A 110,693-nucleotide genomic window follows, 5' to 3' on the forward strand; every position below is an offset into this window, starting at 1 on the left:
ACAACTCCAGGATCTCCGCGGGCGTCAGATCGAGCGGATAAGGCGACAGCCACACCTCCAGCCCCAACTCGGCGGCTTGCCGCGCGGCCAGGTCGAGGCGCTCCGGGTCGCCGCCGACGAGATGCACGGCGGTGCAGTGGAGATCGTCGCGGATGATGGCCAGCTCCCGCCGGACCACGTCGGGATCGAAGTGCTCACGTGAGGTTCCGCCGTTGCGGACGAAGCCGGTGTCGTACGCGATGCCCTTGGCGCGCATGGGTTTTCCTTCCTGCTGGGACGTGACTCCGGCAAGACTAGAGTCAAACTTGCGTGCACGCAAGTTTGCGCACGCGCATGTTCAACGCGAGAGTTCACCCGAGGAGGAGCGAGGGGCCGGCCGAGTCGTACTCCCGGGCGATCCCGGCGCGGTGGAGCCGCGCCAATTCGCTGTCCGGGGCCGGGAACACGCCGAAGATGCGGGCCTTCTCGCCCGGGACGTCGACGTCCCAGTGGTAGCGGTCGTAGAGGTGCACCCGGTAGTCGACCTCGACCCGCGGCGGTTCGCCGGGCCGCCCCGGTGGCCGCACGGTGGCGACGCCGTCACCGAGTGGTTGACGTTCCCGAGGCGAGGTGCCAGTCCTGGTTCTCGCCGGGGTGACGTTGCACTCGGTCGATCCGCTGGTGAACCGGCGTGCCGTACTGCCCGGTGGCGGCGGTCAGGACCTGACTGGACACTTCGAGCACACGCTTCGCCATCGCCGCACCCTGCGCCGCGGCGGTCCATCAGGGGTACATCGGCCTTACGTCAGCAGGTCGGCGGCAGCGTGTTCCACCGACGGCGGCGCGGTCGCGATCACCCGGTCCAGCGTGCTGCGCGCCGTCGCCAGCTCGGCGATTTCGGCGGTCAGCCTGGCCCGCTCGCGATGCAGGTCGACCAGCAGCTCGGGGCAGTCGGCGATCAGCTTCCCGCCCTCGGAACCCATGCACGGCAACAGATCCGCGATCGTCGTGGTGGACAGGCCGGCGGCCAGCAGGTTCCGGATGTGCCCGACCGTGGTCACATCGCCCTCCGCGTACACGCGGTAACCGCTCGGCAACCGTTGCGGCCGCAGCAAACCCTGCTCCTCGTAGTACCGCAGCAACCGCTGGCTGACCCCCGTCCGGCGCGCCAGCTCACTGATCCGCACGGCCCCTCCCCCGAAATCCACGCTTGACTCTCACATCCATGTGAGACTTTAGCGTCGCGGCATGTCCGATCGACAACTCCGGATCTCCGCCGGCCCCCGCGAATGGCTCGGCCTCGCCGTGCTCGTCCTGCCGACCGCCCTGCTGTCCATGGACGCCACGGTGCTCTACCTCGCCCTGCCCAGCCTCGCCGCCGAACTGGCCCCGAGCCCCAGCCAGCTCCTCTGGATCTCCGACGCCTACGGCTTCCTCGTCGCCGGCTTCCTCGTCACCATGGGCACGCTGGGCGACCGCATCGGCCGCCGGCGCCTGTTGCTGATCGGGGCGGCCGCCTTCCTGCTCACCTCCGTGCTCGCCGCCTACGCCCCGACGGCCGAACTGCTCATCCTCGCCCGCGCCCTGCTCGGCATCGCCGGGGCCACGCTGATGCCGTCCACCCTCGCGCTGATCGGGAGCATGTTCCGCGATCCGCGCCAGCGCGGCGCCGCGATCGGGCTGTGGTCCGCGGGCCTGTCCGGCGGGGTGGCGCTCGGCCCGGTGGCGGGTGGGCTGCTGCTCGAATGGTTCTGGTGGGGCTCGGTCTTCCTGCTCGCCGTCCCGGTGATGGTCCTGCTCCTGCTCACCGGCCCCTTCCTGCTGCCGGAACACCGCGACCCCGAGCCCGGCAAGCTGGACCTGGCCAGCGTGGCCCTGTCACTGGCGACCGTGCTGCCGATCGTCTACGGCATCAAGCACCTCGCCGAGGGCGGATCGGTGCTGCCCGGCGGGATCGCGCTGGTGCTCGGCGGCGGCGCCGGTGTCGTGTTCATGCGGCGGCAGCGGCGGTTGAGCGTGCCGCTGATCGACCTCCGGCTGTTCTCGGCGCGTTCCTTCCGCACCGCGCTGGTGGTCCTGCTCGGCGCGCTCGCCTCCGTCGCCGGGGTGTACCTGTTCGCCGCGCTCTACCTCCAGCAGGAGGCCGCGCTGTCCCCGATCGAAGCCGGGCTGTGGCTGGTGCCGTCCGCCGTGGCGATGGTCCTCACCTCGGTCGCGGCACCCGCGCTGACCCGGCGGCTGCCGGTGCACCGCCTGCTCGCGTGGTCGCTGGTGGTCGCGGCGCTCGGTTTCCTCGTACTGGTCTGGACCTCGGGCACCGCGGCGCTGGTGGCCGGGCTGGTGCTGATCTACCTCGGCATGGGGCCGGTGATGGCGCTGAGCACGGACACCGTGGTCAGCGCGGCGCCGCCGGACCGCGCCGGGGCGGCGTCCGCGCTGTCGGAGACCAGCGTGGAGTTCGGCCTGGCACTCGGCGTCGCGGTGCTCGGCAGCATCGGCACCTTTGTCCACAGTAGACACGACTTCACCACCGGACTCGCCGTGGTCGCGGCGATCGGCGTGGCCGTGCTACTCGGGCTGGCGGTGCTGACCGGGCGAAGCGGACGCGCGTGACCCGGTGGGTTCGGGCTGGAAATCGCGCGTCGCACCGGCTGTGCCAGGCGGTGCGGCGCGCGGCAGCCGATCACGCAGCCCTCGGCCGGAGCTTCAGCAGGGCGGCGTGGGACCTTGGGCCTTGACGAAATCGGCGGCAACGTTTCCTTTGTTCCCAGCCCAGTAGCCGGACCTGACCTCACCATAAAACCTTCGATGAAGGACCTCGTCGTACCAGCACTGCATACTGAAAAAGGTTCCGTGGTACACCTTGGCTCGCACCCCGTTGTCCAAGTCCACGATCACGTACTTTCCTTCTCCGCCGGCGTCGATCCACGATGCGGTGCCGTATGCGGAAAAAGCAGGGCTGATCAGCATCAACGACGCCGCCAGCGAGGTCGCCACGACCGCTGCCACTCGCGCGGCAAAGCGCTTCCGATTGTTTCCCGACACGATTTACCTGCTTCCTTGCCTGTTTCTCACCACCAGGTTCACCCGCTCGATCGTCAGCCTGGGGCAACGATGATGACAAGGGGCCGGCCGGCGTTCATGCCCGTTCGGGTGGAGTCCCGTACGAACTCGCACGCCCGGAATCAGGCATCCTTTGCAGACACTCGCCCGCCCGGACCACCTGACGCGGCACCGTTTTCCGCGGCGCGGCGGGTGAGCACCAGCGGCGCGTCCTCGGTGATGGCGACGGTGTGCTCCGAGTGGGCCGTGCGCGAGCCGTCGGCTGAGCGGATGGTCCAGCCGTCGGGGTCGTAGACCACCCGGTCGGTCGTCCGCGCGAACCACGGTTCGAGCGCGAGCGTCAGCCCCGGCTTGAGCTTCAGGCCGCGCCCCGGGTTGCCCTTGTTCGGCACGTGCAGGTCCTCGTGCATGGTGCGCCCGATGCCGTGCCCGCCGAACTCGGTGTTCACCGGGTAGCCGTACTCGCGCGCCACCGCCCAGATGGCCGCCGAGATGTCGCCGAGCCGGTTGCCGGGGCGCGCCACCTCGATCGCCGCCTCCAGTGCCTCCTCGGTGGCGCGGATGATCCGCAGGTCCTCCTCGGCGGCCGTGCCGACGATGACCGTGCGCGCCGAGTCCGCCACCCAGCCGTCCACGCTGACCGCGAGGTCGGCGCTGAGCACGTCCCCGTCCCGCAGCACGTAGTCGTGGGGCAGGCCGTGCAGCACGGCGTCGTTGACGGACAGGCAGATGACGTTGCGGAACGGGCCGCGCCCGAAGGACGGCGAGTAGTCCCAGTAGCACGACTCCGCCCCGCGCCGCTCGATCATGCCGCGCACGTGGTGCTCCAGGTCCAGCAGGTTGACCCCCACGTCGGCGAGCTCACCGACCTCGGTGAGCACCTCGGCGACGAACCGCCCGGCCACGTGCATGCGCTCGATCTCCGCGGGCGTCTTCAACTCGATCACCAGAAAGCTCCTGGGTGGTTGGTATAGTTATACCGGCACCCTAGCACCGAACGGTATAGTAATACCAGTCACCGGCTCACCGCCGTCTCCCGGTCCACTCGCGACAGCTTCTCGGGATTGCGCACGTGGTAGGCACCGGCGACGCGGCCGTGTTCCAGGTGCATCGCCAGCACGCCGTCGACCTCGCCGTTGATCCGGACGAGCAACCCCGGCCCGCCGTTGATCTGCACCGGCTCGACCGAGCGCGCGGCGTCGCGCCGCCACCAGCCGGTGGCCAGCAACGCGGCCACGTTGTCCGCGCCCACCACGGGCCGGAGCAGGGCGTGCTTCACTCCCCCGCCGTCGCTCAGCGCGACCACGTCCGGCGCGAGGAGGTCGAGCAGTTCCCGCAGGTCGCCGGTTTCCACAGCCCGTTGGAACGCCTGGAGCGCGGCCCGGGTCTCGGCCGGGGACGCGGTGCCGCGGGGTCGGCGCGCGGCCACGTGCGCCCGCGCCCGGTGCGCGATCTGGCGCACCGCGGCCTGGCTCTTGCCGACGGCTTCGGCGATCTCCTCGTACTCCACGTCGAACACCTCGCGCAGCACGAAAACCGCGCGCTCGGTCGGCGCCAGCGTTTCCAGCACCAGCAACATCGCCATCGAGACGCTGTCGGCCAGTTCGACGTCCTCGGCCACATCGGGCGCGGTCAGCAGCGGTTCGGGCAACCACGGCCCGACGTAGGACTCCTTGCGCCTGCCCAGTGCGCGCAGCCGGTCCAGTGACAGGCGGGTGACGATCCGCACCAGGTAGGCGCGTTCGTCCCGCACGGTGCCCGCGTCGACACCCACCCAGCGCAGCCAGGTCTCCTGCAGCACGTCCTCGGCGTCGGCGGCCAGCCCGAGCATCTCGTAGGCGACGGTGAACAGCAGGTTGCGGTGGGTGACGAACGCCTCGGTGGCGGCGTCCGCGATGGGTTCGCTCATACGCACTTGACGCCGGCCCCCGCCGGTTTGTGACAGCCGATCTCGTCACAGCTCCGCGTTGTCACAGGGGTCCGGGGGCGAGCGTCTGGTGTTCGCAAGCGTCAACCCACGGAAGGAAAACCCATGCAGGAACTCCGTTCGCGCATGCCCAACCCGCTCCAGTTCATCCCCGAACTGGCCGAGGTCAGCATGGGCCTGCACAAGATCATCGGCGACAGCCCGATCCCGTCGTCGACCATCACCCTGATGCAACTCCGCGCCGGTCAACTGCTCGGCAGCACGTACTTCGCCGTCCGCGACGCGGCAACCCTCCGCCAGGCCGGGGAGAGCGAGGACCGCATCACCGCGGTGGCGACCTGGCGGACCGCGTCCTGCTTCACCGACGCCGAACGGATCGCGCTCGAACTCCTGGAGGCCGTGCTCACCCCGAACCCGTTCGGCGAGCGCGTCCCGGATGCGTTGTACGCCAAGGCATCCCTGCACTACGACGACCGGGAGCTGTGGTCGCTCGTCGCGGTGATCGCCTACATCGGCTTCTTCACCCCGGCCGCGCTCATCGCCAAACCGATCCCGGGCCGGGTGCCCGGCGAGAACTACACCGACTAGGAGGCGTGGGAAGTGAACAAGTTCGCAGTGGCCGGCGCGACCGGGCGGCTGGGCCGCCACGTCGTCGACGTCCTCACCGAACGGGGGCACGAAGTGGTGCCGATGTCCCGCGCCACCGGCGTGGACGTGATCACCGGTGAGGGCCTGGCCGAAGCCCTCACCGGCGTCGAGGTCATCATCGACGTCGCGTCGTGGCACGCCTCCGAAGAAGGGGCGGCGGCGGAGTTCTTCCGCACCGCCGCCCGCAACCTCCACGAGGCCGGGCGACAGGCGGGAGCCAGGCGGATCGTCGCCGCCTCCATCATCGGCACGGACAAGGCCACCACCGGTTTTGTCGCCGCGCAGCAGGTGCACGAGAAAGCCGTCTTCTCCGGTCCTTTGCCCGCCCGGGTGGTGCGGGCCGCGCAGTTCCACGAGTTCGTCGGGCAACTGCTGGACTGGCAACAGGGCGACGTGGCCTACGTGCCGAGCCTGCCCACCCAGCTCGTGGCCGCGCGCACCGTGGCCGAAGAACTGGTCGACCAGGCCACCGACGACGAGCCGTGGTCCGGGCCGATCCCCGAGATCGCCGGGCCGCGCACGGAGATCATGGCCGAAGCGGCCCGGCTGCTCGGGGCGCGGCGCAACATCGAGGTGGTCGGCATCGACAACGTGCCCGACGGGGAACTCGCCGCCAGTGGGGCCTTCCTGCCCGGCCCGCACGCCAAGCTGGCCGGCCCCACCTTCCGGGAGTGGCTCGACGCCCAACCCTGATCGGGCGGTTCAGGCGCGCTGCACCTCGGCGATCGGCTCGGGCAGGGTGAGCGCGGTGTGGGCCGGTCGCCCGGATTCCGGCGGCATGGTGGTGAGGCCGCGAAGCCTGCTGTTGCGCTTCGCGAGCGCTTCGGCGGTGACCGGGAAGAGCGCGGCCTCCCCCACGCCGACCTGCGCCTGGTTCAGTTCGACGAAGCCGCGGGTTTCGCTTTCGTAGGCAGCGAAAGCGGCGGTGTGGTCGCGTTCGGTGGCCAGTGACCGGGCGAGCATGTAGGCGCCGACGAGGGCGATGCTGGAGCCCTGCCCGGTCAGGAACGACGGGGCGTAGGCCGCGTCACCGACGAGGGCGACCCGGCCGCTGGACCACCGCGGCAGGTGGATCTGGCTGACCGTGTCGAAGAACAGGTCGCCGGCCTCGTGCATGGCGGCGACCATCGCCGGGATTTCCCAGGCGTCGTCGGCAAAGGCGGCGGCGACGAGAGCACGTTGCGCCTGGGGGTCGCGGAAGGCGTCGTAGGGCGGTTCGGGGCGGGCGACGACGAGGAACCCGTGCACGTCGTCGCTCCCCTTGACCGCGTAGAGCGCCGCGCCCCGGCCCGGCGAACTCCAGAGCACACCTTCCTGCGCGAGGCCGAATTCGTTGGGCATGGTGAACCCGGCGAAGCAGTATCCGAGATAGCGGTGGTATTGCCGCTCGGGTCCGAAAACGAGTTCCCTGGTGCGTGAGTGCAGGCCGTCGGCACCCAGCACCAGATCGAATTCACGCCGCACGCCGCTGCGGAAAGTGACTTCGACGCCGCTTTTGTGTTCGGCGAGCGCGTCGATGGAATCGTTGAAAACGTACTCCACGTCGTCGCGGGTGATCCCGTAGAGGATTTCCGCCAGATCCCCGCGTCGCACCTCGACGTCGCTTCCGTCGACCCCGCCGACGACGGTCTGCGGGTGCACGGACGCCACCTCGCCGCCCTCGGCGTCGAGAAAGGTCAGCCGCTGCGAATCGATGTGCGCTTCCCTGAGCTGCGGCAGAATGCCCATCCGGCGAACGACTTCCAACGCCGTGCCGCGCACGTCGATCGGATACCCGCCACCCCGCAACGCGGCGGCTTTCTCCACCACCGTCACCTCGAAGCCGTACCGCCGCAGCCAGAACGCGACCGCCGGACCGGCGATGCTCGCCCCGGAGACCAGAACCGTACCCTTGTTCATTTTCCTCAACTCCTCGAAGAGACTTGACTGGCGCGGGTCTTCCGCACCAGCGGGAAAACCAGGACCGCGGCGAGCACGAACGCCACGGAAGCGATGGTGATGTAGGTGAACACGCCCATTCCGGAATTCACCGGTTCACCACCGGCGAGCACGGTGGTCGACTTGAGCACCGCGGCGCCGACGAAGTTCAGCACCACCGACCCGATCGCGACCACCACCATGACCAGGCTGGACACGATGCCCTGCCGTTCGGCGGGCGCCAGGCTGCCCGCCAGGTTGAAGCCGGAGGTTCCGAGCACGCCCACGGTGAAACCCAGCAGGAAGGCGAAGAACACCGCGGCGGGAAACTGGGAGACCCCGAGGAACATGCCGAGGGTGCCGACCGTGCCGAGCACGATCCCGCCGGCCAGCGTCGCGGCCGGACCGATGCGGGTGGCGACCACGCCGGACACCGGGCCGCCGAGCATCACGCCGATCCCCGGTGCGGCCAGCAACACCGCCAGCGCGCCCTGCCCGGCCAGTCCGTACCCGAGCCCCTGGCCCGCCGGGACGTCGCTGACCAGCGGGATGAGCTGGAGCATGCTCTGGTACGAACCGGTGCTGAGCACCAGGACGAGCAGCGTGAGCACCAGTGGCGTGCCGAGGTTCCGGACGTCGATCAGCGAATCGGGCTTCCGGCTCGACACCAGGAACCACCGCGCGAACGCCGTGACACCACCGGCTAGGAGGAGCAGCGGGACGACGGTGAACCAGCCGAACTCCGCGCCGAGGCTGACGTAGCTGAGCACCCCGGCGAGCCCGCCGCCGAGGAGGAGCGCGCCGCCGACGTCGATCCGGCCCGGGGTGGTGATCCGGGATTCGGGCACGATCCGGTGCACGCAGACCGCCATCGCGACGGCGACCACGGCCGAGATCAGGAACAGGATCTGGAAACCGAAATCGGCGGCCAGCTTCTCGGTGAGGAAACGGGAACCGATGTTGAGCACGGCGGACCCGGAGGTCACGATGCCCACCACGACCATGGCGATCCGGGGTGCGCAGACCTCGCGGACGATGGCCACGGAGAGGAACAGGGCGGCGACGGCCGCGCCCTGCACCAGGCGCCCCGGCACGAAGACCCAGAGGTTCGGGGCCACCGCGCAGAGCAGCGCGCCGGCGCAGCTGATCAGCAGGGTCAGCACGAGCACCTTGCGCTTGCCGTGGACGTCGGCGCTCTTGCCGAGCAGCGGCGCCCACATCACCCCGGCGAGCATCGCGCTGGCGTTGAGCCAGGCCGCCTGATCGGTGCCGAAGTGGTCGAGCATTTCCGGGAGGACGAGCAGCGGCGCGGTGATCGCCGTGTCGACCATGAAGTTGACCAGGACCAGAACGGCCACCAGCCCGATGAGCCGTCCGTTCCAGCTGGTGTGCGCGCCGGTCGTGGGCGGTCGCATGTAGGACTCCTTACGACGGGATTCCAGGAAGGCGGCCGGCCGGCTTCGCCAAAAACTACACTACACCGTGCAGTTTTTTACGGCTGAGAATACGATGAGAAGATGGCGACCCCCAGAGCGACCGCGCGGACCCCGGGCCGTCGGCTGCAGGCCGAGGCCAAGCGGACGGCCATCCTGGACGCGGCCGAGGCACTGTTCGTCTCGGACGGCTACGAACTCACCAGCGTGGACGCGATTTCGGCGCGGGCGGGGGTGTCCAAGCGGACGGTCTACGACCACTTCGGCGACAAGCAGACCCTCTTCCGCAGCGTGCTCGAGCGCACCAACGACGCCGTGGTGACGACCGCGCGGACGGCGATCGACGAAGAACTCGTCGACGGCCGGGACATCCGCGATGCCCTGCTCGGCTTCGCGCGCCGGGTCACCACGGAGATGTTCCCGGCCTCGGACTACGTGACCTTCCGGCGGCTGAGTTCGCAGGCCCCGGTGGCGCCACGGCTGCCGGAGGCGGTGCGCGACCAGCCCGAGCGGCTGATGGAGGAGCGGTTCGCGAAGTACGCCGCGGACGGCCAGCTCCAGCTGACCGATGCGCGCCGCGCCATGCAGCACTTCGTCGCCCTGACCATGCGCCTGGCGCTGGACGTCATCGATGAGGACCTGGACGGCACGGTGGGCCGGGCGCAGATCCTCGACATCCTCGCCGACGGCGTGGACGTGTTCCTCCGCGCCTACCGCGGGCCGCGGTACTGAGCACCGGGTGGGGTATCGACCGCCGGGCGCGCGGTCACTAGGCTCGAAACCCTTGGGGGATCGGACTTTTCTGGGGGTTCATCGATGTTCTTGTCACTGCGCCCTGCCCGCGTGCGGGTGCTCGTGCCCGCCGCCGCGGTGGCTTTCGCGGTCGTCGCCGCACCGCCCGCGCTGGCCGCCGAGGTCAGCGTGCCCTGCGATTCCGGCGCGCTGGTCCAGGCCGTCGCCGCGGCGAGCGGTTCCGCCGATCCGGACACCCTGTCCCTCGCGCCGGGGTGCGTGTACACCCTCACCGAGGCGGCCGAGCCGGGCTGGGTCACCGGAATGCCGGTGTTCAAGGGCGAAATCACCGTGCACGGCAACCACGCGACGATCGCCCGCGCCCCGGACGCGCCCCGGTTCCGGCTCGTGTTCAACTGGGGGAAGCTGACCCTTCACGACGTCACCATCACCGGCGGGCACACCCCCGACGGCGTCGGCGCCGACGCGTCCGGGCGGGGAAATCCCGGGGAGAGCGCGGGCGGGATCTACAACTGGGGAACGCTGACCATCGCGGGCAGCACCGTCACCGGCAACCGCGCGGGGGCGGGTGCGCCGGGGGCCGATGCCAGCGCCACCGCCGCGGCGGGCAAGGGCGGCTCGGGTGGTGCCGCCGGTGGCATCCTCTCGTCCGGGCCGGTGACCATCACCGGTAGCGCGATCACGGACAACAGCACGGGTGCGGGTGGCCGCGGTGGTGCCGGCTTTGGCACCAAGGCAGGCGGCCCCGGCGGCTCCGCCGGATTCGGCGGCGGTATCTACGGCCTCAGCGGGGGGACGCTGAACATCACCGGGAGCACCGTCACCGGCAACACCACCGCCGACGGCGGCCCCGGCGGCGACGGCGGCAACAGCACCGACGGCGTGGGGCTTGGTGGCGACGGGGGCATGGGTGGCTCAGGCGCCGGCGTGATGATGTCCGATCAGAACCGGCCGCGGCTTTCGGTGATCGCCTCGAGCACGGTCAGGGGTAACCGGGCGGGTCGCGGGGGCGACGCCGGGTTCGACGGCGCCGGGCAGTACCGCGGCTGGGCCGGTTACGGCGGCAGCGGCGGCGGCCTCGCCGTCTTCTACGACACGCTCACCCTCGACCACACCACCGTCACCGACAACACCGCGGGCGAACCCGGCGCCGGCACCTCCTTCCTCCCCGCTTCCGGCGGCGGCGTCTACCTGCTGGACGGCCGCGTCCTGTTCACCAACGGCGCCACCGTGACCGGCAACCACCCCGACGACTGCGACCCCAGCTGCACCGATCCCACCGCCACCCGGCAGGCCGGTCAGGACCAGCGAGCCGCCGAGGTGGCTCGGTTGGAAACCTAGAGTCGCTTCACCGGAGAAGGGCGCTGTCGCGGAGCTGCGACAGCGCCCTTTTTCGCGTCCGGGTCAGAATGATGCCGCCGATGGCTTGGCATGGCACCGATGGTGCGCCATAGTGGTGCCGCACAGCCGCCAAAGCGGCATTCGACAGAACGGACGAGCCGGATGACAACCAGACAGGCCAGGGGGCCTGCGATCCACGTGCAGGGCCTGGAAAAGTCGTACAAAACGCTGCACGTGCTGCGCGGGGTCGACTTCGACGTGGCACCGGGCAGCATCTTCGCGTTGCTCGGGTCGAACGGGGCCGGGAAGACGACCGTGGTGAAGATCCTGTCCACGCTGCTCAAGGCCGACGCGGGCAAGGCCACGGTCAACGGGTTCGACGTCGCCGCCAAGGCCGCGGACGTGCGCGAGTCGATCAGCCTGACCGGCCAGTTCGCCGCGGTCGACGAGATCCTCAGCGGCCGGGAGAACCTGGTCCTGGTCGCGAAACTGCGGCACCTCAAGGCACCGGGCAAGATCGCCGACGACCTGCTCGAACGGTTCGCGCTGACCGAGGCAGCGGGCCGCCGGGTGTCGACCTACTCGGGCGGGATGCGCCGCCGCCTGGACATCGCGATGAGCCTGATCGGCAATCCCCCGGTCGTTTTCCTCGACGAACCCACCACCGGACTCGACCCCGAGGCACGCATCGAGGTCTGGCGCGCGGTCAAGGACCTGGCCGCCCGCGGCACCACGGTGCTGCTGACCACGCAGTACCTCGACGAGGCCGAGCAACTCGCCGACCGGATCGCGATCCTGCACCACGGCCGCATCATCGTGAACGGAACACTCGACGAACTCAAGAAACTCCTCCCGCCCGCGAAAGTCGAATACGTCGAGAAACAACCCACCCTCGAAGAGGTCTTCCTCGCCCTCGTGGGGAGCGAACCGCGATGAACAAGTACTTCTTCGCCGACACCACCGTCCTGTTGGGACGGTCGCTGCGCCACGTCACGCGCAGCCTGGACACCATCATCACCACCGCGCTCATGCCGGTCGCGATGATGCTGATGTTCGTCTACGTCTTCGGCGGCGCGATCAAGACCGGCTCGGACTCGTACGTGAACTACCAGTTGCCGGGCATCCTGCTGATCACCGTCGCCTCCGGTGTCTCCTACACCGCGTTCCGGCTGTTCCTGGACCTGCAGGGCGGCATCTTCGAGCGGTTCCAGTCGATGCCCATCGCGCGTTCGTCCGTGCTCTGGGCCCACGTGCTCACGTCACTGGTGGCGAACCTGATCTCGCTGGTGGTCGTGGTCGGCGTCGCCCTGCTGATGGGATTCCGCTCCAGCGCGGGCATCCTGTCCTGGCTCGCGGTCGCTGGGATCGTGCTGCTGTTCACCCTGGCGCTGACCTGGCTCGCGGTCCTCCCCGGCCTGACCGCGAAGTCGGTGGACGGCGCGAGCGCCTTCTCCTACCCGCTGATCTTCCTGCCGTTCCTCAGTTCCGCCTTCGTCCCCACCGAAACCATGCCGGGCCCGGTGCGCGCCTTCGCCGAACACCAGCCGGCGACCTCCATCGTCAACGCCCTCCGCGCGCTCTACAGCGAGCAGCCCGTCGGCGGTGACATCTGGCTCGCGCTCGGCTGGTGCGCCGGCATCCTCGTGGTCGCCTACGCCTTCTCCATGGCCGCCTACCGCAAGAAGATCACCTGAGGATCTGCTCGCGCAGGATGTCCGCGTGCCCGCAGTGCTGGGCGAACTCGCGCAGCACGTGGAGGTAGACCCAGCGCAGCGGCAACGGGCCGCGCCGGTTGCCGCGGACCACGTCGTCCAGGTCCAGCGAAGCCGTTGCCTGACGGGACTTCTCGCAGGCGTCGCGGTGGGCCAGCTGGATCGAGGCGATGGTGTCCCCGTCGTCGAGGATGAACGATTCGTCCGGAGTGGCGGGAATGCCGATCTCGGCGCGGGACCGGCAGCTGATGGCTTCGTCGAACCAGACCTTCTCCACGAAGGTCGCGTGCTTCACCAGGCTCAGCAGGGTGGTGCGGGAGGACACCAGGGACCGGCGGGCCTGTTCCTCGGTCAGCCCGTCCAGGCAACTGTTGAGCGCACCGCGGTGCTCGTCGAGGAACGCCTCGAACTGGGCGCGGAACGGCAGGGCGATGGCGTCCTCGGTGGACACCGCGGTGCGGGAAGACATGGGCGAAGCATGGCACACCGGCCCGCGCGGGCCCGCTGCTTCTCCAAGACCCAGCAGGACGCCCTGCTCGGCGCGGTCGAGGACCGCACGGTGCGTACCATCCGCCGTCATGGTGGTGGCACTGCTCGTGCTCGGCGCGGCCGGGATGCCGGTGACCGGACTGCTCATCCGGCCGGACGTGCGGTGGGCGAGGCACGGGACAGAGATGTTCGCCGATCTCGGGTGGTTCGCCTGGCTGGGCTATCTCACCGTTTCCGTGGTCGTGCTGGCGGCCGGGCTGGCTTGGCTTCACCGCGGGACACCGAGCGGGCTGCGGCGGGCGGCAGGCGCGGCGACCGCGCTGCTCACGCTCACCGTGCTCTTCGGGGCGATCCACGTTTTTGTCGTCGCCGTCGGCTTCGGCGAGTCGGCGAGCGACAACAAGCCTTTGCCCGCAGCGGTTTCCGCGGCGGTCGGGGTCTCCGCGGTGGCCGCGCTGGGCTTCGCCCGCACACGCGTCAGCCGTCGAGGCGAGCCGCCAGCCAGCCGGAGACGAGGGTGAGCAGGTCCGCGTCGACCGGCTCGCGCAGGAGGCGGCGGTAGGAGCGGATGGTGTGGCGCCCGGGATCACCACGCAGCAGGTGCGTGAGGCCGGGCACGCGGTGGACCTCGGCACCGCCCGGCACCAGCCGCGCGATCTCGTCGAGGTCGGCGGGGTCGACCTGGATGTCCTTCTCCCCCGTCACCGCCAGCACCGGGGCGTGGATGGCGGCGAGCTGCGTCCGGGTGTCGTGGACCAGCATTTCCCGCATCCAGCGGGCGTTGAGCGGATTCCCGGCGATCCGGGTCACGTCGGTTTCGGTGGTCTTGACCTTGGCGAGCACGCGGTTGCCCAGCGCGCCGAGCGGGCGCCGCAGCAGGCGGACGGGGGCGGGCAGGCCACTGAAGATCGAGGCGGCCTGCCACCGCATCGCGTCCTCGCCGAGCCGGGCGAACCCCGCCAGCAGGACGACCGCGCGCAGGTCGTGGCGGGCGGCGAGGGTCATCGCGTGCAGCGCGCCCTCGCTGTGGCCGACCACCCCGACGGCCTCGGCGCGGACGGCGGGATGCGCGGACACCACCCGCAGCGCGGCGGCGGCGTCCTCGTAGTTGCCGGTGAAGCCCGAGGCCCGCCAGTCGCCGGGGGTCGCGCCCACACCACGCCGGTCGTAGCAAAGCGTGGCGATGCCCTTGGCGGCGAGCGCGGTGGCCAGCGGCGCCCCCAGGGCCAGCGCGATCTTCCCGGCGTTGCCGTGGCGGTCCACCGGGCCGGAGCCGTGGAGCAGGACCACCGCCGGGTGCGGGCCGGGCCCGTCGGGCAGGGACAGCGTCCCGGCCAGTGGAGTGCCGTCGTCCGCGGTCACCGTGAGGTCGGTGTCGAGCAAGGCCTTCTCCGTCCGCTCATTGTTATCAACTGTGAGAACGTTATCAGATGTGAGAGCATACGGGCATGGCCACCGCGGATTTCCTCCTCCACCCCGTCCGGCTGCGCATCGTGCAGACGCTGCTGGGCGCGGGCGAGCTGACCACCGCCCAGTTGCGCGAGCGGCTGCCCGACGTCTCCGCGGCCACCATGTACCGCCAGGTGGGGGCGCTCGCGCAGGCCGGGATCCTGGAAGTGGTGCGGGAACGGCCGGTGCGCGGCACGGTCGAGCGCAGTTACCGGGTGCGCCAGGAGAACGCGCTCGTCGACGCCGAAGCCCGCACCACCATGACCAAGGACGACCACCGCCGGGCCTTCACCGTGTTCACCGGGGCGCTGATGGCGGACTTCGACCGCTACCTCTCCCGTGAGGACGCCGAGCCCGCCCGCGAAGGCGTGCTCTACCGGCAGGGCGCGGTGTCGCTGACCGAGGAGGAATTCGCCGAGCTCGTCGAGGAAATCGAGGCGATGGTGGCGCGGCGCACCGCCGACGGCCCCGAGGACGGGCGCACCCGGCACCTCATCAGCGTGGTGATCGTGCCCGACCAGGCGGATTGACGGGCCCTTGTGTGAGCGGTAACACTGATTGGCAGCCAACAGTTTCCGGGGGTGCGCCATGGACCGTGCCGCGTTCTCCCGCCGGACGGCGTTCGGTGTGGTCGGCACCGTAAGTGCGGCGGCCCTGCTCGGCACCACCGGAGCGGCTTCGGCCGCCCCACTGCCCATCGCCCCCAGTGGCGCCTGGTGCTGGTTCGGCGGCCCGAGGGCGGTGCACCACCGGAAACACACCTACCTCGGCTACCTCACCGACTCCGGCCAGATCGTCGTCGCGCAGTACGACCACGAAACGGCGCGCCTTTCCCACGCCGTGCTGGCCGAGAACTTCGAGATCGACGACCACAACAACCCGGCGATCCACGTGCTGCCGGACGGGCGCCTCGAGGTGTACTGGACCGCACACGCGCGCAACATCCCGTTGTACTACCGCCGTTCCCGCCTTCCGGGAGACATCACCGGTGGCTGGGAACCGGCCAGGACCATCACCACGAACACCGTGGGCCAGTACGGCTGGACCTACACCACCGTCGCCCAGCTGTCCGCCGAGAAGGGCCGGAAGTACCTGTTCTGGCGGGGCGCGGACTTCAACCCCGCGTTCAGCACCACCGACGGTGGCGACCAGTGGACCGAGGCGCGGTCGCTGATCCAGGTCCCCGGCCAGCGGCCGTACGTGAAGTTGTGCACGAACGGCCGGGACACCATCCACTTCGCCTTCACCGACGGGCATCCGCGCAACGTGCACACCAGCATCTACTACGTGTACTACCGCGCGGGCCACCTCCACCGCGCCAACGGCGAGCGCATCGGTCCGCTCGGCACGCCGATCAGCCCGTCGCAGGCCGACAAGGTCTACGACGCGACCGGCCAGCCGAAGTCGTGGATCTGGGAGATCGCCACCGACCACTGCGAACACCCGGTCCTGGTCTACGCCAACTTCCCGGCCGACACCGACCACCACTACCGCTACGCGCGCTGGGACGGGAAAGCCTGGCAAGACCACCACATCACCGCGGCCGGCGATTCGATCAGCGCGGACGGCAAGGAACCGAACTACTCGGGCGGGATCTCGCTCGACCACGGCGATCCGGCCACGGTGCTGCTTTCGCGGCAGGCCCCCGGCGGCCGCCACGAGGTCGAACGCTGGCGCACCCCCGACGGCGGCCGCACCTGGACCGGTGAACCGATCACCCGGAACTCCGCCGAGCTGAACGTGCGCCCGTTCAAACCGGTCGGCCTCTCCGGGAATGACGCGATGAGCGTGCTCTGGATGGCCGGCGAGTACCCGAGCTACGTGGGTTATCGGACCCGCATCATGGCACTCGGCCCGGACGGGCGCGCTTTCTCGCTCTGACCCCGATCAGGGCTCGTACACGGCGTTGCGGTCCACGGCGAGGTAGATGTCGTTGGCCACCGGGCGGCGCAGTTCCTCGGCGAGGTGCCCGAGCAGTCCCGCGGCCCGCGCGAGCAAAGCGAACCCCCGCAACAGTTCGACGGGCAGGCCCAGGTCGGCCAGTGCCGCGCCGCAGACACCCGCGCCGTTGAGCGGCAGGGCACGGCCGAGCACCTCCGGTGCCACGCGGCCGATCGCCTCGAACAACGCCAGATGCGCGCCGTGGACGCCTTCCTCCTTGGCCACGCGGAGGATCACCGGCGTCCGGGGGTCCGCCTCCTTGTGCACCGGGTGGCCGAGTCCGGGCACCAGCCGTTTCGCCGCTCGCTGCCGTTCGAGCGCGGTGCGGGCGAGCGCGTCCCATTCGCCGTCGGTACCGGGAAGCGCGGCATCCGCGAGGACGTCGGCGAGGAAGCGGCCGGTGTCCTCGGTGACGCCCAAGAACCGCGAACCCCCGCCGAGCAAACCGGCCGCGAGGGCGCCTTGCACGGATTCCGGTGCGGACAGGAAGGTCAGCCGGGCCGCGATGGCCGTCGGGGTGAAGCCGTGATCGGCCAGTGCGACGAGCACCGTCTCGAACAGCCGTACCTCGCCCGCGCCGGGCCGTCGTCCGGCGGCGAGCCAGAACGCCAGCTCACCGAAGCCGACCTTGCCCATCAGGTCCTCGGCGAGGTCGTGGCCGAGCAGGCTGATGGTGGTGGCCTCCGAGGTGCCGATCGAGGTCGGGTACCGGGGCTCGGTCATGTGTTCTCCCCACGCAGCCACGCACGGAGCTCGACCCCGTGCTCGTCCAGTCCGGGCGGTGGCAGTTCGTGCCGGGTCGTGCTGGCGCTGAACCGGATCGGGTTGCGGATCATCGGCACGTCCCCGACCTCCACCACCGGTTCCAGGCCCAGTTCCCGCGCCAGCGCCACACCGCCGTCGACGTGGTTGATCGGCCCGCACGGCACACCGGCCGCCGACAGCCGCGCGAACCACTCATCGGCGGGGCGTTCCTTGAGCTTCGCGACGAGCAGCGGGCGCAGCTGCTCGCGGTTGGCCGTGCGCTCCTCGTTCCCGGCGAACCGCTCGTCCTCGACCAGCTCCGGCAACCCCAGTTCGACGCACAGCCTGCGGAACTGCCCGTTGTTCCCGGCGATCACGATGAGGTCCTTGTCCGCCGTGGGCAGCGGTTCGTAGGGGAACAGGCTCGGGTGCGCGTTGCCCATCCGGTGCGGCACCACTCCCCCGGCCACATACCCCGAGGTGTGGTTGACCAGCCCGGACAACGCCGACGACAGCAGGTTCACCTCGACGTGCTGACCGCGGCCGGAGGTGTGCCGGTGCTCCAGCGCGGCGAGCACGCCGATCGCGGCGTGCATCCCGGTCATGATGTCGAACACCGAGATCCCGGCCCGGTACGGCGGCCCATCGGGATCACCGGTGAGGCTCATCAGCCCGGAAGCCGCTTGCACCAGCAGGTCGTAACCGGGCAGCGCGGCCCCGGCGCCGGTGCCGAAGCCGGTGATCGAGGCGTAGACCAGCCGGGGGTTCGCGGCGCTGACCGTCTCGTAGTCCAGGCCGAACCGGCGCAGCCCGCCCGGCTTGAAGTTCTCGACCATGATGTCCGCGCGGGACACCAGTTCCCGTGCCGCTTCGAGGTCGCCGGCGTCGGACAGGTCCAGCGCGATCGCCCGCTTGTTGCGGTTGATGCCCAGGTAGTAGGTCGACACGTGGTCACGGGCGGGCGGCATCCAGGTGCGGGTGTCGTCCCCGCCCGGCGCCTCGACCTTGATCACCTCGGCCCCGAGGTCCGCCAGCAGCATCGTGGCGTACGGCCCGGCGAGGATGCGCGAGAAGTCGGCGATCAGCAGCCCGTCGAGCGCTCCACCGGTCATCCGCGCCTCCTCCATGCAGGCTGTCCGCGATACGGACAGCTGACCGTCATACTCCGATGGACGGCACTGACCTGTCAATCCGGCATCCACACCCTTGCGACGCCCACTCGTCGGCGCCACAATGGTCGCTTAACGGACAGTTGTCCGCTAGATCCGGAACGAGGTCACCGATGGCTTTTGTCAACGAGGACAACCTCACCGAACTCGCCGGGCAGCGCTGGGCGAGCGCGCACGACCCGCGGCTGGCCGAGCTGATCACCGCCCTCGTCCGCCATCTGCACGAGTTCGCCAGGGAAGTGCGCCTGACCGAGGACGAATGGGCCGCGGCGATGGACTGGCTCGCCGCGACCGGGCGGATGAGCGACGAGAAGCGGCAGGAGTTCATCCTCGCCTCCGACGTGCTCGGCCTGAGCACGCTGGTGGTCCAGCTCAACAACCGGTTCACCGCCAAGGCGACGCCCGCCACCGTGCTCGGCCCGTTCCACATCGACGGTTCGCCGCCCGCGGAATTCGGCTTCGACATGGCGGCCGGGCTCGACGGCACTCCCCTGTTCATCACCGGCACGGTCACCGACACCGGCGGCACTCCCCTGCCCGGCGCCGTGCTCGACGTGTGGCAGGCCGACACCGACGGCTACTACGAATCGCAACTACCCGAGGTCGACGAAGCCCGCCTGCGCGCGAAGTACCGCGCTCGCGAGGACGGCACCTACTGCGTGCGCACGATCGCGCCGAAGGGGTACTCGATCCCGATGGACGGCCCGGTCGGCGACCTGCTCAGCCGCACCGGGATCAGCCACTTCCGGCCCGCCCACGTGCACTTCATGCTCGACGAACCCGGCCACCGCAAGCTGATCACGCACCTGTTCCAGGAGGGCGCCGACTACCTCGACACCGACGTCGTCTTCGGCACCAAGGACGCGCTCGTCGTGCCGTTCACCGAGCGCCCGGCCGGGCCGAGCCCGGACGGCGGGCACCTCGACCGGCCGTTCCTGCACGCCACCTTCGACTTCGTGCTGGAGCCGACGCCGTCATGAGCGCGGACCTCGGGCTGCTGCTGTTCCGCTTGCTGCTGGCCGGTTTGCTGTTCGGGCACGCCACGCAGAAGCTGTTCGGCTGGTTCCACGGCGCGGGCGTCGACGGCACCGCCGCGGTGTTCGAGCAGTGGGGCTTCGTGCCGGGCCGGCGGATGGTCGTGCTCGCGGCGCTGGCCGAACTCACCGGCGCGGCGTCGATCGCCACCGGACTGCTCACCCCCGGCGGTTGCGCGGTGGTGGTCGGCACGATGACCGTCGCCGCGGTGGCGACCGCGCCCAGCGGGTTCTGGGCCCAGCGGGGCGGCTGCGAGGTCCCGTTCTGCTACGGCGCGCTGGCCGCCGTGCTCGCCTTCACCGGTCCGGGCGCGTGGTCGCTCGACCACGCCTTCGGCCTGCTCGACGCCGGACTCGGCTGGGGCCTCGCGGCACTGGCCACCGGTCTCGCCGCGGCCGCCGTCCCCCTGCTCCTGCGTGCTTCCCCACAACGAGGTGACCCGACATGACCACCACCCCACCGGCCGCCGGGCGGCCCATCCTCTTCCGCGGTGCCACCGTGCTGTCCATGGATCCCGCGATCGGCGTGCTGGAGGGCGGTGATCTCCTCGTCCGCGGTGAACGCATCGAAGCGGTCGGGCGCGACCTGCCCGCACCCGCCGACGCCGAGGTGATCGACGCGAGCGGCGGCATCCTCATGCCCGGCATGGTCGACACCCACCGGCACATGTGGCAGACCGCGCTGCGCGGCTTCGGCGCGGACTGGACGCTGTCCCAGTACTTCGTCTTCTACTACCTCAACTGGGGCAAGATCTTCCGGCCCGAGGACATCTACGCGGGCAACCTCGCCTCCGCCGTGGAAGCGCTCGACGCGGGCGTGACGACCACAGTGGACTGGTCGCACGGCCTGTGGACGCCCGAACACGGTGACGCGGCCGTCGAAGCACTGCGTGCGGTACCCGGCCGGTGGGTCCTCGCCTACGGGAACCTGCTCGGCGCTCCTTGGGAATGGGCCGACTCGGCGGAGTTCCGCGCCTTCGTCGACCGGCACTTCACCACCCGCGACGACCGGTTCGGCCTGCAGCTCGCCTTCGACGTCACCGGTGACGCGAACTTCCCCGAGCGCGGCGCGTTCGAGGCCGCACGCGAACTGGACCTGGCGGTCACCACGCACGCCGGGGTGTGGGGCGCCACCGGTGACGACGGCATCCGGCTGATGTGGGAGCACGGCTTCATGCGGCCGGACGTCACCTACGTCCACGCGTGCAGCCTCAGCGAGGACTCGTACCAGCGCATCGCGGCATCCGGCGGCTCGGTGTCGCTGGCCACCGAGAGCGAGCAGAGCGCGGGCCAGGGATACCCGCCGAGCTGGCGCCTGCGCCGCCACGGGATTCCCGTCTCGCTGTCGATGGACACGAGCGTGTGGTGGAGCGCGGACCTGTTCTCGGCCATGCGCGCTACGCTGTCCGCCGACCGGTCCCGGGAGCACCTCGAAGCACACGCGGACAACGAAACCGTGGCGCACAACCGGTTGCGCGCCGAGCACGTGGTCGAATGGGCGACCATGGGCGGGGCGAAGGCGCTCGGCCTCGACGAGGTCATCGGCTCGCTGACCCCGGGCAAGAAGGCGGACGTCGTCCTGCTCCACAACGACCGGTCGCCGGCGATGTTCCCGATCCTGCACCCGTACGGCCACGTGGTGTTCCAGGCGGGCCGCGGTGACGTGCACACCGTGCTGGTCAACGGCGAGGTGGTGAAGTACCGGCACGAACTCGTCGGCGTCGACCTGGCCGCGGCCCGGTCCGCCGTGGCGTCCACGGTCGACTACGCCCGCGGTGAGATCGGCGAGCCGGACTGGGCCGCCTGCCTGTCGCCGGAGATCCCGTCGGCCGAACCGATCGCCAACCCGTACACCTACGCCGAATACCGCGGTGAGGGCGTGGCGGTGCGGGGCGCGGGCGACGGGGGTTGATTACAGTTACCGGCGACCAGCCCGCCCACCGTGGAAGGACGACGCAGATGCGCCGGGACGCCCGCCCGGACTTCATCGAGGCCCTCGCGCGAGGCCTCGACGTGCTCCGCGGTTTCGAGCCGGGACGTCCGCACCTGTCGCTGAGCGAGGTGGCCGCGCGGGCCGACCTCGCCAGGCCCACCGCGCGCCGCATCCTGATCACGCTGGAGGAACTGGGTTACGTCCGCAGTGACAGCGCGGGCTTCTCGCTCACGCCCCGGGTGCTGGAACTCGGCATGGCCTACGTCGGTTCGCAGAACCTGTGGGAACTGGCCGAACCGCACCTGCGCGACCTCGTCGCCCAGACCGGCGAGTCGTGCTCGGTGGCCCAACTGGACGGCTCGGACATCACCTACGTCGCACGGGTGGCGGTGCCCAAGCTCGTCACGCTCGCGGTGACCATCGGCACGCGGTTCCCGGCCGTGCAGACCTCGCTCGGCAAGGTCCTGCTCGCCGCGCTCGACGCCGACGAACTGGGCCGCCTGCTCGACACCCCGAGCCGGTCCGGCATCGAACCGCGGTGGCGGCCCGAGCGCGAGGAACTGGACGCCGTGCTGCGCGACGTCCGCGCGAAGGGCTGGGCGGTGACCGACCAGGACCTCGCGCTCGGCATCCGCTCGGTCGCCGCGCCCATCCGCAACGGGCAGGGCCGCACGGTGGCCGCGGTCAACGTCAACGCCCACGCCGCCGAGACCCCGGTCGGCCACCTCGTCGACCACCACCTGCCGCTGCTGCTGCGCACCGCGGGCGCCATCAGCGCCGACTGGGCGGCCTGGGAGGCCCGGCCCATCACCACGGCGAGCTGATCAGGCCGGGCGCCACTGGGCCTCCATCCACACGGTCCCGTCGCCGCCGAAGGTCTCGACCCGCACGTCGGGGGTGGCCGGTGGCGGGGCGGCCGACTCCTCGCTGTCGGCGACCACGCTGACCGCCACCAGGTCACCGCTGCCGACCACGGTGACCCGCGCCCACGACTGCGCGGTGGCGAGCGCGGTGAGCGCGGCGTCGGTGAGGTCGCGCCGGACGGCCACCGGCGGCACCGGCCACTGCCCGCGCGCGTCCAGTTCCACCTCGACGCCCTTGCGGTCGGCGATGTCCGCGCAGTGGCGCAGTTCGTGCAGCAGCGGGTTCTCCACCGTGTCCGTTTCGGCGAACAGGCGGCGCATCCTGGCCGCCTCGATCGCGGAATCGCGCTGCACCAAGGGATCCGACGGTTTCAGCGAGCCGTCGGCGAGTCCTTCCAGCAACGGCACCGTGGTGCCGGCCAGTTCGGTGAACCGTTGCGTCCGGCGGCGGCGCGCGGCGTTCGCCACGGCTTCGGCGGTGCGGGCCCGTTCCAGTTCCCTGGCCGCCCTGGCCGCCTCCGCGCCCATCCGGCCGAGCACGACCACCACCACGGCCACCACCAGCGGCAGGCCGAACACCGTCACCGTGGTGGTGGCGAACCGGGTCAGCGTGGCCAGGTTCGCCTCGCCGGCCAGGAAGATGTTCCCCAGCGCGAGCAGTTCGTTCAGCACCAGCGCCGCCACCACCGTCCTCAGCGGACGGTCGAACAGGACGACCACCAGCACCCAGCCCGCCGAGGCGAACATCCAGTCCACCGTGGTCGAGATGCTGCCCTCGGGCAGGGTCCGGTAGGACAGCACGGCCGCGCCGAACACCACGGCGGCGCCGGGCAGGCACAGCGCTCCCCACGGGCGGCGCCGGGCCACCAGCACCGCCTCGGTGGCCAGCACCACGGTCAACGCGGCCATCGCCCCGAACTGGGCCGCCGGGATCTCGTAGGCCTCCCGGTGCCGCACCAGGTTGAGCATGCCGAGCACGTTGTTCGTCAGCACGGCGAGGAACAGGGTGGCGATCCGCAGCCCGCGCTGCAGCTTGATCCGGGTCTGCTCGTCCTCGCCCGCCCCGCTCACGACGACCACTCCAGCCGCACCACGGTGCCCGCACCTTCGGCCGAGGTGACCGCGGCCGAGCCGCCGATCCGGTTCATCCGGCCGTGCACGGACTCCCGCAGCCCGCGCCCGGTGGCGGTGGCGCCGGTGAACCCCCTTCCCGCGTCGGCGATCTCGACCCACAGCCCGCGTGGATCGCCGTCCAGCCGGACCGTGGCCCGGTCCGTCCCGGCGTGGCGGCGCACGTTGTTGAGCGCCTCCCGCGCCGCGCCCGCGATCGCGCTGGCCACGTCGAAGCGCAACGGCAGCCGCGGTGGTGCGGTGAGGTCGACGGTAAGGTGTTCGGTGTCGAGGTCCGCGCGCAGCAGGTCGACGAGATCGACCTCCTCGGTCGCCGTCCCGTCGTAGGTGCGCAGGCGGTCGAGGTCGCGCCGCGCCTGCGGGGCCAGCCAGTCCGCGCCCGAGGGCACCTGCCCGATGCCGACCATCAGCAGGGTGGTGGCCGCGGTGTCGTGCAGCGAATTCGCCAGCTCACGCTCTTCCGCGCGTTCGGCCTCCGCCACCGCGGCCTCCCGGCGCGCCTGCTCGGCCTCGGCGGCGGTGCGGTCGGCGCGCTCGCCCGCGCGGGTGACCAGCACCCACGCCGCCCTGGAGCCCAGTGCCATCGCGATCGTCCACCCCGGCACCCCGTTCATGGTCAGCCCGGCCAGGCCGAAGATGACGATCATGCCGGCGCTGGACACCACGGCCGCGGCGAAGCCGACCCACGGTCCGGTGTGCCACTGCCAGGTCACGCACGCGACGGTGACCAGCACGCGGATCCAGTCGGAGTTCGAGGTCGCCGCCGCATCGGTCCAGAACACGCTGAGGCACAGCACCAGCAGGACCACCACGTCGACCACGGCGGACAGCTGGCCGCCCCGGCTCAGCCACCACCCGTAGACAAAGGTCCAGCCGACCGCGAGGGCGACCATCAACGCGGTCGCGGCGAATCCCTCGGCGGAGGCGCTCACCAGTGCGACCACGGCGATCGGCGGCAGGACCGCGAGCCGCACCGCGAAAACGAACCGGCGGCCGAAGCCCCTCAACAGCCGTACGGCTTCACCCGCCACCTGTCACCTCAACTCGGTCGACCGACGCGAGCGTGAGGTTACCGGTTTCCCGGGCGCCGGGCGGGGGCCTGCCCGCCCGGCGCCGTCGCCTAGCAGACGAGCAGGGACAGCGCGCGGCGTTGCCCATGGTCGCGGAAACGTGGTTTTCCAGCCCTGGCGCGGGATCCCAGTCCGCGGCGGGGGCAGCACCCGCCAGACATCGCGGTCGGTGCGGTCCAGCCCGGCCCCTGTCCGATCAGTGGATCCCAGGGTGCCCGGCACCCTGCCCACCGAGCGATTCTTCGGCCGGCCGGCCGAATTGTCGACTGCCTGAAGGCATGAATACCGAGCACACCCGGGTCATCACCGGATCACCTTGGGTGACCGCGCTAGTTCGCCACCGGCGGCTTCGTGGTGGCGGGCGGCACCTCGCAGACCGTGCCGCCGGCGGGCAGGACCCCGTCGATCAGCGTGGCGTCCACCGCGTTGTCGATGCACGGCCCACTGCGCCGATAGGAGGTGTGGCCGACGCCCTCACGGGTGAGCAGCACGCTGTTCTCCAGCGTCTTCGTCATCTCCTCGGCCCAGTGGTACGGGGAAACGTTGTCCAGCCTGCCGCCGACCACCAGGATCGGCGGGGCACCGGCGCCGGTGAGCGGCTCGCCGAAGTGGTCCTTGTTCGGCGCGGGCCACCGGGCGCAGTTGAGCGCGCTGTACCCGGCCCGGCCGCCGAGCCGCTTGTCGCGGGCGGCGACCTTCTTCGCCATGGCCGTGTGCGCGGCGAGGTCACCCGGCGTCTTCCAGTCGGCGCAGCGCACCGCGGTGTGCGGCTCCTGGAGCGTGGCGAACGGACCGCCGAACGGCGCGACGGTGACCTTCGAGACCAGGAAGTGCAGCAGCGTGCCGTTGCCCTGCTGCGCGGCCATCAGGCCCGCGGTGAGCGTGGGCCACAGCACCGAAGTCCCCGCGCCCGCCCGCACCGCTTCGAGGGCCATGGCGCCGTCGAGCGGTCCGCCCGGCGTGAGGCCCTCCACCGGCGGGACCTGAAGCGGCTGCTTCTCCAACTGCTTGATCAGCTTGTCGAAAGCGGCTTCCGGCTTCCCGTCACCGAACGGGCACACCTGAGGCCCTTCCTCGCGGCAGGTCTTGAACCACGCGTCCAGCGTTTCCTCATTGGACCGCGAGACGTCGTCGAGCAGGGCCAGCGGGGCGTTCTGCCAGAGTCCGGTGTGGACCGGGGCGTCGATCACCATCTGGCGCACGCGGTCCGGGAACAGCGTGGCGTACATCGGGCCGACCACCGTGCCGTAGGACATGCCGTAGTAGCTGATCTTCTCCTCGCCGAGCGCGGCGCGGAGGTGGTCGATGTCGCGGGCGACGTTGTCGGTGGACAGGCTCGCCAGGAAGTCCGGGCTCAGGTGGGCCACGCAACCCTCGGTGAACGTCTTGGCGTCGGCGATCAGTTCCGGCAGCGGCTTCCCACCGGGCACGGCCGGATCGAGGTCGGCCTTCGTGGCCTCGGCGCGCTGCTCGTCGGTGAGGCAGCGAACGGCACCGGAGTCACCGACCCCGCGCGGGTCCATGCCGACGATGTCGAAGCGGGCCAGCAGCGCGTCCGAGAACGGGCTGGTCGCGCTGCCGGGGGCGATGGACTCGATCAGGTCGGTGGCGGGCACCCCCGGCCCGCCCGCGTTGATGAACAGGCTGCCGACGCGCTGGGCCGGATCGGTGGCGCGGTGGCGCTTGACCTTGAGCGGGATCCGCGCGCCTTCGGGAGCGCTGTACTCCAGCGGAACCTCGACCGTCGCGCAGTCCAGATTGGGCCCGCACTCGCTCCAGGCGATGGGCGCGGGCTGCGGTGAGCCGGGTTCCGGCGACGCCGCCGGGGTACCGGCGCAGCCGGTGAGCACCAGCGCGGCGGCGGCGAGCGCGCCGGCGAGCCGGGGCCGGGTACGGGTGAGTGCGGTTGTTCCGGGCATGGCACGGAAGCTAGGGCGACCACCCGGTCCGGCGGATCGTCCGGCGGGTCCGACCCGCCGGACGAAAGTCGGAGCGTCTCAGTCCGGGAGGTCGGCGTCGTGCACGAGCAGGGCGATCTGCACGCGGTTGTTGAGGTCGAGCTTGGTGAGGATCGCCGAAACGTGGGTCTTGACCGTGGTCAGCCCGAGGTGGTGGCGGGCGGCGATCTCGGCGTTGGAGCGGCCGGTGGCGATCTCGACGGCGACCGCGCGTTCCCGGTCGGCGAGCTGGTCGAGCCGGCGGCGGGCCACGTCCCGGCGGCTGTCCTGCTCCGGCTCCGCGACCTTGGCGATGAGCCGCCGGGTCACCTCCGGCGACAGCACGGGACGCCCCTGGGCGGCTTGGCGGATCGCGACGACCAGTTCGTCCGGCGGGGTGTCCTTGAGCAGGAACCCGGCGGCCCCGGCCCGCAGCGCCCGCAGGATGTGCGCGTCGGCGTCGAACGTGGTGAGCACGATGACCTGGGGCGCGGACGGACGGCTCCGCAGCAGCTCGGTCGCGGTGAGCCCGTCCGTGCCCGGCATCCGGATGTCCATCAGCACCACGGCCGGGTGGTGCCGCCCGGCCAGCTCCACCGCCTCCGCGCCGTCGCTCGCCTCGGCGACCACCCGCAGGTCGGGGGCACCGCGCAGCATGATGTTCAGTCCGAAGCGGACGACCGGGTCGTCGTCGGCGACCAGCACGTCGATGGTCGGTACGGGGTTGGTCACGTCGGCCACGGTAACCACATGCGCACCCGCCAGCCGCCCGAGGCCGTCGGACCGTAGTCGAGCCTTCCGGCTACGAGCCGCGCCCGCTCGGCCAGCCCGCGCAACCCCTCCCCCGAGCTTCCGGGGGACTGCGCCTGCGTCGACCGGGTGTTGACGATCTCGGCGATCAGGTGTTCGCCGGGCTGCCCGGTGATGTGCACGACGACCGCCGCGTCCGGCGCGTGCTTGCGCACGTTGGTCAGGCTCTCCTGCACGACGCGGTAGAGCGTGCGGCCCTGCGTCGCCGGGAGGGTTCCGCCACCGGTCGTCACCCCGGTCTCGTCCCGCAGGTCGACCGCGGTGCCCGCCTGGGTGGCCTCGTCGATCAGCTCCAGGACGTCCTCGACCACCGGCAACGGCAGTTCCCCGACCGGCGCCCGCAGCACGCCGATCACCTCGCGGAGGTCCTGGAGGGCGCGGTGGGCGTTCTCCCGGAGCACCTCGGCCACCCGCGCGACCTCGTCCGCCGACGCTTCGCGGTAGTAGCTCAGCGCGCCCGCGTGCACGCTAACCAGCGACAGCCGGTGGCCGAGGACGTCGTGCATCTCGCGCGCGAGTGCTTCACGGGCCTCGTGCTGGGAACGTTCGGCCCGCAACCGCGCCTCGACCTCGGCCGCCGCGGCCCGTTCACGCAGGGACGCCACCAGCTCGCGGCGGCTGCGCACGGACATCCCCCACGCCACCACCGCGATGTGCCCGAGCACGATGGCGGTGAACACCATCAGCGGCGGGGCCATCGGCTCGGGCCGCAGCAGCTGGTAGGCGCTCAGCGCGACCACGCTGGCCGCGCAGAGCACCGCGGTGGCGCGGGTCGAGCCGTGCACCGCCACGGTGAACAACGCGAAGACGGCAGGCCCGGACGCCGCCTCGGAGAACACGCTCGCCGCGATCAGGACGGTGGCCAGCACCACCGGGAAGCGGCGGCGCCACCAGAGCGCGACGCAGCCGAGCGCCCCCATCGCCCAGTCCGCGTAGAGCACCCAGACCGGGGCGTCCGGCAGGTTCACCCGCCGGAACGCCGCGATCACCCCCACCGAGGCGGCCAGCAGGAACAGGACGGTGTCGACCACCCAGTCCCGCGTCGTCCGGCCGCCCGTCGCATCACTCATCGGGCCCAGCCTAGGAGACCCCCGGCCGGGCGGGCCCCTCAGCGGTCGTAGTCGGCGAAGCACCGCGAACATCCGCGGTGGGTGCCGGGCGGACTGGTGGGACGAGATCGTCAACCGGCGCACCGGGGTGCGGGCTTCATCGCGCAGTGGCCGGTGCGGCGGCGGCCGGTCCACCCGGACCGACGTTCCGGGCGGCGAGACCCGGTTCTGCTCACCCACGCCACGCGCTGAGCTCAGTCCTTGTCGAGCTCCGCGTTCACCATCGCCTCGAACGCGTCCCGCCCCTGGACGCCCAGCGCTCCGCCGAGCGCGGTCGCCAGCCGGTCGAACGGGTCCTCGAGTGGTTGCGCCGCCAGGCTTTCCGCGAGTTCGGCGACCGTCCACAGTGCACCGTCCTTGGTGACCTGCGCACCCCGCGCCCAGCCGTGGTTGACCGCGATCGAGCCCCCGCGCACCGACAGCACCTGCCCGGTCAGCGGGCAGCCCTCGCTGACCAGGTAGGCGACGAGCGGGGCGACCACGGCCGGGTCCTTCGGGTCCAGCTGCCCGTCCGGCGGGGCCTGGTCCATGCCGGGCACCGGGTTCGTCAGCCGGGTGCGCACCATCGACGGGCTGACGCAGTTCACCCGGACGCCCAGCCGCCGCAGTTCCAGCGCGTGCACGGTGGTCATGGCCGCGACCCCGGCGTTCGCCGCCGCGTAGTTCGTCTGCGTGGGCAACGGGTTGAGCAGGCCGGAGCCGGACGCGGTGTTGACGATGGCGCGGTCCGCGCGCTCCTGCCCGCGCCAGTACACCGCGGCCCAGTGGCTCACCGCGAAGGTGCCCTTCAGCTTGACCGCGACCACGTCGTCGAACTCCGCTTCGGTCAGCCGTTCGAGGCCCTTGTTCACCTCGATGGTGGCGTTGTTGACCACCGCGTGCAGATCGCCGAACTCCGCGACGGCCCGGTCGACCATGCCCCGGGCGGCCGCCCAGTCGGCGACGCTGCCGGTGTCGGCCACCGCCCGCCCGCCCCGCGCGCGGATCTCGTCCACCACGGCGGCGGCGATTCCGCCGTCGCCACCACGCCCGTCGATCTCCACGCCGGGGTCGTTCACCACCACGTTCGCGCCGGCGTCCGCCAGGTACAGCGCCTCCGCCCGGCCGATCCCGCGCCCCGCCCCGGTCACCAGCACCGTCCGGCCCGCCAACTCGCCCATCGTCACTCCTTCTCGCGCAATCAGTGCACTCAGTATACTCATGCACTGGGTGTATTGAGTTACGCGGTGCACTAGGCTCGCCTCGTGCCAGACGAAGTGGGGCGTCGAGAACGCAAGAAGCAGCTGACCCGGCAGGCGCTGGTGGACGCGGCCGTCCGCCTGTTCACCGAACAGGGCTACGACCGGACCGGGGTGGCCGACATCGCGGAGGCCGCCGACGTCAGCAAGCGCACGTTCTTCCTGCACTTCGCCGCCAAGGAGGACGTGCTGCTGGCCGACAGCGAAGCCAGGGCCGACCTGGCCGTGCGCGCCATCGAAGAGCGACGGCCGGACGCGCCGATGCGCGAGGTACTGGCCGAAGCGGCGGCACGCATGATCGACAACACCACCGCCGGGGACCTGCCCGCCGGACTGGCGGCGCTCCGCGCGCGGCTGGTGGTCACCACGCCCGCGGTGCAGGCACGCGTGCTGCACACCACCTTCACCGCCCAGGCGCGCATCGCCGCGGCGCTGCGTGAGGCCTACGACCTCGACGACATCACCTCGGCGAGCATCGTCGGCGCGCTGATGGGCGCCATCAGTGCCGCCGCCGTCACCAGCCTCCAGCTCGGCGAGCCGCCCGAGCGAACCCGCGCCGCGATGCAGCAGGCAACCGAAATCGCCTTGTACTACCCGGAAATCTCCACCACGACCTGATAGAGCGCCGGGTTGGGCGTGGCGACCCGCGCGGCCTCGGCCACCGACGACTGGAACTGCCCGTGGCTCTGCGTCGCCGCCCGCCACTCCTCCTCGCTGTCCCAGTGCGCCACGTTGACGAGCTGGAACCGCGAGTCCGGCAGCAACGCGCGGTGCAGGCGGACATCGCGGAAGCCGGGCGCGCCCCGGAGCAGTTCGGCCCGCTCCCGCCAGTGGCCGACGAACTCGTCCACGCGGTCCGCGTCGATCTCGAAAACGTTGATGAAGGTGACGCCGTCACTCATGCTGGTCAGTCCCCAGTGCTCGCAGTGCTTGGGTGGTGAATTCGTCCAACGGGTAGAACAACTCGATCGCCAGCTCGGACAACGTCACGTCGGCGGGCGCCCCGAACGTGGCCATGGTGCTGAACATCGACAGCTCGCCGTGCGGGGTGCGGATCCGCAGCGGAACCTGGATCGGGCTCGGCGGGTGCCCGGTTTCGCCGTCGTCCTCGGGCACGGGGTACCGGCTGACTTCGTCGTACAGTTCACGCAGCCGCGTGTCCCCGGTGGCGTTGACCTGGCGGAGCAGCCGGTCCAGGAACAGGGCCCTGACCTCGCCGAAGTTGACCAGCCGCGAGGCCAGCCCGTCGGGGTGCAACGCCAGCCGGTACACATTGGACCGTGGCGTCAGCAGGTGCGGCGGGATGCCGTCCATGAGCACGCCCATGGCCCGGTTGCCGGTCACCAGGTTCCACTGGCGGTCGACCACCACCGCCGGGTACGGCTCGTGCGCGGTCAGCATGGCGTCGAGCGCCGAGCGGATCGACGCCATGCCCTCCTCGTCGAGGCTGCTTTCCAGGTAGGCCGGCGCGTAGTCGGCGGCCAGCAGCAGGGTGTTGCGCTCGCGCAGCGGAACGTCCAGCGCCCGGCACAGGCGCAGCACCATCGTCCGGCTCGGCCGGGCGCGGCCGGTCTCCACACAGGACAGATGCCGGGCGGAGGTGTCCGCCAGCAGCGCGAGGTCGAGCTGGCTGAGCCGGCGCCGATGCCGCCAATCCCGCAGGAGCACCCCCACCCGGACCTGCTGCTCGACCACCATGCCCCGAAGCCTAGCCAGGCCGGGTCATCGGCTCCATGACCTCCGAGGTCATTGAGTTCACCCCCGCCCGCCGCCACCCTCGGCGGACATGAGCATCGTGAAACCCGACCTGCTGCGCGGCAGCCTGCGGTTCGACGGCTGGGGCACCGCCGCCTTCGGCGTGGTCATGCTGGCGGGCGGCCGGTGGCTCACCGGTCCGCTCGGCCTGCCGTCCACCTGGTTCGTTCCCCTCGGCATCGCCATGGTGGGCGGCGCCGCCGCGCTCGGCCTGATCGCCGGTTATCCGCGGATCCCGCCCCGGCTGGCCGCCTGCGCCATCGCGGGCAACGCCCTGTCCGCGGTGGCGATCCTCGCTCTGCTGATCCTGAACCTGTTGCCGCTCACCGGTTTGGGCGTCGCGTTCCTGCTCGCCGGCGCGGCGTGGGTCACCACCTTCGCCGCGCTCGCGTTCCTCGGCCTCAAGCGGTCGCCGGGTACCACCGCGTGACGGATTCCGCGGCACAGGCCGGTTTCGCCGAACCGTCGAGCTCGAAGGTGAAGGCGCGCACCATCTGCACGCCCCCTCGCGGGACGCGCGCCACCTCCAGTACCGACGCGTGCAACCGCACCCGGCCGCCGACCGGGACCGGCGCCGGGAACCGGACCTTGTTCAGCCCGTAGTTCAGCGCCATACCGACCCCGGTCACGCGCAGCAGTTCGGCGAACATCGGGATGCCCCAGCTCAGCGTCAGGAAACCGTGGGCGATCGTGCCGCCGAACGGGCCGGTCGCCGCGCGTTCCGGGTCGGTGTGGATCCACTGGCCGTCGCCGGAGACCTCGGCGAAGGTGTCGACGACGTCCTGCGTCACCGTCCGCCAGGCCGACGTGCCGAGATCGCGGCCGTCGAGCGCCAGGATCTCCTCGATGCCGTTCGCGGTGATCACCGGGCCACCTCCGCCACGACCGGCTCGGGTGCTTCGGCGCGCTCGTCGTAGTTGGGCCGCTTCAGCAGCGCCAGCATGCAACCCAGGGTCAGCACCACCTGGAACACCGCGAACACGATCACCGCGGTGATGGATCCGGTGAGGTTGAGCAGGAACTGGCCGACGATCGGCGTGGTCCCGCCGAGCAGCGTGCCGCACAGCTGGTAGCACAGCGAGATCCCGGTGTAGCGCACCTGCGCGGGGAACCGGCTCGCCAGCATGCCCGCGAGCGCGGCGTAGTACAGGCAGTGCGGCACCGTCGCGACCACGACGCCGACCATCGCGGCGGTGTAGTCGCCGGAACCGATCAGCACGAACATCAGCGGCATCAGCACCAGTTCGGGCAGCAGCATCACGCACACCGCCCGGCGCCAGCTGCTCATCTTCGTCGCGAGCACCGCACCCCACGGCTGCACCAGGATCTGGGTGATGTTGGCGACCAGGATGATGGTCAGGAACGAACTGCGGCTGAAGCCGATGTCCGCGGTGGCCCACGACAGCGCGAAGGTGGACTTGAAGTAGGTCGCGGACAGCCCGATGGTGCAGGCGCCGATGCCCAGCACGATCAGCATCGGGTGGTTGCGCAGCACCTCGGTGAGCGGGAGCTTGGCCACCTTCTTGGTCTCGATCAGCCCGGCCATGGCCGGCGACTCGGTGACCTTCATGCGGATGAACAACCCGACCACCACCAGCAGCGCCGAGGCCAGGAACGGGATCCGCCAGCCCCAGCTGACGAACGCCTCGTCCGGCAGCTGGCTGATGGCGAGGAAGCTGACCGTGCTCAGCGTGTTGCCCACCGGCGAACCCTGCTGCGCGAACGCACCGTACAAAATGGACTTGCCCTTGGGCGCGTGCTCGGAGGCGATGAGCACGGACCCGCCCCACTCACCGCCGAGCCCGATGCCCTGCACCATCCGGATCAGCACGAGCAGAATGGGCGCGGCCACACCGATCGTGGCGTAGCCGGGCAGCACGCCGATCAGCGTGGTCGAGATGCCCATCAGCAGCAGCGTGATGACCAGCGTCTTCTTGCGGCCGACCCGGTCGCCGATGTGGCCGAAGATGATGCCGCCGAGCGGCCGGGCCAGGAAGCCGACCCAGAAGGTGGCGAAGGCGACCAGGGTGCCGATCGCGCCGTCGAGTTCGGGGAAGAACACCTTGTCGAACACCAGCGCGGAGGCGGTGCCGTAGATGTAGAAGTCGAACCACTCGATGGTCGAGCCGATGAACGCCCCGATGCCCGCGCGTTTCGCGGTGGCGTTCGCGCCGCGGTCGGTCGCCGCACCCATGCCGTCTCCTTGGATCGCCGTTGTCCCAGGGAACGGCGACTCCCGGCGCCCACGTCCCCGTGCTGGCCGGAACGATGCCAGCCGCCACCGAGACAAGTCCAATACCGAATGGGCCAGTCAGTGATTCCGTCGGCGTCTCAATGCGGGCTGGGCGTGGGCAGTGCCTCCTCGGCGACCGCGAGCACGGTCCGCAGCGCGGCGGACGGGTTGTCGGCCCGCCAGGCCAGCGCGGCCTGCAACCGCATGCCCTGGCCGGCGAGCCGCCGGTAGACCAGGCCGGTCTGCTGGATGTGCTGGCAGGAGGTGAGGGTCAGCGTCACGCCGACGCCCGCGGCGACCAGCGCCAAGATCGTGTACGAGTCCGGGGCCTCCTGGACCACCTTCGGCGTGAAGCCGCCCTCGGCGCAGGCGCGGACGGTGGCCTCGCGGACCGTCGACCCCGCGTTGGCGGGAAAGCTGACGAAGACCTCGGACGCCAGCTCCTCGATCGGGATGCGCTCGCGCTGGGCCAGCCGGTGGTCCGACGGCAGCGCGCAGATCAGCTCCTCCTCGTCGATGACCCTCGCCCGCACGCCCGGCTGCGTCACCGGCAGGCGCACGAAACCGAGGTCGAGCGAGCCGTCGGCGACGCGGTCGAGCGCCACGTTGGCGTAGGTCTGCCCGCGCATCACCAGTTCGAGGCCGGGGTGCGCGGCCCGTACCGCCCTGGTCAGCAGCGGCAGCGACTCGTGGCTCGACGCACCGGCGAAGCCCACGGTGACCCGCCCGAACTCCCCGCGTCCCGCCGCCTTCGCCGCGCGGGTGGCGAGGTCGAGGTCGTCGAGCACGGTGCGGACCGGCCCGAGGAACGACTCGCCCGCACTGGTCAGGCGCACCGACCGGGTGTTGCGCTCGAACAGCGCGACGCCGAGTTCCCGTTCGAGCTGGCGGATCTGCTGGCTCAGCGGTGGCTGCGCCATCTGCAGGCGCTTCGCCGCGCGGCCGAAGTGCAGCTCCTCGGCGACCGCGAGAAAGGCGTTCAGATGGCGAAGCTCCATGGCGCGTCCTCGATTGATCCGTGTCGGATATCAATGCCACCTTAATTCGGTATTGGACTCTGCTCAATGGCACCTGGCACGGTGAAGCGGTGACCGACAAGACCACCACGATGGCCGACGCCGTCGCCGCCTTCGTGCACGACGGCGACACCGTCGCGCTCGAAGGCTTCACGCACCTGATCCCGACCGCGGCGGGGCACGAGATCATCCGGCAGGGCCGCCGCGACCTCACCGTGGTCCGGATGACCGCGGACATCGTGGTGGACCAGCTGCTCGCCGGCGGCTGCGTGCGCAAGCTGGTGTCGTCGTTCGTCGGCAACTCGTCCGCGGGCTCGCTCGGGGAACTGCGGCGGCGGATCGAACGCGCCGACCCCGAACCGCTGGAGTTCGAGGAGTACAGCCACTACGGCATGATCTGCCGCTACCTCGCCGGGGCGCAGCGGCTGCCGTTCTACCCGCTGCGCTCGTACGCGGGCAGCGACCTGCCCTCGGTCAACCCCGGCCTCCGCAAGGTTCGCTCGCCGTACGAGGACGAGCAGGTGTACGTGGTGCCACCGGTGAATCCCGACGTGACGATCGTCCACGCCCAGCGCGCCGACCGGTCGGGCAACACCCAGGTCTGGGGGCTGACCGGGATCCAGGCCGAGGCGGTCTACGCGGCGAAGAAGGCGGTCGTGGTGGTCGAGGAGGTGGTCGACGACGACGTGATCCGCCGCGATCCCAACCGCACGCTCATCCCCGCGCACGCGGTCGACGCCGTGGTGGCCTGCCCGCGTGGCGCGCACCCGTCGTTCGCGCAGGGCTACTACGACCGGGACAACGCGTTCTACCGCGGCTGGTCGGCGATCAGCGCGGATCCGGTGCGGCTGCGCGACTGGCTGGCGGAGTGGGTGCTGGGCACCCGCGACCACACCGAGTACGTGGCGAAGCTGGGCGAACGGTACTGGGCGGATCTCGCCGTGGACGAGGCGATGAGCCTGCCGGTGAACTACGGACGGCGGCGGTGAACGACATGACTACCTCGTCCGAACTGCTGTCGGTGGTGGCTTCCCGTGAACTGGCCGGGAAGCGCACGGTGTTCGCCGGGATCGGCCTGCCCACGCTGGCCGCCTCCCTCGCCCACCTGACGGTGGCGCCCGACCTGGAGATCGTCTACGAGTCCGGGGTCTGCGGCGCGCACCCGTCGCACCTGCCCGAGACCATCGCCGACGCCGTGCTGATCACCGGCGCGGAGGCGGTCCTGCCGATGCCCGCGTTGTTCGGCAACGTGCTGCAGGGCGGGCACATCGACGTCGGCTTCCTCGGCGCCGCGCAGATCGACCGCTGGGGCAACCTGAACTCGTCGGTGATCGGCGGCTGGGCCGATCCGGCGGTCCGGCTGCCCGGCCCCGGTGGCGCGATGGAGGTGATGGCGAACTCCGGTGAGGTCTTCGTGGTGATGCGCCGCCACGATCCGCGCTCGTTCGTGGCGGAGCTGGACTTCTGCACCTCCCCCGGGCCCGACCGCGCGCTGGCCGACGGCATCCGGCCGCTGGGCGCCGGGGTCACGCGGGTGATCACCGACCTCGGCATTCTCGCGCGGTCCGGCGTGGGTGAGCCGCTCCGGCTGGTCGCGGTCCACCCGGGCGTTACCGTCGACCGGGTACGCGAGGCCACCGGCTGGCCGCTGGAGGTCGATGGTGAGCCCGCCACCATCGAACCCCCGGCGGCGGCCGAACTCCGGCGGTTGCGGGAAGAAGTCGATCCCGGCCGCGTCTACCTGCGCTGAGGAGCGAACATGCGGATCAGGGTCATCGGCACCGGCGTGATGGGCCGGGGCATCGCCCAGTGGGCGGCGACCGCCGGGCACACCGTGGAACTCGCCGACGCGCGCCACGAGGCGGTCGGCGAGGCGATCGAGTTCGTCGGGCGGTTGCTCGACCGCGCGGTCACCAAGGGGCGCATGGCGGAGGCGGAAGCGGACGCGGTCCGCGCCCGGCTGGTGCCGCTGGACGCGGTGTCGGCGCCGGGCGACGACGTGGAGCTGGTGATCGAGGCGGTGCGCGAGGACCTTCCGACGAAGGCGGAGTTGTTCGCCGCGCTGGAGAAGGTGCTGCCGTCCAGCACGATCTTCGCGACGAACACCTCGTCGATCCCGGTCACCCGGATCGCCGCCACGCTGGCCGATCCGGCGCGGCTGGCCGGGTTGCACTTCTTCAACCCGGTGCCGTTGATGAAGATCGTCGAGGTGGTGCCGGGCGCGGCCACCCGGCCCGAACTGCCCGGGGTGCTCGCCGAACTGGTGCGCGCGTCCGGGCACCGGGCCGTGGTGGTCGCCGACACCCCGGGCTTCCTGGTCAACCACGCGGGTCGCGGACTGGTCACCGAGGCGTTCGCGCTGCTGGAGGATTCGGTGGCGGAACCGGTGGTGCTGGACCGGATCGCGCGGGACGTGCTCGGCCTGCGGATGGGCCCGTTCGAGCTGATGGACCTGACCGGGCTCGACGTGACGGCGGCGGTGATCGACTCGATCTGGACCGGGTTCCGGCACTCCGACCGGCTGCGGCCCTCGTTCCTCACCCCGAACCGGGTGGCCGCGGGCCTGCTCGGCCGCAAGAGCGGCGGCGGTTTCTACGGCGCCGAACCACCGGCGGAGTCACCGGTTCCCGCTGTCGGGTGTCCACTGTGGATCGCCGGAACGGGGCCGGACGCCGATGCCCTGCGCGCGGCACTGCCGGAGTCACCGGGGGACCCGGACGCCGTGGTGCTGGTGCCGACGTGGGGCACTACCGTGTCGGCGGCGATCGCCGCGCAGGGCCTGCCCGCCGCCCGGACGTTCGGCGTGGACCCGCTGTCGCTGCCCACGCGTCGGCGGGTGTTGGCGGTGACGCCCGCTTCGGACCCGGCCGTGGTCCGTGCGGCGGCCGGTGCGCTGGCCGTGGGCGCGGAGGCGGTGTCGGTGGTGCGGGACACGCCGGGATCGGTGGCGCAGCGCCTGATCGCGTCGATCGTGTCCGTCGCCACGTCGATCGCGGAACGGTCGCTGGCCACTCCGGAGGACATCGACCAGGCGGTCACCATCGCATTGGGTTATCCGGCCGGACCGCTCGCCATGGGCGATCGCGTCGGTGCCGAAAGGCTGCTGGAACTCCAGGAAAACCTGCACGAAAGCACCGGTGACCCGCGATACCGGCCGACGCGCTGGCTGCGTGAGCGGGCCGAACTGGGCCTGTCGTTGACCACCCCCGCCTACCCTCTGGAGAGCACACCGTGATTTCGCAGGACTTCGGGCTGACCGAGACGCAGCGTGACATCCGCGCCATGGCCGCGAGCTTCGTCGACGAGGAGATCGTGCCGCACGCGCGGGAGTGGGACCGCGCCGAGCAGGTGGACCGCGCCATCGTGAAACGCTTGGGGGAACTGGGTTTCCTCGGCCTGATGGTGCCCGAGTCCTACGGCGGGGTGGACGCGGACATGCTGTCCTACGTGCTGGTGACCGAGGAACTGGGGCGCGGCGACTCCGCGGTGCGGGGCATCGTGTCGGTGTCGCTGGGCCTGGTCACCAAGACCATCGTGACGCACGGGACGGACGAGCAGCGGGCGCAGTGGCTGCCCCGCCTGGTCAGCGGTGACGCGCTCGGGTGCTTCGCGCTGACCGAGCCCGGTACCGGTTCCGATGCCGCGTCGGTCAGCACCCGCGCCACCCGCGACGGCGGCGACTGGGTGCTCGACGGTGGCAAGATGTTCATCACCAACGGGACTTGGGCGCAGGTGGCGCTGACCTTCGCGCGCACCAGCGAGCGCGGCCTCACGGCGTTCCTGGTGCCGACCGATTCGGCCGGTCTGTCGATCAAGGAGATCCACGGCAAGCTCGGCCTGCGTGGGCAGGCGACCGCGGAACTGGCGTTCGACTCGGTGCGCGTACCCGACTCCGCGCGGCTCGGCGAGGTGGACCGGGGGCTGGGCATCGCGCTGGGCGCCCTGTCGCGCGGCCGGGTGTCGGTCGCGGCGGGCGCGGTGGGGCTGGCGCAGGCCGCGGTGGACGCCGCCGTGCGGTATTCGACCGAGCGCACCCAGTTCGGCCGTCCGATCGCCTCGTTCCAGCTGGTGCAGGAGTTGCTCGCGGATTCCACTGTGGACGTGCGGGCGTCGAGGCTGCTGACCCACCAGGTGGCGCGGATCGCCGATGCCGGGGTATCGCCGAAGGACTACGCGACGGACGCGTCCATCGCGAAGTACCACGCCAGCGAGACCGCGGTGCGCGTGAGCAACAACTGCCTCCAGGTCTTCGGGGGTTATGGCTTCATCGACGAATTCCCCGTCGGCAAGTACCTGCGGGATGCGCGGGTCCTCACCCTGTACGAAGGCACGAGCCAGGTGCAGAAGCTGCTGATCGGACGGGACCTGACGGGGATCAACGCCATGACCTGAGCAGGCTTCCGCCGGGCTTGGAACACGACGACCCAAGCCGGGCCGCCGCGCCCCGCGCCGGTCGCAGCATCCGCCCGCGGCGGCCCAACCCGGACCGTCGCGGGGGATGGCAGCATGCGGCCGCGGCCGGGTCCCCTCCCGGCCGTCGCCGTCATGCTGTCGGGCATGCGCCTCGGCCCTCGACTGCTCACCGCCCTCCTGATCGCGCTCGGCCTGGGCGTGTCCGCCTGCGGTTCCGCCGACGCACCCGACCCCAAGCCCAACCTCCTCAAGGAGTACTGGGCCTCACCCGCGGTCAAGAACGACCGCCTGCCCGGCTACGGCGCGGCACCCGAGGACCGCCAGGCCAACCTCGCCGCCTTCTACAACCCCGACCAGCTGCTGTCCCGCCTGCTGAGCGTGTTCCCCTGCTCGGACGAGTCCGCCAGCCGCGGCGGCGGCCACTTCGACACCACCTGCGACCTCACGTCCGAAGTCCGCGGCGCGGTCCAGGAGGCGGGCGGCGACCCCCAGGCCATCTCCGGGCGCGTCGCACTGGTCAAGCACTCGGACGGCGAGCTGGAACTGATGACCCTGTTCCTCGCCAACGGCAAGGTGGTCGACGCCACCGGCGAAACCCATTCCGGCCTCGACGAGTTCCGCGACAACAACGACCTCCTCGACGCGGACGACGTGATGCTCGTACCCAGCGACCTCACCAAAACCGACGGCGAGAACCAACTCGTCACGGTCTACGGCCACACCCCATGGGGAGGCTGGCCATGGCTCGTCGGCGGCGCAGGTGCCTTGGTGCTGCTGTTGCTCTTCTGGTTACTACGCCGGTCACGTCACCCCTGACCGCCCCGCCGGCCGGGCCCCGCGGCTGTCGGCGTACTTCCGCAGCACGGCGAAGGCCAGCCGGCTCGCCGCGCCCTTCCGCCGGAACGCCGCCCGCAGCTCGTCCTCGCTCAGCTCCCACTCGCCGAAGTCCATCACGGCACCAGGTCGAGGAACTCCCAGTGCGCCCCGGGTTCGGCACCGCTGAGCCACTTCCCGCAGTTCTGCAGCACCACCGGGCCCGAGGTGATGTGCTGGGTGCCGGTGGCGAGGTCGCGCAGGAACCGCTCGATCGGCCCGCGCCGGATCGCCGCGGTCCCGGCCCACCGGTGCACCACCTGCCCGACGTCCTGCGCGGTCCACGTCGCGTGGTTGAGCGCCAGCCGGATCAGCGTGTCCTGCTCGGTGCTCAGCAGTTCGCCCGCGGCCAGGGTTTCCTCGTTGTCCCGCCACACCTGCGCCGCCCAGGCCCGTGCCGCGCGGAGCCTCGCCTCGGCGCTGGCGTACTCGGCGTGGAACTGCGCGGTGTCGACCGGGGCGTTGCGCGAGCCGGCTCTGGCGGCGGCGACCAGTTTCAGCTCGTCGAGCAGGCGCCGCCCGACGCCGAGCGCCCAGCCGGTGTGCCCGATCGCGGCCATGTTCACCAGGCCGATCCGGTACATCGCCCCGCCGTGGGCCGGTTCCTTGGTCGCCGCGGCGTAGGTGTGCGTCACCGGGACGAACACCTCCGCGCAGTGGTAGTCGATGCTGTTGGTCGCCCGCAGGCCGAGCACATCCCAGTTGTCCACCAGTTCGACCTCGGACTTCGGCATCGCCAGCACGCGGAGTTCGCCGGTGCCGTCGACCTGGATCGCGCTGTGGATGTGGGTGGCCAGCGACATGCCGGAGGCGAACTGCCAGCTCCCGCTCACCAGGAAGCCGCCGTCCACCGGGACCGCACGGCCGGGCCGGGTGCCGTGCCCGGCCAGCAGCGCGTGTTCGCCGCTCGCGACACCGGAGAACAACTCGGCCGCGGCGACCTCCCCGAGGTAGGCCGCGGTCGTGCCGGTGACCAGTTGCAGCGCCATCATCGTCCACCCGGCCGACGCGTCGTGGTAGCTGGACCGCTCGTGCAGCGCGATCAGCTGGCGCGGGGAGAACTCGTGGCCGCCGAGGTCGCCGGGCAGTCCGGAGCGGACGACGCCCGCGTCCAGCAACGCCCGCGCGGTGTCGTCGGTGAGCCTGCCGAGTTCCTCCGCCGCGTCCGCATTCGACCCGACCAGCCCGGCGAGCGCGTCGACCCGATCGAGCATCGCCGGGAATTCCTCGCTGACGTGCAGCCGGGCCGAAGTCGCCATGGGACGGTGCTCCTTGTCGTCGACACCACTGGCCCGTCACCGTATCGGGAACCCGGCGCCCGATCCCGGGTTTCCCGAGGCGCACCGGCCGGACCCGCGCGCCCCCGGTGCTCGCGCGGGTCCGGGCGGTCACTGCGTGGCGCCGCGCTCGCCGACCACCTGGTAGGTGAGGGCGGACTCGCTCACCACCTCCCCCACCTTCGCGGTGAGCACGTCACCACCCTTGGGGTTGAGCGGTTCGTTCGTCAGCGACAGCGTGCGCGTGCCGATCACCTGAGTGGTCACCGGATCGACCAGGACCTCGCGGCGCAGGTTGCCGGTGACGTCGTCGAAGCCGAACGCCACGGCCGGGCGGCCGTCCTTGGTGCTGACGTTCTCGAGGATCCGGAGGTACGGGTGGTAGCTCAGCGCCTGGTACACCAGGCTCCGCTGGTCGCGGGTGAGGTCACCCCTGGTCAGGGTGCTCATGATGGCTTCGGTGAGGTACTCCTTCGGGGCCCAGCTCCGGCTGTTCGCCTCGTTCCGGAAGTGCTCGTACAACTGGCGGCCATCGGCGGGGAAGTTCGCGGGATCGAGGTAGACCACGTGCCGGTAGGCACCGCCGGCCCGCACGAAGGTTCCCTCGCTGGAGGTCGTTCCCGAGGTCTGGCCCGGCTGGGGCTGGTTGCGCGGGATCGGCGGCGGGGCCGGCCGGTGCACGTCGCGGTCGAAGCTCTGCTGCCACTCCTCCGCCCGGTCGGCGGGGATCCACTCCTGCCGCAGTTCCTCCTGGCCCATCCCTATTTCCAGGCGCTCGGGGGTGTCGGGGTGGTGGGGGTTCCAGGTGCGCGTGGTGACCAGCAGGTACTGGCCAGGTTCCTGCGGGAGGTCGCTGCCCTGGCCGGCGAAGCGCCCGGCCGAGTTGAGCGGCGCGGGGCTGACCGGCGGCAGCGGCGGGTAGGTCGGCAGGCCGTTCACGCTCGAGGCCTGCGGCGAATCCGAAGGCGCGGCCGGGCTGACGGTGTCGTCGCCGCCGGGTGACAGGGCCACCACCCCCGCCCCCAGCACGCCGACCGCGGCCGCGGCGGCGGCCAGCGGCAGCCAGCGGTTCCGGCCGCGCCGACGGCGTGGCGCGAGGGCGACCACCGTGTCCGGTTCGCCCCGCAGGGTCGCGGTCAGCCGGGCCTTCGCGGTCGTACGAGCGGAGTCGGTCATCGGCGTGGGCTGCTCGGCGCGGACGGCCCGCACGACGGCGTCGACGCGCTCTTCCCAGTCCTGTTCAGGCATCTTTCTCCTCCAGAAGTTCGGCGTACCCGCGCAGGGCCCGGCGGGCCCGGTGCAGGCGGGTGCGGCAGGTGGCGGCGGTGATCCCGAGCGCCTCGGCCACCTCGGCCGGTTGCAGCCCGGCCCAGGCGACGAGCAGCAGCACGTCCCGTTCCTCCTGGCGCAGGTTGGCGATACCGCCCGCCATCGCCCGGATGTGGGTGCTGGCGTCGGCCCTGGACACCGCGAGGCTCTCCGGTGCGGCGACGTCGACGGCCTGACCGCCCTCCCGCGCATAGGCCCGCAGGCCCCTGACCTCGCTGCGCGCGTGTCTTCGCAGGAGGTTCGTCGCGATGCCGAACAGCCACGCCCGCGCCGGCGCCCGGTCCGGGCGGTAGCGGTCCCTGGTGGCCCAGGCCGCCAGGAACGTCTCCGCGACCAGGTCGTCCGCCGTGGCGGGGTCGAGCCTGCGGGCCAGGTAGGCGTGCAGCGCGGAGGCGTGCCTGTCGAACAGGGCGGACAGCAACCGGTCGGCGTCCGGACCGCCCAGGTCGGGCCGCTCGAGGTCGCCCATGAGTGTTACCCCAGTTCTGTTCACACTCATTCTTGCCCGCACCCGGCCCAGCCGTTCCCACCGCCACCACCGGGAGTGGTTGACTGCCACCATGCTGGTGGGTGCGAATGAGGTCGAGGTGTTCGAGGGCGCCAGGGCGCGGTTGGAGGCCATCGCGTACCGCCTGCTGGGCTCGGCGAGCGACGCCGAGGACGCCGTGCAGGACACGTTCCTGCGCTGGCAGTCCGCCGACCGCGCGCTCATCGAGACGCCCGAGGCGTGGCTGACGAAGGTGCTCACCAACCTCTGCCTCAACCGGCTCACCTCGGCGCGGGCACGGCGGGAAACCTATGTGGGCCAATGGCTCCCCGAACCGGTCTTCGCCGGGGACCGGATGCTCGGCCCGTCCGACACCGCCGAGCAGCGCGAGTCGGTCTCGATCGCGATGCTCACGCTGCTGGAGCGGCTCACCGCCAAGGAACGCGTGGTGTACGTGCTGCGCGAGGCGTTCGGGTACGCGCACGCCGAGATCGCCGAGGTGCTCGACCTCACCGAGTCGAACTGCCAGCAGATCTACCGGCGCGCCAAGCAGCACCTGGCCGCGGACCGGCGGCGAGTGGCGGTCGACGGGGCCGCGGCCCGCAAGATCGTCGAGGAGTTCCTCGCCGCGGCGCTCAACGGCCGGACCGACTCGCTGGTGCGGATGCTGACCGACGACGCGATCCACGCGGGCGACGGTGGCGGCGTGGTCTTCTCGCTGCCCCGGCCGATCACCGGCGCGCTGGCGGTGGCGAGGTTCCTGCGCACGCTGGTCAAGCCCACCGACGCCAAGTGGGCGATGATCGGCGGCCGTCCCGTGCTGTACGCCGCGGTCGCCAACGGCACCCCCGCGCTGGTGCTGGTGGTCGGGGACCGGGTCGCCGCCGTCCTTTCGCTGGACGTGACCACCGACGGCATCGCGGCCATCCACACCCAGGCGAACCCCGCCAAGCTCGACCGCGCGACGCGCCGGTGGGCCACCTCCGACCACGGGGAGCCACTCGCCGACAACTGGTGACGTGGATCACAACTCACTCCTGTCAGCTTCCGCGCCGCCGCCCGGTTCAGGAAGCACCACCAGCCAGACAGGAGTGAATGCCATGAAGAAGCACCAGATCGTCGTTCTCGGGGCCGGGTACGCCGGAGCGAGCGCCGCCGCGCGCCTCGCCAAGCGTTTGCACCCGGCCGACACCGAGATCACCCTCGTCAACGCCGACGCCGAGTTCGTCGAGCGAATCCGGTTGCACCAGCTCGCGACCGGCCAGGACCTGAAGCCGCGCGCACTGGCCGACCTCTTCGCGGGCACCGGCGTGCGGGTGCGGTTGGCGCGCGTGGCCACCGTCGATGCCGAAGGCAAGACCGTCGGCATCGTCGACGCCGACGGTCCCGGCGAGATCGCCTACGACACGCTCGTCTACGCCCTCGGCAGCGCCGCCGCCGACCACGGTGTCCCCGGCGTCACCGAGCACGCCCACGACGTCGCCGGCAAGCGGTCCGCGCTGCGGTTGCGGGAACGCCTGGCCGGGCTCGCCGCCGGCGGGACCGTGCTCGTCGTCGGCGGTGGCCTCACCGGCATCGAAGCCGTCACCGAGATCGCCGAAGCCCGGCCGGACCTCGACGTCGCGCTCGCCGCGCGCGGCGGTCTCGGCGACTGGCTGAGCGAGAAGGCCCGGAACCACCTGCGCGCGGCGGTCGACCGGCTGGGCATCACCGTGCACGAGCACACCGACGTCGCGGGCGTCGAGCCGGCGCGCGTAGTCACCACCGATGGCCGGCTCCTCCCGGCCCAGGTGACCGTGTGGACCGCCGGATTCGCCGTCCACCCCATCGCCGCGGCCACAACCTTGCGGGTGGCCGAGACCGGGCAGATCGTCGTCGACGAAACCATGCGGTCGGTCTCGCACCCGGACGTCTACGCCGTCGGCGATGCCGCGTACGCCCCGGGGGCGAACGGCGTGCCGCTGCGGATGTCGTGTGCTTCGGGAGTCCCCACGGCCCACCAGGCGGCCGACGCCATCGCCGCGCGCCTCACCGGGCGGCCGCTCCCCCAGCACAAGATCGGCTACACCGGCCAGTGCCTCAGCCTCGGCCGCCACGACGCGATCATGCAGTGGGTCACCCCGGACGACCAGCCCAAACCGGCCGCGGTCACCGGCAAGGCGGCGGTCCGCATCAAGGAGATGATCTGCCGGATCGCGGCCTGGAGCGTCTCGCACCCGACGTCGATGCTCCCCGTTCGCCGCCACCGCACCCGTCCCGCCGAAGCGGCGCTCAAGATCCCCGCGTGAATCCACGACGAGCGAACGGGAGGACCGGCATGATGTTGATCACCGGTGCCCACGGGGTCGTGGGAAGACACGTGGTGAACCTGCTCCTGCGCGAGGGTGTCGCCGTCACCGCGGTCACTCGCGGCGTCGGCGGGACTTCGTTTCCCCGCGACGTGAAAGTCGTCAGCGGCGACCTGTTCAGTCCAGAGTGGATCGAGAACGCGTTGGACGGGGTCGAGGCGATCCTGCTCAGCCCGCGCGCCACCGGCCCCGGCCTCGGCGGACTGCTGGAGCTCGCCGCCGGACGGGGTGTGCGGCGGGTGGTGCTGCTGTCGGCCACCACCGTGGCGCATCCGGCGGGGGAAGCCCGCTTCGCCGCCGAGTTCAAGTCGGCCGAGGACCTCGTCACGCACTCCGGTCTGGAGTGGACGGTCCTGCGCCTGGCCGACTTCGCCGCCAACGCACTGGCGTGGGCACCTCAGCTCGAGGCGGGCGACGTGGTGCGCGGCGCGTACGGCCGCGCCGCCACCTCGCCGATCCACGAAGCCGACATCGCCGCGGTCGCCGCACAGGCGTTGCGCGGCACCATTCCGGCGGAATCGGTGCACACCCTGACCGGGCCGCGGTCCCTGGACCAGTACGAGAAGGTCCGGCTCATCGGCGTCGCGCTCGGCCGGCCACTGTCCTTCCAGGAGCTGCCGCCCGAGCAGGTACGGCAGGGCATGCTCGCGCAGGGCTTGCCCGAGGAAGTCCCGGCCCGCCTGCTCGGCTCCCTGGCCGACTACCTCGAGCGCCCCGGCCCCACGACCGGCACCGTGGAGTCCCTCCTGGGCCGCCCGGCCCGCACCTTCGCCGAGTGGGCTCGTGACAACGCCTCCGCCTTCAGCCGCTGATCAGGCCGTGGGCGGCACGGCCGTGCCCCGCACGTTGAACTCGATGCCGCGTTGTTGCGCCAGCCCGGGCACGGTGATCTCGGTGACCAGGCCCGCGGTGGCCCGGTCGAACCGCTTGATCTTGACGGGGGACACGCCGTCGAAGGTCTCCTGGATCACGTGGATCGACCGGTCGGTGAAGACCACCTGGCTCGCCGAGTCGTTGCCCGAGAGGAACCCGGTATCGAAGCGCGGCTCGGTGATGCCGGACGCGATGGCGGTGCGCATGATCCGGCCGTCGGCGGCAAGCCATTCGAGGTGGCCCTCCCGGACCGCCCTCGCGTCGTAGGACTTCTGAGAGAACGTCTCGAAATCGACGAGCCCTTCGATGATCGGGCGCCCCTGGGCATCGACGAGTGGTTGTTCGGTGTAGTTGCCGGTGCGGGTGTCCCACGAAACGACGGTCATGTGCGAGTCGCCGTCGGCGTCGGCGTAGTCGGAAAGGAAGGTGATGACGCCGTTGTGGCAGGGCACATGGCGGTTGTGGTCTCCGGCGTCGAAGGCTCCCCGCCAGGCAAGGACCTTCTCCTGTCCCTCGGTCGCCGGGTACAGCTGGGAAAGCAGCTCCGGTTCCGCGGTGGGATCGGCCTTCGAACGCATGCCGGGAATAGCGGCCGAAGCCGGGAGGTGCGTGCCGACTTCGGTGGCGATTCCATTGAGGACACCGTCGCACAGCGCGTTCATGAAGTAGTTCCCTTCGACCGGGTACAGCTGCGAACCGGTCGAGGTGGTGACGGCCACCTGGTTGGTGTAGCCGGAATCGGAGAAGCCGTCGTTGTAGACCGAGACAAAACCGTTGCCGCCGGGCAGCGGGAAGGCCGACTGCTGATGGCTTGCCTTCTTGTTCTCGAAGCTGACCAGACCGTCCTTGCCGAGAATGTAGTCGCGCGAGTCGTCGCTGAAGAACAGCCCGGTTTCCGACCACGCGAGATGCGGTTCGCTCATTCCGCTGGTTTCGACCAGCCGCGTTCCCCCGTCCGCGCCCACCAGGACGAGGTAACCCGGCCGCTTCTCCGCCTGGTTCTCGACGGAAGTATCCGAACTGAGGTAAAAGGCGACGGCCGTTTCACCGAGCTTCACCACGTCGGGATCCGTTATGTTTTCCGCTATTTCGCTGTCCGGTGAAGTGCAGGCCGTGACGGCGAACAGCACGCCGGCGGCGAGCGCGATGGATCGAGGCAGGCGCACCGTGCCGAGTCCTTTCCCACGACAGGTGGTGCGACCGACCGGCCGCACCACCCGGCCAGCTGTCGTTACTTGATGGTCGCGTAGACCACGGTGCTGCCGTCGTCCTTGATGTCATCGGGGAAAACGGCCGGCCCGCCATCGCCGTCCAGCTCGATGTCCACGGCGTTCTTGTAGGCCTTCCACACCAGCTCGGAGCAGTTCAGCTTCTTGCTGTCACTGCTCTTGTTGAGCGCGAAGTTCGTGTCGTATTCCTTGCCCCGGTAGTTGTTGTAGGCGTAGTTGGCCGCCTTGTCCCGGCTGGACTGCTTCGCTTTGACGTACATCTTGTAGATGGGGCCGCACTTCTTCAGCGTGGACGCCGTGACGGACCTGCTCTTGCTGTCCTTGCCCGGCGCCTCCACGATCGTCTTCGTCGTGTAGTAGATGCCGACGTGGTTGTGCTTGAAGATGGCGGTCTTGGCGTAGGAGTGGAAAACGTCTCCCTTGTTCCGCGCGTTCCCGACCGTCTTCTTCGTCTTGCAGGCGCCGTCGTCGGACGAAGCGATGGCGATCGGGCTCGACGCGTCCGCCTCGGCGGCCTGCGCGGGCACGGCGAACAGGCCGGCCATGGCCGTTCCCGCGACCACGGCGGCCGCCACGGACGAGGCGAGAGATCGCCTGATCTTGGACATGTGCAACTCCACTCTGCGACTGTGGACGGGTGGCGGTACCCGGACTTTCCCCAGTCCTGGAGCCCCCGGTCCGTTGACGACGGTTACGCTAAGCCGTCCGGACCCCGCCGGGTGTCGGGTGAACGCCCGACACCCGGCCACCGTCCACAAGCGAGTGTGGCCGGTTACGCCCGCATCAGGATGAAGTCGCCGTGGCCGCCGTAGCCGAGCACCGGCTCGGCGTACTGGGTGCCGTTGAACGTCGGCAGCCACCAGGAACCGTTGACCCGCACCAGCATCGGGTGCGGGATGTTGGTGCCGTACGGGGCGTCGAGCACGCCCAGCTTGCGCATCTTCAGGTCGTAGACCGGGTACTGGCGCGCGTCCCCGTCGCTGGCCAGCACGTACCACTGGCCGCCGATGCGCTGGATGATGGTGCCCTCGGTCTGGTCGACCGACAGGTCGGCGCCGACCAGTTCGAGGCCGTCGGCGTAGTCGGCGCCGCGGGGCCCCGCCGCGAGCGCGGGGTGGAACACGAACGAGGGCTGCTGGGCCGGGCTTTCCACGAAGGCCAGGTGCCACCGGCCGTTGATCTTGGTCAGCGCGGGGTCCCAGGAACTGACCTCGGTGGGCAGCGGCAGCCGTTCGGTGGCCAGCACGTGGACGCCGGAGAGCAGGTTGGCGCGGGTGGTGGTGTGGCGGATGTGCACCCCGTTGAAGGCGAAGTCGCCCCACGAGCTGTTCAGGACGATGAACCGCCGCCGCTCGTCGTCGTAGACGAGCTGGCCCGCGTGGTCGCCGAGCACGACCCCGTCGCGGGCGAAGAACAGCGTCGCGACCTGTTCGACATTGGTCGGATCAGCCAGGTCGATGGTCCAGACCGCCCAGTGCGCCTGCTGGAAGAAGCCCAGCCCGGCGTTGGTCATGGTCAGGTACAGCTTGCCGTCCTTGAGGTAGGGCCTGCCGTCGGCGTGCTGGACCACGTGCGGGTCGCGCACCCCGGCCTGGCCGAAGTAGCCGGCCCGCACCCGGCCGAGCAGCGTGGACCCGCCGCCGCGCCCGCCGTAGGCGTAGCTCAGGGTGCCCAGCACCTGCGGGTCGCGCAGGTCGATGCGGGCCCGGACCTGGTCGCGTGCGGTGAGCAGGGGCTGCCAGCCGGTCCCGGTGCCGGTCGTGTCGGCCAGCACGGTGACCGCGTTCTCGTTGAGCACCACGGCGAAGCCGAACGGCGCCTTGAGTGCCGCGGGCGCGGTCTTGACCACGCTGGTCGTCCCGCCCCGGGTGACCTCTATGCTGACCGTGCCGGTGCCCGCGTCGTAGGCGCCCAGCACGGAGGCGTTGTCCCCGGCGAACCCGGCGACCACCCCGGCGTCCCCGTCCAGCCGCCGGACCTCGACGGTCACCGTGCCGAACGGCGCCCGCGGCCGGACCCCGGTGGTGACCAGGGTGCCGCGGGTCTCCTGCCGTGGCGTCACCGCCGAGTCGTACTGCACGAACCCCGGTGCGATGAGGTCGAACGGGCGGAACTGCTCGGTGACGGAGAAGTGCAGGTCGAACGGGGTCGCCTCGGGCGCGGCCCCGGCCGGGGTGGTGCCGAGAAGGCTGGTCGCCGCCCCCGTCGCCCCCAGCAGGGACATACCACGCAGGACGGTGCGCCGGTCGATTCCGTACTCGCTCACGTGACCTCCGGTTGAGGATGCGGGGAGGCTCGATCACCTCCTCGGCGCGTTCAGCTTGCAACGTGGCATACCGCACCCGCAAGAGCCAGATGGCCGCCACCCCGCCCCGGGCGGTACGCCACGCGGTCCACATCGGACGGTCCATCGGCGCCGGGTGGAACCCGGGTGGCCGGAACGGCGTCGTAGAGTGCGGATCGGAAGGGAGAGTGCATGCCTGAGGGGAATCCGCTGGTCGCGCAGGCTCAGTCGCAGACGACCGGGGTGACCGGGATCGGGATCGCCGAGTCCGCGGTCGATCTGGCCAACGGCGTGTCCGATGGCTCCTGGGTCGAAGCCGGACTCGGCGCGGTCGGGGTCGGGCTCGAAGTGCTCTCCCTGGTCGTCGATCCCATCGGCACCCTCGCCTCCTACGGCGTGTCCTGGCTGATCGAACATGTGCAGCCGCTGAAGGAAGCGCTCGACTGGCTGGCGGGTGATCCGCCGGTCATCCAGTCGTTCTCCGACACCTGGGCCAACGTCGCCGCCGAAGTCAACGCCATCGCCGGAGACCTGGGCAACGAAGTCACCAACGGCACCGCCGGCTGGCAAGGCGAAGGCGCCGAGGCCTACCGAGGCGCCGCCGCTGAGCAGGCTGATGCCCTGGCCGGGGCGGCCTCGCTCGCGGACGGGATCTCCGCCGGTGTGATGATCATGGGCACCGTCGTCGCCGCCGTGCGCGAGCTGGTGCGCGACCTGGTGGCCGAGCTCGTCGGCAAGCTCATCACCTGGGCCCTCGAAGCCGCAGGCACCCTCGGCTTCGCCACCCCGGTGATCGCCGTCCAAGCCACCACCGCGATCACCAAGACCATCAACAAGATCAGCGAGTTCATCCGCAAGCTGGTCAAAACCATCGGCAACGTCTCCCCGAAAATCAAGAAGATCATCGACAAACTCGGCGAGATCATCGAGAAGCTGTCCAAGATGCTGCGCAAGGGCGGCAAACCCGGCAGCAGCACCACCCCCTCCAGCACCAAACCGAACACCACCAAAACCCCCGACACCACCCCGAACTCCCCCGACACCACCCCCTCCGGCACCGACACCACCCCCGACAGCCCCACCACCCCGGACAGTGGCAAACCCGGCAGCAACAACCCCGGCAGCGACTCCCCCAGCAACCGCCCGGACGACGTCAACGACACCAAGACCCCGATCGACCAGCGCAAGTGCGAGAACGACCCGATCGACGTGGCCACCGGCGAGATGGTGCTGCCGCAGACCGACGTCGAACTCGCCGGGGTGTTGTCGCTGGTCCTGCGTCGCACGCACATCTCGTCCTACCGGGCCGGGCTCACCTTCGGCCCCTCCTGGGCGTCCACCGTGGACCAGCGGCTGGAGTTCGACACCGAAGGCGTGCTGTTCGTCGCCGAGGACGGCATGCTGCTGGCCTACCCGACCCCACCGGAAACCGGTTCGGTGCTGCCCGCCGCGGGACCGCGCTGGCCGCTGAGCCGGTCCGGCGACGGGTTCACCGTGCAGCGCGATTCGGGACAGAGCCTGCACTTCCCGGACACGGGCCCGGTCGCGCCACTGGCCGCGATCGAGGACCGCAGCGGCAACCGGATCACCGTGGAGCGCGACGGCTCCGGGCAGCCGCTGGCCGTCCAGCACTCCGGCGGCTACCGGGTGGAGTTCGACCACGACGGCGGCCGCGCCGTCGCGCTGCGGCTGGCCGAACCGGCGGGCCCCGGCATCGTGCTGGTCCGGTACGGCTACGACGAACGCGGACGGCTCACCGAGGTCGTCAACTCCTCCGGCCGCCCGCTGCGCTTCGAGTACGACCTCGCCGGCCGGATCGTCCAGTGGACCGACCGCAACGGCGAGTGGTACCGGTACCTCTACGACGCCCGGGGCCGGTGCGTCGCGAACCAGGGCTCCGGCGGCTTCCTCAACGGGACGTTCAGCTACGACCAGGACGGCACCCGCTTCACCGACGCGCTGGGCAACAGCACCACCTATCGCTTCGACGAGCGGAAGAACGTCGTCGCCGAAACCGATCCGCTCGGGCACACCTGGCTGCAGGAGTGGGACGCGGACGACCGGCTGGTCAGCCGGACCGACCCGCTCGGCCGCCGCACGAGCTACGAGTACGACCAGGACGGCAACCTCACCAGGCTGACCCGTCCGGACGGCACCCAGGCGCTGGCCGAGCACAACGAACTGGGCCGCCCGACGGTCACCGTGGACCCGGACGGCGCGGTCTGGCGGCGGAGCTACGACCACGCGGGCCGGGTCGTCTCGATCACCGACCCCACCGGCGCCACGACAACCTGCACCTACCACGAGAACGGGCAGCTCGCCTCGGTCACCGACGCGCTGGGCCGCACCCGCCGCACCGAGGTCGACGCGGCGGGCCTGCCGCTGGCCGAGGTCGACGTGCGCGGCGGCGTCACCCGGTACCAGCGCGACCAGTTCGGCCGGATCATCTCGGTGACCGACGCGACCGGCGCGACCGCGCGGATGGCCTGGACGGTCGAGGGCAAGCTGCTGTCCAGGACCGCGCCGGACGGGAGCGTCGAGCGCTGGCAGTACGACGGGGAAGGCAACGAGGTCGAATACCAGGACGCCGCCGGACGCGGCGTTTCGGTGCGCACCACGCACTTCGACCTGCCCGCGGTGGAAACCAGGACCGACGGCAGCAGCCTGCGGTTCACCTACGACGCGGCGCTCCGGCTCCGGACGGTCACCAACGCGCAGAACCTCGAATGGCACTACGAATACGACGCGGCGGGCCGGTTGGTCGCCGAGACCGACTTCAACGGCAGGCGCGTCCAGTACGAACACGACGAGGCGGGGCAGCTCACCGGGCGCACGAACGGGCTCGGCGAACGGATCGGCTTCGTCCGTGACCGCGCGGGACGGATGCTGGAGCGGCAGTACGGCGGCTTGGTCGAGTCGTTCGAATACGATCCGGTCGGCAGGCTGGTCCGCGCCCGCAACGCCGACGCCGACCTGGTTCTGAGCCGTGACCTTCTCGGCCGGGTGATCTCCGAGTCCGTCAACGGTCACGCGGTGACCTCGGCCTACGACGCGGCCGGACGACGGATCTCCCGGCGCACCCCGACCGGTGCGGAATCGCATTGGCAGTACGGCGAAAGCGGCCTGCCCGCGGTGCTGACCACCGCCGGGCACACCGTCAGCTTCGGGTACGACGCGGCGGGCCGCGAGGTCGAGCGGTTGCTGGACACCGGCACCATCATCGCCCAGTCCTGGGACGCGAACCACCGGCTGGCGCACCAGACGGTGTCCACAGTGGCCGGTGGTGGCCGGGCCCGGCTCATCCAGCGGCGGGAGTTCGCCTACCGCGCGGACGGCCACCTCGTCGGGGTGAACGACCAGCTGGACGGCCCGCGGTCGTTCCAACTGGACGACGGTGGCCGGGTCACCGCCGTGCACGGAGCGGGCTGGACCGAGGAATACGCCTACGACAGCACGGGGAACGTGCGGGCCGCGGGCTGGACCGGCGGCGATCCCGAGGCCCACGGTGAGCGCGCGTACACCGGCACCCTGCTCACGCGGGCCGGGAAGGTGCGTTACGAGCACGACCGCCAGGGACGCGTCGTGCTCCGGCAGCGGAAGCGGCTTTCGGCCAAACCCGAGAGCTGGCACTACTCCTGGAACGCCGACGACCGGCTCACCGGCGTGGTCACCCCGGACGGGAGCCGCTGGCGCTACCTGTACGACCCGCTGGGCAGGCGGATCGCCAAGCTCCGGCTCGGCCACGGGGACACCGTGGCCGAGCGCACGGACTTCTGCTGGGACGGCCTGCAGCTCGCCGAGCAGGTGCACTCCGGCGGGCACGCGCTCACCTGGAACTGGGAGCCGGGCACCTTCCGGGCCGTTTCCCAGGTGGAACGCGTGCGCTCGGCGGATCAGGGCTGGGTCGACAGCCAGTTCTTCTCGATCGTGACCGACCTGGTGGGCACCCCGACCGAGCTGGTGGACGCGGCCGGTTCACTGGGCTGGCGCCGGCGGTCGACGATCTGGGGGCACGACGTCGGCTCGGCGGCGCAGCCGGCGGGCACCCCGTTGCGCTTCCCCGGTCAGTACTTCGACCCCGAGTCCGGCCTGAACTACAACCACTTCCGGCACTACGACGCGGAAACCGGCCGGTACGTCTCGACCGACCCGATGGGGCTGGCGCCGGGGCCGAACCCGCACGCCTACGTGCCCAACCCCACCGCCGCGATCGACCCGACCGGGCTTTCCCCGTGCCGCACCTACTACAGCGTGCAGGGCCGGTCCGACGCCGACCGCCTGATCAACGACGGTGGTGAACCGTGGCCGTCCGGTGTGGACGCGCAGGGCAGGCCGCGCAGCGAACTCGGTGACGGTCTCTACGCGTGGGAAACCCGTGATCAGGCGGAGCGCTACCTGGATATGGTCCGGAACCGCGATGGCGCGCCGAGTGATCTGGAGATCATCGAGCACCGCATCCGCGGCGAGGACTTCGACGGGCTGCGGTCGGCGGACATGACCACAATGGACGATGACGCGGCGACGGAGCTGTGGCAGCAGGGCGGGAACCACGACTACGAGCACATCCGCCGGGGCACCGGCCGGTTCGGCCCGGAGAACTACTTCCACCACAGCGTCTACCACCTGTTCGACACGAGGAGGCCCGGGTGACCGGCGAGTTCAGGTTGCAGCGCCAGAAGAACGGGCGCGGCTACTTCGGCCACGTGAAGGTCCGCACGGTCCCCGCGACCACGCCGTCGGTGTCCTGGGCCATCCCCGCGGGCGACCAGGCTTCGCTGCAGGCCAAGGCCGACGCCGAATTCGTCGAGGCAGCGCTGGCCGGCGTGCGCGACGGGCTCGACCTGCTGCGCGACCTGGGCACCGATGTGGACGGTCACGCGGTGGAGATCGTCGAAGCACTGGCGTACCTGACCGACCTGGACGAGTCGGCGGTGCGGGCCGCGGGAACCCTCGCCGTGGCCGACGCCTTCGGTGCCCGCGACCGCTTCGACCTGACCTTCGACTCCGGCTGGCGCGTCACCCCTCTCCCCTGACACCGGCGGAAACCAGGTGACCGCGACCACGACCTCCGGCGACAATGGCCCGGTGAACCCGGAAACCGCCGTGAGCGAACTGCGTACCGCGCTCGGCCTGTGGTACGTCGGCCAGGTCGGCGCGGATGCCTTGGTACGGGCGGCGTGCACCCTGCTGGTGGCCGGGTTCGACGGACTGTCGCTGTGCATGCTCGCCGCGGTGTCGGTGCGCGACGCCGACGCCGAGGTCCCGGAGTACCTCGAAGCCGCGCTGCACGAGGTCGGTCTCGACTTCCACCCACGGGACACGCCCGCCGCCCGTGAAGCGGGTCTGCGCGCGATGGCGGCACAGACGTTGGCGCAGGTGCTCACTCCCCGGCGACTGACGTCTTGGGCGCACTGCGCCTTCGGGCACACCACGCTCGACCTCGCCGAGCGGTTGGCCGAGCTGGACGACCTCTACGACATGGCTGACTACGACGAGCGGCCGACCGGCGACCTCGACGCCGAGGTCATGGCCGAAGCGCGGCGCCTCACCAGCTGACGCCGGAAACTCCCGGCGAATTGCGGTGGCGCCAAGTTTTCTGCTTCGACTGGTTGCCGCAGGTTCGCATCGAACACCAGCGGCCCGTCCGAGCGCGGGAGTGGTCGTAGAACGCCTGTTGGCACGCGTCGTTCGCGCACACCTTGAGCCTGCACCACTCGCCCGTCGTCATCGCTCGGACCAACGCCGCCGCCGAACACGCGCGGCTGACGGTCGAACTCGATGAGGACGGCTGGTCACTGACGCCACGTGCGACCGGGATCACGGGTGCCTTGGGACACCTCGTCGCCGAAGTGGACCATATTCTCGCGTGCGGCGGCACCGGCTGACGCACCGGATTCGACCGGCTACGTCGTCTCGGGCACCCTCGTGCTGGCCGTCGTCGGTCACGTTCTTCTCACCCAGGCACAAGGTCGTGCAGGAACCAGCCGGCGAATACTCGGAACTCGCCCGGTGACGCTTCGGGTTCACCCGGACAGCTTCGCCATGATCGCCCTGGCGTACGCGGTCGCGGTACCGCACGGATCGCCGGTCCGGTTCGACGTCACTTCGAGGACTTCCGTGCGCTGGTCGTCGATCTGCCGTTGCGTCCAGGTGAGCACGCAGTGGCCGGTGTTCACCTGCGACAGATAGGCGTCGGTCCCGTCGACCTTCGTGGGGTCCCCGGCATCGCGAGGGGGTTTGCCCGGTTCTCCCTGCGTCACCCCCAGGCTCATGGTGCCGAATGGTCCTTCCCACCGGCAGCCGCGCAGGAGGTACGGGGTGGCCTTGGTGGCGCCACCCACCGCCGACCGCGCCGTTTCACCGTCCACAAGGGAGCACGGATCCGCGAGAAAAGCGCTGTGCGGAGGGGCTTCCCAGCGGAACACCTCCGTGCGCAGCCGGTCGACGACGACGCGCAGCACGGCCGTCACCGGAGCGCAGGTGTCGGCCGTGCCGGTGGGGAACTGGATCCCGATGCCCAGTTCGGGACGCGCGGGCGTCTGGACGAGCGCGCCGCAGCCGGTGTCCACATCGGTCAGCAGCACGGGCAGGCCGTCGATGTCCACCCCGGCGTCCCGGCCCGATTCGGTGCCGGCGTCGCTGTCCATCCCGATGGTCAGCCAGACGTTGAGGTCGGCTTCGGAGGTCTCGTAGGTGCATTCGCCGGGCTCTTCGGAGCGCCACGCGGTGAACTCGCCGACCGGGTCCAGTTCGACCCCGTCCAGCACCCGGCACGGATCCACCTGGCGCAGTCGTGCGTCGGCCAGCGCATCCCCCACCGGTAGCGGCAACGCGGTGGCCCGGCCGCCGATCACGTCCTCGAAACCGGCCGTCGCGGCGAACGCCACCGCGGCCGCGCAGAGCACTCCGGCCAGCACGGCGGTGACCTTGCCGCGCGAGCGTTTCAGCGGTTCGGGCACCGGCCACGACAGCACCTCGCGGATCCGCGCGTCCTGTGCCGCGATGAGGTCGCGCACGCAGTCGGGCCAGCCCGCGCCGGGCGGCACCGGTCCCAGCAGGCCGAGCAGTTGCCGCGGGGTCGGGCGCAGTGCCGGCTCCTTGGCCAGGCACGGCTCGGCGAGCTCGGCGATCCCGGGCGGGAGTCCACTGAGGTCCGGTCGCGTGTGGACGATGTTGTACAGGGTCTGCGCCGCGGTGTTCCCGGTGAACGGGGCCCGCCCGGTCGCCGCCATGACCAGCAGCGCGCCGAGCGAGAACACGTCGCTCGCCGGGGTGAGCACCCCGCTCGTGGCCTGCTCCGGGGACATGAACGCGGGCGAGCCGATGATGGCACCCGTGCTCGTGAGATCCGAGCCCTCGACGGCGCGGGCGATGCCGAAGTCGATCACGCGGGGCCCGTCGGCGGCGAGCAACACGTTGCCCGGCTTGAGATCGCGGTGCACGAGTCCCGCGCGGTGGATGTCGGCCAGCGCGGTGGCGAGCCCGGCGGCAAGGTACCGGACGGCCTCGGGCGGCAGCGGTCCCGCCGCGTCGACGGCCTCACGCAGGTTCGGCCCCGGCACGTGGACCGAGGCCAGCCAAGGAACCTCGGCATCGGCGTCGGCGTCGAGCACCGCGGCGGTGTAGGCACCGGAGACCTTGCGCGAGGCCTCCACCTCGTGGCGGAACCGGTCGCGGAAACCGTTGTCGTGGGCGAACTCCGGGTGGATCTGCTTGAGCGCGGCCAGCCGCCCGTCCGGTGACAGTGCCAGCAGCACCCGGCCCATGGCGCCCTCGCCGAGCGAGGCGAGCAGCCGGTAACGGCCGGCGGTACGCGGTTCGGCGGGGTCGAGCGGCTTCATCGCGGCAACCTCGGCACGACCTTGTCCGCGACTTCCCTGGCCTGGCGGCAGGTGTCGACGGGGTTGCCCTCGGCAGGCGGGCGCACCCGGATGCTCGCGACCTCCCTCGGCTGCCCTTCGGTCCCGTGCTGGAGCCAGCGCAGTTCGCAGACGTCCGGCTCCGTTTCGGTGAAGGACCGCTGGTACGCGGTCATGCCGCCGATGGTGATCCGCTCACCGCGAGTTTCGTCCGCGTTCGGCGGCGAATCGTAGTAGTCGAGCTGGACGGAGACCGAGGCCGAGTCGGCGACGTACCACGTGCAGCTGTGCGAGGTGCTGCTGAACCGGTCGGTGGGCAGCACCCCGAAGATCGGCTGCGCTTCGAGGTCGGTGAGCAACGCGCAGGCGTCGACCTTGCCCAGCGTGGTGTTCTCGTCCGGCAGCCGGGCGCTGCCGCCGGTGATGGCCAGGACGGCCTCGCCCAGCTTGGCTTTGGCGTCCTCGCAGAGCTCGGCGGTCGCACCGGCCGCGTCGTCGCGGGCGACGTCCACGCTGAGCGCGGATTCCGGATCGTCAGGCAGGGCGACCGTGGCGCGGCACCGGTCCCGTACCCGGTCCGACTCGGCGCGGACGAGGGCCGGCATGCCCGCCACGGTGGCGGTCTCGGTCGCCTCGGCCGCGGGGATCGGCACGGACGGCACGCCAACGGAAACCTCGTGCTGCCCGCCGCTGACGAACGCGCAGCCGGTGAACCCCATGCGGTTCCGGACGTCGAGGCCGGCGAGCACCTTGCACGGGTCGATGTGGCGAAGACCCGCCACGCTCAGCGGCGCGGGCGGCGGAGGTGGTGGCGGCGGTGTCGTGGGTCGCGGCACCGGCGCTTCGGCGGGTGGGGCCGCCTGCGGTGTGGACTGCGCGAGCAGCACGGAGACCGTCACCGCACCGGCGACGACGGCAGCGGCGCCGACCACGGCCGCCGCGATCTTGCCTCGCCGCCCGCGCAGCGCGCGCGATGCCGCCTTCTCGCGGCCGGTGATCAGCGCGTGCACGGCATCGGGCCACGGTCGCGGGCTCGGCGCGAGCGCACCGACCGCATCGAGGAGCTGGCTCGGTGACGGCCTTCGCAGCGGGTCCTTGGCCAGGCACGGTTCGGCCAGGTACCGGATCGCGGGCGGCACCGCGGCCAGGTCGGGTTCGAGGTGCACCACGTTGTACAGGGTCTGCGGCGTCGACCGGCCGGTGAACGGGGCCCGGCCCGTCGCCGCCAGCACCAGCAGGCCGCCGAGGGAGAACACGTCGCTCGCGGGGGTCAGCCGCTGTCCCTGGGCCTGCTCGGGTGAGAGGTATCCCGGCGAGCCGATGATCGCGCCGCTCCGGGTCAGTTCCGAGTCGCCCTCGCTCGCCCTGGCGATGCCGAAGTCGATCACCCGCGGCCCGTCGGCGGCGAGCAACACGTTGCTGGGCTTGAGATCCCGGTGGATCAGCCCCGCGCGGTGGATGTCGGCCAGCGCGGTGACCAGTCCGACCGCGAGCCTGCGCACCACGTCCTCGGGCAGCGGTCCGGCGGCGTCGACCGCCTCCTGAAGCGTCGGCCCCGCGATGTACAACGACGCCAGCCAGGGTTCCGGCGCGTCAGGATCCGCATCCAGGACCGGCGGCGTATACGCCCCCGAAACCCGCCGCGACGCCAGGACCTCGTGGCGGAAGCGCTCGCGAAACCCGGGGTCGTGCGCGAGGGCCGGGTGGACCTGCTTGAGCGCCGCCAGCCGCCCATCCGGCGCCCGGGCGAGGGAGACCCGTCCCATGCCACCGGTACCGAGCGAGGCAAGCAGCCGATAGGGCCCGACGTCCGCGCTCAGGCCCCTTCTCGCGAACTCCACCCTGGTCCCCCGCACGCCTCGCGTGACTTTCGTCGTCGGAATGTAACACCCACCCACCCTCCGACGACGCGGGTCCACCCGCGGTTCCCCGGCTGACCCCAGCACCCTTTGCCGGGAATCCCGGAGAAACAACCGGGTGCAGCGGTTTCGCACGAATTCGTACGCCTCGCCACCGGATCCGGTGATGTTCCCGGCGCTGCGAGTAACGGCCGAACTACGCTGTCGAGCGGTTACGTGAACGTGCGCAACACCGGGGAGCGTTTCTGATGGGGGAGCAAAAACCCGACCCGGCCGGGATCGATTCGATTTCGGCTTTCGGGGCAGCCCTGACGGCGTTGAAGGAACGCTCGGGCCGGTCGCTGAGCCAGCTGGCCAACGCGACCGCCGATGCCGGTGGCGGGCTGAGCCGGAGCACGTTGAACGGTTACTTCAAGGGAAGGCACCTGCCGCAGCAGGGCGTGGGTCAGGAATTCGGCCTGCTCCTGCGTGAACTCGGGATCAGCGATGACGCGCAGCGGCAGGCGTGGTGGACCGCGGTGGAGCGGCTGCGCCGCCGCTTCCGCAACGGCGGGGACAGCCCGGTCAACCCGTATCCGGGGCTCCGCTCATTCGACACCACCGACACGGCACGGTTCTTCGGCCGCGCCGCGCTGACCCAACGGCTGCTCGACGAGATCACCGCCCAAGCCGGGCAAGGCACCCCGGTCCTCGTGGTGGGACCGTCCGGCGCCGGGAAGTCCTCGTTGCTGCGGGCCGGGCTGCTGCCGAAGCTGGCCGACGCCGGACGGCTGCCGGTGGTGATGGTCCCCGGCCGGTCCCCGCTGACGGAACTGTCGGCGCGGCTGGCCGAGGCGACCGGAACCAGGGCGAACGACGCCGCGGCCGGGTGGAGCGAGTACGCGGCCGCCTTCGGGCGTGGTACGGGCGTGCTGGTGGTGGACCAGCTCGAGGAGATCTTCGCCGCCGACGTCGGCGACACCGACCGGCACGCCTTCCTCGCCGCCGTGTCGGCCGTGGCCCGGGAAGCCCCGGTGGTGCTGGGCCTGCGTGCCGACTTCTACGGACCGGCCCTGCGCTGCCCGGAACTGGCGGCGGCGTCGCAGGACGCGCAGATCGTGGTGGGCCCGCTGACCGGTCCCGAACTGCGCGCGGCCATCACCGAGCCCGCGCACGCGGTGGGGGTGACGGTGGACGACGGGCTGGTCGAGCTGCTGGTCCGCGAAGTGTCACCCGCCACGCGCGAAGAGCCGGACGCCGCACACGAGCAGGGCGCACTGCCTCTGCTCTCGCACACGCTGCAAGCCGCCTTCGATGCCGCCGTGGCCCGCGGCGAACGGGTGCTCGGTGTCGCCGACTACCACTCGGTCGGCGGTCTCCGGCACGCCATCGCCGAAACCGCCGAGTCCGCCTACTGCGGCCTCGGCGCCCGCGCCCAGCAGGTCGCGCGCTCGGTGTTCCTGCGCTTGGCGCACGTCGGCGACGCCGCTGTCGACACCCGTCGCCGGGTGAGCCGCGACGAACTGGTCGGCGACCGGCCGGACACCGAGGCCGAAGAGATCGACGACCTCCTGGACACCTTCATCGCCCACCGGCTGCTGACCGCCGACGACGACACCGTGCAGATCAGCCACGAAGCCCTGCTGCGGGCCTGGCCGCGGCTGCGCGGCTGGCTCGACGACGACCGCGCGGGCCGCCAGGTGCACCGGCGGCTGACCCTGGCCGCCCGCACCTGGCGCGAGCACGGGCGCACCGCCGACGACCTGTACCAGGGCAGCACGCTGGCACTGGCACTCGCTTGGACGGCCGAGCACCAGGACGAGCTCAACCCGCTGGAACGGCAGTTCCTCGAAGCCGGGGTCGGCAAGCGGGACGCGGCGGAGACGGCGGCCCGCCGGCGGGTCCGGCGCCGCTACCAGTTCGCCAGCGCGGCCGTTGTTCTGGTCGTCGTCGCGGCGAGCGCGTTGTTCTACGCCTGGCGCACCCAGGACGCGGCCAAACGGGACGGCGCCCTCGCGATGTCCCGCGACCTCGCGGTCAAGGCGGAACGGCTGCGCGAAACCGACCCGGCGCTGGCCGCCCAGCTCGCCGCCATCGCCTACCAGCGGTCACCCACGGCCGAGGCCACGTCCGCGCTGCTGGACTCGGCGGCCCGTCCCCTGCCCGCCCGTTACCTGAGCCCCGGCGACGGCACCCATGTCGTGGCCGCCACGACCGGCGTGGTCGCCACCGGCGCGGACAACGGCACGATCGCCCTGTCGCGAGCCGGTCAGCACACGCCGGTGGGACCGCCGCTGAGCGTGGGAAGCCGCCCGGCGACCGTCACGCTCAGCACCGACGGCAGCCTGCTGGCCGCGGTCGGCGAGAACGGCACCGTCCGGGTCTGGGACGTCCGCGACCTCGCCGTCCCGGTCGAGGTCAAGACCATGACCGGGCCGAGCGGCAGCGTGGCCTCGGTGGCGTTCTCGCCGGACAACCGCACCGTCGCCGCGGGCGGAGCGGACAACAAGATCCACCTCTGGCACCTGGACGATCCCGGCAAGGACGCCGTGCTCAGCGGGCCACAGGCGGCGGTCACCAGCGTCGCCTTCGCCCCGGACGGCCGGACGCTCGCCGCGGGCAGCCGGGACCGCGCGGTCCACCGCTTCGCCCTCACCGACCCGGCCGGACCGCACGCCCTCCCTGCCCTGACCGGTCTGGGCGGTCAGGTGTTCTCCGTGGCGATCTCCCCCGACAGCCGGGTTCTCGCCGCCGGCACGAGCAGCGACCGCGCCGTGTACCGGTGGGACGTCACCGATCCCGCGGCTCCCCAGCCGCTGGGCAAGCTCACCGGACCGGCCAGCTGGGTCACCTACATCGACTTCAGCCCGGCGGGCGACCGCATCGTCGCCGCCAGTTCCGACCGCAAGCTCTGGGAATGGGACCTCGCGACCGGCGCGGTCCGCCGCACCCTGCCGCACGCGGGGGTGCTCACCACCGCCCTCTACGTCGACGAGCACACGATCCTCACCCTCGCCGAAGACGGCATCACCCGGATCTGGACGGTGCCCGGCCCGGTCATCGACGGCTTCGCCGACACGGTGTTCGCGGTGGCGCTCGCCGGTCCCCTGCTGGCGGTCGGGCCGGGTGCCCAGGACAACGGCATCCACCTCGTCAACGCCGCGGAACCCGGCAAACCCGCGCCCGTCTCCGTGCTCCGGCCCGCCCTGGGACAACCGGGAAAGTTCAGCGGCCCCACCGCGATCGATCCGGATCGTCACCTGCTCGTGGCCGGTACCGGGGACGGCGGCATCCACGTGTGGGACATCGCCGACCCCGCCCGGCCGCGGCAGCTCACCGAGTTCCCGGTCGCCCCCTCCACCGTGGCGTGGGTCGAATTCGAGCCCCGGGGCACCGGACTGCTGGTGGCCACGAAGGATGGCACCGTCTCGCTGCTCGACCTCGCCGATCCCACCCGGCCGATCCGCCTGGCCGCCATGCGTGAGTCCGAGGAAGCGCTCAACGACGCCCGCTTCAGCCCGGACGGCGAGCTGCTCGTGACGGGCAGCGATGACGGAAACGCCTACCTTTACGACGTCGCCGACCTCAACCGTCCGCGCCGGCTGGCCACGCTCGCGGTCGGGGACGGGGCGACCTCGGCCGTGTTCAGCCCGGACGGCGCCATCCTGGCGGTCGGCGCCGCCGCCGACGACAACGTCTATCTCTGGGACCTGGCCGACCCCGCCGAGCCCAAGCCGCTCGGCGGTTCCCTGGACGGACCGGTCGCCGACCTGCACCAGCTGGCCTTCCACCCCGGCCGCAACGAACTCGCCGGCGCCAGCATCGACGGCACGGTCTGGCTGTGGGACCTCACCGACCCCCGTGAACCCCGTCGCACGGCCACCGTCACCGCCTCCGCCGACGCGGCGATGACGCTGGCCTACAACCACGACGGCACGCTGCTCGCCACCGGCAGCCGGGACGGCACCGCGCGCCTGTGGCGCACCGACCCCGACGCCACCCTCCGCTGGCTGTGCACCGCTTCCGGTGCCCCGATCACCGCCACCGAATGGGACCAGTTCCTGCCCGGCACCCCGTACGCCCCACCGTGCGCCTGACCAGCTGTGCGAGTTCGTACGGAACCGCCGCACGTCCTTGTCGCACGCACGATCGCGCCGTGATGATCAGCGACGGGGAGGCCGGCGACGGGCGCGCACCCCAGCGCCCGTCGCCGGAAGCACCGGGACGCGGACAGGGGAAGGGGCTCATGGAGTCGACAGGGCGGGCGGAGATCGAGGGGAAGCTGTCGGCGATGCGTGAGCGGGTGACCCAGCGCGCGGGCGCGGCCAAGGCCGCGTCGGACGCGCTGATGGACCTGACCACGAGCGCGGAAACCGAGGACGGCGCGGTCCGCGCGACGGTGAGCGCCACCGGCGCGCTGCGGGAACTCACGCTCGGCGACTCGGTCGGCACCTGGGAACCGCGGCGCATCGCCGAAGAGGTCCTGCGGTGCGTGCAGCAAGCCCAGGCCGGACTCGCCACCGCCGTGCAAGAGGTCATCGCCCCCACCGGGCCCGACCTCGCCGCCCTCGTCGCCGGCCAGCTCCACGAGGGCTTCCCGCCACCGGAGCCGGGTGACGAGCGACCCCCGCGGGCCGTCGACGACAACTACTTCGACGAGCTGACCTTCGTGCGGCCGCACGACGAGACCTGAGGGGCATCAGGCCATGACCTTCGCGTGGGACCCCTACGCCGCCGAGCGGGCCGGAGAGCGATTCACCGAACTCGCCGGCAACAGCGAATACCTGAACACCATGGTGTACGAGCACGTGGAGAGCTGGAACGGGGGCGGCCTGCTCGACCTGCTCGTGATCCACCACCAGAAGCTGGCCAGGGAACTGGGGCTGTCGGCAGGCTGCACTCCGGCGATGCTCACCAGGCTCACCACCAACCTGGACGACGTCGCCGCCCTGTACCAGGCGTCCGACAACGATGCCGCGGTCCGGATCGACCGGGCGTGGGACACCATGGGCTACGACGTTCCCGCCTCCGGAGACGCCGACCTCGAACGCCACGGCGGCGAAGGCTACGACTTCGGCACGGACCTGCCTTCGCAGCGAACGCCCCAACCCGGGGACTTCACCATCCAGGACTTCGTCAACACCATTCTGGGCCTGCCCGGCTCGCTCGCGGTCCCGGGCGGCGCGCCTGATCACCCCGTGCTCCGGGAGATCTGGCGCGCGATCGTCCAGGACTCCCGCAAGGAGATCGAAGCGATCGCCACGCTGCTCTCGGGCGACTGGGACGGAGTCTACCGGGCCGGTGACGCCATGTGCGGCGCCGGCGACCACTGGCGAGAACTCGGTGACGCCACCCGTCACGCGGCGGGCACCCTGTACCGGCACTGGAACGGCGACGCCTCGGAATTCGCCGAGCGGTTCACCAGCATGATCTGCGATCTCTACACCGAAGCGGGTGCGGACATCACCGACTGCGGGCTGCAGTACAAAGCACACGCCCACGGCTGCTATTTGCTCTTCGGCGAAATCACCTCGATTTTGGGTGAAATCCCCGACCTCATGCACGCGTTGTTCATGCTGATCGACGCCGCGGATCGCAGTACCCTGCCGACCGCGGTACCGCTGCCGACCGTGCTCGGCGCGATCTACCGGACGATCACCCAGATCTTCGACAAACTCGGCGACACCATCGATCTGGTGCGGAAGGTCCTGTACCTCGTCGAAGCGGTGGTCGCGATCGTTCTCGCCGCGGTGCCGCTGTTCGCGGACTACAGCAACAAGATGCGCGGGGCCCTCGACTGAGGACGCCGCTCACGCGCCGTGCGACCCGCAACAGTGGGACGGTGTTCCGCCGGTGCTCGCCGTGGTGTTGCCGAGGTCGTCGCGGTGGCCTGCCTCGAGTCGCGGCCACTGCGCGATGGGGCGCCCGTTGATGCGGGTGACGTGGCCGGAACCGGTCCCCCACTCCTGCGGCCAGCCTTCGGGCGACTCCTCCCACGGCTCCTGCCTGCCGTACACCGTGAGGTCCATGAGGGCGTAGCTGTTGTCCATCGTCTCCACGCCGCGGCGCGTGGTCCAGTACGTCTCGAAGACGCGGTCGCCGTCGCGCAGGTAGCACACCAGGTGCATCATGCCGACCTGGCGCCCGACAAGGAGTTCTTCGACCGAGTCCTGCGCGGAGTACCACGGCATGCGCCAGCCCATGAAGTCGCGGTAGCGGCTGCTTTCGGCGTAGGGGCCTTGGCAGAAGACCGCGTAGGTGATGTCGCGTGAGTGCAAATAGGACAGTTCGGCGACCTGGGTGGCGCACCAGGTGCAGCCCTCGCACTGCTCCGCCGCGGGACGCCCGGGCTCCCACATGAAGTAGTAGGCGACGAGCTGCTGCCGCCCTTCGAACGCGTCGAGCAGCGTGGTCGGTCCGCTGGGTCCGGCCAACTCGATGCCCGCGTCCAGTTCGACCATCGGCAACCGCCGTCGAGCAGCGGCGATCGCGTCGCCCTCCCGGCTGTGCGCCTTCTCCCGGATCCGGATCTTGTCGATCTCCGCCTGCCAAGCGCCGCGGTCGGCCACCGGTGGGCGCGAGTGGGTGTTCGTCATCTCCGTCGCCTCCGAACTCGAGCGAGGCCGAACCAGGCCGACCCCGATAGCAACCATTCGGTTGCCACACTATGGCAACCAACTGGTTGCGTCAACCGGGTGGTGCTACCTCGAGGCCCGGTCGTCCCGGCCGAAGACGTACTAGCTGGCGCCCCCTGATCGCCACGGGTCGCCGGTGAAACCGGTCGGCGGGTACGGCGCGGGCGGAGCCTGGCGCTTGGCCGAGGTGAGCCCGACGATCCCGATCACCCCGTTGACCACCAGCGCGATGAGCACGAACGGAATCGCGACCAGCTGGATCACCCGGAACCCGACCGCTTCGGAGATCAGCTGGCCGATGACCGGAGCGAGCACCAGCGCGAGCACGGCGAGCCCGCCGGTCACCCCGGCGACGAGGCCCCGCCGCCCGCGGAGCTTCATGATCAGCGCGACCGTCGCACCGGCGGCCGCACCCGTGCCCAGACCCGAGAGGACACGGCCGACCATCAGCAGGCCACCGGCGTTGGCGAAGGCAGCCAGCGCAACGCCCAACAGCAGGAAGCAACCCGCGGCGACGGCCACCGCCGTGGGGAAGCGGGCGCCGAGCAGGAGTCCGGCAGGTACCGCGAGCGCCGCCGCGACCAGGTAGGCGACCAACCCGATCATGAGCATGCTCTGCCCGGACAAGCCCAGGTCCAGCTGGATCGCCGACATGCCATCGAACCGGTAGATCACGGTCAGCATGAACAACCCGATCAACGCGACGAGCCCGGGCCCGGACACCTGCCACCAGGCAGGCGCGGCAACCGGGCGGGTGACATGCGGCAGCGGCGGCGTCACAGACATGCGCACACCGTATAGCGCCGGCAGCCGGTTCACCCCGCGTTTCCGGAAGCCCGATCAGGCCGAGACAACCGGGGCGTCCCAAGAGCGGCTCCAGCCGTTCACCGAACGATGGGCAGATGGCCGATTCGCCCGCAGTTGATCTTGATACGGGCTACGCTCCCGGTCAACCATTCAGGATCTTCTCACCAAGGCGGCCAGATGGACTCGAACCCACCCCCCAAGGGGGTCGCAGCCGGTTTCCACGTCAGCACGGCCAGCCTGGACGAAGTTCAGCAGAAGCTGGCCGAGGTGCGCGACCACTTCCAGGGCAAGGTCGACACCCTGAAATCGCTGGAGGGCCAGCTCGGCGATACGTTCTTCGGCGGGAACGAAGGCGAGACGGGCGCCTTCCAGCGAAGCTATCAGGCGTTCGGCCACGAATGGGTCAGGCAGATCAACCGGATCCTGACCCTCGACCAGACTTTCGTGAACCTCATCCACCAGCACAGTGAGGCAGTGCGGAACGCGGCCACCATGTACGCCAAGGCCGACGAGGACGCACGGATGAAAATGCAGTCCATTCTTGACGACGCGGCGCAAATCGGTGTGCGGAGGGAATCATGAGCGACGAATGGCCCCTGGCGCCGGGCACAAAACCGTCATTCGGGTTGCTGGCCGACGTGGACACCAGCGAAATGCCGCACGCCGAGCAGTTCGCCGCCAGCCTGGAGGCACTGGCGAACCGGACCACGGAAGTCTATTCGTCGGTCCCCGGCATCGTGAACATCGAAGGCGAACAGCACGAACTGCACATCCACGGCGAACTCGGTGTCCAGCCGACCGGGTCCTCTTCGATCAGCGTGGCGTACCACGCTCATCTCGAAATGGCGCTCGACGTCGAATACGTCGGCTCGGTGATCGATCACCTCGGCACGACTCCCGAACACTTCATGGCCTTCGCGCAGGTGCTGTCGGGGCAGCACATCGCCATGAGCGACACGGGGTACCTGGGGCCGGATTCCGAAGGTTACGCTCCTCCCATCGATTTCTCCTATTACCACCTCGCGTTCTTCAAGGTTTCGGACGGGGGTACGCCCTCCGGAGACGTGAAAGAAGCCCTTGCCGACCACGCCGCGCTCAACCGGGCGCAGCAGGCGATCGTCATGTCGGATTGGGACAGCACGGCAAAAGAAGCGGCGATGGAGAAGTTCGTCGGACTGATGAACTTCCTCATCTACCTCCGAGGGCCGATGTACGCGGAACTCGGTGCCACGCTCGTCACGTACGCGACTCTGGTCAAAGCGGCCAGGAAGCAACTGGACGGACTCATGGCCCAGGCCGACGCGGCGATGCGGCGGCTGGACGCCCATGACCCCGAACCGGGCAAGGTGCTGGGAACGCTGTTGACCTTGGCGGGCTTCATCCCCGGACTCCCCTACGCGATCGCCTTCGGCATCGGCGTGGCCTCGGCCGTCGTTTCCGCGATCGAATCCAAGGCCAAGGTGGAAAGCTCGGAAAAGATCACCATTCCCGCCGATCGGAGCGCCTCGTGCGTGGACATCCTGAGCTGGTTCCTCGAAAAGGCTCGTGATACCTGCGAAGAGCTGGCTGTCGGCATCCAGAACCTGACGAAACGACTTCCCGAACTGCTCGACGAAGTGGCGGCGGAGATCCCGAAAGAGGCGTACATCCAGCCAGAGCTCAGAACACTGCCCGCCTGACGGTCACCACCGGCGCAGGTCTCGGGCGCCAAGGGCGCCGGACGCCTTCGGTGCGGCCACCCACCCCCGCGCGAGCGGGGGTGACCCGGGGGACACCTCGTCGAGGACCCGGAGGCCTCAGGCTCGGCGAATCACGAAGGATCAGACCGACGCCGGCGATAGGCACGTTGCTGACAGGCCCTCGAGCAGTAGTCCCGTGGCCGTCCCCGCCCTCCCCCGGCCACCGGCTTCCCGCACACCACGCACTTCGCTCCCCCATTTTCGTCACGAATTACCTCACGCCCCGCGCTGTCGACGAGCGCCTGGACACCATCGAGCGTGCGCCGCAGACCGAACTCGAACGGGTCGAGCGGCTCGTCCATGCCGCCGCTCTCCCACAGCCTCGCCAAGGCCGGATAGGCGTCCAGCCGCTCGAACAGGGACTCGCGTTCGCTCCACCAGCGCTCATGGGAGATCCCGGTGCGCCGCTGGAGTTCCGCGGTCTCCCCCGCCTGGCGCGCGACCGACTCGACGAACCCGCCCACGAGGTTCACCACCGCGATCACCTGAGCCGGCGCCAGACCGCCGCGTGCGGCGACGTCGAGCGCGTGGTCGTACCCGGCCATGATGTTCGGCCCCGGCAGGCGGCGGCTTCCCGCGCTGTAGACCAGCCACGGGTGCCGCTGGTGGATCCCCCACGCCCGGCGCGCCCAGCGTTCGAGGCCGGTGCGCCAATCCAGCCCGTCCGCGGGTTCCAGCGGCGCCTCCCCGTAGACGGCGTCCCGCATGAGTTCCACCAGTTCCGCCTTGCCGGGAACGTAGCGGTATAGCGACATCGTCGTGGTGCCGAACCGTTCCGCGACCTTGCGCATGGACAGCGCGCCGAGCCCCTCGGCGTCCGCGACCTCGATCGCCGCCGCGACGATCCGGCCGAGGCTCAGCCCCGGCCGGTCCGGTTCGCGCGCGCCCCACAGCAGTTCGATCGCCCGTTCCGGATCCGGCTGCGTGTCGTCTTCGGCCACCCGCTGCTCCCTTGACGCTGGTCCCTCGACCGTGTTTAGCTGATACACCTCAGTATATCCCATAAACTACCTCCCCGGAGCGCCCCACCATGCCCGAAAACAGGTTGTACGTGTCCCCCGACGGCCAGGACGACTGGCCGGGCACCCTCGACCGGCCGTTCGCCACCCCGCACGCGGCCCAGAGAGCCGTCCGCGCGCTCACCGCCGAGATGACCGGCGACATCGTCGTCGCCTTCCGAGCCGGTGTCCACCACCTCGAAGAACCGCTCACCTTCGACGCGCGGGCCGACTCCGGAACCCATGGCTTCCGGGTGACCTACCAGGCCCACGGCTACGGAACGGCCGACCAGGAGAAGGTCGTGCTCAGCGGCGGCCGCGAGGTCGCCGGCTGGTCCGCGGGCGCCGACGGCGTGTGGACCGCCCCGATCGGCGAACGGGAACCACGACGGCTCTCCGTCGACGGCCGCCCCGCCGCCCGGGCGGCCCGCACCACCGGACTTCCGGGCAGCGTGACGAAAACAGCTACCGGTTACGTCACGGACAGCGTGGAGCCTCAGTCGTGGCCGGATCCCGCGGGACTGGAGTTCGTCTACCCGGGCGTCTATCCGTGGTCCGAAGCCCGCCTGTCGGTCGCCGCGATCTCCGGAGACGGTTCCTCGACCACCATCACCATGGCCCAGCCCGCCTTCGACAACGCCAAGTCCCTCTACGACTCGAAGTGGTACGGCGCAGGGGGCGACGGGGCCTGGGACGGCCTCGCCGCACCGTCCGTGCTCGAGAACAACGTGGCCTTCCTCGACGAGCCGGGCACCTTCGCCGTCGACCGCTCCGAACCGGGCCGACACGTCCTGCACTACCGCCCGCGCTCCGGCGAGGAGATCGGCAGGACCACCGCGATCGTGCACGTTCTCGAGACGCTCGTCAGCGCGAAGGACGTGCACGACATCGCGCTGCGCGGTCTCACCTTCGCCGAGGCGAACTGGCCGGGCCCCACCCGCACCGGTGGTTACCTGCACTACCACGGCAACAGCCGCCACGAGCACGGCGAGTTCCAGAAGATCGACATGGGCGCCGACGTGGGTTATGTCCACGTTCCGGCGGAACCGACCCAGTTACCGGCCAACGTCTTCCTCGACTCGGTGAGCCGGATGGTGCTGGAGGGCAACCACTTCACCCGCCTCGGCGCCGGCGGGCTGGCGATCGACGGCAGTACCGACGTCGCGGTCCGGGGGAACGTTTTCGCTGAGATCTCGGGTAGCGGGATCGCCGTCCAGAACTCCACTCGCGTCACCGTCGAGGACAACCTCGTCCACCACATCGGCACCGAGTACCGCGGTTCGCCCGCCGTCCTGGTCTTCGCCTCCGAAGAGACCACCGTGGCGCACAACGAGATCCACGATGTGCCGCACAACGGCATCGTGATCACCGGCGGCGAGCGGGCCCGAGGCACCCAGGTGGTCGGGAACCTCGTCGAACGCAGCATGGGGGCGCTGATGGACGGCGGCGGGATCTACCTGTCCGCTCCGCAGGGCTCGTCGTTCGCCGGCGGGACGGTGGTCCGGGGCAACGTGATCCGCGATGTCCTGACGTCGTACAACTTCGGGCTCTACGCCGACTACGGCGCCGCGTGGATCAGCGTCATCGGGGAACATCGTGTGCCGGGCCGACACGCCGATCGTGCTGCAGGTGGGCCCGCCGCTGGAGAACGTCGCCTTCCTCGGCAACTTCTGGGACGTCCTGCCCGACGGCTACGAGGCCCCGCCCAAGACGGTGACCGTGGCCGGGAACACCGTGCTGCCCAAGGAAACCTTCGACGAGGCGGTCAAGGCCGACCCCGCGGCGGCCGACATCCTCGCGCGGGCGGGACGGCGTGCCTGAATCGGTCGTCAGTCGAGGGCTTCGGTGATGCGGAAGTCTCGCTGGAAGCCGACGGGGAGTGCGGCCAGGGCCTTCTGGTAGGCCGCACTCTCGTACGCGGCGACGGCCTGGTCGAAGCTGCCGAACTCGATCAGAACAACGCGCTCGGCGATTCCGGCCTCGTGTGCGACGACCCGGCTCGCCGAGGCGACCCCGTCGTTCCGGCTCAGGCGGGTGGTCTACTCTGAGTTTTCAGAGATCTCTGAAACCTCAGAGCTGGAGTGGAGCGATGACCGACGCGGCCGAGGAACTCGCGCTGACCCTGACCCGCAACGGCTTGCAGCGCATGACCGCGCGCGTGCTGTCCGTGCTGCTGTTCACCGAGCAGGAGTCGATCACCGCCGGGGAGATCGCCGAACGGCTCAGCGCGAGCACCGGGACGGTGTCCACCGCGCTGAAATCACTCGGTGACGCCGGGCTGGTCGAGCGGGTGCCCGCCCCGGGCAGCAGGCGCGAGCACTACCGCTGCCCCGACGACGCCTGGGCACGGCTCATGTCGGCGCAGAACACCACCGTGCAAGCGATGCTGCACGCCGCCGAACAGGGCATCGCCGCGGCGGGAGCGGACAGCGTGGCCGGGCGGCGCCTGGCGAACATGCACGACTTCTACACCCACCTCATGCAGGAACTGCCCGCGGTCATCGACCGCTGGCGAAAGGGGCGACAACGATGACGAACCTTCGCGCACTCAAACGAGCGGTGTTCGCCCGCCACTGCCACCCGTGGAGTGCCTGGACGCGCTGGGCGTCCGCCCCGCTGGTGCTGGTCCCGGTGTGGCGGCGCAGCTGGCGCGACGCCGCGCTGGTCGCCGCCTGGATGGCGATCAACCCCGTGGTGTTCGGCAAACCCGCCCACGAACGGGCCTGGGCGAGCCGGGCGATGCTCGGCGAAGAACGCTGGATCGCCGAACGGCCAAGGGACACCGCGATGGCGGTCAACGTGGCCGCCACCGTCGCGGGCCTGACCGGGGTGGTCGCCGCCCGCCGCCGCCACGCCCCCACCGCGGCGGTCGCGTCAGCGACGTCGATGGCGCTGTTGCTGGCCTATTGGGAACTGATGGTCCGCTACCACGACCAGCACAACGAGGCCGGGTGAAGGGCACGGCGCGGGCGTTCAGGCCGACCGGCTGGCCGTCGAAGCCCTTGCCTCGTCCCGGAAGGTCTTGGGTGACGAACCGACCACGCGGCGGAAAGCGGTGCTGAACGCGCTCTCGGAGCTGTACCCGGTCGCCGAGGCCAACTCCGAGATCGAGAGTTCGCCGCGGGCCAGGGCGTCCCGCGCGAGTCTCATGCGCCACTGGATCAGGTACTCCAGCGGCGAGGTCCCGATCTGGTCCTTGAAGGCCTGGGCGAACGCGGACCGCGACATGTGACTGATGGCAGCGAGTTCGCCGACGGTCCAGGAGTGCCCCACGTCCGCGTGCATGGCACGCAGCGCGACACCGATGCCGTCCTGGTTCAGCGCGCCCAGCCAGCCGATCGGCTGATCGGTCTGGCAGGCGTGGGCGCGCAGCATGTGCACGAGCAGGACCTGGGCGAGGTGGTTCTGCACCAGCGATCCGCCGGTCGCGGTGGCCTCGACCTCGGTGGCCAGCATTTCGATCAGCTGCCCCAGCTGCCTGCCCCGGGGGTCGGCCGCGCGCACGATCACCAGCGGCGGCAGGAGATCGGTCAGAACGCAGGCGTTCCGGTCGTCGAACGCGAGGTGCCCGACGCAGAGGTAAAGGTCCTCTTCGGACTCCAGGCCGATCCGCGCGAACCCGTCCTCGGCAGTCGCCCACACCGACTCCGCCGGGCGCGGCCTCACCTCGGGCGTGCTGGCCAGCACGTAGGGCGGCGGGTTGCCCAGCATGAACGTGTCACCCTCGTGCAGGAGCACCGGTTCGCGCCCGTCGAGAACCAGCCAGCACGTGCCGCGCACGAGGCCGCCGACCCGCACGTGCGGAAACGCGCCGAAGCGCAGCGCCCACTCCCCCGCGGCCCGGAGGCTGGGCTCGATCACCGTGCGGGGCCGGAGCAGGCCGATCGCGTCAGCCACCGGATCCCGAAAGCCAAGCACCGACACCCCCTGGACGATATGTAAAGAACTCTGGAGTCTGCATGATGGATCCTACAGCCCCGGTTCGGCAGTATCGATCTCGAACGATCAACTCCGAGAATGATGGAGAGACCCACCATGGGGCAGCTGGATGGCAAGACGTCGGTGGTCACCGGAGGCAGCAGCGGGATCGGCCTGGCCACCGCCCTGCGCCTGGCCGACGAAGGCGCATACGTGTTCGTCACCGGCCGGCGCGAGGCCGAACTGGAGGCCGCCGTCAAAACCATCGGCGCGGACCGCGCCGAGGCGATCGTCGGCGACATCTCGAAGCAGGAAGACCTGGACCGGCTCTACCAAGCCGTCCGGGCCCGCGGCAAGGGCTTGGACGTGCTCGTGGCGAACGCCGCGACCGCCGCGTTCGTGACGCTGGAGCAGACCACCGAGGAGCACTTCGACCAGACCTTCGCGGTCAACGTCCGGGGCACCCTGTTCACCGTGCAGAAGGCCTTGCCACTGCTCAACGACGGGGCCTCGATCGTCCTGGTCGGTTCGACCGCCGGTGACCGTGGCGTGGAGGCGTTCGGCGCCTACGCGGCATCGAAGGCGGCCGTCCGTTCGTTCGCGCGGACGTGGTCCAACGAACTCAAGGGCCGCGGCATCCGGGTCAACGTGGTCTCCCCGGCCTGGATCGAGACGCCCGGAGGCACCGCCGCTTTCGGCGACGAGGAGGCGGCCAAGGCCGTCAAGGAGAACGTCGCCGCGACCGTGCCCAGCGGCCGCATGGGCCGGCCCGAGGAAGCCGCCGCGGTCGTGGCCTTCCTGGCCTCGGACCAGAGCAGCTACGTCATCGGCACGAACGTCTACGTCGACGGAGGCACGAACCAGATCTAGCGCACCGGGTTTGCCTTACCATGGAGGCGGTCGCATCGCACCTGGGGGCGGTATGGGACACCTGCACGTCAGTGCCGAGTTCGACGCCATGGCAAGGAAAATCGACGAGATCGCGCCCGTTCTGCGTGCCGAGGCCGAGAACTGCGAGGAGCAGGGCGCGCTCACCGACGACGTGGTGCGCGCGCTGGAAAGCACCGGGGTGCTGCGGATCGGCATCCCCAGCGAGCTCGGCGGGTACGAGTTCTCGCCGTCGCAGGTGGTGCGGACCATCGAACAGCTGTCGTACCACGACGCTTCCGTTGGCTGGACGGTGATGGCCGTCCAGTTCGTCACCGGCTGCACCGCGGGCTACCTCGGTGCCGAGGCCGTCGCCGACCTGTACCCGGACGTGACCGCGGGCCGCCACGCGGTCATCGCCGGGCAGGGCACTCGCCTCGGTACCGCCGTGCGGGCCGACGGCGGTTACCGGATCAGCGGGCGCTGGGGGTTCGCCTCCGGTATCCCGCTGGCCACGCACATCCACACCGCCGCGTTCTGCGCGGAGACCGGTGAGTCGCTGGTCTTCACCTTCCCCAAGGAACTCGCGACGCTCGTCGACAACTGGGACGTGCTCGGCCTGCGCGCCACGCACAGCATCGACTACGTGTGCGAGGACGTGTTCGTCCCCGCCACGCACGCGTTCGCGGCCACCACCATGGAGAACGTGCACGGTGGCGCGCTCTACCGGCTGGGCCTGGTGAACCTCGCCGCGGTCGTGCACAGCGGCTGGGCGCTCGGCGTCGGGCGGCGGCTGCTCGACGAGCTGAAAGCCTTGGTGGCGGCCAAGACCGGCACGCACAACGCGGCCGTGGACACCGGGTGGTTCCACGCCGCCTACGCGCGGGCCGAGGCGCGGTTCCGGGCGGCCCGCGCGTGGGCCATGGAGGTGTGGGCGGACAACGAGGCGACGCTGGACCGCGGCGAACACCTGAGCACGGAACAGGAAACCCTCACCCGGCTGATGCTCGGCAACACCACCTGGTCCGTGCACGACGTCGGCGACACCGTGCACCGGTGGGCCGCGACCACCGCCATCCGGCGGGGCGACCTGCAGCGCTACCTCCGCGACCTCGACACGGGCACCCAGCACATCACGTCCGGGCCGGTCGTGCTGCAGAAGTGCGGGGCGTCGCTGGCGGGGCTGGCCCCGGGCGCCCACTGGCACTTCCTGGACCTGGTGCCGGACTGACTCAGGGGCGATGGGCCTCCGCCCACGGCAGCAGGCGGCGTTCCACGTACGCGAACCCGTAGAACAACACGATGCTGATGACCCCGAGCAACCCCATGGCGGCGAACGCGAGCGCGGTGTCGGCGCTCGCGCCGGACGAGACGATGACAAAGCCGAGCCCCGAACTGGCACCGACGAACTCGGCGATCACCGCACCGATCACGGCCAGCGTGATCGCCGTCTTCAACCCGACGAAGACCTGCGGCAGGGCGTACGGCAGCCGCAGCTTCAGGTACTCCTGGCGGCGGGTGCAGCTCAGCGAGCGCATCAGCTCGACCAGCTCGGCGGGCGTCGACTTCATCCCGGACGCCGTGGAGATGACCACCGGGAAGAAGCACACCAGGAACACCAGGAGGACCTTCGGCCCGGGACCGAAACCCATCCACACCACCAGGATCGGCGCGATGGCGATCTTGGGGACGGCGTTCAGCGCCAGCAGCGGCGGGTAGATCGTGCGCTCCAGGATCGTCGAGCTCACGATGAGCAGCGCGAGCGGAATGCCCACCACGACGGCCAAGCCGAACCCCTGGACGGTTTCCAGCAGCGTCACCCAGGCCTGCTCGAGCAGGTAGCCCGGGTACTCGCCGAAGGCCGCCACCACGTCACCGGGGCTGGGCAGCAGGAACTCCTCGATCGCGAACACGACCGTCGCCAGCCACCACAACGCGAGCACCACCAGCATGCCGAGTACCGGCAGCACGACCGCGGCCACACGGCGGCTCATCCCGTCACCTCCAGCAGGTCGTACAGCTCACCACCCGCCGCGGCCACCCCGGCGGCGCGCGCGGTCCTGGGCCGCGGGAGGTCCACGTCGACGATCTTGCGGAGCCTGCCGGGCCGAGGGGTGAGCACCACGACCCGGTCGGCGAGCACGACCGCCTCCTCGACGGAGTGCGTCACGAACACGACCGTCAACGGGCGCTCACGCCAGATCCGTTGCAACTCGGCGGAAAGCTCGGTCCTCGTCAGCGCGTCGAGCGCGGAGAACGGCTCGTCCATCAGCAGCACGCGCGGGTGCTGGACGAGCGAACGGCACAGCGACACCCGCTGTCGCATCCCGCCGGACAGCTCGTGCGGCAGCCGTCCGGCGAACTCGGTGAGCCCCGTCAGCTCCAGCAACTCGTGCGCGTGCGCGGTGTGGCGCCGCTGGTCCAGGCCGAGGACCTCGACCGGCAGCAGCACGTTGGCCAGCACCGAGCGCCACGGCAGCAGCGCGGGCCGCTGGAACATCACGGAGATGTCGCGGCGGGGCCCGGTCACCGGTTGCCCGGCGACGAGCACCCGCCCGTCCGTCGGCGCGAGCAGTCCGGCGACGATCCGCAACAGCGTCGACTTCCCGCAGCCGGACCGGCCGATCACCGCGACGGCCTCGTGCTCGCGCACGTCGAAGTCGATGCCGTCCAGTGCGGGTACGCGCCCGGCCTTCCCGTCGAAGACCCGGGACACCCGCTCCACGACGATCATCGAGCGCCCGGCACCAGGTCGTGGTCGACTATGTCCGCCGGCCGCAGCGACCCGCCGGGGATCGCCTGTGCTTCCACGAGCAGGTCGATGACCGTCGCGACCCGGCTCTCCTCGACCGCGCCGAGCGGCTCGGTGTACCCGTCCGGTCTCGTGTACCCGGCCATCAACCGCATCTCGGCGGCGGCCACCTCCGCGTTCTGCGTCGGGTGGTACTTCTGGAGGATCCTGCCCGCCTCCTCGGGGTTCTCGATGGAGTACCGCAGCGCCTCGAGCAGCGCTCCGCTGAACCGCCGCACCAGCTCGGGGTCGCGGTCGGCCAGATCCCGCGAGGTGACCAGCATGTTGCCGTACAGATCGGGCAGGAGGTCGCCGTAGGGCAGGACGACCGCGGTGCGCCCGTTCGCCGCCGCCTCGATCAGCGGCCGCCCGACGACGAACTGGCCGATCCCGTCGACCTGCCCGGACACCAGCAGCTGCGGCAGGGCGGGCGGCGCGGACGGCACGAACTCGACCGACCCGGGATCGATGCCCGCGGCCCTGGCGTACAGGGGGAACATCAACCCGACGGTCGACCCGGCCGGGTCACCGATCCGCTTGCCCACCAGGTCGGTGGGCTCGGTGATGCCACCGCCCTCGAGCCCGATGATCGCCGCGACGGTGCGCTGGTGGATCGCCGCGACCGCGGTGACCGGGAGCTTTTCCTTGGCCACCGTGATCATCGTGCCGGTGAGGTCGCCGATGCCGAAGTGCGCGCGCCCGCCCGCCACCAGCTTGAGCACGTCCACCGTGCCACTGCCGGGGTTGATGGTGACGTCGAGCCCTGCCTCGGCGAAGATCCCCTTCTCCTGCGCGACGAACGCGTACGCGTCCCGCCCGAACGTGCTGAACGACGTCAGGTAGGTGACCTTGGCGGAACTTTCGGGCCCCGGCTCGTCCCCGCAGGCGACGAGCGCCGAAATCATAATGATCACAAGGAAAGCTGAACGAATCGACCGCATCGGCGCCTCCTTCCCCAGGGTGCCCCCAACCAAACAGCACCGGCGGAGACCGGGTCAAGGGGCACGCTCCGGTCCATTGTGGACAAAATGCCGGTCGATGCGAAGCAGGGGTGCACGACACGATCGGGGGAAAGGCGCGCCGGGCCACGGCTGGCACTGTGGGAGCTCAAGCAGCACGCGGGAAACCGTCATACGCCACCATGCGCGAGGATCTTGGTGCGATGGCCTCGAAATCGGCGTTGTCGGCGGCGGCACGAGGTGCGCAACTGCCTTCCTGGGAGACGACCTGAGAGTTCGTCCGGTCGCTGGCTGTCGGCGCGCTCGGCCAGGACGAGCAGCGGGTGCGCGCGCACTGGCGAAAGCAATGGGATCAGGCGGCCGCCGCGGTCCTGGCTCAGGCCACACCGGTGGAACCCCCAGCGGCAGAACACGTGCCCGCCCTGGTGCTCGATGAGCTCCTGAACCTTCATTGTCGGTGTCCTGCGGACGGGTACCCCCTCCGGCCGGAACCCGTGGGCACACCTCAGGGCTGTCCAATTTGGACACCAAGCTTCAACCGCTCCGGCGGGTCGATTCCCGCAGGCGCAGGTCCGGCGTCAGGAACACCGGGCCCGCCGGAGTCTCCGCGCCGGAGAGGCGGGCCAGCATCAGCTCCACCGCGCGCTCGGCCAGTGCTTCGTGGGTCAGGTCCATCGCGGTGATCGGCGGGGTGCTGGCGCGGGTGTGTTCGCTGTCGGTCAGGGCCGCCAGCATCAGTTGGTCGGGGATGCCCAGCCCTTGCGCCGCGGCGACTTCGGCGATCAGCGCGGCGAAGTCGCTCGTCGCGACCACGATCGCGTCCGGGCGGTCCGGGTCGGCCAGCAGCGGCTGGACCAACTCGGCCGCGTCGGCCATGCTCAAGCCCTCGCTCAGCAGCCCGGTCCGCGGTGCCAGCCCGCGACGCGAACACCACGCCAGGTAGGTCTCGCGCGGACGCCGGTTCCACGCGTTGTCCTCGGTGCCCGACAGCAGCAGGACGTCGCGCGCGCCCTGGTCGTACAGATGCTCCAGCAGCGCTTCGACCACCGGCGGGTAGTCCAGCCGGACGGCCCACGGCAGGTCCGGCTGGTCCGGGTCCTCCTCCACGGTGACCACGGGCAGGCCACGGCCCAGCAACTCAGCCAGCGCCGTGTCCCCGCCGTACGGGTGGGCCACGATGCAACCGTCCATCGGCACGCTCGCCACCGCGGGGTCGTGCAGGTCGGGCACGTGGATCAGGCCCGTCCGGTGCCGCAGCGTCTCCGTCGCGACCGCGCCGACGAGCCGGTTGAACGTCTCCGCGCGATCGGGAGTGCCTGCCACCGCGTAGCGCGGCCGCAGGATGAGCCCGACCAGGCCGGACCGGCCGGTCCGCAGCGAGCGCGCGCTCGGGTTCGGGTCGTAACCCAGCTCCGCGGCGGCCTCCCGCACCCGCGCCTGGGTCGCGGCGGAAATGGGCCGCCGCCCGGAGAAGGTGTGCGAGACCGTGCTGATCGAGACCCCGGCGCGGTCGGCGACCTCCCGGATCGTCACCGGCCGCCCGGCCGCCTCCCCGTCCACCCCTCGCTCCCCCTTCGCCTTGCCCTGGAGGGGCCAGTATCGCCCATCGGCCGCCGGACGGGGCATTGACACCGCGCCGACGTGCGGGTTTGATGTCGCGCACCTCATCAAAACGTTTTGATGCTGATAGGAGGCGCCATGGCCGCCCCGGACCACCCCACGCCGCCCACCGCTGCCCCGTCGCCGACGGTCGGCGAGGTCTGCACCGGTATGCGGCTGACCCGCCGGCACTGGCTCGTCGGCTCGGTGCTGTTCCTCGCCTTCGTCGTCGAGGCGTGGGAACAGGTCGGGCTGGTCTACGTCTCGACCGGGATCGCCGAAGAATTCGGCGTCGGCAACACGGAACTGGGCTGGGCACTGTCCGCCGTCGCGTTCGGCATGGTGCCCGGCGCGCTGCTGTGGGGCGGACTGATCGACCGGCTCGGCCGCCGCCGCGTGGCGGTCACCAGCCTGCTGGTGTACGCGGTGCTCGCGCTGGCCGCCGGGCTCTCCCCCGCGTTCTGGCTGTTCGTCGCGCTGCGGTTCCTCTCCGGCGTCGCGTTCGGCGGTGTCTACGCGGTCACGTTCCCGTACTTCCTCGAACTGCTGCCGACCAACCGCCGCGGCCAGGGCGCCGTCGCGCTCAGCATCGGTTTCCCCGTCGGCACGCTGCTGTGCATCGGCGTGAGCCAGTCGCTCGGCACGATCAGCTGGCGCGCGGTCGCCGTGGTCGCCGCGCTGGCCGGGCTGTGGGCCTTCGCCGTACGGCGCTGGGTGCCCGAGTCGCCGTACTGGCTGGCCCAGCGCGGCCGGCACGCCGAAGCGGCCGCGGTCCTGCGCGGCTTCGGCGCGGACATCCCGGCGGACACGACGTTTTCCACCGGGGACACCGACCGCAAGGCGGGCCTGGTGCGCAACCTGTTCCGGTCGCCCGTGCGGCGGCGGTTCCTGCCGCTGCTGCTCACCTCGTTCACCTTCAGCTGGGGCTACTGGGGGTTGCAGACCTGGCTGCCGGTCCTGCTGCAGAACCGCGGGCTCAGCGTGTCCGGTGCGTTGTGGTTCGTCGCGGTGACGCAGGTCGTGTCCGTGCCCGGGTACCTGCTCGCCGCGTGGCTGACCCACCGCCACGGGCGCAAGCGGATCTTCCTGCTCTTCGCGTTCGCCTCGGCGATCGGCGGCGTGCTGTTCGGCCTCGCCACCGGTTCCACGCAGCTGTACGTGGGAAACCTGATCCTCGCGTTCTTCTCGCTCGGTGCCTGGGGCATCTGGAACACCTGGTCGGCCGAGGTGCTGCCGACCGCGCTGCGCGGCGTGGGCTACTCCTGGTCCACCTCGGCGATCCTGCTGGCCAACACCGTGTCGGTGCCGGTGATCGGCGCAATGATGGACCACGGCGTGGCGTCCTCGCTGACCATCGCCTCGATCATGGCGTTCCTCGTCATCGCGCTGCTCGCCGTCCTGCCGCTGCCGGAGACCGAAGGCCGCGCGCTCACCTGACCTGATTTTCGTTGTCTGACAAGGAGTTGCTATGACCTACCGGGTCGCCATGGACATCGGCGGCACCTTCACCGACGTGGTCGTCCACGACGGTGCGGGGCAACGCCTGCGGGCGGGCAAGGTGCTCACCACGCCCGACGACCTCGCGCGCGGTGTCTTCGGGGCGCTGGAGGCGTTCGACCTGCCGTTCGCGGAGATCGAGTTCTTCGTGCACGGCACCACGCAGGGGCTGAACGCGTTGCTCGAACGACGCGGCGCGAAGGTCCTGATCCTGACCACGCAGGGGATCGGCGACGTCTACCGGATCGCGCGCGGCAACCGGAACCGGTTGTTCGACCTGCACTACCGCAAGCCCGTGCCGCTCGTCGGGCCGGACGCGGTCGCGGAGGTCGCGGGCAGGCTCGATGCCACCGGCGCCGAACGCGAACCGCTGGACGAGGATGCCGTGCGGCTGGTCGCGAAACGGGTGCGAGAAGAGGGCTTCGAAGCCGTCGCGGTGTGTTTCCTGTTCTCCTACTTGGATTCCGGACACGAGCGCCGGGCCGGTGAGATCCTGCGCGCCGAGCTCGGCGACGAGGTGCTGGTTGTGCTTTCCCATGAGGTCGCACCCGAGTGGCGGGAGTACGAGCGCACGTCGACGGCCGTGCTGGAGGCGTACACCGGCCCGTCGGTGCACCGCTACCTGGACCGCATCGAAGGGCGGTTCACCGAGAAGGGCCTGCACGTCCCGGTGCACGTCATGCAGTCCTCCGGCGGGCTGGTCAACGCCGGGTTCGCCCGGCGGCACCCGCTGCAGACCCTGCTGTCCGGCCCGGTCGGCGGCACCATGGGCGGCGTCGCGGCGGCGAAGCTGCTCGGCCGCCCCGACCTCATCTGCGTGGACATGGGCGGGACGTCGTTCGACGTCTCCCTGGTGCTCGACTCCGCGGCCGACGTCTCGCCGGACGGCGAAGCGGAGGGCTTCCCCCTGCTGATGCCGCTGGTCAACCTGCACACGATCGGCGCGGGCGGCGGTTCACTCGCCTACGCCGAGGGCGACGCGCTGCGCGTCGGCCCGGAGTCGGCGGGCGCCGTGCCCGGCCCCGCGTGCTACGGCCGCGGCGGCACCAAGGCCACGGTCACCGACGCGAATTGCGTACTCGGCCGGGTCGACCCGGGCTCCTTCGCCGGCGGCATGGCGCTCGACCTCGACGCGGCCCACACCGCCGTCGCGGCGCTGGCCGGGCAGCTGGGCCTGGACCCGGTCGAGCTGGCGTCGGGCATCTGCGACGTCGGCAACGCCAAGATGGCGCAGGCGATCCGCACCCTGACCGTCGAACACGGCCGCGAGCCCGGGCAGTTCGCCCTGCTCGCGTTCGGTGGCGCCGGGCCGATGCACGCGGCGTTCATCGCCAGGGAAATCGGCATCACCGAGGTGATCGTGCCGCGGTTCCCCGGCGCGTTCTCCGCCTGGGGCATGCTCGAAGCCGATGTCCGGCGGGACTTCACCCTGCAGTTCTTCGCCAACGGCACCGAACTCGACCCCCGCGCCCTGCGGACGGCGCTCGACTCGCTGCGCGACCAGGCCCTGGAAGCCTTGCGGGACCAGGGAATCCCGGATGATCGCCGGTCGGTGACGCACGGTGTCGACATGCGGTACGAAAGCCAGGACTACACGCTGACCGTGCCGATCCTGGACACCGATCCGGTCGACAGCCCGGATTTCCTGCCCGTCGTCGAGGCACGCTTCGCCGACCTCCACCACCAGCGCTACGGGCACGCCACCCCGGGTGCGCCGGTGCAGTTCGTCGCGTTGCGCACCACCGGCCACGGCGTCGTCGACCGCGCCGCGGCAACGGCCGGCGTGGCACCCGAACGGCCGGCTCCGGTCACCCGCGACGTCGTCTTCGCCGGGAAGGCCGTGCCCACCACGATCGTCGCGCGCGCCGCGCTCGCGCCGGGCAGCCGGCTCGCCGGCCCCGCCATCGTGCACGAGGAAACCGCCACCACCGTCGTCCCGCCGGACGCCGGACTCGCCGTCGACGAGCACGGCTTCCTGATCATCACCCTCGAAGCCGCCGACCACCTGCAGGAGAACCCCGCGTGAGCATCAGCCCCGTCACCACCGAAATCATCCGCTCGGCGCTGATCCAGGCCGCCGAGGACATGAACATGACCCTGATCCGCTCGTCGTACACGCCGACGATCTACGAGGGCAAGGACTGCGCGGTCGCGCTGCTGGACCGCCACCACCGCGTGCTCGGCCAGTCCTCCGGGCTGCCGATCTTCCTCGGCAACCTGGAGGTCTGCACCCGCCACACCGAGGACCTGTTCGGCCCGGAAATCTGGCAGCCCGGCGATGTCTGGGTGCTCAACGACTCCTACATCGGCGGCACGCACCTCAACGACTGCACGGTCTACGCGCCGATCTTCGTCGGCGACGACCTGGTCGGCTTCGCCACCTCCCGCGCGCACTGGATCGACATGGGTTCCAAGGATCCCGGCGGCTCGATGGATTCCACGAACATCTACCAGGAAGGGCTCCGGATGGGGCCGACCCGGATCGTCGCCGGTGGCGTGGAGTGCGCCGACATCCTGCGGCTGATCGAGACGAACGTGCGGTTCCCGTACGTGACGCTCGGCGACATGCGCGCCCAGATCGCCTGTTCCCGCATGGGCGTGCAGCGCCTCGGCGAGTTGTTCGCCCGCTACGGCGCGGAAACCGTCGACGCCGCGCGCGAGCAGATCTTCGCCCAGACCGAACGGCTGGAACGCGCCCGGATCGCGGCGATCCCGGACGGCGAGTACGAGGCGACCGGGTACCTGGACAACGACGCGATCGACCCGGACACACCGCTGAAGGTGCGCGTGCGCGTGGTCGTCGACGGTGAGTCGATGACCATCGACCTCACCGACTGCGCCGACCAGGCCACCGGACCGGTCAACTGCGGCCGCGCCCAAGCGGTGTCCGCGGCCCGGGTGGGCTACAAACTGCTGATCTCCCCACAGGTCAGCCTCAACGGCGGCTCGTTCGCCCCGCTGGACGTCCACGTGCGCGACGGATCGATGCTGGGCGCCCGGGAACCGGCCGCGTGCCAGTACTACTACTCCAGCCTCGGCATGCTCATCGACCTCGTCGTGGCCGCGCTCGCACCCGCCATGCCCGACGAGGTCGCCGCGGCCAGCTACGGCGACTCGATGATCGTGCAGTTCGCCGGCGACCACCCGCGCACCGGTGAACCGTTCGTGACGCTGGAAGCCACCGTCGGCGGCTGGGGCGCATGGGAAGGCGGCGACGGCGAAACCGCGCTGATCAACAACGTCAACGGCTCGCTGCGCGACCTGCCGATCGAAGTCGTGGAGACCTTGTATCCGGTACGGGTCAACGAATACCGCATCCGCACCGGCTCCGGCGGCGCGGGCCGCTGGCGCGGCGGCGACGGTGTGATCCGCGAGTACGTGATGGAGGCTGACCAGGACCTCTCGCTGTGGTGGGAACGCTCGGTGACCCCCGCTTGGGGCCTGTTCGGCGGCGAAGCCGGCACACCACCGCGCGTGGTGCTCAACCCCGGCACCGCGGACGCGCGGGAAATGCTGAAGGTCAACAGCCTCCGCGTCCACCGCGGTGACGTTCTGCGCTGCGAATCCGGCGGAGGCGGCGGCTACGGCACACCCCACTGAGCCCTGGAACGGGCACGAGCTTCCTCAACGGACTACGCGGTAACGCAGATGCGTGGCGTTGCGCCCTTCGAGCCGGCGCACGAGCTCCAGTTCGACCTGGCCGTGTCCGCCCGGCTCGAACAGCCGGCGTCCGTCGCCCAGCAGCACCGGGACGAGGTGCAGTTCGAGTTCGTCGAGCTGCCCGGCTGCCAGCAGTGCCCGCGCCGCACTCGCGCCGTGGACCAGCACGGCGCGATCCCCCGCCGCTTCCCTGGCCTCGGTGGCACACGCGTCGACGTCGGTGTAGTACTTCGCGCTGCCCGGTGGCTCGTCGGCCGGGTCGATGTGGTGGGTGAGCACGTGGATCGGCACGCCGTCATGGTGGTCGCCCTGCCATCGACCGGCCAGCTCGAACGTGCGGCGCCCCGATATCACGGCGCCGGTCGACGCGGCCTCGGCGTACACCTGCCCGTTGACCCCCTCGGCCATCCGGTCGTCGAGCCAGTTGAACAACCGGCCTCCGCCGCGGCCGAGCTCCTGGCCCGGCCGGTCATCCGGCCCGGCGATGTACCCGTCGACCGACACGGACATGTACAACCGCAGTGGTGTCCTGGCCATCCTCAATCCCCTTCCCCTGACCAGTCGGCGGCGGTCATGCCGCCGGGGTGATCGGCTCGATCCCGTGGCCGGCCAGCGCGGCGAGCGTGTCGGCCATCGACTCGACCTGCACGACGAAGTGACTCACGTCGGTGCCGACCTCGACCGGGTTGACGTCGTAGCCGACCGCCGTGTAGAACGCCAGCGACCGCCCGAGCTCGGCCACCCGCAAGCCGATGTGCCACGTTCTCATCCCAGCACCTCCATCGCGTACGCCGATCATGCTGCGCCCCGGGTTCTCGCGGCTATCCCACATTTCTGGGGGGCGGTGAGCGAGGCACTGGACGGCGCGGTGCCGTCGGAGGGCTCCTGCCTGATGACGATGGACCCGGCCACCATGCTGCCGACCTGACGCGCGTGGGCAGGACCGCGGCGAGCCTCAGCGACGTCACAGCGGGCGAGCTCGTTGCCGCTGCCCGCATTGATCGTGGAGTGCGCCGCGCTGGCAATGCGCTGTGTGGTGGCGTTGCGCGGTGTCTACGAGTTCCCCGGCCTCAATAGACTGTTGTACAAGGCATGGCGCGACGCGGGATGGCCGTCCGGCGTGGCCGCAGGCACCGAACGGGATCTCGGTGAGGATCCGCTGGTGCTGTCGTGGCTGGGCCTGCCGTCCGCGCCCGACTGACAGCGAAGTGCACCGTGCCGACTTTCGCCGGCACGGTGCACCATTCGGTTTCTCACGGTTCAGGCGGCCGCCCCTTGGCGGCGCGTGGACCGGGCTTCATCCTTCGTGCCGTTCGTCCCCGGCTTGTCCATGAAGCAGATGACACACGTGCAGCTCATCGTGTTGATTCCGCCGTGGTTGTACCTTCCGCAAGCATCCACTGCGCCGTTGACCGGAAGCGTGCTGGCGGAGTTCTGTCCGGGTTGGACCCACGAATGGTGGCAGGTCGCGCCGCCCGGGCAGCCACCTCCCTGCAGGTAAACATAGTCGCCCTGGGAGGACGAGGTGATCTGACCGTGGTACTGACCGGAGTCCTCCAGTTTCCAGAGGTTGATCCGCATCTCGAACAGCGGGACCTGTTCCACCAGCACGTAACCCGCGGCGATAAGCTCGCGGGTTTGCTTCGCGTCGGCCGCTTCGGCTTGCGCTATACCGGTTCCGAAGAGCCCGCTCGCCAGGATGAGCAGCCCGGCGGTCATGCCGGAAATCTTGCGCATGCGCTTCAACCTCTCCAGTGGGAAAACCGCAAATTGCCGGGTCAACACCGCGCACAGTACGAAATGCTGTGCACGACGAACGGGTAATTCTTCAGCGAACTACTGTGGTGCACATGCCCGGTCTGCGGATTCTCGCAGAACCCCGAGTTCACCACCAGGTTCAGATCGGTTTTGTTCCAGCCGGACAGAGCGGGAATGATGTTCACGCAGAAAAGCTCACGATTCGGCGGAGGGTAGTCGAATCGGGGGCCTTCGAAGTTGACCTTGGTCCAAATGCACAGCTCTGCGGGGTCGCACGTGGGAACCGCTGCTGTCGAAGCGGCCGCGTGCCCGAAGAAAAGTGACATGCTTGCCGTGATGATACTGAGTGTCAACGCTGCTCTGCGCATGTGATCGCCGCCTTCTTCTCGAGCGGTGGCAGTGGTTGGAATCTTCACCAGCTTCGGCGCCTAGAGCAGGAAAGCAGCGCCGCCACGGTGCCGTCAAGGAATAGAGGAGGGTTTCAGGCCTGCTTGAAAATGGCGCCACCGGGTGACCTTTTCGCCGTTGACGCTTCCACTCACCCAATCACGTCTGTAGCATCCGAATTCGGCCATCGCATTAGCGGGCGGTCATCCCACAATCATGTCTGGGGAATCATGTTCAACCTTCGCAGAGCCACCATTGCCGCCGCCGGGTGTTTTGTCGCACTCGGCCTGTCGTTTCCGGCCGCGGCGGCCGCACAGGAAGCGGGCGACGTCACCAGCCAGCGCACATGGGTGGCGCCGGCCGGGGAGAGCAGCGCCGCGGCGGCCGACTGTGAGGCGTTCATCAGCGGTGCCACGGGCCTCGTCCGCTGCTACAGCGGCCCTCCCGGGACCACGCAGTTCCGAGCGATGGTCGAGTGCCAGAACGGAACCATCCAGTACGGGAACTGGGTCCCCTACGGCACGTTGACGTCGGCGACTTGCCCCGCTGGCGCCGGCAACGCGACGCGGGCTGGCGCGCAGCTCAGGTAAGAACAGGACCGTGGCGCCGCCCGGGCAAGCGACGGCCCGGGCAGCGCCACGGACGAGCGGTCCGCGGGCGAACGGGCTAAGCGGCGGACCGTGACAGGTGCGTGGCGGCGCATTCATGTCCGTCACGACGCCTGGCTCTGATCACGGTCGCCCGTTGGCGTGACCTGTCGGCGGATTGACCTAAGTGCTCAAGTGTGTACGGGTGAACATGCCCAGTTGCTGGGGGCTCCAACTGGCTTCTCAGCCGCGGGTTCCCGTCGCTGTCGCTCGTGGTCGTGGGCTTATTCGCTTGCCTACGCTGGGAAGATCGACGGGTGACCCAGCCTACGTTGCGTACTCGGCGGCTGACGCTCGTGCCGCTGACTGATGAGCACCTCGAGTTGGAGACCGAGCTGGATTCCGATCCCGAGGTGATGCGTTACCTCACCGGCCGGGCCCTCACCCGCGCCGAGGTCGAGCGAGCACATCACCGTCGGCGTGCTGCCGCGCATAAGGTGTCCGGCTTGGGCTTCTGGGTCGGATTCGCCGAGGATGGCTTCGTCGGTTGGTGGATTCTGCAACCACCGCATGGGCCGGACCAGCCCGACATCGCAGGGGAGGCCGACCTGGGCTATCGGCTGTTACGTCGCCGGTGGCGCTGCGGGTATGCCAGCGAGGGCGCGAAGGAACTCATCCGCTACGGCTTCACTGACCTGGGACTCAACCGCATCTTCGCCCAGACCATGGCCGTCAACACCGCCTCACGGGCAACCATGGCTGCCGCCGGGCTCTCCTTCGTTCGAGCGTTCATCTCTGCCGGGACCTACGACGACCCAGTGCCCGGCGCGGAGCAAGGCGAAGTCGAGTACGACATCACCCGGGCCACGTGGCAGCAACGCCACGACGCCACACCGAGCCCGCAAACCCCGAGCCTCACCGACTGAGCACTTTCACTCGCACCTGGCTGAGCACGTTCACGTGGACGCCGACCGTGATCTCGCGAAGCGGCCCGGCCACCGGGTTCGGTAGCCGGGCCGCAGGTTCAGGCGAAATGGAACGTCACGGTCAAGTCATCGTCGTCGGATCGACGAGCCTCGCCTCCAAGTCGACGACTCGGCGGTCGTGGAAGCGCAGGTTCGAGCGGGCGGCCGTGAGGCGCTCCTCCAAGGTGCGGTTGTCGGTGATGAGCTGGCGGACGCGTTGCTTGAGGGTCGTGTTCTCGTTGGTGATCCGCTGGATGGCCTCTGCCCTACGCAGCCGATGACGACGACGGTGCCATCCAGTACGTCCGGGAAGCGTTGCGCCGATCGTGCCGCACGGACAGGGCGGCGCTACTCGCCGACGACCGCGCCACCCAGACCTACCGTGTCCTGCGCCCCATCGAGGCCCGCGCCACCCACGCCCGGATCGACCAGCGCGACACCCTCCGCCAGGCCGAGGTCGACCGCGACGCCGGCCGGATCAGCGACGACGAGTTCACCGAGAAACGGAACGCTTTCATAACCTGGCGTCAACGGGCCGCCGGGTTCGACGAAATCCTGCGCCCCTTCCTGGACAGAGCCCGCGATCGCGTACGGGCCGTGCGCCGAGACACCATCATCGACGGGCTGCGCAGCTCACTGCTCACCCTGGCCCTGGCCGTCCACGAGCACCGCAACATCCACAACGGCGAAGAATCACAGCGAACCCCGGACCTGCTGGCGACCAAGGCAGGCAAAGTCACCACGGACCGCCAGATCGGAAACTACGCCTCACAGGTACTGCGCAAGCCCCTGCGAAAGTTGGAAAACCTCGACCTGATCGAACGGCTCGCCGACAAACACGGTGAGCGCGTCACCGTAACCGATCGACACCGGCTCGCCGAACTACGCCGCCACTGGGACAACAAACACTTCGGAACGTGCGACCTTGGGCACTGACGCCGAACGGTGCCGTGACGGGGCAGGCCCGGCAGAAGCCATCTGTGACCTGCCCCGTCGGTGTGAACCCAGCTCCCGAACGGGCGGATCACGGGCCTACACCTCCTAAGTGACGTCTCGTAAGTCGAGGTGGGTGCTGATCGGCTGATCAAGCATGTAGTTGATCATGTGTGGGTCCAGGTGATCACCGCGTCGCTGGCCAGGCAGGGTCAAATCTGCCGAAGGTGTTGATCAGCTGTCGTTTTCTCGAGCGCTGGTTCGCCGGACAGTGCGATGACGACTGGGAGCATCGGTACGGAATCACACTGGAGACTCGGGACAACCCCGGGTTGGGCGCTTGCCGTCGACCACGCCGGCACGAACCTTGCAGGATCGGCGGATTCCTTGGCAACGCCCAGACAGGAGCAACTCGGACTGGCTCCACTACTGGTCCGCTGACGCCCGCTTCGGGGCGCGTTGCGGAGCGGCGAACCCGCACCTGGCATGATCGCAACGGAAAGACCTCACGACACATTGCGCGTCTGTGTCCCACAACCGACTACCCCAACCTCGACGTGCTCGCCCCAGTAGGTAAGACCTGCAAGAGAGTGACATTTCGTGCGCACTATCGCTCGGCATGACGTTGATGTGCCCAACGCCGAGGAGACCGTCGAGCTTCTCGGCGCACGCGCCCACGAGGTGCGTGAGGACCTGGAAGAGATTCCGCTCGGTCCAGGTTTCGCGATGTCTCGATCCATGGCCGAGTTCGGTAACCGCTGCGCGAGCGACCCGAGGGTGGCCCGGTCTGACACCTGGTACGCGCTGGTCCGGGCGATGCAATCGTCCACCGCGCTCTTCCAGGCTGCGAGCAGCACCGGCGGGGACGTCGAGTTCCGGTTCGGCGACGAGACGATCCGGCGGCAGGCCACCGGTCCGACCACCGACAGCAACGCCGTGAACTGGCTGACCGCGCTCTACTTGGCCATGATCTGCCGCGACCGCCCGCGGCTCGACTTGTTGGCGGGCATTTCGTTGAACCTGCTCCGCGAGTCCAGCTACGAGTACGACGAATTTCTCTATTCCTGGGTGCACGCTCTCCAGATCCATTGGCGCGGCGAAGAGAACCTGATCGACACCGTGCTGGAGGCGATGAGCGGCACCGACCCCGAGGGGCTGCACCGCTTCCAGGCCGCTCCCGTCCTGCAGCAGTACTACCCGCCGATGGAACTGTTCTATCGCTTTACACAGCGCGAAAATGCCGGGTTCAACGACTCACTCGCCAACGCGCTGGATCTGCACAAGCGATACTGGACCGCCGAAGAAGAACGGGTACGGGACCCCGAGGGCTTCGTCGCGCTAGGACCACTCGCCATCGCCTGCCTCGCCCACGACGCGGGGGTGACCATCGAGGTCGAGTCGGATTACCTGCCGATCCACCTGCTGGAGGGCACCAGAGTCGGCGAGATGTCGACGTGAGCAACACGCACACGGCCCGCGCCAGAACGCATCGCCCCGCCATCGTCGCTCAGTCTGCCTCCTCCATCCTCGACGTCCGCACATGCCGATGACCGTGCAAACGGTGCCCGTGTGAGGTGAGCAGTTCGAGACCCGTTCGAGTCTCGAAGGTGGTGGTTCGCGTGGGGAGTTCCTTGCCAGCCTTCGTTGGGGCCGTCATCGGCCCAAGTGATGTCTCACAATTGGTCTTGTGGCTTACTGGTGGCCATGAGTGCGGTGTTGTCAGCTGACGAACGCGATGTTGCGCAAGTAGGCGATCGTTGGTGTCGAAATACGGGCCGGTGAGCGGCCTCTTGGAGTGATTTCGCGATACACGTCGACGACCGTGCGGAAGGCCTCGATGACTCCACCACTATCCCGTGGGCCGACTACGCCGAACGTGGCGCACGCCAGTCAGCCATTGGCCTCACGCACCCAGTCTCGGGCGCGGGCGCGACGGTACGGCCCCTTTGTTGGTGCCGAACCGTGTCCAGCACCGCACAGCTGCTCATCGTTGGTCCGCCGCACAGTTCTCCCGCGGGTCACGACCTGCACGCGTCCGCGCGGCCGATTTCCTCGTCATCACGCCCCGATTTAAGGAGTTCTTGTCGTGTCTCAAGTTCACTTCGACGATCATGGCGTTACGCTGTTCACTGGTGACGCCGCCACCGTCCTGGCCGGCCTGCCCGACGGCTCTGTCGACTGCGTGGTCACCAGCCCTCCGTACTGGGGCTTACGTGACTACGGCACCGCCCGCTGGAGCGGTGGTGCCCCGGCCTGCGCGCACCTCGCCGACGCCCGGCTTGGGCCCTCCGCTCGATGCCGCCGTTGCGGAGCACGGCGCGCAGACCAGCAACACGGTCTGGAATCCACCCCGCAGGAGTACGTCGACCGCCTGCGGGCCGTGTTCAACGAGTTGTCGCGGGTCCTGGTCGGCACCGGCACAGTGTGGTTGAACCTGGGCGATTCCTATGCCGCCGATCCCCCGGGGCGCACGGCTGGCGGGATGCGGGCGAGCACCTTGGCCGGTTCTTCCGCGGCGGCGCCGCTGCGGGAATCCGTTCGCCGTGCAGGGGTGCGGCGAACTCGGGCTCTCCCGCGCAAGAACCTCGTCGGCATGCCCTGGCGTGTGGCGTTCGCGCTGCAAGACGACGGGTGGATTCTGCGCAGCGCCATCGTCTGGCACAAACCCAACGCCATGCCCGAACCGGTACACGACCGCGTGTCCACCCGGTACGAAATGGTGTTCATGTTGGCCAAGCAGCAGCACTACTTCTTCAACCTCGACCCGATCCGGGAACCACTCGCCCGTCCACCCGCCTCCGCACGCCGGGTCGATGGCGACGTGGACGGCAAGTACGCCCGCATCGCACCCTTCTCCGGCAAGCGGCATGGCCAGGCGATGCGGCCCACCGGGACCCGGCACACCGCGGGAAACCCGCGGGGCAGGAACCCCGGCGATGTCTGGTCCATCACCACCCGCCCGCTCCGGGAAGCGCACTTCGCCGCCTTCCCGATCGATCTGCCGCTGCGCTGCATCACCGCCGGCTGCCCCGAAGGCGGCACCGTGCTCGACCCGTTCAGCGGCGCCGCCACCACCGGAATCGCCGCCCGGCAACTCGGCCGTTCCTACGTCGGTATCGACCTGAATCCTGAGTTTCACGAGATCGGATTGCGGCGGCTCGGCCTGGGCTCTACCAGCGGTAGGTCGGCAGGGTGACCGGCGGTGCGGCCGGGCCCACCCGATCGGGGGCCTCCGGGCCGAGCACTTCTCCGACTACTCTTCCGGGCCCGCTCGAAGTCGGCGCGGCCAAGGAAAACGGCAAGGAAGGAGGAACTGTGGACGATCCCACCAGCACCCAGGCTTCGGATCTGCCCACGGCGGTGCGGCAGCTCGCCGAAGCGGTCCACACCCTGGCCGTCGCCGCGCAGCGGGATCCGGACGCGTTGCTCACCGCGGAGCAGGTCGGCAAGTTGCTCGGCTTGTCACCGCGCACGTTGAAGGATCAGGCGGCGGCCCGGGTGTTTCCGCACCGCAGGTTCGGCAAGCACTACCGGTTCAGCCGCGACGACGTCGCCGAGATGGTGCGTCACGCCCGATGCGCATCCCGCATCCCCGACAACTGGAAGGAGAAGAAATGGCCTACGGCGAGCTGATAGTCAGGGAACCGCCGTTGTGGAGGTGCCGATTCAAACTGCCCAACGGCACCTGGGGCAGCAAATCAGGGTTTCCCACGAAAGAAGCAGCAGAAGATTGGGGTGACGAGCAGGAAGACCAGATCCGGCGCAGCGTGTGGAGGGACCCGCGCGAGGGGGAGAAGCCGTTCGACGTCTTCGCCGAGGAGTGGTTCGCCGCGGTGAAACCACGGCTGGAACCAACGACCGTGGTGAAGTACCGGTCCTACCTGGACAACCAGCTGCTACCGAAGTGGAAGGGGTGGCCGATGGTCGTGATCTACCACGACTACGCCGAGATCGAGAAGTGGCTGTCCAAGCTGGACGAGAACTACGCCGAATCCTCCGTGGCCTCATACTTCGCGCTGTTCTCCACCATCATGGGCGTCGCCGCTGACCGGGCGAAGATCATCCCCGGCAACCCCTGTCGAGGCGTGCGCGTCGGCTCCGGCGACTACGAGGAGGAACGGCTCGTAGTCGCCAGCCCAGTGCAGATCCTGCGGGCCGCGATGCGGCTCTACGAGCGCGGGCTCGGCCTCGGCGGGTTCACCCTCTGCCTGCTCGACGGCTACACCGGCGCCCGTTGGGGTGAGCTGGTCGGGCAGCAGCGCCACGAGTACGACTCGGAACGCCGTCGGATCCGGATCTGTGCGCCGCTCAAGGAGGTGAGCGGGAAAGTGTTCAAGGGCGGCAGCCTCGCCGCGCAATCCGGTGGAGCAACGTCACACCCCTCCCCCGCGCGGCCAGGACGTCGGCGCGGCAAGGGAAAGAAGGGCCGGACCAAGACACCAGCCGGGACCCGATGGGTGGATCTGCCGCCGAGTATCGCAGTGTTCTACGAGGAACTGATGGACAGCCACCCGCATCCGTTCGTGCTGTGCACGCCCGAGGGCAAACCGTGGCGGCGGTCGAACTTCCGCAACCGGCACTGGCGGCCCGTCTGGGATGGACTCGAGGATGGCGACCGGCAAGTTGTCCCGGCGATCTTGCCGGAGTTCACCTTCCATGAGGGACGTCACAGCCACGCCACCTGGCTCATCGAAGACAACATCCCCGAAGTCGTCCGACGAGCAAGGCTGGGGCAGAAGATGAAGGGCATAGCCCGCGTCTACGACCACATCACCCCGGAAATGGAACGGGCAGTCATCCAGGCACTCGAACGACGCTGGCTGAACGCACTCAACGCCCTCCGCCCGACCGAGCGGGCCAAGCTCGGCGAGTGGTTTCCCCACTTAAGGCAGACGAGGCCGGTAGGAGAGCTGGAATCGGCCCTGCGGACCGTCTCCATTTCGTCTCCATTGCGCAAGTAAAGCCCCGTCCCTCATGAGGAGGAACAGGGCCTTGACCTGCGAAAACAGATGGTGCGCGATACTGGGATTGAACCAGTGACCTCTTCCGTGTCAGGGAAGCGCTCTCCCGCTGAGCTAATCGCGCGAGGTGGAGACGGGATTCGAACCCGTGTACACGGCTTTGCAGGCCGTTGCCTCGCCTCTCGGCCACTCCACCGTGTCAGGCCCGAGTAGGCCTTCCGAGCGGACGACGGGACTCGAACCCGCGACCCTCACCTTGGCAAGGTGATGCGCTACCAGCTGCGCTACGTCCGCATTTCCCCCGCTTGCTCGGGGTTTCCCTCGCTCGCGGTGTGTGAAGAACTCTAGCCGATGCCCCCGCACCCGGTTACAGGGGGGTGGCCACAACGTTGCCCAGCGCCCTGAACAGGCGCGATCAGCTCAAATCATTCGGAATCAGGTGGGTCAGCGCGTCGTCGACGTCGACCCACAGGTGTTCGTTGCCGGGCAGCACCACGTCGTACGTGCGGTCGAGGAAGTCCGCCAGCTCCTGGGCCGACGCCTCGAACATGGCGTGCCCCGACGGCGAGTTCAGCTCGATCAGCACGGACTCGGGATCCTCCACCGACGGGCGGATCCGGACATCGCCGTCGCCGGCGTCGGCGAGCAGGCCGTCGGCGAGCAGGTCACGTGCGTACACCCACTCGACCCAACCGGCGCGGCCGGTCCGGAACGCGGCGACGACCGCGTACGGGTCGCGAGTGTCGTAGCGCAGCTCCACCTTGACGGGGACTGCGGGCGTCCGCGGGGCCAGCAGGTCGAAGACCGCGGTCGAGCGGAGCGTCACGTGATCGTTTCGCATCGTCCTACCCTTCACTCCTCTCCCGGTCCAGGTTGACCGAGTCGCGACGTTGAGACGTACCTGGGCGCCGTGTCGCTCGCGGTTTTGCCGAAGATCACCCGTACGGGGTCATCACGACGACCGCTCACTCCATCATCACCCCTGGCCTCCGGGCCGCCGCACGCGCCCTGGCTGATCTCCCACGGGTCCATACTGCTCGGTTTGATCCCGCCGCGATAGCGCTGTCGCGCGAATGTCGGAAGTCACCCGGCCGCCGCCACCCGCGCAGGGCCACCGCTACCACGTTGTTGTTCGCTCCGTGTCGGCCAGTGAGCGGAACGTGGCGATCCGGAACCACCCGTTTGGCCGGGCGGGGTTCCGGCTAACGGGACCCCGGTGCGCGGGCCCCCGCGGGGGGTGCGCTACTGTGTTCACACACCGCAAGCGGGGCGATTAGCTCAGCGGGAGAGCGCTTCGTTCACACCGAAGAGGTCACTGGTTCGATCCCAGTATCGCCCACCGCCCAGCTTAGCGAATCAACGGCCCGTCGGCGCAGTTCGTCGACGGGCCGTTGTGCTTTTCGCGACCAGGATCACCTGCCAGACCCCCGAATGTGGCCCGCGTCATGTCCATTCCCGACTGTCGTTGACTTATCGGAAGATATCTTCCTATAGTTGCCCCCATGCCACGCCGGAAGCCGGGGACCCTGCTGCCGCTCGAGAGCGAGATCCTCGAGGCCGCACTGGGCGCGCAACGCGACGGACACCACACCTTCCACGGGTTCGCGCTGGCCCAGACCATGCGCGAACAACGCGGCTCGTCCTCGCTGACGGGCCACGGGACGCTCTACAAAGCCCTCGGCAGGCTGGAGGAGTTCGGCCTGCTGACCTCCGAATGGGAGGACGCGGACGCCGCCGAGGGCCGTCCGCGCCGCCGGCTGTACGAACTCACCCAGCGGGGCGCCCAGGTGGCCGCGCGAGCCGCCGCCGAGCGGGCCGCCCAGCCCGTGACGCGCATCGCACCGGGGCTGGCGTGAACCCCGACCGCGTGGCCGCGCTGGTGGCCCGCTGGGTGCGGTTCTACACCCGCGACCTCCCGGCCCCGATCGCCGAGCGGCGGATCGGCGAGCTCGACGCCGATCTGCACGACCACCTCGCGCACGAACACGCCGGCCGGAAATCCAGCACCCGGATCGCGCTCGGCCTGCTGTCGCGGATGGTCCGTGGCCTGCCCGCAGACCTTTCCTGGCGGGGACAACACCTCCAGGACCGGTTCCCCACCCTGGAGGAAGCGATGAAGAAGCAGAAGAACGCCTACCGCTCGGCCGTCGGCGTCGCACTCGCGGCCGCGTTGATCCTGTTGTGGGGCATGGGCGCGGTCGGCCTCATCGGGACCGAAGGCGACAACGCCGACCTGATGTACTTCGGCGTGCTCGCGGTCGGTGCCGCCGGGGCGTTCGTCGCGCGGTTCCAGGCGGCGGGCATGGCTCGCGCGCTGATCGCCACCGCGGTCGCGCAGGCACTGGTCACCGTGATCGCGCTCCTGGCCGGGAAGCACCAGTCCCCGGCCACCTCGATCGTCGAACTGGTCGGCCTCAACGGGTTCTTCGTGGTGCTGTTCCTCGGTTCCGCGTGGCTGTTCCACCGGGCCGAACCGAGGAAGCCGCCCGTTCTCCGTTGACCGGGGCCGCCGGAAAGCCCAGAGTTGCCCCATGAACCGGGCTCTCGCGGTGCTGACCGGCGGTGCGTACCTCACGCTGGTGATCGGCGCGCTCGCTTCGCGTGAGCCCCTGTGGGCGATCCCGCTCGGCGCGGTGTTCACCGCCCTCGGCACGGCCGGGTTCCTCTGGGTGCGACGGCGCGAGCGGCTCGGCTGGTCGATCGCCTACGTCGCGGTCCAGCTTCCGCTGGCCTACGCGGTGTTCGTCTTCGATCCGGGGGTCGGCGGCACGCTCTTCTTCGTGGTGCTGGTGAGCCAGTGCGTGCTGCTGCTCCCCCGCCCCGGCACCGCGCTGGTGCTCCTGCTCGTGCCGATGGCGCACGTCGGCATGGCCTGGCACGACGCGCTGCGCGAGGGCATCGGCCTGTTCGCCTCGGTGCTGTTCGCCGCGGTCATCACCGAACTGCTGCAACGCGAGCAGCGGACGCGCCGCGAACTCGCCGCGGCGCACGAGCAGCTGCGCGACTACGCCGCGCAGGCCGAACGCCTTGCCACCGCCCAGGAACGCAACCGCGTGGCCCGCGACATCCACGACGGACTGGGGCATTCGCTGACCGTGGTGCAGATGCAGGTGAAGGCCGCGCGGGCGGTGTTGCGCGCCGACGCCGCCAAAGCCGACGCCGTGCTCGAGAAGGCGCAGGAACAGGCCGAGGCCGCGCTGGCCGACGTCCGCCGGTCGGTCAGTTCCCTGCGCGAGCCGCGGTCGATCCCACCGCTGCCCGAGGCGCTGAGCGCGCTGGCCGAGGAAACCTCCGCGGCCGGGGTGCCCACCGGGGTCACGATTTCCGGTACCGAACGGCCGTTGTCCGACGAAGCCCGCGAGGCGCTCTACCGGACCGCCCAGGAGGGCCTGACCAACGTCCGCAAGCACGCCGCCGCCACCCGCGCCGAGCTCGCGCTGGACTTCACCGACGGCAAGGTCCGCCTGGCCGTCCACGACGACGGGACCGGGGTGGTGGACGGGCGGACGCCGGGCTTCGGCCTGCTGGGACTGCGCGAGCGGGCGGCGGGCCTCGGCGGGCGGCTGAGCTTCGAGCCCGCCAACGGGAAGGGCAGCGAACTGAGCATGGAGGTACCGGAATGAGCGTGGTCCGCGTGGTGCTCGTGGACGATCAGGCGCTCTTCCGCGAAGCGCTGGCGACCCTGCTGGCCATTCGCGACGACATCGAGGTGGTCGGCGAGGCGGGCAACGGCGAGGAGGCGCTGCGCCGGGTCGCCGGACTCGAACCCGACGTCGTGCTGATGGACCTGCGCATGCCCGTGCTTGACGGGGTCGCGGCCACCCGGCGGCTGCGGGCCGAACACGCGAACGTGCAGGTCATCGCGCTGACCACGTTCGACGACGACGAGGACGTGTTCGCCGCGCTGCGGGCCGGCGCGGTCGGTTACCTGCTCAAGGACGTGTCCTCGGCGCGGCTGGTGGAGGCGGTGCTGGCCGCGGCCCGCGGGGAGTCGGTGCTGCAGCCGTCGGTCGCGGCGAAGGTGGTGGCCCGGTTCGCCCAGCTGCCCGACGCCGACCCGGAACCACGGCCGCAGCCGCTGGTCGTGCCGCTGTCGGACCGTGAGCTGGAAGTGCTGCGCCTGCTGGCCGACGGCCACAGCAACCGCGAGATCGCCGCGTCCGTGTTCCTCGCCGAGGGCACGGTGAAGAACCACGTGACCAACGTGCTCGCCAAGCTGGGCGCCCGCGACCGCACCCAGGCCGCCCTGCGTGCCCGCGCGCTCGGCCTGCTCTGAGGTCATGCCGCGGCATGACCCCCATCCATGACCTCCGGCACCTGGCAACGGGGCCCGGAACGGCGATTCTCGACGGCGACAGTTCACCGAGAACCGGAGGTCCCCGTGATGACTACCGCCGCGCCCGGCCGGAGCACCACCCGCAAGTTCGTCCGCTTCGCCGCGCACTACCTGGAAATGGTCGTCGCCATGCTGGTCGGCATGTTCGCGCTGGGCCCGTTGTGGCCCGAGGCGTGGGTGGCCAGACCGGACGTGGCCGCGTTGGTGATGGCCTTCGACATGACCGTGCCGATGGTGCTGTGGATGGCGATCCGGCGGCACTCGTGGCCGCGGATCTGGGAGATGGCCGCGGTGATGTTCCTGCCGTTCCTCGTGCTGCTGGTGCCGTACTGGTTCGGCGTGCTGTCCGGATCGGTGGTGATGGTCGCCGGGCACGTGATCATGTTCCCGCTGATGCTGGCCGCCATGGTGTGGCGCCGCGCCGAGTACTGGCACTGACGCCGTGCGCACCTTCCTCAAGCGCGGCCTCGGCGTGCTCGCCGTGGTCGTCGCCGTCCTGCTGGTCCCGGCCGCCGGGGCGACCGTTTCGGCCCTGTCGGCGTTCGGCGCGCTCTACGCCCCCGGCCCGGAGCGGGGCGTCCCGGCGGCGGCCCCGCTCCCCCACGACCCCAGCAAGCCCACCGCCGTGGTCGTCGTCGGCGACCACGGCGCCGTGGTCTCGGATGTGCTTGCGCCGTACGAAGTTCTCGCCGCCACCGGGCGGTTCAACCTCTACACGGTGGCGTCGCAGCGCCGCCCGCTGACGTTGACCGGTGGCCTCGACCTCGTGCCCGACCTCACCTTCGCCGAACTCGCCGCCAGGACACCCGCCGCCGATCTGGTCGTGGTGCCCGCGCTGCCCGACGTCGGTGAGCCCAGCACCGCCCCGGTCACCGAGTGGCTGCGCACGCAGGCCGCCGGTGGCGCACAACTGCTGAGCGTGTGCAACGGGTCGGGCGTGCTCGCCTCGGCGGGACTGCTCGACGGGCGGCCCGCCACCTCGCACTGGCTGCGGATCGGCGAGTTCGAAAGCGACTACCCGGCCGTGAACTGGGTGCGGGGACAGCGCTTCGTCGACGACGGCGACATCGTCTCCACCGCCGGGATCCTGTCCGGGGTGGACGGCACGCTGCACGTGATCGGGCGGCTGGTGGGCCCGGAGGCCGCCCGTGCCGCCGCGGCGGCGGTCGGCTGGGGGTACGCCGATCCGCCGGTGACGCCCGAAGCCGGGATGCCGGACCCGGTCGCGATCATCAACGCGGGGTTCACCTGGAACCCGCCGGAGATCGGCGTGCTGCTCACCGACGGCACCGGCGAGATCGAGCTGGCCTCGGTGTTCGACGTGCACGGCGGCCAGTCGCTGGCCGCCCGGACGCTGGCGCTGACCGAGGACGGCGGCCCGATCCGCTCGCGGCACGGGCTGACCTTCCTGCCGCGCGACGACCTGACCGCCGCCGCGCCCCGGCTGGACCGCCTGCTGGTGCCCGGTGCCGCCGCCCAGGACGTGCCGGTCGCCGACGGCCCGGCGCCGGAATACGTGCACCGCCAACCGGGATTCGCCTACGAAGCCACCGTGCGCGACCTCGCCGGCACCACCGACGTGGCGACCGCGCGGTGGACGGCGAAGGTGTTGGAACTGCCCGCCGACGGCCTGGTCCTCGACGGACCGGCGTGGCCGTGGACGCTCACCCTGCTGCCGGTGCTGCTGGTCGCGCTGGGCGGGGCGGCGGTGTGGGGGATCCGGAAGTGGTTCGTCCAAAAACGACACTGATCTCTCTCCGGTATCCAATTTATAGCGCACCCCGGGGCTTGCGGCAAGACCCCGGGCTTGCCGCAAAATCCTCCGCCGAAGCGAAAAATCCGCGGAAAAACGGGAGAACCTGAGTGAACGACTCCGACGTGATCGTCGTGGGCGCCGGCCCGGCCGGGCTGATGCTGGCCGCGGAACTGCGCCTGGCCGGGGTGCGGCCGCTGGTGCTGGAGCGGCAGCCGCGACCGCGGCACACCCAGAAGGCACACGGCCTCAGCGGGCAAATCCTGCACCTGCTGCGCTACCGCGGGATCCTGGACCGGTTCGAGGCGGCGACCACCGATCCGGTGCCGCCGCCGCGGTTCCCGTACGGCGGGGTGCACCTGGACCTGACGCGCCTGGCCGACCCGCCGCTGGGCGCGCTGCCGCTGCGGCAGCACCGCCTGGAGGCGTTGCTCGCCGAGCGCGCCGTCGAACTCGGCGCCGAGATCCGCCGCGGGCACGAAGTCGTCGCGCTGCGCCAGGACGAGGACGCGGTGACCGCCGAGGTGCGTGGTCCGGCTGGGACGTACGAGGTGACCGCGCGCTACCTGGTGGGCTGCGACGGCGGGCGCAGCCGGATCCGCGCCCTGGCCGGGATCGGCTTTCCCGGCACCACGTACCCGGAGGTCAACCGGATCGCCGAGGTCCGCGTGCACGAGTCGGTGACCGTGCTGGAGAACGGCGATCTCGAAGCTCCCGGCATCCGGGTCCGCGCGGGGTACACGAACACCGACCACGGGGTGTTCGCGGTCGGCTCGCTCACGCCGGGCGTGCTGATGATGCAGACCACCGAGCTGGATCCATCCGAAGTGGACAACGACGAACCGTTGCTGCTGGAGGAAATGCGGGAGAGCATCCGACGCGTGCTGGGCGCGGACCTCCCGCTCGGCGAAGTGACCCGCTTGTCGCGTTACCAGTTCCAGGCACGACAGGCCGAGCGGTACCGCGACGGGCGGGTGTTCCTCGCGGGCGACGCGGCGCACCTCCTGCCCGCCACCGGCGTGGCGCTCAACGCGGGCATGCTGGATTCGGTCAACCTCGCCTGGAAGCTGGCCGGCGGGGTCCAGGGCTGGGCCCCGGACGGCCTGCTGGACACCTACCACGCCGAACGCCACTACGCCGGGGCCCGCGCCCTGCTGCAGACGCAGGCCCAGGTGGCGCTGAGGCGCGGTCAGGACCCCGCCGCCGAGGCCCTGCGGGCGGTCTTCCAGGAACTGCTCGCCGACGAGCAGCCCGCCCGCCGGCTCGGCGCGCTGGTCGCCGGGGCGGATCTCCGCTACCCGACCGCCGACGGGCACGCGCTGACCGGGACCTTCGCGCCGGATCTCGTCCTGCACACCGATGAGGGGACCACCAGCGTCGCGGAGCTCCTGCGCCCGGCGCGGCCGGTCCTGCTCGATCTCGCCGGTCGCGACGACCTCCGCGAGATCGCCCGTGGCCGGGTCGACGTGGTCACCGCGAAGGCGGACGACAGCCCGGCCGACGCGCTGCTGATCCGCCCGGACGGTCACCTCGCCTGGGTGGCGGGCGAGGCCGAAGCACTGCGGGAAGCGCTGACCACCTGGTTCGGCGCGAGCGGCTGAGTCGTTCGCGGGGGCAGCTGGCCGGCCACCATCGCGGTGAGCGCGAGTGCGAAACCGGCCAGCTGCACCGGGCCGAGGTCCTGGCCGAGCACCAGGGCGCCGAGCAGGGCGGCGACCATCGGCGAGAGCAGGCCCAGCACGGCGACCGAGGTGACCGGCAGCAGGCTGATGCCGCGGAACCACAGCACGTAGGCCAGCAGCCCGCCGACCAGCCCGAGCCAGGCGTACCCGGCCGCGGCGGGCAGGTCGATCGCCGGCGGTGCGCCTTCGAGCACGAACGTGACCGGCACCAGGAACAGCCCGCCCGCGGTCAGCTGCCAGCCGGCGAACGCGGTCGGGCCGACCCCGGCCGGACGACCCCAGCGCTTGGTCAGCGTGACGCCCAGCGCCATCGCGAACGCCCCGCCGAGCCCGCCGAGCACGCCCACGGCGTCGAACCCGGCGGCCGGGCCGAGCACCACCAGCCCGACCCCGGCCATCCCGGCCAGCCCCCAGGCGAACCGGGCCGCCGACGGCCGTTCGTGCAGCACGCCGACCGCCAGCAGGGCGACCACCAGCGGCTGCCCGGCGCCCAGGGTCGCCGCGACCCCGCCGGGCAGCCGTTCGGCGGCGGTGAACAGCAACGGGAAGAACAGGCCGATGTTGAGCACCCCGAGCGCCGCCGCCCGCCACCACCAGACGCCGCGCGGCAGCGTCCGGGTGAGCGCCAGCGCGATCAGCCCGGCGGGCAGCGCGCGCATCAGGCCCGCGAACAGCGGGTGGCCCGAGGGCAGCAGTTCCGTGGTCACGACGTAGGTGGTGCCCCACACGGCGGGCGCGAGGGCGGTCAGCGCGGTCCGGGAGAAGGTGCTCGAAGAAGTCACCTGCTCACCGTGGCTGACCTGCGTTCATGAGTCCAATACATGTTTGTCACCGGATCGATCGTGGTGGAAGATAGATCGGTGGAACTCCAGCACCTGCGGTACGTGCTCGCCGTCGCCGAAACGAACAGCTTCACCCGCGGCGCCGAGCGCTGCTTCGTCGCCCAGTCCGCGCTCAGCCACCAGATCGCCCGGCTGGAACGCGAACTGGGCGCGAAGCTGTTCGACCGCACCAGCCGCCGGGTGCGGCTGACCGCCGCGGGCGCCGCGTTCCTCCCGGCGGCGCGGCAGTGCCTCGACGCCGCCGACCGGGCCGTCGCCGAAGTCGCGGCGGCGATCGGCGAGGTGCGCGGCAGGCTCACCGTCGGCGCCATCCCGACCGTGGCCGCGGTGGACATCCCGGTGGCACTGCGCGAATTCCACCGCCGCTACCCCCAGGTGCGCGTCGGCCTCCGGTCCGGCGCCAGCGAGGAACTCGTCGACGCGGTGAAGGACGGCAGCCTCGAAGTCGCCTTCCTCGGCCTGCCGACCACCGCGCGCCCGCACGGGGTGAACTCCCGCGAACTGGCCCGCGACCACCTCGTCGCGGTGACCGCGCCCGACCACCCGCTGGCCGAAGCGTCCGAAGTGGACTTACCACGACTGGCCGAGGAGACCTTTGTGGACTTCCCGGCCGGGACGGCGGGCCGGGCGCAGTCCGACGAGGCCTTCGCCGCGGCCGGCCTGGTCCGCGAAGTCGCGTTCGAGGTGACCGCGGCGGACTTCATGGCCAAGCTCATCCGGCAGGGGCTCGGCGTGGCCATGCTCCCGTCGACCTACGCGCCGCAACTCACCGGTGTCGCCACCGTTCCGGTGCTCGGCGCGCCCGGCCGGGTCGAGTACCTGGTGTGGAGCCGGGCCGGGTTGAGCCCGGCGGCGACCGCCTTCCTGGACGCGCTCAGCACTCCCCGCGCATGAGCCCGGCGAGCTGCTCCGGGCTCAACGGCGGCTCGGGCAACGGGTGCGCGGCCTCGGCACGCAGGCCGTCGCAGATCATCGCCAGGTGCCGCCGCCACAGCTCCGGGTTGACCGCCGCGGTGGCCTCGATGGTCCTGGTGATCGACCAGGTGACGAAGGCCAGGTCCTCGGTGGTGAAGTCCTCGCGCAGCACGCCTTCCCGGCGCGCGCGGTCGACCAGTTCGGACATCAGCTCGTAGCCGCGCCGCGGATCCGCCTGCGGCAGCCCGCGCGCGGCCAGGTCGTTGAACCCGCGATCGGCCGCCTGCAGCAGGCACATCTGCTCGAGGAACAGGGTGAACCCGGCCCACGCGTCCGGCATGGACAACGCGTTCTCGGCCGAGCGCGCGACCGTCTCGACCCGGTCGGCGAACACCGCCACGCACAGGTCCTCCCTGGTCGGGAACCGGTTGTACAGCGTGCCGATGCTGACCCCCGCCCGGCGCGCGACCTCCTCCAGCGCCACGTTCAGCCCGCGCTCGGCGAAGAGGGCGCGAGCCGACTCGATGAGCTTCTCGCGGTTCAGCTGGGCGTCCCGGCGCATGCCCTCACCCTAGCAAGTTGACGACTCCCTCAACTTAGCGCTAGCGTCGAATTAAGTTGAGGACGACCTCAACATCGATCGGAGGGACAGCGATGACGGAGAAGGCAGGCAAGGTGCTGGTGGTGCTCGGGGCGGGACCGGGCCTCGGCATGTCGATGGCACACCGGTTCGGGCGCGAGGGTTTCCGGGTGGCACTGGTCTCCCGCACCGACCGCAGGCACGAGGGCTACCGCGCCAGCCTCACCGAGGCGGGGATCGAGGCGCACACCTACACCGCCGACGTCACCGACGCGGCGGACCTCAAGCGGGTGCTCGGCCAGATCACCGTCGACCTGGGCGGGTACGACACCGTCTACTTCGGACCGGTCAGCCCGGCCACGCTGGCGGTCGTCCCGCTCACCGAAGCCGGCGCGGCCGAACTGCTGGCACCTATGGACAACCTGCTCACCGCGGCCGCCACGCTGGTCGGCGAAGTGGTGCCCGGCATGGTTTCGCGCGGCGACGGCGCGTTGTTCTTCGGCGGCGGGCTCAGCGGCAAGATCCCCATGCCGATGCTGGGGAACCTGGCGCCGGCCTCGGCCGCGCTGCGCATGTACGTGCTCACCCTGGCCGAAGCGCTGAAGGACAAGGGCGTCTACGCGGCCACGCTCACCATCGGCGGGCTGATCGAACGCGGCGACATCCACCGCTCGTTCGTGGACCGGGACCCCTCGCTGGAGGGCATCGGCACGCTCGACCCCGACGACATCGCCGCCACCGCGTGGACGATGTACGTCGACCGGGACCGCACCGAAGCGGAGTTCGGCGTGCCGGTTACTTCGGCAGCTTGACCACGGTGACGAAGAAGTCGTCGATCTGGCGGACCACCTCGACGAAGCGCTCGAAGTCGACCGGCTTGGTGACGTAGGCGTTGGCGTGCAGGTCGTAGCTGCGCAGGATGTCCTCCTCGGCCTCGGAGGTGGTCAGCACCACCACCGGGATGCTGCGCAGCTCCGGCTCGGCCTTGATCTCGGCGAGCACCTGGCGGCCGTCCTTCTTCGGCAGGTTGAGGTCGAGCAGGATCAGCCCGGGGCGCGGCGCGTCGGTGTACTCGCCGTCGCGGCGCAGGAAGTCCAGCGCCTCCACGCCGTCGCTGACCACGTGCAGCGAGTTGCGGATCTTGTGGTGCTCGAACGCCTCCTGCGTCATCAGCACGTCGCCGGGGTCGTCCTCGACCAGCAGGATGTCGATCGGGGCCAGTGAATCGCTCACGACGGCTCGCTCTCTGTGTTCTCGGTGGTGTCGGTGTCTTCCCCGGGGGTCCGCGGGGTCACGGGCAGGGTGAAGCGGAACCGGGTGCGCCCGGCGGGCGCCTCGGTGTCGAGCCAGATGCGCCCGCCGTGGTACTCCACGATCTTCCGGCACATCGCCAGCCCGATCCCGGTGCCCGGGTAGGCGCTCTTCGGGTGGAGCCGCTGGAAGATCGCGAAGATGCGGTCGGCGTACTCGGCTTCGATGCCGATGCCGTTGTCGGTGACCGAGAAGACCCATTCGTCGCCGTCGCGCTCGGCCTCGATGCGCACCTCCGGCGGTTCCTCCCCGCGGAACTTCAGCGCGTTGCTCAGCAGGTTCTGGAACACGCCGGTGAGCAGGCTGGCTTCGCCGTGCACCACCGGCAGCTCGCCGTGGGTGACGGTGGCGCCGGTCTCCTCGATCGTCGCCTCGACGTTCCGCGTCGCCTGGCCGACCAGCTTCGCGGTGTCGACCTCGGCGGTCTCGCCGGTCTTGCGGCCCACCCTGGAGAACGCCAGCAGGTCGTTGATCAGCGCCTGCATCCGGCGGGCGCCGTCCACCGCGAACTCGATGTACTGGTCGCCGCGCTCGTCGAGCTGGCCCTGGTAGCGGCGTTGCAGCAGCTGGCAGAAGCTGGCCACCTTGCGCAGCGGCTCCTGCAGGTCGTGCGAGGCGACGTAGGCGAACTGCTCCAGGTCCGAGTTGGACCGCTGCAGCTCGGCCTTGGCGTGCTGCAGTTCACCGACCTCGGCGACGATCCGGCGGCGCATGTCCTCCACGTCGGCACCCAGCTCGACCAGCTCGCGCGGGCCGCCGGCGCGCACCTCGCGGTTCAGGTCGTCCTCGGTGACCGCCCTGACCTCGGTGGCCAGCGTCTGCAGCGGCCGGGCGACGGCCCGGCGGAAGCCGAGGTAGAGCGCGGCGAACAGGACGATCAGCAGGACCGCGATGACCGCGAGCATCGACTGCAGGAAGCTCGCCGTGCTGTCCAGGCCCTCCCTGGCTTCGATCCGCGCGTCGCTGTAGTGGGCGCGCTGGGTGTCGAGCACCTCGCGGACGCCGTCGAAGTAGGCCTTGCTCTGCTCGACCTGCGCCACGCCGACCGGCGGTGCGCCGGGCGCGGTCCAGCTGTCGGCCACGCGCTGCCACTCCCCCGCCCGCTCCAGCACGGCGTCGAGGTCGTCGCCGGGCACCGTGCCGGGCCGGGCACCGGCGTCACGCAGCTGCGTCACCGCGCGCGCCTGCTCGGCCAGTCCCTGCGGGTAGGGCGCGAGGAACCGGCGGTCGCCGGTGAGCAGGTAGCCCCGGACGCCGGTCTCCTGGTTCAGCAGCGCCGAGGTCAGCGTCTGCGCGCCGATCAGCCCGGGGTCGATCTCGTCGACCAGGCGGGCGCGGGCGGTGTCGAGGTTCTCCAGCGCCACCACGCCGGCCACGATGATCCCGGCCAGCAACGCGGCGGTGATCGTGGCCAGCAGGGTCATCCAGCGGCGGATCGGCCAGCCGGTGCTCGCGCGCCGGCGCCGCTCGGCCGGGGTCTCGGCGGTCACGCCGCCTCCCGGTGGCCGAGCAGGACGACCGCGACGTCGTCGTCGAGCGGCCCGCCGTTGCGGCGCTCCGCCTCGGCGATCAGGTCGTCGAGCACGCCGGCCGGACCGGACCGCCAGTCCGGCCGGTCGCGCAGCAGGCCGAGGAACAGCTCGGTCATCTGCTCCTGGCCGAGCAGTTCGGTCCCCGGCCCGTCGCTGCGGCCCTCGAAGATGCCGTCGGTGCACAGCAGCAGCGCCCAGCCCGGTTCCAGCTCGACCTCCAGCGGTTCCCAGCGGGCGGCGGGCAGCACGCCCAGCGGCACCCCGAGCCGGTCCACCGGCAGCAGTCGCGCGCCGGACCCGGTGCGCAGCAGCGGCGGCGGGTGCCCGGCCAGCCGCATGCTCAGCGACCGCCGGTCCGGCGCCACCGAGACCACGCACACGGTGGCGAACTGGTTGTTGATCCGCTCGTGCGTGAGCACCTGCTGGACGGTGGCCAGCACCTGGTCCTGCGGCAGCCCGGCGAGCACCAGCGACCGCCAGGCGATGCGCAGGGCCACGCCGAGGGCGGCCTCGTCGGGTCCGTGGCCGGAGACGTCGCCGATGATCACGTGCAGGGTGCCGTCGGCCAGTTCGACCGCGTCGTAGAAGTCGCCGCCGAGCAGCGCGCCGTCGCGGCCGGGCCGGTAGCGGGCGATCAGCGACAGTTCCCCGGACGCCAGCAGCGGGGTGGGCAGCAGGCCGCGTTCCAGCCGGGTGTACTCCCTGGCCAGCAACTGCTGTTCCCGCAGCGACTGCTCGACCTCCTCGGCCCGCTTGCGCTCCCACGCGTACCGCAGCGCCTTGCTCAGCAGCGGGCCGTCGACCTGGCTCTTGACCAGGTAGTCCTGGGCACCGGCGGCGACCGCGGCCTGGCCGGTGCGTTCGTCGGCGCGGCCGGTGAGCACCACCACCGCGGTCCCCGGCGCGAACCGGCGCAGCCGGGCCACCGAGTCGAGGCCCATCGCGTCGGGCAGCGCGAGGTCGAGCAGCACGCAGTCGGCGCGGATCGGCGCGGACAGCGCTTCGGCCAGCGTGCCGACCCGCCGCAGCGTGGTCGGCTCCAGCGCGTCGGCGAGCATCTCCTCGACCAGCAGCGCGTCGCCGTCGTCGTCCTCGACCAGCAGCACGTGCAACCGGTAGCCCACCGACAGCCGTGGGAGTGGACCTGCCTTTTCAGGCGAGTGAGCCGAGCCCATCCACCCTCCGAATCCCGCCGAATCCACCCTTTGCCGCCACCACGACGGCACGTCCGGGGACGGCCGTCTGGGGAAGGCTACACACCACGCCGGTGCACCCCGCGCAAGCTCGCCGTCGCGCGTGCCGCCGCCGCTCGCGCGTAGGAGGTTTACGCCGGGGTACCCACCGTTGAGTTTCGCTGATCGGGGAAAGGGCCGCGACCGTGCTCGATGCGGAGGACCGGGAGCCAGTACTGGGTTTCTCCGGTGACCCCACCGAACTGGGGCGGGTCCGGCGGTGGGCCAGGACGGTGCTCACCGGGCTGGATCCGCCGGTGCTGGCCGATGCGGTCGGTGCGCTGGACGAACTGGCGTCCAACGCGATCCGCCACGGTGCGGCACCACGCCGGGTGCGCCTGCGCCGGTCGGCCGGGCGGTTGCGCATCGAGGTCAGCGACGGCTCACCGGAACCGGCCGCGTACCGGGTGCCGGACAACGACGGCGGCCGCGGGCTGCGCATGGTCGACGCCTACGTCGACGCCTGGGGGCAGACCACCGGTGACGGCGGGAAGACGGTGTGGGCGGAGCTCGCGCTCTCCCAACTCGGCCCGGTCACCCTGAAGACCGACGTGACCGGGCGCGAGGTGGCCGGCGGTGAGACCGTGACCCACGGCTGAACAGCGGAACGCGGCGGCCCCCTCCCCGGGGACCGCCGCGTCGGGCTTTTCGGTGTGCCTACTTGTTGGTGCCCGGCATCAGCACCTTGTCGATCACGAAAACGGTGGCGTTCTTGGTGGGGATGTTGCCGCACAGCACCTTCGCGCCGTTCACCGTCATGTTCTCGCCGCTGCCCTCGATCTTCAGCGGGCCACCGGCGGTGTTCAGGCTCTCCAGCGAACCGCCCGCGGCCTCCAGGCCCTTGGCGTCGTAGCGCTTCGGGACGACGTGGTACTGCAGGATCGGGGCGAGCTCGTCCGGCTTGCCCGCGAGCTCGGTGAACTTCGCGTCGCCCAGCTCGGCGAAGGCGGGGTCGGCCGGGGCGAACACGGTGATCGCTTCCTGGCTGTTCAGCGTGTCCACCAGGTTGGTGGCCTTGACCGCGGCGACCAGCTTGGTCAGCAGCGGGTTGGTCGAGGCGGCGCTGGCCACCGGCTGCGGGCCCATCGAGTCCAGCGAACCGGGCTCACTGCCCTGCGGCAGCTGGGAACAGGCCGGGCCGAACACGTCGGCGTTGGTCGTCACCCCGTCACCCGCCGCGGCGGCGGGGCTGGACATCGGCGGCGCCATCTCGCTCGACGGCGCGGGAGCGGGCGCACTGGTGTTACCGGGGGACGCCATGTCGTCACTACCGCAGGCGGTCAGCGTGAGCGCGGCCACCGCGGCGAAACCGATTCCGGCGACACGAAGGTTCTTCACGGAAATCACTCCATTTTCCTGGTGCGCAGCCCTGGGGAGAACTGCCTGTCATCGGTCATTCGGAACTACTGCACGAGCGGATTGGCACCCGATCGGGTGATTACCGCGTCGAAAAGGAAATCGTGTGCAGGCCGGTCGCGCCGTCGGGCACGGTGCCCTGGCGTTCTTCGGTCTGCGTGTAGCCGGATTTGTCGGTGGCGCGGCAGGTGATCTGGTGGCTGCCGGCGGGCACGTCGAACTCGTGCCACCACATCCGCCAGGTGTCGAGGTTGACTTCCTTGGACAGCATGGCTTCCTGCCACGGTCCGCGGTCCAGCCGGACCTCGACCCGGTCGATCCCGGTGTGCTGCGCCCAGGCCACCCCGCCGAGCCGCACCCGTCCGGCGGGCAGCGTTTCGAAACCCTTCGGGAAATCGATCCTGGACTGCGTTTTGATCGGGGCCTGTTCGGCCCAGTTCCGGTCGAGCCAATAGGCCCGGCGGGCCGCCCAGGTGGTGACCTCCAGATCGACCACCCATTTGGTGGCCGAAACATATCCGTAGAGACCGGGTACCACCATTCTGGCCGGGAAACCGTGCTCGACCGGCAGCGGTTCACCGTTCATCCC

The 110,693-nt window shown here is 70.6% G+C and carries 113 protein-coding genes, 4 tRNA genes and 2 pseudogenes (2 of these 119 only partly in view); 61 read left to right on the forward strand and 58 right to left on the reverse strand.

The genetic code is table 11. From position 1 onward, the window contains the following. The 4 genes from JYK18_RS40210 to JYK18_RS40225 form a co-directional block, all read right to left on the reverse strand. Positions 1 to 256 carry the beginning of a hypothetical protein gene (locus tag JYK18_RS40210; RefSeq protein ID WP_242583978.1) on the reverse strand. It extends 824 nt beyond the left edge of the window, so the window shows 256 of its 1,080 coding nt (coding positions 1-256); the start codon lies at positions 254 to 256; the stop codon falls past the left edge of the window. Between the two features lie 94 nt (positions 257 to 350). Continuing rightward, the gene (locus tag JYK18_RS40215) at positions 351 to 566 is read right to left on the reverse strand and encodes a hypothetical protein (protein ID WP_206809135.1); all 216 of its coding nucleotides are present in this window, start codon (positions 564 to 566) and stop codon (positions 351 to 353) included. Between the two features lie 13 nt (positions 567 to 579). Beyond that, the gene (locus tag JYK18_RS40220) at positions 580 to 735 is read right to left on the reverse strand and encodes a hypothetical protein (protein WP_206809136.1); all 156 of its coding nucleotides are present in this window, start codon (positions 733 to 735) and stop codon (positions 580 to 582) included. A gap of 44 nt (positions 736 to 779) precedes the next feature. Beyond that, complete coding sequence (locus tag JYK18_RS40225) at positions 780 to 1,166, reverse strand: MerR family transcriptional regulator (protein ID WP_206809137.1); 387 nt, start codon at positions 1,164 to 1,166, stop codon at positions 780 to 782. A 61-nt stretch (positions 1,167 to 1,227) separates the two neighbouring features. Between JYK18_RS40225 and JYK18_RS40230 the strand changes: the two genes are divergently transcribed. Continuing rightward, entirely contained in the window at positions 1,228 to 2,592 is a 1,365-nt protein-coding gene (locus JYK18_RS40230) for an MFS transporter (RefSeq protein WP_206809138.1), read from the forward strand. 93 nt (positions 2,593 to 2,685) lie between these two features. Here JYK18_RS40230 and JYK18_RS40235 read toward each other — a convergent pair whose 3' ends face one another. From JYK18_RS40235 to JYK18_RS40245, 3 genes are all read right to left on the reverse strand, one after another. Beyond that, a complete protein-coding gene (locus tag JYK18_RS40235) occupies positions 2,686 to 3,024 on the reverse strand; it encodes a hypothetical protein (protein ID WP_206809140.1) in 339 nt (112 codons plus the stop codon). 140 nt (positions 3,025 to 3,164) lie between these two features. Continuing rightward, positions 3,165 to 3,989, reverse strand: a complete 825-nt coding sequence (map, locus tag JYK18_RS40240) for a type I methionyl aminopeptidase (RefSeq protein WP_206809142.1) — start codon at positions 3,987 to 3,989, stop codon at positions 3,165 to 3,167. A 68-nt stretch (positions 3,990 to 4,057) separates the two neighbouring features. After that, positions 4,058 to 4,951 (reverse strand): RNA polymerase sigma-70 factor, encoded by an 894-nt coding sequence (locus JYK18_RS40245; protein WP_206809144.1) that lies wholly within the window; start codon positions 4,949 to 4,951, stop codon positions 4,058 to 4,060. A gap of 123 nt (positions 4,952 to 5,074) precedes the next feature. Between JYK18_RS40245 and JYK18_RS40250 the strand changes: the two genes are divergently transcribed. Together JYK18_RS40250 and JYK18_RS40255 are read left to right on the forward strand one after the other, a co-directional pair. Continuing rightward, complete coding sequence (locus JYK18_RS40250; protein WP_242583980.1) at positions 5,075 to 5,557, forward strand: carboxymuconolactone decarboxylase family protein; 483 nt, start codon at positions 5,075 to 5,077, stop codon at positions 5,555 to 5,557. A gap of 12 nt (positions 5,558 to 5,569) precedes the next feature. Continuing rightward, complete coding sequence (locus tag JYK18_RS40255) at positions 5,570 to 6,310, forward strand: SDR family oxidoreductase (protein ID WP_206809146.1); 741 nt, start codon at positions 5,570 to 5,572, stop codon at positions 6,308 to 6,310. 9 nt (positions 6,311 to 6,319) lie between these two features. Here JYK18_RS40255 and JYK18_RS40260 read toward each other — a convergent pair whose 3' ends face one another. Together JYK18_RS40260 and JYK18_RS40265 are read right to left on the reverse strand one after the other, a co-directional pair. Then, positions 6,320 to 7,516, reverse strand: coding sequence for an FAD-dependent monooxygenase (locus tag JYK18_RS40260; protein ID WP_206809147.1), 1,197 nt, complete (start codon positions 7,514 to 7,516; stop codon positions 6,320 to 6,322). A gap of 5 nt (positions 7,517 to 7,521) precedes the next feature. Continuing rightward, positions 7,522 to 8,949 carry an MFS transporter gene (locus JYK18_RS40265; protein WP_206809148.1) on the reverse strand — a complete coding sequence of 476 codons (1,428 nt, stop codon included), beginning with the start codon at positions 8,947 to 8,949 and terminating at the stop codon, positions 7,522 to 7,524. A gap of 102 nt (positions 8,950 to 9,051) precedes the next feature. Here JYK18_RS40265 and JYK18_RS40270 point away from each other — a divergent pair, with 102 nt between their 5' ends. The 4 genes from JYK18_RS40270 (at position 9,052) to JYK18_RS40285 (ending at position 12,755) form a co-directional block, all read left to right on the forward strand. Then, on the forward strand, positions 9,052 to 9,699 hold the full coding sequence (locus JYK18_RS40270) for a TetR/AcrR family transcriptional regulator (protein ID WP_206809149.1): 648 nt from the start codon (positions 9,052 to 9,054) through the stop codon (positions 9,697 to 9,699). 84 nt (positions 9,700 to 9,783) lie between these two features. After that, a complete protein-coding gene (locus tag JYK18_RS40275; RefSeq protein ID WP_242583982.1) occupies positions 9,784 to 11,061 on the forward strand; it encodes a hypothetical protein in 1,278 nt (425 codons plus the stop codon). 162 nt (positions 11,062 to 11,223) lie between these two features. Then, on the forward strand, positions 11,224 to 11,997 hold the full coding sequence (locus JYK18_RS40280) for an ABC transporter ATP-binding protein (protein WP_206809150.1): 774 nt from the start codon (positions 11,224 to 11,226) through the stop codon (positions 11,995 to 11,997). Continuing rightward, positions 11,994 to 12,755, forward strand: coding sequence for an ABC transporter permease (locus JYK18_RS40285; protein WP_206809151.1), 762 nt, complete (start codon positions 11,994 to 11,996; stop codon positions 12,753 to 12,755). The genes JYK18_RS40280 and JYK18_RS40285 overlap by 4 nt, the downstream gene beginning before the upstream one ends. Here JYK18_RS40285 and JYK18_RS40290 read toward each other — a convergent pair. Then, entirely contained in the window at positions 12,748 to 13,242 is a 495-nt protein-coding gene (locus JYK18_RS40290) for a DinB family protein (RefSeq protein WP_206809152.1), read from the reverse strand. The genes JYK18_RS40285 and JYK18_RS40290 overlap by 8 nt on opposite strands. Positions 13,243 to 13,351: 109 nt before the next feature. On the opposite strand from JYK18_RS40290, the gene JYK18_RS40295 reads away from it, so the two are divergent. Further along, entirely contained in the window at positions 13,352 to 13,783 is a 432-nt protein-coding gene (locus JYK18_RS40295; RefSeq protein WP_206809153.1) for a hypothetical protein, read from the forward strand. Here JYK18_RS40295 and JYK18_RS40300 read toward each other — a convergent pair. Next, a complete protein-coding gene (locus tag JYK18_RS40300; RefSeq protein ID WP_206809155.1) occupies positions 13,740 to 14,645 on the reverse strand; it encodes an alpha/beta hydrolase in 906 nt (301 codons plus the stop codon). The genes JYK18_RS40295 and JYK18_RS40300 overlap by 44 nt on opposite strands. A gap of 65 nt (positions 14,646 to 14,710) precedes the next feature. On the opposite strand from JYK18_RS40300, the gene JYK18_RS40305 reads away from it, so the two are divergent. Both JYK18_RS40305 and JYK18_RS40310 read left to right on the forward strand, forming a co-directional pair. After that, the gene (locus tag JYK18_RS40305) at positions 14,711 to 15,241 is read left to right on the forward strand and encodes a helix-turn-helix domain-containing protein (RefSeq protein WP_206809158.1); all 531 of its coding nucleotides are present in this window, start codon (positions 14,711 to 14,713) and stop codon (positions 15,239 to 15,241) included. A 58-nt stretch (positions 15,242 to 15,299) separates the two neighbouring features. Continuing rightward, on the forward strand, positions 15,300 to 16,592 hold the full coding sequence (locus JYK18_RS40310) for a BNR-4 repeat-containing protein (RefSeq protein WP_242583983.1): 1,293 nt from the start codon (positions 15,300 to 15,302) through the stop codon (positions 16,590 to 16,592). Positions 16,593 to 16,598: 6 nt separating this feature from the next. On the opposite strand, the gene JYK18_RS40315 is transcribed toward JYK18_RS40310, so the two are convergent. Continuing rightward, on the reverse strand, positions 16,599 to 17,375 hold the full coding sequence (locus JYK18_RS40315) for a citryl-CoA lyase (RefSeq protein ID WP_206809160.1): 777 nt from the start codon (positions 17,373 to 17,375) through the stop codon (positions 16,599 to 16,601). Further along, positions 17,372 to 18,508 (reverse strand): CaiB/BaiF CoA-transferase family protein, encoded by a 1,137-nt coding sequence (locus tag JYK18_RS40320; protein ID WP_206809162.1) that lies wholly within the window; start codon positions 18,506 to 18,508, stop codon positions 17,372 to 17,374. The genes JYK18_RS40315 and JYK18_RS40320 overlap by 4 nt, the downstream gene beginning before the upstream one ends. Positions 18,509 to 18,678: 170 nt before the next feature. On the opposite strand from JYK18_RS40320, the gene JYK18_RS40325 reads away from it, so the two are divergent. Genes JYK18_RS40325 through JYK18_RS40340 form a run of 4 tightly spaced genes read left to right on the forward strand, consistent with a single transcriptional unit; the run spans position 18,679 to position 22,356 of the window. Continuing rightward, entirely contained in the window at positions 18,679 to 19,545 is an 867-nt protein-coding gene (locus tag JYK18_RS40325; protein ID WP_206809164.1) for a dioxygenase, read from the forward strand. Continuing rightward, on the forward strand, positions 19,542 to 20,048 hold the full coding sequence (locus JYK18_RS40330; protein ID WP_206809166.1) for a DoxX family protein: 507 nt from the start codon (positions 19,542 to 19,544) through the stop codon (positions 20,046 to 20,048). The genes JYK18_RS40325 and JYK18_RS40330 overlap by 4 nt, the downstream gene beginning before the upstream one ends. Beyond that, positions 20,045 to 21,511: an amidohydrolase family protein gene (locus JYK18_RS40335; RefSeq protein WP_206809168.1), complete on the forward strand. Its 1,467-nt coding sequence runs from the start codon at positions 20,045 to 20,047 to the stop codon at positions 21,509 to 21,511. Before JYK18_RS40330 ends, JYK18_RS40335 begins: the two co-directional genes overlap by 4 nt. A gap of 47 nt (positions 21,512 to 21,558) precedes the next feature. Next, entirely contained in the window at positions 21,559 to 22,356 is a 798-nt protein-coding gene (locus JYK18_RS40340) for an IclR family transcriptional regulator C-terminal domain-containing protein (protein ID WP_206809169.1), read from the forward strand. Here JYK18_RS40340 and JYK18_RS47840 read toward each other — a convergent pair whose 3' ends face one another. From JYK18_RS47840 to JYK18_RS40370, 6 genes are all read right to left on the reverse strand, one after another. Then, on the reverse strand, positions 22,357 to 23,466 hold the full coding sequence (locus tag JYK18_RS47840; RefSeq protein WP_206809170.1) for a hypothetical protein: 1,110 nt from the start codon (positions 23,464 to 23,466) through the stop codon (positions 22,357 to 22,359). Then, positions 23,463 to 24,557 carry a sensor histidine kinase gene (locus tag JYK18_RS40350; protein ID WP_206809171.1) on the reverse strand — a complete coding sequence of 365 codons (1,095 nt, stop codon included), beginning with the start codon at positions 24,555 to 24,557 and terminating at the stop codon, positions 23,463 to 23,465. Before JYK18_RS40350 ends, JYK18_RS47840 begins: the two co-directional genes overlap by 4 nt. Positions 24,558 to 24,925: 368 nt before the next feature. Further along, complete coding sequence (locus JYK18_RS40355; protein WP_242583984.1) at positions 24,926 to 26,515, reverse strand: alpha/beta hydrolase; 1,590 nt, start codon at positions 26,513 to 26,515, stop codon at positions 24,926 to 24,928. A 78-nt stretch (positions 26,516 to 26,593) separates the two neighbouring features. Continuing rightward, on the reverse strand, positions 26,594 to 27,274 hold the full coding sequence (locus JYK18_RS40360; protein WP_206809172.1) for a response regulator transcription factor: 681 nt from the start codon (positions 27,272 to 27,274) through the stop codon (positions 26,594 to 26,596). Continuing rightward, positions 27,262 to 28,413: a sensor histidine kinase gene (locus tag JYK18_RS40365; RefSeq protein ID WP_206809173.1), complete on the reverse strand. Its 1,152-nt coding sequence runs from the start codon at positions 28,411 to 28,413 to the stop codon at positions 27,262 to 27,264. Before JYK18_RS40365 ends, JYK18_RS40360 begins: the two co-directional genes overlap by 13 nt. A 233-nt stretch (positions 28,414 to 28,646) precedes the next feature. Next, positions 28,647 to 29,612 carry an SDR family NAD(P)-dependent oxidoreductase gene (locus JYK18_RS40370; protein ID WP_206809174.1) on the reverse strand — a complete coding sequence of 322 codons (966 nt, stop codon included), beginning with the start codon at positions 29,610 to 29,612 and terminating at the stop codon, positions 28,647 to 28,649. An 84-nt stretch (positions 29,613 to 29,696) separates the two neighbouring features. On the opposite strand from JYK18_RS40370, the gene JYK18_RS40375 reads away from it, so the two are divergent. Beyond that, positions 29,697 to 30,308: a TetR/AcrR family transcriptional regulator gene (locus tag JYK18_RS40375; protein WP_206809176.1), complete on the forward strand. Its 612-nt coding sequence runs from the start codon at positions 29,697 to 29,699 to the stop codon at positions 30,306 to 30,308. Here the strand turns inward: JYK18_RS40375 and JYK18_RS40380 are convergent. Further along, a complete protein-coding gene (locus tag JYK18_RS40380; protein WP_206809177.1) occupies positions 30,281 to 30,592 on the reverse strand; it encodes an antibiotic biosynthesis monooxygenase in 312 nt (103 codons plus the stop codon). The two genes, JYK18_RS40375 and JYK18_RS40380, sit on opposite strands and share 28 nt — an antisense overlap. Continuing rightward, positions 30,585 to 31,388, reverse strand: coding sequence for a helix-turn-helix domain-containing protein (locus tag JYK18_RS40385; protein WP_206809178.1), 804 nt, complete (start codon positions 31,386 to 31,388; stop codon positions 30,585 to 30,587). Before JYK18_RS40385 ends, JYK18_RS40380 begins: the two co-directional genes overlap by 8 nt. 88 nt (positions 31,389 to 31,476) lie before the next feature. On the opposite strand from JYK18_RS40385, the gene JYK18_RS40390 reads away from it, so the two are divergent. After that, positions 31,477 to 31,875 (forward strand): hypothetical protein, encoded by a 399-nt coding sequence (locus JYK18_RS40390; RefSeq protein WP_206809179.1) that lies wholly within the window; start codon positions 31,477 to 31,479, stop codon positions 31,873 to 31,875. Here JYK18_RS40390 and JYK18_RS40395 read toward each other — a convergent pair. The 3 genes from JYK18_RS40395 to JYK18_RS40405 all read right to left on the reverse strand — a co-directional run bounded on the left by JYK18_RS40395 (position 31,847) and on the right by JYK18_RS40405 (position 34,676). After that, positions 31,847 to 32,311, reverse strand: coding sequence for a MaoC family dehydratase (locus JYK18_RS40395; RefSeq protein WP_206809180.1), 465 nt, complete (start codon positions 32,309 to 32,311; stop codon positions 31,847 to 31,849). The two genes, JYK18_RS40390 and JYK18_RS40395, sit on opposite strands and share 29 nt — an antisense overlap. Next, positions 32,308 to 33,639: an MFS transporter gene (locus JYK18_RS40400; RefSeq protein ID WP_206809181.1), complete on the reverse strand. Its 1,332-nt coding sequence runs from the start codon at positions 33,637 to 33,639 to the stop codon at positions 32,308 to 32,310. The genes JYK18_RS40395 and JYK18_RS40400 overlap by 4 nt, the downstream gene beginning before the upstream one ends. Before the next feature lie 137 nt (positions 33,640 to 33,776). Then, complete coding sequence (locus JYK18_RS40405; RefSeq protein ID WP_206809182.1) at positions 33,777 to 34,676, reverse strand: LysR family transcriptional regulator; 900 nt, start codon at positions 34,674 to 34,676, stop codon at positions 33,777 to 33,779. Positions 34,677 to 34,786: 110 nt separating this feature from the next. On the opposite strand from JYK18_RS40405, the gene JYK18_RS40410 reads away from it, so the two are divergent. The 5 genes from JYK18_RS40410 (at position 34,787) to JYK18_RS40430 (ending at position 39,923) form a co-directional block, all read left to right on the forward strand. Further along, positions 34,787 to 35,683, forward strand: coding sequence for a CoA transferase subunit A (locus tag JYK18_RS40410; protein ID WP_206809986.1), 897 nt, complete (start codon positions 34,787 to 34,789; stop codon positions 35,681 to 35,683). Positions 35,684 to 35,688: 5 nt separating this feature from the next. Beyond that, positions 35,689 to 36,444, forward strand: a complete 756-nt coding sequence (locus JYK18_RS40415) for a CoA-transferase subunit beta (RefSeq protein ID WP_206809183.1) — start codon at positions 35,689 to 35,691, stop codon at positions 36,442 to 36,444. Between the two features lie 9 nt (positions 36,445 to 36,453). Beyond that, positions 36,454 to 37,929 carry a 3-hydroxyacyl-CoA dehydrogenase NAD-binding domain-containing protein gene (locus JYK18_RS40420; RefSeq protein WP_206809184.1) on the forward strand — a complete coding sequence of 492 codons (1,476 nt, stop codon included), beginning with the start codon at positions 36,454 to 36,456 and terminating at the stop codon, positions 37,927 to 37,929. After that, on the forward strand, positions 37,926 to 39,086 hold the full coding sequence (locus JYK18_RS40425; protein ID WP_206809186.1) for an acyl-CoA dehydrogenase family protein: 1,161 nt from the start codon (positions 37,926 to 37,928) through the stop codon (positions 39,084 to 39,086). Before JYK18_RS40420 ends, JYK18_RS40425 begins: the two co-directional genes overlap by 4 nt. A gap of 165 nt (positions 39,087 to 39,251) precedes the next feature. Next, entirely contained in the window at positions 39,252 to 39,923 is a 672-nt protein-coding gene (locus JYK18_RS40430; protein WP_206809187.1) for a hypothetical protein, read from the forward strand. On the opposite strand, the gene JYK18_RS40435 is transcribed toward JYK18_RS40430, so the two are convergent. The 4 genes from JYK18_RS40435 to JYK18_RS40450 form a co-directional block, all read right to left on the reverse strand. After that, positions 39,909 to 40,058, reverse strand: a complete 150-nt coding sequence (locus JYK18_RS40435) for a hypothetical protein (RefSeq protein ID WP_206809188.1) — start codon at positions 40,056 to 40,058, stop codon at positions 39,909 to 39,911. The genes JYK18_RS40430 and JYK18_RS40435 overlap by 15 nt on opposite strands. Continuing rightward, positions 40,058 to 41,239, reverse strand: coding sequence for an acyl-CoA dehydrogenase (locus JYK18_RS40440; RefSeq protein WP_206809189.1), 1,182 nt, complete (start codon positions 41,237 to 41,239; stop codon positions 40,058 to 40,060). Before JYK18_RS40440 ends, JYK18_RS40435 begins: the two co-directional genes overlap by 1 nt. A 129-nt stretch (positions 41,240 to 41,368) precedes the next feature. Then, positions 41,369 to 42,505 carry a hypothetical protein gene (locus JYK18_RS40445; protein WP_206809190.1) on the reverse strand — a complete coding sequence of 379 codons (1,137 nt, stop codon included), beginning with the start codon at positions 42,503 to 42,505 and terminating at the stop codon, positions 41,369 to 41,371. Then, the gene (locus JYK18_RS40450; RefSeq protein WP_242583986.1) at positions 42,498 to 43,055 is read right to left on the reverse strand and encodes an RNA polymerase sigma factor; all 558 of its coding nucleotides are present in this window, start codon (positions 43,053 to 43,055) and stop codon (positions 42,498 to 42,500) included. The genes JYK18_RS40445 and JYK18_RS40450 overlap by 8 nt, the downstream gene beginning before the upstream one ends. Before the next feature lie 91 nt (positions 43,056 to 43,146). Between JYK18_RS40450 and sigJ the strand changes: the two genes are divergently transcribed. The 3 genes from sigJ (at position 43,147) to JYK18_RS40465 (ending at position 46,233) form a co-directional block, all read left to right on the forward strand. Beyond that, positions 43,147 to 44,091 carry an RNA polymerase sigma factor SigJ gene (gene sigJ, locus JYK18_RS40455; protein WP_206809192.1) on the forward strand — a complete coding sequence of 315 codons (945 nt, stop codon included), beginning with the start codon at positions 43,147 to 43,149 and terminating at the stop codon, positions 44,089 to 44,091. Between the two features lie 82 nt (positions 44,092 to 44,173). Then, a complete protein-coding gene (locus JYK18_RS40460) occupies positions 44,174 to 45,361 on the forward strand; it encodes an NAD(P)/FAD-dependent oxidoreductase (protein WP_206809193.1) in 1,188 nt (395 codons plus the stop codon). Positions 45,362 to 45,390: 29 nt separating this feature from the next. Next, positions 45,391 to 46,233, forward strand: coding sequence for an NAD(P)H-binding protein (locus tag JYK18_RS40465; RefSeq protein ID WP_206809195.1), 843 nt, complete (start codon positions 45,391 to 45,393; stop codon positions 46,231 to 46,233). On the opposite strand, the gene JYK18_RS40470 is transcribed toward JYK18_RS40465, so the two are convergent. The 3 genes from JYK18_RS40470 to JYK18_RS40480 form a co-directional block, all read right to left on the reverse strand. Beyond that, positions 46,234 to 47,460, reverse strand: coding sequence for a hypothetical protein (locus JYK18_RS40470; protein WP_206809197.1), 1,227 nt, complete (start codon positions 47,458 to 47,460; stop codon positions 46,234 to 46,236). Positions 47,461 to 47,525: 65 nt separating this feature from the next. Beyond that, complete coding sequence (locus JYK18_RS40475; RefSeq protein WP_206809198.1) at positions 47,526 to 48,131, reverse strand: YiiX/YebB-like N1pC/P60 family cysteine hydrolase; 606 nt, start codon at positions 48,129 to 48,131, stop codon at positions 47,526 to 47,528. Positions 48,132 to 48,295: 164 nt separating this feature from the next. After that, positions 48,296 to 49,789 carry a hypothetical protein gene (locus tag JYK18_RS40480; RefSeq protein WP_307796280.1) on the reverse strand — a complete coding sequence of 498 codons (1,494 nt, stop codon included), beginning with the start codon at positions 49,787 to 49,789 and terminating at the stop codon, positions 48,296 to 48,298. A 210-nt stretch (positions 49,790 to 49,999) separates the two neighbouring features. On the opposite strand from JYK18_RS40480, the gene JYK18_RS40485 reads away from it, so the two are divergent. From JYK18_RS40485 to JYK18_RS40495, 3 genes are read left to right on the forward strand one after another with little or no spacing between them, the layout of a single operon-like run. Then, a complete protein-coding gene (locus tag JYK18_RS40485; protein WP_206809199.1) occupies positions 50,000 to 54,457 on the forward strand; it encodes a DUF6531 domain-containing protein in 4,458 nt (1,485 codons plus the stop codon). Next, the gene (locus JYK18_RS40490; RefSeq protein ID WP_206809200.1) at positions 54,454 to 54,840 is read left to right on the forward strand and encodes a hypothetical protein; all 387 of its coding nucleotides are present in this window, start codon (positions 54,454 to 54,456) and stop codon (positions 54,838 to 54,840) included. Before JYK18_RS40485 ends, JYK18_RS40490 begins: the two co-directional genes overlap by 4 nt. A gap of 16 nt (positions 54,841 to 54,856) precedes the next feature. After that, positions 54,857 to 55,363, forward strand: a complete 507-nt coding sequence (locus tag JYK18_RS40495; RefSeq protein ID WP_206809201.1) for a hypothetical protein — start codon at positions 54,857 to 54,859, stop codon at positions 55,361 to 55,363. On the opposite strand, the gene JYK18_RS48360 is transcribed toward JYK18_RS40495, so the two are convergent. Next, positions 55,353 to 55,535 carry a CGNR zinc finger domain-containing protein gene (locus tag JYK18_RS48360; protein ID WP_374195100.1) on the reverse strand — a complete coding sequence of 61 codons (183 nt, stop codon included), beginning with the start codon at positions 55,533 to 55,535 and terminating at the stop codon, positions 55,353 to 55,355. The genes JYK18_RS40495 and JYK18_RS48360 overlap by 11 nt on opposite strands. On the opposite strand from JYK18_RS48360, the gene JYK18_RS40505 reads away from it, so the two are divergent. Then, on the forward strand, positions 55,507 to 55,692 hold the full coding sequence (locus JYK18_RS40505) for a hypothetical protein (RefSeq protein ID WP_206809203.1): 186 nt from the start codon (positions 55,507 to 55,509) through the stop codon (positions 55,690 to 55,692). The genes JYK18_RS48360 and JYK18_RS40505 overlap by 29 nt on opposite strands. 138 nt (positions 55,693 to 55,830) lie before the next feature. Here JYK18_RS40505 and JYK18_RS40510 read toward each other — a convergent pair whose 3' ends face one another. Both JYK18_RS40510 and JYK18_RS40515 read right to left on the reverse strand, forming a co-directional pair. Further along, positions 55,831 to 57,648, reverse strand: a complete 1,818-nt coding sequence (locus JYK18_RS40510; RefSeq protein ID WP_206809204.1) for a serine/threonine-protein kinase — start codon at positions 57,646 to 57,648, stop codon at positions 55,831 to 55,833. Further along, a complete protein-coding gene (locus JYK18_RS40515) occupies positions 57,645 to 59,522 on the reverse strand; it encodes a serine/threonine-protein kinase (protein ID WP_374195101.1) in 1,878 nt (625 codons plus the stop codon). The genes JYK18_RS40510 and JYK18_RS40515 overlap by 4 nt, the downstream gene beginning before the upstream one ends. A gap of 251 nt (positions 59,523 to 59,773) precedes the next feature. On the opposite strand from JYK18_RS40515, the gene JYK18_RS40520 reads away from it, so the two are divergent. The 3 genes from JYK18_RS40520 (at position 59,774) to JYK18_RS40530 (ending at position 65,305) form a co-directional block, all read left to right on the forward strand. Then, the gene (locus JYK18_RS40520) at positions 59,774 to 63,601 is read left to right on the forward strand and encodes a hypothetical protein (RefSeq protein ID WP_206809207.1); all 3,828 of its coding nucleotides are present in this window, start codon (positions 59,774 to 59,776) and stop codon (positions 63,599 to 63,601) included. Positions 63,602 to 63,750: 149 nt separating this feature from the next. After that, the gene (locus tag JYK18_RS40525) at positions 63,751 to 64,197 is read left to right on the forward strand and encodes a YbaB/EbfC family nucleoid-associated protein (RefSeq protein WP_206809209.1); all 447 of its coding nucleotides are present in this window, start codon (positions 63,751 to 63,753) and stop codon (positions 64,195 to 64,197) included. Positions 64,198 to 64,210: 13 nt separating this feature from the next. After that, on the forward strand, positions 64,211 to 65,305 hold the full coding sequence (locus JYK18_RS40530) for a hypothetical protein (protein WP_206809210.1): 1,095 nt from the start codon (positions 64,211 to 64,213) through the stop codon (positions 65,303 to 65,305). A gap of 9 nt (positions 65,306 to 65,314) precedes the next feature. Here JYK18_RS40530 and JYK18_RS40535 read toward each other — a convergent pair whose 3' ends face one another. Then, positions 65,315 to 66,100 (reverse strand): DUF899 family protein, encoded by a 786-nt coding sequence (locus JYK18_RS40535; RefSeq protein ID WP_206809211.1) that lies wholly within the window; start codon positions 66,098 to 66,100, stop codon positions 65,315 to 65,317. Positions 66,101 to 66,241: 141 nt separating this feature from the next. Beyond that, positions 66,242 to 66,925 carry an MFS transporter gene (locus JYK18_RS40540; RefSeq protein WP_206809212.1) on the reverse strand — a complete coding sequence of 228 codons (684 nt, stop codon included), beginning with the start codon at positions 66,923 to 66,925 and terminating at the stop codon, positions 66,242 to 66,244. A gap of 198 nt (positions 66,926 to 67,123) precedes the next feature. Here JYK18_RS40540 and JYK18_RS40545 point away from each other — a divergent pair, with 198 nt between their 5' ends. Both JYK18_RS40545 and JYK18_RS40550 read left to right on the forward strand, forming a co-directional pair. Continuing rightward, entirely contained in the window at positions 67,124 to 67,528 is a 405-nt protein-coding gene (locus JYK18_RS40545) for a WXG100 family type VII secretion target (protein WP_206809213.1), read from the forward strand. After that, positions 67,525 to 68,625 carry a hypothetical protein gene (locus tag JYK18_RS40550; RefSeq protein ID WP_206809214.1) on the forward strand — a complete coding sequence of 367 codons (1,101 nt, stop codon included), beginning with the start codon at positions 67,525 to 67,527 and terminating at the stop codon, positions 68,623 to 68,625. Before JYK18_RS40545 ends, JYK18_RS40550 begins: the two co-directional genes overlap by 4 nt. A 131-nt stretch (positions 68,626 to 68,756) precedes the next feature. On the opposite strand, the gene JYK18_RS40555 is transcribed toward JYK18_RS40550, so the two are convergent. Next, on the reverse strand, positions 68,757 to 69,626 hold the full coding sequence (locus JYK18_RS40555) for a TetR/AcrR family transcriptional regulator (RefSeq protein WP_206809215.1): 870 nt from the start codon (positions 69,624 to 69,626) through the stop codon (positions 68,757 to 68,759). Between the two features lie 1,148 nt (positions 69,627 to 70,774). Here JYK18_RS40555 and JYK18_RS47300 point away from each other — a divergent pair. Next, positions 70,775 to 71,089: pseudogene (locus JYK18_RS47300) on the forward strand (right-handed parallel beta-helix repeat-containing protein); the annotation flags it as partial. A gap of 423 nt (positions 71,090 to 71,512) precedes the next feature. Here JYK18_RS47300 and JYK18_RS47305 read toward each other — a convergent pair. Further along, positions 71,513 to 71,680, reverse strand: a pseudogene (locus tag JYK18_RS47305) (DUF1330 domain-containing protein); the annotation flags it as partial. Positions 71,681 to 71,772: 92 nt separating this feature from the next. Here JYK18_RS47305 and JYK18_RS40570 point away from each other — a divergent pair. Both JYK18_RS40570 and JYK18_RS40575 read left to right on the forward strand, forming a co-directional pair. Continuing rightward, positions 71,773 to 72,216: a GbsR/MarR family transcriptional regulator gene (locus JYK18_RS40570; protein ID WP_206809217.1), complete on the forward strand. Its 444-nt coding sequence runs from the start codon at positions 71,773 to 71,775 to the stop codon at positions 72,214 to 72,216. Continuing rightward, entirely contained in the window at positions 72,213 to 72,638 is a 426-nt protein-coding gene (locus JYK18_RS40575; protein ID WP_242583987.1) for a DUF6653 family protein, read from the forward strand. The genes JYK18_RS40570 and JYK18_RS40575 overlap by 4 nt, the downstream gene beginning before the upstream one ends. Positions 72,639 to 72,656: 18 nt before the next feature. Here the strand turns inward: JYK18_RS40575 and JYK18_RS48195 are convergent, their stop codons facing one another. Beyond that, a complete protein-coding gene (locus JYK18_RS48195) occupies positions 72,657 to 73,580 on the reverse strand; it encodes an AraC family transcriptional regulator (protein WP_206809220.1) in 924 nt (307 codons plus the stop codon). A gap of 138 nt (positions 73,581 to 73,718) precedes the next feature. Between JYK18_RS48195 and JYK18_RS40585 the strand changes: the two genes are divergently transcribed. Together JYK18_RS40585 and JYK18_RS40590 are read left to right on the forward strand one after the other, a co-directional pair. Then, positions 73,719 to 74,471, forward strand: coding sequence for an SDR family NAD(P)-dependent oxidoreductase (locus JYK18_RS40585; RefSeq protein ID WP_206809221.1), 753 nt, complete (start codon positions 73,719 to 73,721; stop codon positions 74,469 to 74,471). Between the two features lie 88 nt (positions 74,472 to 74,559). Beyond that, a complete protein-coding gene (locus JYK18_RS40590) occupies positions 74,560 to 75,699 on the forward strand; it encodes an acyl-CoA dehydrogenase family protein (protein WP_242583989.1) in 1,140 nt (379 codons plus the stop codon). A gap of 1 nt (position 75,700) precedes the next feature. Here JYK18_RS40590 and JYK18_RS40595 read toward each other — a convergent pair whose 3' ends face one another. The 4 genes from JYK18_RS40595 to JYK18_RS40610 form a co-directional block, all read right to left on the reverse strand. Next, on the reverse strand, positions 75,701 to 76,462 hold the full coding sequence (locus JYK18_RS40595; RefSeq protein WP_206809225.1) for an ABC transporter permease: 762 nt from the start codon (positions 76,460 to 76,462) through the stop codon (positions 75,701 to 75,703). Then, positions 76,459 to 77,202, reverse strand: coding sequence for an ABC transporter ATP-binding protein (locus JYK18_RS40600; protein ID WP_206809227.1), 744 nt, complete (start codon positions 77,200 to 77,202; stop codon positions 76,459 to 76,461). Before JYK18_RS40600 ends, JYK18_RS40595 begins: the two co-directional genes overlap by 4 nt. Continuing rightward, positions 77,199 to 78,164: an ABC transporter substrate-binding protein gene (locus JYK18_RS40605; RefSeq protein WP_206809992.1), complete on the reverse strand. Its 966-nt coding sequence runs from the start codon at positions 78,162 to 78,164 to the stop codon at positions 77,199 to 77,201. Before JYK18_RS40605 ends, JYK18_RS40600 begins: the two co-directional genes overlap by 4 nt. 588 nt (positions 78,165 to 78,752) lie before the next feature. Beyond that, the gene (locus JYK18_RS40610; RefSeq protein ID WP_307796282.1) at positions 78,753 to 79,778 is read right to left on the reverse strand and encodes a LacI family DNA-binding transcriptional regulator; all 1,026 of its coding nucleotides are present in this window, start codon (positions 79,776 to 79,778) and stop codon (positions 78,753 to 78,755) included. Positions 79,779 to 79,916: 138 nt separating this feature from the next. Here JYK18_RS40610 and JYK18_RS40615 point away from each other — a divergent pair, with 138 nt between their 5' ends. Genes JYK18_RS40615 through JYK18_RS40625 form a run of 3 tightly spaced genes read left to right on the forward strand, consistent with a single transcriptional unit; the run spans position 79,917 to position 84,914 of the window. After that, positions 79,917 to 81,254: an MFS transporter gene (locus tag JYK18_RS40615; protein WP_206809231.1), complete on the forward strand. Its 1,338-nt coding sequence runs from the start codon at positions 79,917 to 79,919 to the stop codon at positions 81,252 to 81,254. Positions 81,255 to 81,285: 31 nt separating this feature from the next. Further along, a complete protein-coding gene (locus JYK18_RS40620; RefSeq protein WP_206809233.1) occupies positions 81,286 to 83,340 on the forward strand; it encodes a hydantoinase/oxoprolinase family protein in 2,055 nt (684 codons plus the stop codon). Further along, positions 83,337 to 84,914 carry a hydantoinase B/oxoprolinase family protein gene (locus tag JYK18_RS40625; RefSeq protein WP_206809235.1) on the forward strand — a complete coding sequence of 526 codons (1,578 nt, stop codon included), beginning with the start codon at positions 83,337 to 83,339 and terminating at the stop codon, positions 84,912 to 84,914. Before JYK18_RS40620 ends, JYK18_RS40625 begins: the two co-directional genes overlap by 4 nt. Positions 84,915 to 84,938: 24 nt before the next feature. On the opposite strand, the gene JYK18_RS40630 is transcribed toward JYK18_RS40625, so the two are convergent. Together JYK18_RS40630 and JYK18_RS40635 are read right to left on the reverse strand one after the other, a co-directional pair. Further along, the gene (locus JYK18_RS40630) at positions 84,939 to 85,511 is read right to left on the reverse strand and encodes a dihydrofolate reductase family protein (RefSeq protein ID WP_206809236.1); all 573 of its coding nucleotides are present in this window, start codon (positions 85,509 to 85,511) and stop codon (positions 84,939 to 84,941) included. Between the two features lie 34 nt (positions 85,512 to 85,545). Beyond that, positions 85,546 to 85,743 (reverse strand): hypothetical protein, encoded by a 198-nt coding sequence (locus JYK18_RS40635; protein WP_242583990.1) that lies wholly within the window; start codon positions 85,741 to 85,743, stop codon positions 85,546 to 85,548. Between the two features lie 213 nt (positions 85,744 to 85,956). Here JYK18_RS40635 and JYK18_RS40640 point away from each other — a divergent pair, with 213 nt between their 5' ends. Further along, entirely contained in the window at positions 85,957 to 86,175 is a 219-nt protein-coding gene (locus JYK18_RS40640) for a hypothetical protein (RefSeq protein WP_206809238.1), read from the forward strand. Between the two features lie 59 nt (positions 86,176 to 86,234). Here JYK18_RS40640 and JYK18_RS40645 read toward each other — a convergent pair whose 3' ends face one another. Further along, positions 86,235 to 86,711, reverse strand: a complete 477-nt coding sequence (locus JYK18_RS40645) for a hypothetical protein (RefSeq protein ID WP_206809240.1) — start codon at positions 86,709 to 86,711, stop codon at positions 86,235 to 86,237. Between the two features lie 41 nt (positions 86,712 to 86,752). Further along, entirely contained in the window at positions 86,753 to 87,148 is a 396-nt protein-coding gene (locus JYK18_RS40650; protein WP_206809242.1) for a peptidase inhibitor family I36 protein, read from the reverse strand. A 201-nt stretch (positions 87,149 to 87,349) separates the two neighbouring features. On the opposite strand from JYK18_RS40650, the gene JYK18_RS40655 reads away from it, so the two are divergent. The 8 genes from JYK18_RS40655 to JYK18_RS40690 all read left to right on the forward strand — a co-directional run bounded on the left by JYK18_RS40655 (position 87,350) and on the right by JYK18_RS40690 (position 94,565). Next, positions 87,350 to 87,709 carry a hypothetical protein gene (locus JYK18_RS40655; RefSeq protein ID WP_206809243.1) on the forward strand — a complete coding sequence of 120 codons (360 nt, stop codon included), beginning with the start codon at positions 87,350 to 87,352 and terminating at the stop codon, positions 87,707 to 87,709. A gap of 314 nt (positions 87,710 to 88,023) precedes the next feature. Then, positions 88,024 to 88,632, forward strand: coding sequence for a GNAT family N-acetyltransferase (locus JYK18_RS40660; protein WP_307796283.1), 609 nt, complete (start codon positions 88,024 to 88,026; stop codon positions 88,630 to 88,632). 354 nt (positions 88,633 to 88,986) lie between these two features. Next, positions 88,987 to 89,607: a hypothetical protein gene (locus JYK18_RS40665; protein WP_206809245.1), complete on the forward strand. Its 621-nt coding sequence runs from the start codon at positions 88,987 to 88,989 to the stop codon at positions 89,605 to 89,607. Positions 89,608 to 89,831: 224 nt separating this feature from the next. Beyond that, a complete protein-coding gene (locus tag JYK18_RS48365; RefSeq protein WP_206809247.1) occupies positions 89,832 to 90,227 on the forward strand; it encodes an Imm53 family immunity protein in 396 nt (131 codons plus the stop codon). Beyond that, entirely contained in the window at positions 90,205 to 91,062 is an 858-nt protein-coding gene (locus JYK18_RS40675) for an immunity 49 family protein (protein WP_206809248.1), read from the forward strand. Before JYK18_RS48365 ends, JYK18_RS40675 begins: the two co-directional genes overlap by 23 nt. 628 nt (positions 91,063 to 91,690) lie before the next feature. Next, entirely contained in the window at positions 91,691 to 92,800 is a 1,110-nt protein-coding gene (locus tag JYK18_RS40680; protein WP_206809249.1) for a site-specific DNA-methyltransferase, read from the forward strand. A gap of 119 nt (positions 92,801 to 92,919) precedes the next feature. Beyond that, the gene (locus JYK18_RS40685; RefSeq protein ID WP_206809250.1) at positions 92,920 to 93,237 is read left to right on the forward strand and encodes a helix-turn-helix domain-containing protein; all 318 of its coding nucleotides are present in this window, start codon (positions 92,920 to 92,922) and stop codon (positions 93,235 to 93,237) included. Next, positions 93,219 to 94,565 (forward strand): tyrosine-type recombinase/integrase family protein, encoded by a 1,347-nt coding sequence (locus JYK18_RS40690; RefSeq protein WP_206809251.1) that lies wholly within the window; start codon positions 93,219 to 93,221, stop codon positions 94,563 to 94,565. The genes JYK18_RS40685 and JYK18_RS40690 overlap by 19 nt, the downstream gene beginning before the upstream one ends. A gap of 49 nt (positions 94,566 to 94,614) precedes the next feature. On the opposite strand, the gene JYK18_RS40695 is transcribed toward JYK18_RS40690, so the two are convergent. The 4 genes from JYK18_RS40695 to JYK18_RS40710 form a co-directional block, all read right to left on the reverse strand. Then, positions 94,615 to 94,689: transfer RNA gene (locus JYK18_RS40695), tRNA-Val, on the reverse strand. Position 94,690: 1 nt separating this feature from the next. After that, a tRNA-Cys gene (locus JYK18_RS40700) sits at positions 94,691 to 94,761 on the reverse strand. Positions 94,762 to 94,786: 25 nt separating this feature from the next. After that, a tRNA-Gly gene (locus tag JYK18_RS40705) sits at positions 94,787 to 94,859 on the reverse strand. A gap of 121 nt (positions 94,860 to 94,980) precedes the next feature. Next, the gene (locus JYK18_RS40710; protein ID WP_020672550.1) at positions 94,981 to 95,406 is read right to left on the reverse strand and encodes an SsgA family sporulation/cell division regulator; all 426 of its coding nucleotides are present in this window, start codon (positions 95,404 to 95,406) and stop codon (positions 94,981 to 94,983) included. Between the two features lie 426 nt (positions 95,407 to 95,832). On the opposite strand from JYK18_RS40710, the gene JYK18_RS40715 reads away from it, so the two are divergent. The 8 genes from JYK18_RS40715 to JYK18_RS40750 all read left to right on the forward strand — a co-directional run bounded on the left by JYK18_RS40715 (position 95,833) and on the right by JYK18_RS40750 (position 102,255). Next, positions 95,833 to 95,904, forward strand: a tRNA-Val gene (locus tag JYK18_RS40715). Positions 95,905 to 96,067: 163 nt separating this feature from the next. Beyond that, positions 96,068 to 96,421, forward strand: a complete 354-nt coding sequence (locus JYK18_RS40720; RefSeq protein ID WP_206809252.1) for a PadR family transcriptional regulator — start codon at positions 96,068 to 96,070, stop codon at positions 96,419 to 96,421. Then, on the forward strand, positions 96,418 to 97,065 hold the full coding sequence (locus JYK18_RS40725) for a hypothetical protein (RefSeq protein WP_206809253.1): 648 nt from the start codon (positions 96,418 to 96,420) through the stop codon (positions 97,063 to 97,065). Before JYK18_RS40720 ends, JYK18_RS40725 begins: the two co-directional genes overlap by 4 nt. A gap of 31 nt (positions 97,066 to 97,096) precedes the next feature. After that, on the forward strand, positions 97,097 to 98,188 hold the full coding sequence (locus JYK18_RS40730) for a sensor histidine kinase (RefSeq protein ID WP_206809254.1): 1,092 nt from the start codon (positions 97,097 to 97,099) through the stop codon (positions 98,186 to 98,188). Beyond that, positions 98,185 to 98,841 (forward strand): response regulator transcription factor, encoded by a 657-nt coding sequence (locus JYK18_RS40735; RefSeq protein WP_206809256.1) that lies wholly within the window; start codon positions 98,185 to 98,187, stop codon positions 98,839 to 98,841. Before JYK18_RS40730 ends, JYK18_RS40735 begins: the two co-directional genes overlap by 4 nt. A gap of 108 nt (positions 98,842 to 98,949) precedes the next feature. After that, entirely contained in the window at positions 98,950 to 99,339 is a 390-nt protein-coding gene (locus JYK18_RS40740; RefSeq protein WP_206809258.1) for a hypothetical protein, read from the forward strand. Between the two features lie 4 nt (positions 99,340 to 99,343). Continuing rightward, a complete protein-coding gene (locus JYK18_RS40745) occupies positions 99,344 to 100,651 on the forward strand; it encodes a DJ-1/PfpI family protein (RefSeq protein ID WP_206809259.1) in 1,308 nt (435 codons plus the stop codon). 113 nt (positions 100,652 to 100,764) lie between these two features. Then, positions 100,765 to 102,255: an FAD-dependent oxidoreductase gene (locus tag JYK18_RS40750; protein WP_206809260.1), complete on the forward strand. Its 1,491-nt coding sequence runs from the start codon at positions 100,765 to 100,767 to the stop codon at positions 102,253 to 102,255. Here JYK18_RS40750 and JYK18_RS40755 read toward each other — a convergent pair. Then, positions 102,180 to 103,118: an EamA family transporter gene (locus JYK18_RS40755; protein ID WP_206809261.1), complete on the reverse strand. Its 939-nt coding sequence runs from the start codon at positions 103,116 to 103,118 to the stop codon at positions 102,180 to 102,182. The two genes, JYK18_RS40750 and JYK18_RS40755, sit on opposite strands and share 76 nt — an antisense overlap. A 78-nt stretch (positions 103,119 to 103,196) precedes the next feature. Here JYK18_RS40755 and JYK18_RS40760 point away from each other — a divergent pair, with 78 nt between their 5' ends. Then, positions 103,197 to 104,072 carry a LysR family transcriptional regulator gene (locus tag JYK18_RS40760; protein WP_206809262.1) on the forward strand — a complete coding sequence of 292 codons (876 nt, stop codon included), beginning with the start codon at positions 103,197 to 103,199 and terminating at the stop codon, positions 104,070 to 104,072. On the opposite strand, the gene JYK18_RS40765 is transcribed toward JYK18_RS40760, so the two are convergent. Further along, positions 104,053 to 104,655 (reverse strand): TetR/AcrR family transcriptional regulator, encoded by a 603-nt coding sequence (locus JYK18_RS40765; RefSeq protein WP_206809263.1) that lies wholly within the window; start codon positions 104,653 to 104,655, stop codon positions 104,053 to 104,055. The genes JYK18_RS40760 and JYK18_RS40765 overlap by 20 nt on opposite strands. Positions 104,656 to 104,747: 92 nt before the next feature. Here JYK18_RS40765 and JYK18_RS40770 point away from each other — a divergent pair, with 92 nt between their 5' ends. Then, complete coding sequence (locus JYK18_RS40770; RefSeq protein WP_206809264.1) at positions 104,748 to 105,485, forward strand: SDR family oxidoreductase; 738 nt, start codon at positions 104,748 to 104,750, stop codon at positions 105,483 to 105,485. Here JYK18_RS40770 and JYK18_RS40775 read toward each other — a convergent pair. The 3 genes from JYK18_RS40775 to JYK18_RS40785 all read right to left on the reverse strand — a co-directional run bounded on the left by JYK18_RS40775 (position 105,469) and on the right by JYK18_RS40785 (position 108,691). Then, positions 105,469 to 105,906: a response regulator gene (locus JYK18_RS40775; RefSeq protein ID WP_206809265.1), complete on the reverse strand. Its 438-nt coding sequence runs from the start codon at positions 105,904 to 105,906 to the stop codon at positions 105,469 to 105,471. The two genes, JYK18_RS40770 and JYK18_RS40775, sit on opposite strands and share 17 nt — an antisense overlap. Then, positions 105,903 to 107,408, reverse strand: a complete 1,506-nt coding sequence (locus JYK18_RS40780; RefSeq protein WP_206809994.1) for an ATP-binding protein — start codon at positions 107,406 to 107,408, stop codon at positions 105,903 to 105,905. Before JYK18_RS40780 ends, JYK18_RS40775 begins: the two co-directional genes overlap by 4 nt. A gap of 62 nt (positions 107,409 to 107,470) precedes the next feature. Further along, positions 107,471 to 108,691, reverse strand: coding sequence for a PP2C family protein-serine/threonine phosphatase (locus tag JYK18_RS40785; RefSeq protein ID WP_206809267.1), 1,221 nt, complete (start codon positions 108,689 to 108,691; stop codon positions 107,471 to 107,473). 203 nt (positions 108,692 to 108,894) lie between these two features. Between JYK18_RS40785 and JYK18_RS40790 the strand changes: the two genes are divergently transcribed. Further along, a complete protein-coding gene (locus tag JYK18_RS40790) occupies positions 108,895 to 109,347 on the forward strand; it encodes an ATP-binding protein (RefSeq protein ID WP_307796284.1) in 453 nt (150 codons plus the stop codon). Between the two features lie 58 nt (positions 109,348 to 109,405). Here the strand turns inward: JYK18_RS40790 and JYK18_RS40795 are convergent, their stop codons facing one another. Both JYK18_RS40795 and JYK18_RS40800 read right to left on the reverse strand, forming a co-directional pair. Then, positions 109,406 to 110,086, reverse strand: coding sequence for a fasciclin domain-containing protein (locus tag JYK18_RS40795; protein WP_206809268.1), 681 nt, complete (start codon positions 110,084 to 110,086; stop codon positions 109,406 to 109,408). Between the two features lie 100 nt (positions 110,087 to 110,186). Then, positions 110,187 to 110,693, reverse strand: the 3' portion of a protein-coding gene (locus JYK18_RS40800; protein ID WP_206809269.1) for a molybdopterin-dependent oxidoreductase. The gene runs 1,050 nt beyond the window's last position; 507 of the gene's 1,557 nt are visible here — the last part of the coding sequence; its start codon lies off the right edge, out of view — the gene reads right to left on this strand; it ends in the stop codon at positions 110,187 to 110,189.

Origin of the sequence: Amycolatopsis sp. 195334CR, from assembly GCF_017309385.1 — a bacterium.
Lineage (GTDB): Bacteria > Actinomycetota > Actinomycetes > Mycobacteriales > Pseudonocardiaceae > Amycolatopsis.

Excerpts from the sequence above, each read along its gene's own strand:
- JYK18_RS40220 (WP_206809136.1), bottom strand. The coding sequence starts at position 735 with ATGGCGAAGCGTGTGCTCGAAGTGTCCAGTCAGGTCCTGACCGCCGCC.
- JYK18_RS40230 (WP_206809138.1), top strand. The coding sequence starts at position 1,228 with ATGTCCGATCGACAACTCCGGATCTCCGCCGGCCCCCGCGAATGGCTC.
- JYK18_RS40245 (WP_206809144.1), bottom strand. The coding sequence starts at position 4,951 with ATGAGCGAACCCATCGCGGACGCCGCCACCGAGGCGTTCGTCACCCAC.
- JYK18_RS40250 (WP_242583980.1), top strand. The coding sequence starts at position 5,075 with ATGCAGGAACTCCGTTCGCGCATGCCCAACCCGCTCCAGTTCATCCCC.
- JYK18_RS40260 (WP_206809147.1), bottom strand. The coding sequence starts at position 7,516 with ATGAACAAGGGTACGGTTCTGGTCTCCGGGGCGAGCATCGCCGGTCCG.
- JYK18_RS40265 (WP_206809148.1), bottom strand. The coding sequence starts at position 8,949 with ATGCGACCGCCCACGACCGGCGCGCACACCAGCTGGAACGGACGGCTC.
- JYK18_RS40270 (WP_206809149.1), top strand. The coding sequence starts at position 9,052 with ATGGCGACCCCCAGAGCGACCGCGCGGACCCCGGGCCGTCGGCTGCAG.
- JYK18_RS40275 (WP_242583982.1), top strand. The coding sequence starts at position 9,784 with ATGTTCTTGTCACTGCGCCCTGCCCGCGTGCGGGTGCTCGTGCCCGCC.
- JYK18_RS40280 (WP_206809150.1), top strand. The coding sequence starts at position 11,224 with ATGACAACCAGACAGGCCAGGGGGCCTGCGATCCACGTGCAGGGCCTG.
- JYK18_RS40285 (WP_206809151.1), top strand. The coding sequence starts at position 11,994 with ATGAACAAGTACTTCTTCGCCGACACCACCGTCCTGTTGGGACGGTCG.
- JYK18_RS40290 (WP_206809152.1), bottom strand. The coding sequence starts at position 13,242 with ATGTCTTCCCGCACCGCGGTGTCCACCGAGGACGCCATCGCCCTGCCG.
- JYK18_RS40295 (WP_206809153.1), top strand. The coding sequence starts at position 13,352 with ATGGTGGTGGCACTGCTCGTGCTCGGCGCGGCCGGGATGCCGGTGACC.
- JYK18_RS40305 (WP_206809158.1), top strand. The coding sequence starts at position 14,711 with ATGGCCACCGCGGATTTCCTCCTCCACCCCGTCCGGCTGCGCATCGTG.
- JYK18_RS40310 (WP_242583983.1), top strand. The coding sequence starts at position 15,300 with ATGGACCGTGCCGCGTTCTCCCGCCGGACGGCGTTCGGTGTGGTCGGC.
- JYK18_RS40315 (WP_206809160.1), bottom strand. The coding sequence starts at position 17,375 with ATGACCGAGCCCCGGTACCCGACCTCGATCGGCACCTCGGAGGCCACC.
- JYK18_RS40320 (WP_206809162.1), bottom strand. The coding sequence starts at position 18,508 with ATGACCGGTGGAGCGCTCGACGGGCTGCTGATCGCCGACTTCTCGCGC.
- JYK18_RS40325 (WP_206809164.1), top strand. The coding sequence starts at position 18,679 with ATGGCTTTTGTCAACGAGGACAACCTCACCGAACTCGCCGGGCAGCGC.
- JYK18_RS40330 (WP_206809166.1), top strand. The coding sequence starts at position 19,542 with ATGAGCGCGGACCTCGGGCTGCTGCTGTTCCGCTTGCTGCTGGCCGGT.
- JYK18_RS40335 (WP_206809168.1), top strand. The coding sequence starts at position 20,045 with ATGACCACCACCCCACCGGCCGCCGGGCGGCCCATCCTCTTCCGCGGT.
- JYK18_RS40340 (WP_206809169.1), top strand. The coding sequence starts at position 21,559 with ATGCGCCGGGACGCCCGCCCGGACTTCATCGAGGCCCTCGCGCGAGGC.
- JYK18_RS40355 (WP_242583984.1), bottom strand. The coding sequence starts at position 26,515 with ATGCCCGGAACAACCGCACTCACCCGTACCCGGCCCCGGCTCGCCGGC.
- JYK18_RS40365 (WP_206809173.1), bottom strand. The coding sequence starts at position 28,413 with ATGAGTGATGCGACGGGCGGCCGGACGACGCGGGACTGGGTGGTCGAC.
- JYK18_RS40370 (WP_206809174.1), bottom strand. The coding sequence starts at position 29,612 with ATGGGCGAGTTGGCGGGCCGGACGGTGCTGGTGACCGGGGCGGGGCGC.
- JYK18_RS40380 (WP_206809177.1), bottom strand. The coding sequence starts at position 30,592 with ATGAGTGACGGCGTCACCTTCATCAACGTTTTCGAGATCGACGCGGAC.
- JYK18_RS40385 (WP_206809178.1), bottom strand. The coding sequence starts at position 31,388 with ATGGTGGTCGAGCAGCAGGTCCGGGTGGGGGTGCTCCTGCGGGATTGG.
- JYK18_RS40390 (WP_206809179.1), top strand. The coding sequence starts at position 31,477 with ATGAGCATCGTGAAACCCGACCTGCTGCGCGGCAGCCTGCGGTTCGAC.
- JYK18_RS40400 (WP_206809181.1), bottom strand. The coding sequence starts at position 33,639 with ATGGGTGCGGCGACCGACCGCGGCGCGAACGCCACCGCGAAACGCGCG.
- JYK18_RS40405 (WP_206809182.1), bottom strand. The coding sequence starts at position 34,676 with ATGGAGCTTCGCCATCTGAACGCCTTTCTCGCGGTCGCCGAGGAGCTG.
- JYK18_RS40410 (WP_206809986.1), top strand. The coding sequence starts at position 34,787 with ATGGCCGACGCCGTCGCCGCCTTCGTGCACGACGGCGACACCGTCGCG.
- JYK18_RS40415 (WP_206809183.1), top strand. The coding sequence starts at position 35,689 with ATGACTACCTCGTCCGAACTGCTGTCGGTGGTGGCTTCCCGTGAACTG.
- JYK18_RS40420 (WP_206809184.1), top strand. The coding sequence starts at position 36,454 with ATGCGGATCAGGGTCATCGGCACCGGCGTGATGGGCCGGGGCATCGCC.
- JYK18_RS40430 (WP_206809187.1), top strand. The coding sequence starts at position 39,252 with ATGCGCCTCGGCCCTCGACTGCTCACCGCCCTCCTGATCGCGCTCGGC.
- JYK18_RS40435 (WP_206809188.1), bottom strand. The coding sequence starts at position 40,058 with ATGGACTTCGGCGAGTGGGAGCTGAGCGAGGACGAGCTGCGGGCGGCG.
- JYK18_RS40440 (WP_206809189.1), bottom strand. The coding sequence starts at position 41,239 with ATGGCGACTTCGGCCCGGCTGCACGTCAGCGAGGAATTCCCGGCGATG.
- JYK18_RS40445 (WP_206809190.1), bottom strand. The coding sequence starts at position 42,505 with ATGCCTGAACAGGACTGGGAAGAGCGCGTCGACGCCGTCGTGCGGGCC.
- JYK18_RS40450 (WP_242583986.1), bottom strand. The coding sequence starts at position 43,055 with ATGGGCGACCTCGAGCGGCCCGACCTGGGCGGTCCGGACGCCGACCGG.
- sigJ (WP_206809192.1), top strand. The coding sequence starts at position 43,147 with ATGCTGGTGGGTGCGAATGAGGTCGAGGTGTTCGAGGGCGCCAGGGCG.
- JYK18_RS40460 (WP_206809193.1), top strand. The coding sequence starts at position 44,174 with ATGAAGAAGCACCAGATCGTCGTTCTCGGGGCCGGGTACGCCGGAGCG.
- JYK18_RS40465 (WP_206809195.1), top strand. The coding sequence starts at position 45,391 with ATGATGTTGATCACCGGTGCCCACGGGGTCGTGGGAAGACACGTGGTG.
- JYK18_RS40475 (WP_206809198.1), bottom strand. The coding sequence starts at position 48,131 with ATGTCCAAGATCAGGCGATCTCTCGCCTCGTCCGTGGCGGCCGCCGTG.
- JYK18_RS40485 (WP_206809199.1), top strand. The coding sequence starts at position 50,000 with ATGCCTGAGGGGAATCCGCTGGTCGCGCAGGCTCAGTCGCAGACGACC.
- JYK18_RS48360 (WP_374195100.1), bottom strand. The coding sequence starts at position 55,535 with ATGACGACGGGCGAGTGGTGCAGGCTCAAGGTGTGCGCGAACGACGCG.
- JYK18_RS40510 (WP_206809204.1), bottom strand. The coding sequence starts at position 57,648 with ATGAAGCCGCTCGACCCCGCCGAACCGCGTACCGCCGGCCGTTACCGG.
- JYK18_RS40520 (WP_206809207.1), top strand. The coding sequence starts at position 59,774 with ATGGGGGAGCAAAAACCCGACCCGGCCGGGATCGATTCGATTTCGGCT.
- JYK18_RS40525 (WP_206809209.1), top strand. The coding sequence starts at position 63,751 with ATGGAGTCGACAGGGCGGGCGGAGATCGAGGGGAAGCTGTCGGCGATG.
- JYK18_RS40530 (WP_206809210.1), top strand. The coding sequence starts at position 64,211 with ATGACCTTCGCGTGGGACCCCTACGCCGCCGAGCGGGCCGGAGAGCGA.
- JYK18_RS40535 (WP_206809211.1), bottom strand. The coding sequence starts at position 66,100 with ATGACGAACACCCACTCGCGCCCACCGGTGGCCGACCGCGGCGCTTGG.
- JYK18_RS40540 (WP_206809212.1), bottom strand. The coding sequence starts at position 66,925 with ATGTCTGTGACGCCGCCGCTGCCGCATGTCACCCGCCCGGTTGCCGCG.
- JYK18_RS40545 (WP_206809213.1), top strand. The coding sequence starts at position 67,124 with ATGGACTCGAACCCACCCCCCAAGGGGGTCGCAGCCGGTTTCCACGTC.
- JYK18_RS40550 (WP_206809214.1), top strand. The coding sequence starts at position 67,525 with ATGAGCGACGAATGGCCCCTGGCGCCGGGCACAAAACCGTCATTCGGG.
- JYK18_RS40570 (WP_206809217.1), top strand. The coding sequence starts at position 71,773 with ATGACCGACGCGGCCGAGGAACTCGCGCTGACCCTGACCCGCAACGGC.
- JYK18_RS40575 (WP_242583987.1), top strand. The coding sequence starts at position 72,213 with ATGACGAACCTTCGCGCACTCAAACGAGCGGTGTTCGCCCGCCACTGC.
- JYK18_RS40585 (WP_206809221.1), top strand. The coding sequence starts at position 73,719 with ATGGGGCAGCTGGATGGCAAGACGTCGGTGGTCACCGGAGGCAGCAGC.
- JYK18_RS40590 (WP_242583989.1), top strand. The coding sequence starts at position 74,560 with ATGGCAAGGAAAATCGACGAGATCGCGCCCGTTCTGCGTGCCGAGGCC.
- JYK18_RS40595 (WP_206809225.1), bottom strand. The coding sequence starts at position 76,462 with ATGAGCCGCCGTGTGGCCGCGGTCGTGCTGCCGGTACTCGGCATGCTG.
- JYK18_RS40600 (WP_206809227.1), bottom strand. The coding sequence starts at position 77,202 with ATGATCGTCGTGGAGCGGGTGTCCCGGGTCTTCGACGGGAAGGCCGGG.
- JYK18_RS40605 (WP_206809992.1), bottom strand. The coding sequence starts at position 78,164 with ATGATTTCGGCGCTCGTCGCCTGCGGGGACGAGCCGGGGCCCGAAAGT.
- JYK18_RS40615 (WP_206809231.1), top strand. The coding sequence starts at position 79,917 with ATGGCCGCCCCGGACCACCCCACGCCGCCCACCGCTGCCCCGTCGCCG.
- JYK18_RS40620 (WP_206809233.1), top strand. The coding sequence starts at position 81,286 with ATGACCTACCGGGTCGCCATGGACATCGGCGGCACCTTCACCGACGTG.
- JYK18_RS40630 (WP_206809236.1), bottom strand. The coding sequence starts at position 85,511 with ATGGCCAGGACACCACTGCGGTTGTACATGTCCGTGTCGGTCGACGGG.
- JYK18_RS40635 (WP_242583990.1), bottom strand. The coding sequence starts at position 85,743 with ATGAGAACGTGGCACATCGGCTTGCGGGTGGCCGAGCTCGGGCGGTCG.
- JYK18_RS40645 (WP_206809240.1), bottom strand. The coding sequence starts at position 86,711 with ATGCGCAAGATTTCCGGCATGACCGCCGGGCTGCTCATCCTGGCGAGC.
- JYK18_RS40655 (WP_206809243.1), top strand. The coding sequence starts at position 87,350 with ATGTTCAACCTTCGCAGAGCCACCATTGCCGCCGCCGGGTGTTTTGTC.
- JYK18_RS40690 (WP_206809251.1), top strand. The coding sequence starts at position 93,219 with ATGGCCTACGGCGAGCTGATAGTCAGGGAACCGCCGTTGTGGAGGTGC.
- JYK18_RS40710 (WP_020672550.1), bottom strand. The coding sequence starts at position 95,406 with ATGCGAAACGATCACGTGACGCTCCGCTCGACCGCGGTCTTCGACCTG.
- JYK18_RS40720 (WP_206809252.1), top strand. The coding sequence starts at position 96,068 with ATGCCACGCCGGAAGCCGGGGACCCTGCTGCCGCTCGAGAGCGAGATC.
- JYK18_RS40730 (WP_206809254.1), top strand. The coding sequence starts at position 97,097 with ATGAACCGGGCTCTCGCGGTGCTGACCGGCGGTGCGTACCTCACGCTG.
- JYK18_RS40735 (WP_206809256.1), top strand. The coding sequence starts at position 98,185 with ATGAGCGTGGTCCGCGTGGTGCTCGTGGACGATCAGGCGCTCTTCCGC.
- JYK18_RS40740 (WP_206809258.1), top strand. The coding sequence starts at position 98,950 with ATGACTACCGCCGCGCCCGGCCGGAGCACCACCCGCAAGTTCGTCCGC.
- JYK18_RS40765 (WP_206809263.1), bottom strand. The coding sequence starts at position 104,655 with ATGCGCCGGGACGCCCAGCTGAACCGCGAGAAGCTCATCGAGTCGGCT.
- JYK18_RS40770 (WP_206809264.1), top strand. The coding sequence starts at position 104,748 with ATGACGGAGAAGGCAGGCAAGGTGCTGGTGGTGCTCGGGGCGGGACCG.
- JYK18_RS40780 (WP_206809994.1), bottom strand. The coding sequence starts at position 107,408 with ATGACCCTGCTGGCCACGATCACCGCCGCGTTGCTGGCCGGGATCATC.
- JYK18_RS40785 (WP_206809267.1), bottom strand. The coding sequence starts at position 108,691 with ATGGGCTCGGCTCACTCGCCTGAAAAGGCAGGTCCACTCCCACGGCTG.